Source organism: Streptomyces sp. NBC_00358 (assembly GCF_036099295.1).
GTDB lineage: Bacteria > Actinomycetota > Actinomycetes > Streptomycetales > Streptomycetaceae > Streptomyces.
Genome location: NZ_CP107976.1, coordinates 3,738,051 through 3,851,338 on the forward strand (window position 1 = coordinate 3,738,051; position 113,288 = coordinate 3,851,338).

Below are 113,288 nucleotides of genomic sequence, written 5' to 3' on the forward strand. Positions count from 1 at the left end.
ACCGTACCGGTCCCGCGGAAGCCTGGCCCGACGGGCGGACGGGGCTTGGCCGGGCTGCGTGCACGGGTGCGGATGCTCGATGGTGAACTGGAGGCCGGACCCCGGCCCGAGGGCGGGTTCGAGGTCCGCGCGACGATTCCGTCCCAGCCGGTTCAGGAGTGACCCCGTGAGCGATGCGCCGCCCCCCATCCGTGTACTCGTCTGCGACGACCAGGCACTGGTACGGACCGGCTACGTCACCATCTTCTCCGCGCAGCCCGGCATCGAGGTCGTCGGGGAGGCCGAGAACGGGCACGCGGCGGTGGAAGCCGCACGGCGGCTGCGGCCCGACGTGGTGGTGATGGACATCCGGATGCCTCTGCTCGACGGTATCCAGGCGACCCGCCAACTGGCCGGTCCCGATGCCCAGTTCCCGCCGAAGGTGCTGGTCGTCACCACGTTCAACGTCGACGCCTACGTCTACGACGCGCTGCGGGCCGGAGCCAGCGGCTTCCTCCTCAAGGACGCTCCTCCCGCGGAGTTGGTGAACGGGATCCGTACGGTCGCCCGGGGCGAGGCCCTGCTGGCGCCCGCCGTCACCCGCGACCTCATAGGTCACTTCGCCGGACACCTGCGGCCGGCCGACACCTCCCGGAAGGCCAGAGAGGACCTCGTCGGCGCGCTGACCCCTCGCGAGCTCGACGTGCTCCGGCAGATCGCCGAGGGACTGTCGAACGCGGAGATCGCCACGGCGCTGTTCATCACCCCCGAGACGGTCAAGACCTACGTTTCGCGGATCCTGGCCAAACTCGGCCTGCGCGACCGGGTCCAGGCGGTCGTCCTCGCCTACCGGGTCGGGCTGATCCCAGCGGCCGACTGACTGGGGGCCGGCTGAGCGGGGCCGACCCGGCTGCGCCCGGCCCGGGACATGCCTCGGACGCCCGCCGCCAGCGCCCGGCCGGACAGATTCGGACATCGCGGGTCAGCAGCGGAGGCGGGCTCTGTCCCCGTATATGCGCAGGATGCAGTCTCCGAAGCACGTCAGCGGGGCACCCCCGTCCGAAGGATGCAGGGTCAGTCCCAGAGCCATCAGCGGGCGTATGGCCTCCGCGTTCAGACGTCCGTCGGGGTCGGGTCCTTGTACCGCCGCCCACGCCTCGAACAACGGCCTGACGGTCTCCCAGCCGGGTCCCGGCTCGAAATGGCACAAGAACGTCGGCTGGTCGACCCCATACTCGCGAAGCTCACCGACCCGAACGTCTCCACGCACGAGCCACCATGTCCTCACTCTGCCCCCGTCCTTCGCCCGCGGAAGCACGCTACTGCTGTTCGTTCACGTTCGGGCCGACGTACGCGACATGACCACGTCCTGGCCGTCCCGGCCCGCCGTGCTCCGACCCGGTCACACCGTACGCGGGTAACGGGTGGATCGGCCGTCGGGGGATCAGAAGGCGTCGGCGATCCCCGCCACTCCGCCGATGAACGCGCTGAGCAGCGTCGCGGCGCCCAGTGCGCCGAGCAGTATCGACAGCGCGCGGGGTCTGCCGCGGGCGCCCGCGCTGTCGCGTACGAGCAGGGTTCCCAGAACCAGCACCATCAGGCCGAACAGGGAGAGCGCCAGCCATCCGAACGAGGCGGCGGCGCCTGTCTGTTCGTAGCCGTCGGAAGCCGTCCGTGTCAACGCGACCGTGCTGCCGACGGGCAGACGGGTGTCGATCGTGGCGTCGGGATCCACCACGGTCCCGTCGGCGGAACGGAAGATGCCGTGGCAGTGCGGATACCGGTGGCCGCCGGACTGGCTCCACGTACATGCCTCGACCCGGAGGTACCCGGACGTGCCCGCCACACCGGTGGCGTAGGCGAGATGGGTCACCGCGAGCCAGGTCAGGACGGTCCCCGCGATGAACACACCCACGATCAGAAGCAGCGGAGGCCTTTCCCGCGCTCCCGCCCGGAACCGCTTCCGCCCGTTCATTCGTCCCCCAGGGATTGCGAGCCGCTTCCGCTCAAGGCAGCGCATCGGGCCAGGGGTGCCTCCTGGGAGCGTCGGACGGCCGTTCCGCGGCGGCGCCCCCTGATGGCCGCCACGCCGGCGCCCGGCGGCCACTTCTCGGGCACGGTGCCCGGCCCCGTCGAGGGTGCCTCCCCGCGGTCGTCGGGGTCGTCGCGGTCGTCCATGGCTCTCCTGACGTCATGCGCTGTACAGCAGACCCACGCGTGCGCCGGAAGGTTGCGCGGCCCGTCCGGTACGCCCCTCGCCGCGGATCGCCTGCCGGCCGGACCCGCGCACGACAGGCGGGCCGGCGGGGGCTGAGCCGTGTCGCCGACGCGGGAGGCTCCGAACGAGTGGACTTGCCGTAACGCGGATCGGACCGGGGCTCGGGGCGAGGGCGCGGATGGTGATGTTGCCGTCCGTTCCCCCGACCCGGAAGAGGCGCCCCTACATGCGACGTACCCCATACCGCCGTCCGTTCGCCGCGGCACTGCTCGCGGCGTCCGTGCTGGTCCCGATGACAGCGGCTTCCGCCGCGGCCGAACACGCGGCGGGAATCCGTACAACCGGCGTCCGCGCGACGGGCGTCGGCGGGTACCGCGAGGACGACGGACCGCGGCACAGTCTCAGCCCCGAGCTGACCGCCCGGCTGGACAAGGCCATCGCGGACGTCCGCCGGCAGGCGAACATCCCCGGAGTCGTCGTGGGACTCTGGATGCCGGGCAAGGGGGACTACGTCCGCGCGACCGGCGTCGCCGACACCGCCACCCGCAGGCCGATGGCCCTCGACTCCTACCTCCGGATCGGCAGCGAGACCAAGACGTTCACCGTCACCGCGCTGCTCAAGCTCGTCGACGATCACCGGATCAGGCTGGACGACCCGATCTCCCGCTACATCAGGGGCGTACCGGACGGCCGCCACATCACGCTGCGTCAGCTCGCCGAGATGCGCAGCGGCCTGTTCCCGTACACCTCCGACGCGGACTTCGTCCATGACCTGCTGAGCGACCCGCAGCGCAGCTTCACCCCGCCGGAACTGCTCGCGTACGGCTTCAAGCACCCGAACACCTTCGCGCCCGGCGCGCAGTTCCAGTACAGCAACACCAACCTCATCCTGCTCGGCCTGGTCGTCGAGAAGGTCAGCGGTCACAAGCTCCGTGATTTCATCGACCGGCAGGTCCTACGTCCGGCTCACCTGCGTCACACCCTGTTCCCCAAGGGGAACGAGTTCCCGAAGCCGCACCCGCAGGGGTACACCGACCAGACGCTCAGCGGTGACGTCGAGAACTCCACGGACTGGAACCCGAGCTGGGCCTGGGCGGCCGGGGCGATGATCTCGAACCTGCGCGACCTGCACCACTGGGCCAAGGTCGTCGCCACCGGCACCCTGCTCAGCCCCGGGACCCAGGCGCAGCGCCTGAAGACGCTGCCGACCGGTTTCCCGGGAACGAGCTACGGCCTCGGCATCTTCGACGCCAACGGGTGGATCGGGCACAACGGCTCGCTGCCGGGATACGAGACGGTGACCGTCTACCTGCCCTCGAAGAAGGCCACCCTGGTCATCATGATCAACACCGACATCTCCGCCCAGGGCCAGGAGCCGTCCACTCTGCTCGCCAAGGCGATCACGCAGATCGTCACCCCGAAGAACGTCTACGACGGCGCGGTCGTCTCGCGCTAGAGCCCACCCGGGACCACGCACCAGGGCCGGCGGGGTCGGCAAGGTTCAGCACGACCCTCCCGAACTGTTCCGCAGGTCTCGGCGCCCGGCCTCGCGCACGAAGGCGCCGTTCCGGTCGTACGACCGGAACGGCGCCCAGGTGTCATCCTGTCAGGACTGCGGCAACGACTGGAGCGTGGCCGTGTCGATCACGAAGCGGTAGCGGACGTCGCTGGCCAGCACTCGCTCGTACGCCTCGTTGATCTCGGTCGCGTCGATCAGCTCGATCTCGGCGCCGAAGCCGTGCTCGGCGCAGAAGTCCAGCATCTCCTGGGTCTCCTGGATACCGCCGATGCCGGAGCCCGCGAGGGTCTTGCGGCCGCCGATCACCGAGAAGAGGTTGAGCCGGACCGGCTCCTCGGGCGCGCCCACGTTCACGAAGGCGCCGTCCGTCCGGAGCAGGGCGAGATACGCGTCGAGGTCCAGCGGGGCGGAGACGGTGGAGAGGATCAGGTCGAACGTGCCGCGCAGGTCCTTGAAGGTCTGCGGGTCGCTGGTGGCGTAGTAGTGGTCGGCGCCCAGCTTCAGGCCGTCGTCCTTCTTGCGCAGCGACTGGGAGAGGACCGTGACCTCGGCGCCGAGCGCGTGGGCGATCTTGACGCCCATGTGGCCGAGACCGCCCATGCCGAGGACGGCGACCTTCTTGCCGGGGCCCGCGTTCCAGTGCTTGAGCGGGGAGTACGTGGTGATGCCGGCGCAGAGCAGCGGCGCGGCCACGTCGAGGGAGATGCCGTCGGGGATGTGCAGGGTGTAGTTCTCGTCGACGACGATCTTCTCGGAGTAGCCGCCGTAGGTGGGCTCGCCGTCCTTGCCGACGGAGTTGTACGTGCCCACGCCGCCGCCGGTGCAGTACTGCTCAAGACCGGCCTTGCAGTTGTCGCAGACACGGCAGGAGTCGACCAGGCAGCCGACGCCCACACGGTCGCCGACCTTGAACTTGGTGACGCCGGAGCCGACCTCGGAGACGATGCCGGCGATCTCGTGGCCGGGCACCATCGGGAAGGTCGCCTCTCCCCAGCCCTCACGGGCCTGGTGGATGTCGGAGTGGCAGATGCCGGCGAACTTGATGTCGATCAGGACGTCGTGCTCTCCGACCTCGCGGCGCTCGATGGTGGTGCGCTCCAGCGGAGCCTTTGCGGCGGGTGCGGCGTACGCAACGACAGTGGTCATGCCGGGGTTCTCCTCGGGAGGGGGGTGGACCGTGCCCGACTGTCTTCCGTCGGGCACGGCGACCAGCCTGCCCGATCCCTCAGGATTCACCCAGGTCACGGTTCTGCGTATGTCCACTGGTCCTACTACTGGCGGGGTCAGGCTCCGCAGCGTACGACCGTGAATACTGGACGGATGGATGAACAGCTCTCCGCGGGGCCCGCCGGGGAGGCGGCCCACCCGCTCGACCGGCGCGCCGAGCTCAGCGAGTTCCTGCGCAGCCGCCGGGCCCGGCTGAAGCCGGAGGACGTCGGGATGCCCGACTTCGGGCGGCACCGGCGGGTGCCCGGACTGCGCCGCGAGGAGCTGGCGCAGCTGGCCGGGGTGTCGGTCGCCTACTACACGCGTCTTGAGCAGGGCCATGGGCGCAATGTGTCGGCGGAGGTGCTGGACGCCATCGCGCGGGCGCTGCGGCTGACGGACGCCGAGCACAACCACCTCACGCACCTCGCGAAGCCCAAGCAGCACAAGAAGAAGCAGGCGACCCGGCCTCAGCAGGTCCGGGGCGCGCTGCGTCAGCTGCTCGACACGCTCGACGGCGTCCCCGCGTACATCACCGGGCGGCGCTCGGACGTGCTCGTCTGGAACCGGATGGCCGCGGCCGTCTTCGGGGACTGGTCGGAGCTGCCGCCGCAGGAGCGGAACTGGGCGCGGATGGTCTTCCTCAGGCCCGAGTACCGGGACCTGTTCGTGGAGTGGGAGCAGAAGGCGATCGACATCGTGTGTCTGCTGCGCATGGACGCGGGCTGCCATCCGGACGATCCCCGGCTGGCCGCGCTGGTCGGGGAGCTGTCCGTGAAGAGCGAGGACTTCCGGCGGCTGTGGGCGACGCACGACGTCAAGGAGAAGAGCCACGGGGTGAAACTGCTCCGGCATCCGCTGGTGGGCGACCTCGCGTTGCAGTTCGAGTCGTTCCGGCTGGTCGGCGACACCGAGCTGGCCCTGATCACGTACCACGCGGAGCCGGGGTCGAGCTCGGCGGAGGCGCTGCGGCTGCTGGCCTCCTGGGGGACGGACGCGACCCGCGCGGGCGCGTCCTCGTCCCAGTGACCGGCACCCCGATCCCAGTGACCGGCACCCCGCCGGCCACTCCGACATCCACCGATCGCTGATCACCGATCACCGGTCGCCGATCACCGGTCCCTGATCGCCGATCGCCGATCGCCGATCGCCGATCACGGTTCACACCGCGCGGTTCACGCCTCACGGCTCGCAGCTCACGGCTCGCAGCTCACGGCTGATACGGCGGCGCCGCTCCCCAGGTCCACTTCGGTACCGGCTGCTCCGCCGGCGGCGTCGCGTCCGGGCCGGAGTAGTGGACGGCCAGCCGCGTGCCCCACTCGGTGTACGCGAGGAAGGCGGAGCGGAACTCGGCGTCGGTGGGGAGTCCCGCGTCGTCGGCGGCGTCCTGGATGAGGTTGACCCAGCGGCGGCGCTGGACCTCCGTGATCCCCTTGCCCAGGTGCTTGGCGACCATGTGTCCGTGACCGCCCTGGGTCTCGGAGTACGCGGGCGGTCCGCCGAAGACCTCGCCGAGCCAGAGGGCGACGTGGACGGCGTGTTCGGGTGCGAGATCCGCGAACAGGGGCGCCAGGAGCTCGTCCTTGAGCACCTTGTCGTAGAACGCCTCGGTGAGGCGGGAGAAGGCCTCGGCGCCGCCCGCCCAGGCGTACAGCGTGGGCACCGAGGCGCCCCGGCCCCGCACCGACGTCGGCTTGTAGTGACGCATCTCCTCGATGCTGCCGATGTAGGGGCGGATCTCGGCGAGGAAGTCGGTGAAGAGCTCGGAGGTGCGGAAGCCCTCGACGTGGTCCTCCGTCGAGGTCCAGGTGATCCTCAGGACGAAGTGCTCGAAGTCCTCCTCGCAGCGCGCGAGTTCGTAGTCGACGCACTGCGGAGCCGCGGCGAGCCGGCGGGCGGCCCGGGTGTAGGCGGCCAGGAACTCCGCCGACTGCTCCTCGGGAATCCGGTACCTGATGTATTCGACTGTCGAGACGGTCATACCCCCACACAAGCACGAACGGCCGCCGGAAGCGCTTCTTCCGGCGGCCGTTCACCGCGGGCTCACTGAACCGTCTCCCCCGCCGCCCTCAGGGACCGCGGTGACGGATCCGTCCCGGCTACGCTCCGGCGTTCTCCTTGACGGTGATCTTTCCCTTGCGGATGGTCGCGACGCGCGGGGCCTTCTTCGCGATCGAGGAGTCGTGCGTGACCATGATGAAGGTCAGCCCGTGCTCCTTCCACATGGCTTCGAGTACGTCCATGATCTCGTCGCGCATGGACTCGTCGAGGTTTCCGGTGGGCTCGTCGGCCAGCAGTACCTTGGGCTGCTTGACCAGGGCGCGGGCGATCGCCACACGCTGCTGCTGGCCGCCGGACAGTTCGGCGGGCAGGTGCCCGAGCCGCTCGGCGAGCCCCACGGACTCCAGCGCCGCGGCGGCCCGTTCGCGCCGCTCCTTCGCCTTCACCCGCAGCGGTACGAGCGCGGTCTCCACGTTCTCCTGGGCGGTGAGCGTGGGGATCAGGTTGAAGCTCTGGAAGACGAAGCCGATGTTCTCACTGCGTACCTTGGTGAGTCTGGCCTCGGACAGCTTCGCCATGTCCGTGCCGTCGAGTTCGACACTGCCCAGGGTGGGACGGTCGAGCCCGCCGAGCATCTGGAGAAGCGTGGACTTGCCTCCGCCGGTGGGGCCCTGGATGACGAGCCGGTCGCCGTCCCCGATGGTCAGGTCGACCCCGTCGAGCGCGTCGATCGTTTCCTTGCCCCGCTTGTAGCGCTTGGTGACGCCTCTGAGTTCGTACATGGTGCAACTCCTGGGATACGTAAGTACGTAAGGGGCGGGGCTTATTCGACGCGGCGCAGGGCGTCCGCGGGACGCAGCCTGGACGCACGCCAGCCGCCGAAGGCACCGGCGATCAGACCACCGGCGACGGCCAGACCGACCGCGACGGCGATGGTGTTGACGCTCACGGGTGCGGTGAGCACGACGTCGAGGGCCTTGGAGGCGGTCTGCCGCCCCGGACCGCCGAAGCCGCCGCCACCGCCGGGGCCGCCGCCCTGGCCACCGCCCGTGCTCCCGAGCTGTGCCTGGAGGTTGGGGCTGATCTCGGTGACGACGTAGGCGCCCGCGAGCCCGAGGGCGATGCCGAGGACGCCGCCGACCAGGCCGTTGACGATGGCCTCGCCGACCACCTGGCGGGTCACCCGGCTCGACTTCCAGCCGAGCGCCTTGAGGGTGCCGAACTCGCGCACCCTGCGGGAGACGGCGGAGGAGGTGAGCAGACCGGCGACCAGGAACGCGGCCACGAGCACCGCGATCGACAGCCACTTGCCCACGTTCGAGGCGAGGTTGGAGGCGGTGGACAGGGAACCGGAGACGGTCTTCGCGAGGTCCGCGGAGGTGGTGACCGTCGTACCAGAGATGTTCTTCTGGATGGTGCTCTTGACGCCGGAGATCTGCTGCGAGTCCGACGCCTTGACGTAGATCGTGGTGACCTTGTTCTTGGAGTCGCTGAGCGTCTGCGCCTGCTGGAGCGGGATGTAGAGGTTGGCCGCCGCGTCACCGCTGTCGGGTGTCGCGATGCCGACGATCTTGTACTTGACGCTCTTGATGGTGACGGTGCCACCGAGCTTGAGCTTCTTCTCCTTGGCGTACGACTTGTCGGCGACGACGACCTTGGCGTTCGTCTCGGAGGTCTTGAACGTACGACCGCTGGTGATCTTCGACGAGGTCAGCGGGCCCAGGGCGGGCTTGGTGACGTCGGTGCCGAAGACCGAGTAGTTGTTGACGTCGAAGTTGGCGCCGCCGCCCTTGACGGTGCCCTGCGGCGACGGCTGCGCGCCGCCCCGGCCGCGCTGCCCGGTGCCGCTGTTGGGGTTCTGCTGGAACTGACCGCGGGTGAACTGGCCGTTGATCCGGATGACCCGGAGGCTCAGTCCGCCGACGGCGTCCGCGACGCCGTTCTGGGAGTGGACCCTGGCGACGGTCGAGGAGGCCAGGGTCTGGAATCCCTGGACCATGACGCGGTCGCTGCTCTGGTCCTTGTCGGAACCACTGTCCCGCGCGTCGAAGTTGAAGCGCGGTCCCTGGCTGGTGCTGGTCGCCGGCGCGGCGGCCTTGGTGACCGTCATGTCGGTCCCCAGCCCGTACAGCGACTGGAGGACCTTGCCCTGGGCCTTCTCCATGCCCGAGGACACGGAGCTGACCACGATGACCAGGGCGATGCCCAGGGCGAGCCCGGAGGCGACGACGAGGGCCGCCTTTCTGCGGCGGCGCAGTTCGCGCCTCAGGTAGGTGAAGAACATGGCCGCAAGGTAGGTACAGCATGTGATGAAGCCATAAGGCCGAAATAAGAGAACGATGAGAAGGCTGTGGCCGGGCCAGGAAATCTTTGAGAAACGCCGATGCGGCGGCGGCCCGTGGGGGCCGCCGCCGCATCGGCGTCAGGTGGTGGATCGGCCTCAGACGGCCGAACCGGCCTTCCAGGCCGCCCAGTTCAGGTTCCAGCCGTTGAGGCCGTTGTCCGGGGCGACGGTCTTGTCGCCGGTGTTCTTGACGACGACGACGTCACCGACCAGCGAGTGGTCGAAGAACCACGCGGCGGGCGTGCCGGCGTCGTTGGCACCCTTGGTGTCGGACAGACCGACACAGCCGTGGCTGGTGTTCACGGAGCCGAAGATGGACTTCGCGCCCCAGTAGTTGCCGTGGATGAAGGTGCCCGAGTTCGACAGACGCATCGCGTGCGGCACGTCCTTGATGTCGTACTCGCCCTTGCCGTCGTCGTTCGTGAAGCCGACGGTCGAGCCGTCCATCCGGGTCTCCTTGAACTTCTCGGAGATCACCATCTGGCCCTGGTACGTGGTGTGGTCGGGAGCACCCGCGGAGATCGGGATGGTCTTGACGACCTTGCCGTCCTGGGTGACCTTCATCGTCTTGGTCTGGGCGTCGACGACGGAGACCTGGTTGCGGCCGATCTTGAAGGTGACCGTCTTCTGCTGCACGCCGTAGACGCCGTTCGCGCCCTGGACACCGTCGAGGTTCAGCTTGAGCGTGACGGTGGAGCCGCCGGTCCAGTAGTTCTCGGGGCGGAAGTCCAGGCGGTTGGCGTTGAACCAGTGCCCCACGACCTCCTGGCCGCTGCTGGAGGAGACGGTGATCCCCTTCTGCACCGCGGCCTTGTCGGTGATCGCCTTGTCGAAGTTGATCGAGACCGGCATGCCGACACCGACGGTGGAACCGTCCTCCGGCGTGAAGTTGCCGATGAAGCTGTTGGCCGGGGAGACCGTGGTGAACGACGCGTTCTCGTGGGCGGTGCGGCCCGCGGAGTCGGCGGCCTCGGCCGCGATCTTGTACGTGGTGGCGCGGTCCAGCCGGGTGAGGGGCTTCCAGCTCTTCTTGTCCGCCGATATCTGACCGGCGACGGCGGTGCCGGTCGCGGTCTTCATCGTGACGGACGTGAGCGAGCCCTTGCTCACCGTGACCGCGGTGCCGTTGTTGATCGAGGCGTTGTCGGAGCCGTCCTTGGGCGTGATCCTGATCTGGGCCTCGGAGGTCTTCTTGGCCGCCGCCTCGTCGACCTTGGCCTGCGACGTGGGGTCGCCGGCGTCCGACGCGCCGGCCTTGCCTCCGCCTCCGCTGCACGCAGAGAGCACCAGCACCCCGCCGAGCAGTGCGGACGCGGTCATCAGACGCTTGCGCCGCTTACTGTCCGTCATCACACGCTTCTCCATCGTTGCCGAATCCCAAAAGGACCATCAGGACGCCCGTAACTACACTCAACGCCGCAACCGGTTCGCCCCGTTCCACTTCACGCGGAAGTGTGGCCCACACCACGCCGGGACACGCGGACGGACGGGTCGTGAAGGTGACCGGTGCGTCATCGGAGACGAGAAACCCCGGACGGCGGTTGCCGACCGGGGCCGCACTCGCCCCGAATCGCGTCAGCCGCGCACGTCTTCCTCGTCGTCCTCGCCAGCATCATCCTCGTCGAGGTCCCATTCCGGCGAATCGGGATCGTAGTCAACGGGCTCGCTGCTCCAGGACGCCTGGGCGAGTTCGATCCCCGGCACCTCGCTGACCAGGTCGAACGGGTCGACGAGATAGGCGAGAGCCTCGGCCGTGTCTTCCGTCACCGCGCCCTCTGCGTGCGCCCGTTCCTCGGCCGGCATGTCCGCGTCGTCGCCGATCCGGCGCAGTGCCGCCTTGGTCACGGCGTCGGCGTCGTCGATCTCCAGCACGAGTTCGACGCGAAGCCGGACAAACTGTGATGTCTCAGGGGTAGTCATGGGAGGGAGCGTACGGCCCCTGGGATGCGCGACTTTCCCACGACCCGCGCCTTTCATTAGCATCGCCCCACACGGCCAATTCGCCAGCGTCACAAGGGGATCGATATTTCGTGTCCGCCGCACGTCGATCGTTGCTGACCGCCACCGCAGCGGGGACCCTCCTGGGTGCCCTGTGGTTCGTCCCGTCCGCCAACGCGACCCAGGACGTACCCACTCCGAGCGGGACGGCGCCGACGTCCGCACCGACCGTCACCGCCCCGACACCTGTCTCCACGCAGTCGCCGGACACCGGTCCGCGCACGTTGTCCGGCGACGCGGGGACCCGGCTCGCCGACACCGGCGCCGTGGACACGACGCCGTATCTCGTCGGCGGCACGCTCTTCCTCGGCCTCGGTGCCGGATTCGTGACCTATTCCGTGCGCCGTGAGCGCATGATTGGCTACTGAGCGCATCGACCGCGCTCCGGACAACCCCCAGGGAAGCCATGCGAGAGCTGAGTGAGCTGACCGACGTCGAGGAACCGGCCTGGCCCCTGCTGTCCAAGGCGCTCGCCGCCAGCGGGGTGTCCATGGAGGTCCTTCCGGCGGACTCCGGACTGGGCCTCGCGAGCCTGCTCCAACTGCAGGTCACCGCACGGTCCTGGCTGGGCGGGATGGTGCTCGAATGCGGTGGCGTGGTGCTGGACAGCGGATGGCTGCGGATCTACGGCAGTCCGGCCGAGGACCTGCCGACGGCTCTCCCGGGCGGTTCGACGGACCTTCCCTCGCTGGCCGAGGTCAACGGGTTCCCCGAGCGGTTCGATCCGGACTGGCGCCCCCGGGACGGCGGACTCGTCGTCGGCCACGACGTGCTGGGCGGGGTGTTCGTGCTCAACGGCGCCGACCCCGAGTCGGTGGGGCGCCCCGGACATCCCGGCGAGGTCGTGTACTTCGCGCCGGACTCACTGAAGTGGGAGGCGCTCGAAGTGGGGCACGGGGCATGGCTCCAGTGGCTCCTCAGCGAGGGCACGGACCACTTCTACGACACGCTGCGGTGGCCCGGCTGGCGGGCGGAGTCCGGCGCGCTGACGGGTACGCAGGGGCTGTCGGTGGTGCCGTTCCTGTGGTCGGCCGAGGCCCGGCGCGACCTCATGTCGACGAGCCGCCGTGCGGTGCCGCTCGACCAAATCCTCACACTGCACCGGGATTTCGCCCTCAAACTGGACGGCGTGGACCCGGGATTCCTGGGCGACGTCTGAACTCCCGCCCGCGGACGCCTGAACTCCCGTCCCGCGAGGCCCGGTTCGTGAGTACCCCGGTCGCCCGCCGGGAACCGGGCATGCCGCTGAGCAGTGAGTGACCGCTCGCGGCCCGGGGCCAGGCGGGCCGCAGAGCAGTGAGTGCCCGGTCGCGGCCGGGCTGGACATGCCGCGGCCCCGTGCCCCTGAGGGGACACGGGGCCGCGGCGAAGCCGAACGGATCCGGTCAGGTCAGGCGGCCCTGCGGCCGCCACCGCTCTGGCCGCCGTTCTGTCCGCCGTTCTGTCCGCCGCGCTGCGGAGCACGCCCGCGTCCACCGGAGCGACCCGCGCCCGCGCCGCCACCGGCTTCACCGCGACGACCGGCGCCGCCACCGGCGTCCGTACGACGGCTCGTGCCACCGCCGGACTCCGTACGACGGCCGGCGCTGCCGCCCGCTTCCGTACGACGGCCCTCGGAGGCTCCGCCGGCGCCCGTGCCGCGGCGCCCGGTGGCACCGCCGCCGGTCGCGCCGCCCGTGCCCGGACGTCCGCCGCGCTGCCGGCCGCCCTGGCCGTCCGACCCGGCGCCCGAGCGCGTGCCCGTGCCGCCGCCCGCGACCGAAGGCCGCCTGGCGCCGCCCCCGGTGGGAGCACGGCGCGCCTTGGGCCGCTGCTTCGGCTGCTCGGCCTGCTGCGGGACCTCGATGACGACCGGGACCCCGGAGGGCTCGCGGGCGCCGGTGAGACGGGCGAGTTCCTCGTCGCTGGACTTGACCCGGGCGGTGCGCGGCGTGATGCCGGCGTCCGCCATCAGGCGCGTCATCTCACGCTTCTGCTCGGGGAGCACGAGGGTGACGACGCTGCCGGACTCTCCGGCGCGGGCGGTGCGGCCGCCGCGGTGGAGGTAGTCCTTGTGGTCGGTCGGCGGGTCGACGTTGACCACGAGGTCGAGGTCGTCGATGTGGATGCCGCGGGCCGCCACGTTGGTGGCGACGAGCGCGGTGACCTGACCGTTCTTGAACTGGTCGAGGGTGCGGTTGCGCTGCGGCTGGCTGCGCCCGCCGTGCAGGGCGGAGGCCCGGACACCGCTGGCGAGCAGCCGCTTGGTGAAGCGGTCGGCGCCGCGCTTGGTGTCGACGAAGAGGATCACCCGGCCGTCACGGGCGGCGATCCGCGTGGCGACGGCCTTCTTGTCGGTCTCGTCGGCGACGTGCAGCACGTGGTGCTCCATGGTCGTCACCGCGCCCGCGGACGGGTCGACGGAGTGCACCACGGGGTCGGTGAGGAACATCTTGACGAGTTTGTCGATGTTCTTGTCGAGCGTGGCCGAGAAGAGCAGCCGCTGGCCGCCCGGCTCGACCTGCTTGAGCAGCGCGGTGACCTGCGGCATGAAGCCCATGTCGGCCATCTGGTCGGCCTCGTCCAGCACGGTGATCGCGACCTGGCCGAGGGCGCAGTCGCCCCGCTCGATGAGGTCCTTGAGCCGTCCGGGAGTCGCCACGAGCACCTCGACGCCGCGGCGCAGCGAACCGGACTGCCGGCCGATCGACATCCCGCCGACGGCCGTGGCCACGCGCAGGTTGACGGCGGTGGCGTACGGCGTGATCGCGTCGTCGACCTGCTGGGCGAGTTCACGCGTGGGGACGAGGACCAGGGCGAGCGGGTGCCGCGGCTCGGCACGGCGGCCGGCGGTGCGGGCGAGGAGCGCGAGCCCGAAGGCGAGCGTCTTGCCGGAGCCGGTGCGTCCGCGGCCGAGCACATCGCGCCCGGCGAGGGAGTTGGGCAGCGTGGCGCCCTGGATCGGGAAGGGATCGGTGACACCCTGGGCCGCGAGGGTCTTCGTCAGCGCGGCCGGCATGTCCAGCGCGTCGAAGGACTCGACGGCGGGCAGCGCGGGCGTGACGGTCTCGGGCAGGGAGAACTCCTGCGGCGGCGTGACCTTGCGGGTGGCGCCACCTCGGCCGGCACCCCGGCCTGCGCTCTTCGCGGAGCCGCCGGTCTGTGCGGCGCGTGCGTTTGCCGGCCGCTTACGGACGGGACGTTCGGATCGAGTCATGCTGGATCTGGATTTCCTTCCTGGGCCCCACGGACTGCACACACAGCGCTCACCGACTGCATGAGCTGTCACAGCGCTGAGCCGGGACCCGCACCCGAAGGGGCGGGACCCGGCTCTGGAAAAGCGCGCCTCGAACTAGGCGGGGAGGATGTTCTCCGCCTGCAGGCCCTTCTGGCCCTGCGTGACCTCGAAGGAGACCTTCTGGCCCTCGACGAGCTCACGGAAGCCGGAGCTGGCGATGTTCGAGTAGTGGGCGAAGACGTCGGGGCCGCCGCCGTCCTGCTCGATGAAGCCGAAGCCCTTTTCCGAGTTGAACCACTTCACGGTGCCAGTAGCCATGTTGTTCTCCTGAACAGGTAGTGGGCCCCCATCCGGAGATGCACCGGGTAATGCCGGAGATGCCGGTAAAACAAAACGCGCCTGCGGAGGATTCCGATCAGGCGCACAAAGTAAATGGGTACCAAAAACGTATCAATGAGACAGTAGCACACGCTGAGGCGACGGTGCGAGGCGAGCCACGTGGGCCGGGACACACCCGGCCCACGTACGACGGAACGCCATCGGCGCAGGTGCTAGGCGAGCGGACCGGTCACCGGCTCCACCGCTGCCACCACGCCGCCCGCGCGCACGAACGCGTCCGCCGCGGCCAGGTCGGGGGCGAGGAAGCGGTCGGGGCCGGGGCCCTGAACGCCGGCCGCGCGGACGGCCCCGATGACCGCCTGCGACGCGGGGGCGGGGGTCAGACCCTCGCGCAGCTCGATCGCGCGCGTGGCCGCGTACAGCTCGATCGCCACGATGCGGGTCAGGTTGTCCACGGCGGTGCGCAGCTTGCGCGCGGCCGACCAGCCCATGGAGACGTGGTCCTCCTGCATGGCGGAGGAGGGGATGGAGTCCGCGGACGCCGGTACGGCCAGCCGCTTCATCTCGCTGACCAGTGCGGCCTGCGTGTACTGGGCGATCATCAGACCCGAGTCGACGCCGGCGTCGTCCGCGAGGAACGGCGGCAGGCCGTGCGAGCGGTTCTTGTCGAGCAGCCGGTCGGTACGGCGCTCGGCGATCGAGCCGAGGTCGGCGGCGGCGATGGCGAGGAAGTCGAGGACGTAGGCGACCGGGGCGCCGTGGAAGTTGCCGTTCGACTCGACGCGGCCGTCGGGCAGCACGACCGGGTTGTCGACGGCGGAGGCCAGCTCGCGCTCGGCGACCGTACGGGCGTGCGCGAGGGTGTCCCGGCCCGCGCCGGCGACCTGCGGGGCGCAGCGCACGGAGTAGGCGTCCTGGACGCGCGGGGCACCGTCCTGGTGGTGTCCGGTGAGCTCCGAACCCTTCAGTACGGCCAGCATGTTGGCGGCGCTGGCACCCTGGCCGGGGTGCGGGCGGATGGCGTGCAGCTCGGGGGCGAGGACCTTGTCCGTGCCGAGCAGCGCTTCGAGGGAGAGCGCGGCGGTGACGTCGGCCGACTTGTAGAGCGTCTCCAGGTCGGCGAGGGCCATGACCAGCATGCCGAGCATGCCGTCGGTGCCGTTGAGGAGGGCGAGGCCCTCCTTCTCGCGCAGCTCGACGGGGGCGATGCCGTGGGCGGCGAGGAGTTCACCGGCCGGCCGGACGACACCGTCGGGGCCCTCGGCGTCGCCCTCGCCCATCAGGGTCAGGGCGCAGTGGGACAGCGGCGCCAGGTCGCCGGAGCAGCCGAGCGAGCCGTACTCGTGGACGACCGGGGTGATGCCCGCGTTCAGGATGTCCGCCATGGTCTGCGCGACCTCGGGCCGTACGCCGGTGTGGCCGGAGCAGACGGTCTTGAGCCGCAGGAACATCAGCGCGCGGACGACCTCGCGCTCGACGTGCGGGCCCATCCCGGCGGCGTGCGAGCGGACGATGTTGCGCTGCAGTTGGGCGCGCAGTTCCGGACTGATGTGCCGGCTCGCCAGGGCGCCGAAGCCGGTGGAGACGCCGTAGACGGGCTCCGGCTTCGCGGCCAGCGCGTCCACGATCTCGCGGGCGGCGGCGAGGGCCGCCACCGCCTCGGCGGAGAGCTCGATCCGGGCGCCTTCGCGCGCCACGGCGAGAACGTCGGACGCGGTCACTCCGGACGTCCCCACCACCACAGTGTGCATATCCATATTCAGGAGCGTACGCAGTGAATTCGATGATGTCACTAGCGGGTGGCCGGTTGACCCCTTACCCCGGCGTACGTCACAGCGGACGCGGGTTTCGCCGCACGCGCGGGGCCGGTCGTGCCGTCATCACGTACCGGGCCGGGCCGGTGACTCCTTCGCCTTCGTCACGTAGGGGGCCGGTCGTGCCGCCCGCGGAACCTGCGGCGCTCGCCCGCCGTGGGTGCGGGCGCGTCCGCGAGGCGGACGACGGGATCGTCGGGGCCCTCGCGCCCGGCGACCACGGGCTTCGCGGCCCGGACGGCCTTCGCGCGGTACTGGGCCGCGTCCGCCAGCCGGAACAGCCGGCGCGCCGACCGTACGGGTCCGATCGGGTCCTCGGTCGAGGCGACCCCGCACGCCACCCCCTCTCCGAACTCCAACTCGGCGGCGCGGCAGCAGAGTTCGTCGGCGATACGGACCACCTCGTCCGCCGTCGGGCCCACCGCCAGCAGACAGAACTCGTCGCCGCCGAGCCGCGCGGCGAGGGTGCCCGGGAGCATCGCCCCGCACAGCGAGAGCACCGATCCGAACCGTTCGAGGAGCCGGTCGCCGACGGCGTGCCCCCGGGTGTCGTTGACGCGCTTGAGCCCGTTGAGGTCGCAGACGACGAGGCTGACCACCGCCCCGTTCTCCTTGTGCCGCTCGATCGCCTCGTCGAGACGTACGTCCACGGCGCGGCGGTTGGCGAGTCCGGTCAGGGCGTCGGTGTAGGCGAGGCGCCGGGCCTCCTCCAAGCGCTCGGTCTGGGCGATCCCGGCGGCGACGACGGAGGCGAGGACGGTCGCGAAGTCGGCGTCGGCCCGGTCGAAGACGGGGACACCGGCCGGACGGGCCACATAGAGCTCGCCCCAGGCCCGGCCGTGCAGCACGATCGGCGCGACGACGCAGCAGCCCCGCCCGCGTCTGCGCAGTGCGGCGACGCGCTGGTGGCAGTACCCGGCGGGTCCGGCCGCCGGGCCGTCGGCGGTCTCGACCCAGGCGTTGGGCTCGCCGCCACCCGCCCACCGTTCGTGCAGGAACTCGGTGATCTCCGGGAACTGGTGGACCGGATAGGCCTCACCGTCCGGGAACTCGTCCTCGTCCGGAGCACGGTCGCCCACGTTGGCGAGCACCCGCAGCCGGCCGAGCTCGCGCTCCCACACGGAGAGCGCGGCGAAACTCCCGGCCAGCGCGTGACACGCGCCGAGCGCCGCGGCCCGCCACGACTCCCGCGGGGTGTGCGCCGCCGCCATCCCCTGCGCCAGCGTCACCACGGCCCTCAGCCGACTGTCCTCGCCCATCACCCCAGGCTAGGGATATTTGCGCACATTTGAGACATTGGCAGGGCGAACAGGGGTCCGGGCCGCGAGGGCCGGACCGGGGTACCGGAGCGGACCGGGATGCCGGAACGGCCGGGGGTACCGGACCCACCTGGGGGTATCGGAACGGGCCTCGGCGGCGAAGCGCGCCTCCGGGGCGGCGTCGGCCTCGGGAGCGGGCCGAGGGCGATGCGTCGTGGGGGCTACTCCCCCGGCCACTCCGGCTTGCGCTTCTCGTTGAACGCGGCGACTCCCTCGGCGCGGTCCCCGGAGAAGGCGACGGACCGCCAGGCCGCGTCCTCGACATCCAGGCCGGCACGCAGGTCGAGTCCATGGCCGAGGCGCAGGGCGCGCTTGGCGGCACGCAGTCCGACCGGGGAGTTCGCGGCGATGCGGGCGGCGAGCGCGAGCGCCTCCGTCCGGTCCCGCCCCGCCTCCACCAGCTCGTCCACCAGCCCCAACTCCCGCGCCTCGGGCGCCTCCAGACGGCGCGCCGAGAAGATGAGCTCGGCCGCGCGCGCGGCACCGACCCGGCGGGGCAGCAACTGGGTTCCGCCGCCTCCGGGAATGACACCGACGGACACCTCGGGCAGTCCGACGACCGCCGTACGGTCGGCCACGATCAGGTCGCAGGACAGCGCCAGTTCGAACCCACCGCCCAGCGCGAAGCCGTGAACGGCGGCGACGGTCGGCATCGGCAGTTCCAGGACACCGGTGTACGCGGCCCGGGCGACCGGCCGCTGGCGCATCAGCTCGGCGTCGGTGAAGGAGTTGCGCTCCTTCAGGTCGGCGCCGACGCAGAAGGCCCGCTCGTGCGTGGAGGTGAGCACGACCACGCGTACGTCCCGGTCGGCGGCGAGGGCGTCGCAGGCACCGGCGATCGAACGCGCCATGTCCGTGGACACGGCGTTCATGGCCTTGGGCCGGTCGAGGACGAGCTCGGCCACGTAACCGTGCCGCCGTACGGCGACGAACTCGCCGAACCTCCGCTCGCCGGGCGCCGTCCCCTGTTCCGCCCCCTGCCCGGACCCCTGCTCCGCGGCTCGCTCCGCCCCTTGCTGCGCCATGACACCCTCCCGGTTAACGCGGGTTAACAATCGACGCCCCGATCATCGCAGCCGAGGCCGTCCGGCGAAACCCGCCCCTCGCGCCGCACCGTCGCGTACTTCCTCGTTCGAGTGACATCCCGCCCAACTCTGTTTGCCTGCCCCCATACCGCGCATAACCTGCGCACCGCCGCAGCGCATTCGGGACACCGGCACACCGGGGAGGGACGACCATGACGAACCGCGAAACACCGCAGGCCACCAGTACCCGGCCGGGTCCGCGACCTGTACTCACGCGACCGCCGGCCCAGAGGCTGCCCGAGGCTCCCTCGCCCGCCGGCCCGTCGCGGTCCGGCTCGGCCGCACCGTCGGGCCCGGACGCAACCCGTCCGACGGTGGGCCCTCCGCGGTCCGGCGCCACGCCGGCCGGGACCCCCGCCGCGGCGCCGACGGCAGGCACCGCACCCGTGGACGACCGGTGGATCCGTGTCACCCCGCTCAGCAGGGCGATGTCCGCCCCCGCGCCGTTCGACGCCACGACGAGGAACGCCGTGCCGACACCGGCACCCGCGGCGGCCGACCCCGGCACCGGGAAGGCCGGGACCAGGACGGGGGCCCCGGAGCGGCGGGCCGCGGCGACCGACGGCACCGAGCCCGTCTCCATGGCCGCCGACTCCTTCACCGCCGGGACCATGCCGATGAGGGCCGCGAAGGTCTGGGCCACCACACCCGGGGTGCCGGCATCAGGAACCGCGGGTGGCAGGCGGGCACGCGATGCCGGGTCCGAGGCGGACACCCGGGCACCGGAGACGGGCGCAGCCGCCAGGCGGGCGCACGCGACCCTGACCACGGCGGACACTCGTACCCGCGCAGCCGAGCCCACGACCGGAACCCCGGCACCCGCGACGGACACCGGTGCGGCCACGCAGCCGCGCGGAACCGTGAGCCCGGCAGCCGCGCAGGCACCCGCGACCGGCGCCACCGCGGCCACGCGGACACTCCCGACCGTGACCCCGGCGGCGGGGGTCCAGACGCCCCCCGCCGAAGGCCCGACCCCCGCGCCGACGCGCCGGACCGCAACCACCGCGGCCGCTCACGGACCGGGCACCGGCACCGCGCCAGCCACCCGGGCACCCGCGCCGGGTGCTGCGACGGGCACGCGGGCGCGCCGAACCGTGACCCCGGCAGCCGCTCACGCACCCGCGGCCGGGACCGCCGCGGGCGTTCGTGCGGGCCGGACCGGGACCCCGGCGGGTACGCGGGTGTCCGGCGGTGGGGTCGGGGTGTGGGCGCGGGGAGACGGGGGCGCGGCGGGCGCTCAGGGGGCCGGGAGTGAGGCGAATGTCGCTGGTCGGAGGCGAGGGATCGTTCCGTCCCCGGCGCTGGAGACGGGGACGGGAGCTGGAGCGGCGCCGAAGCCGGGGGCGGTGCAGGGGACGGGGTCGGCCGGTCGGCGCCGGTCCGCCGCCGCGCCCGGTGACAACGAGTCCGCACCCGTCCGGCTCCGTTCCGTCCGGGGGCGGCACCGCAGACCCCGGCCGCGCCGGGTGCTCTTCGCCGTGGGAGGACTCGCGCTCGCCGCGGGCGTGCTGAGCCTGGCCCGGATGACACCGGAGTCGGTGACCGGGGCCGGGGGGAACGCCGAGGCGGAGCCGGTCGCGACGGCCACGGACACCGACGCCGCGGGCGACGCCGCCCCCACCGTCGAGGCCATGCCCTCGCCCACACGGCCCGGGGCCGCACCGGCGAGCGCCGCGATGGGCGGGACCAGCCCGGCGCCCACCTCGGACACGAGCCGGGTCCCGGCATCGTTCCCGACGCCCACCGCCACGATCCCGGCGGCCCGCGGCGAAGCCCCCGTCACCACCGCACCGCGTACGACGGGCATTCCCACGGCTCCCATGACGACCCCACCGCCGCCGCGATCGACACCGACGGCCGTCCCCACCACCACGGCCCCGCGGCACACCGCGTCCGCGACCCCGACGGCCCCGCCACCGGCCCCGCCCCACCAGCCGCCGAACGTGTGCGTCCCGATCGTGGGGATCTGCGTGAACGGACTGCTGTCGCCGGGCCATGAAGGATGACTCCCGCGAGGCGCCCGGCGGCCGTACCGAAGCCGCTGACCGGGCCCACCGGACCGGGCATCACCGGACCGGGCATCACCGGACCGGGCACCGCCGAGCCGGGCGTCGCCGGGCTGAGCGCCGGGCCGGGGGCCTCGCGGCGGGACGCGCCGTGGCCCGGTTCGGTCCTCTCGGCCCGGCCGGTGTGACGTGCTACGTGTCGTCGGCCCGGCGGGCCAGCAGCCACGGTTCGATGACACCGAGTCCACGGACGGGCCGCTGCCACATCGGCTGGAGCGCGAAACGGTACGAGGGGGGTTCCTCGCCCTCCTTCTCCGCCGCCGCCGCGGCCTCGGCGGCTTCCGCCTCGGAGGCGGGGGCGTCGCCGGTGCGGGTCAGCTCCTCCGCGAAGGCGCCGTCGACGAGCACGGCGTCGCGCGGCGCTATCGACGTGAGACGGCTCGCCAGGTTCACGGTCGTACCGAACACATCGCCCATCCGGGTGGTGACCGTGCCGAAGGCGATGCCTACGCGCAGCTCGGGCATCGTCTCGTCGTTCGCCATCGTCTCGATGAGCCGCAGCGCGATCTCGGCGGCGACACCGGCGTCGTCCGCGGAGTAGAGCACCTCGTCGCCCAGGGTCTTGATGAGCCGACCCCCGTGGGCCGCCACCAGGTCCGCCGCGGTGGTCTCGAAGGCCTCGACGAGTTCGCCGAGCTCCTCTTCCTCCATGCGGCGGGTCAGCCGGGTGAAGCCGACCAGGTCGGCGAAGCCCACGGCGAGCCGGCGGTCGACCATCTCGTCGTCGTCAGCGGCCTGCACGACCCGGCCGGTGGCGGCGGCGAGCTGGCGGCGCCAGACGTAGACGAGGAACTCCTCCAGTTCGGGCAGGAGCAGTTCCATCAGGGGGTACGTCACCTCGGTGCGGGTCATCCCCGGTTCCGGGGGCTCGGTCAGGCCCTCCAGGAAGGAATCGATCTGCCACTCGGCCAGACGGGCGGTGGTCTGCCCGGTGGACCGGGCGACCTGGACGGCCATGGCCTCGCTCAGCAGGCCCGCCTCGACGAGACCGGCGAGGCGGCGCAGCGCCAGTACGTCCGCCTCGGTCAGCGCCTTCGCCTGGCCGATGTCCGCGAAGCCCATCGCCCGCCAGAAGCGGGAGGCCAGCTCCATGGAGACGCCCGCGCTGCGGGCGGCCTGGAACGGGGTGTAGCGCCGCTCGGCGCCGAGGATGAGCCCCTCCAGGCGCAGCGCGAGCGGGTCGTCGTCGGAGTCCGGTTCGGCCTGCGGGTCCACCCGGCCGTTCGCCTCGTGCCGCGCGTCGGGCCGGACGTCCGGCCGTGCGCCGGCGGGGCCGCCCGTGCGGTCGTCCCGGTGGTCTTCCCTGCGGATGTCGCTCCCCACGTCCAAGTGGTCGTCCCTGTGGATGCCGGTTCCCGCGTCCGAGCGGTCTTCCGGGCGGTGGTCCAAACGGTCCTCCGGGCGGGTGCCGGTCCCGGCACCGGGACGGGCGTTCTGCCGGGCGTCGCCGTCCGCGGCGGCCCGTGCGGGTGTCGCGTCCGTGACCGGCCCGGCGGTACGGCCCGGCTCGCCGTCGGGGGCGGGGTGCGCGCCCGTACCGGAGCCGGTGTCGTCGACGGTCACTCCTGCTGCCCTTCCGATCTGCCGTGGTCAGGTATCGACCGCGCTCAACTCTACGGCAGGTGTGCGCTGGCTCACTCCCGATGGCGGGACGCCGGCCGGGGACGGCGCCGGGGGCTGCCACCGGCCCCGCCGCGTGCCGTCGCACCGCCTCCGCTCCGTCCCCTCGTACGGCTCACGGACCCGTTCCGTCAGACCGCTCGCAGATGCACCACGTCCCCGGCCCCCACCGGCTCCTGCACGCCGTCCTGCGTCGCGATGACGAGCCGCCCGTCGCCGTCCACGGCCACCGCCTCCCCGACGATCGACCGGCCTCCGGGCAGTTCCGCCCGCACCGTGCGCCCGAGCGTCGCGCACCCGGCCGCGTACGTCTCCTGGAGACCGGACGCGACGGGATCGCCGGCCGCGTCGCGCCAGCGCCCGTACCACTGTTCGAGTGAGCGCAACACGGCCCGCAGCACGGTGTCACGGTCCGTGGACACCGCGCCCGCCAGGGCCAGTGATCCGGCGCCGGGTACGGGCAGCTCGTCGGCACGTAGCGAGACGTTGATGCCGATACCGACCACGACCGCGTCGGTGCCCGCCCGCTCGGCGAGGATGCCGCCGGTCTTGCGTTCCTCGCCGTCCACGGTGACCAGCAGGTCGTTGGGCCATTTGAGTGCCGTGTCGACCCCGGCGGAGCGCGAGAGCGCCGTCGCGACGGCGACCCCGGTGAGCAGCGGCAGCCAGCCCCAGCGTTGGACGGGAACGCCGGTGGGCTTCAGGACGACGGAGAAGAAGAGGCCGGAGCGGGCCGGTGCCGTCCACTGGCGGTCCAGCCGGCCGCGCCCGGCGTTCTGTTCCTCGGCGACGAGGACGGCACCCTCGTCGGCCCCCCGTTCGCTGTTGACGATGCCGACCAGATCGGTGTTGGTCGACCCGGTGCGCTGCACCACCTCGACGTCGCACCAGAGGCTGTCGTCCGGTGCGACCAGTGCCCGTCGCAGGGCGGCCCCGTTCAGGGGCGGACGGTCCAGGTCGGACCACCGATTGTCGTTCGCGTCTGCTGCATCTCGCGGCGTCATGCAACCCAGCCTAGGTGTGGTAAACGCCGCACTGCCGATCGGTAGGCACGCCACTACGCTACGGATGAGTAGCAAGCCCCCCTTCTGAGCACCTCACCCTCATGTCCCCTTAGCAGGCAGGGAGCCGCACCCCGATGTCCGAGCCGGAAGAGCTGCAACACCCCGACATCCACACGACCGCGGGCAAGCTCGCGGATCTGCAGCGCCGTATCCAGGAGGCGACGCACGCCGGCTCGGAGCGCGCCGTCGAAAAGCAGCACGCCAAGGGCAAGCTGACGGCTCGTGAGCGCATCGAGCTGCTGATGGACGAGGGCTCCTTCGTCGAGTTCGACGAGTTCGCGCGGCACCGCTCGACCGACTTCGGCCTGGAGAACAACCGCCCCTACGGCGACGGCGTGGTCACCGGCTACGGCACCGTCGACGGCCGCCCCATCGCCGTGTTCTCCCAGGACTTCACCGTGTTCGGCGGCGCCCTCGGCGAGGTCTTCGGCCAGAAGATCATGAAGGCGATGGACTTCGCGCTCAAGACCGGCTGCCCGGTCATCGGCATCAACGACTCCGGCGGCGCCCGCATCCAGGAAGGCGTCAGCGCGCTCGGCATGTACGGCGAGATCTTCCGCCGCAACACCCACGCCTCCGGCGTCATCCCGCAGATCAGCCTGGTCGTCGGCCCCTGCGCGGGCGGCGCCGTCTACTCCCCGGCCATCACCGACTTCACGGTCATGGTCGACCAGACCTCACACATGTTCATCACCGGCCCCGACGTCATCAAGACCGTCACCGGCGAGGACGTCGGCTTCGAGGAACTGGGCGGCGCCCGCACCCACAACGCCGTCTCCGGCGTCGCCCACCACATGGCCGGCGACGAAAAAGACGCCATCGAGTACGTCAAACAGCTCCTCTCCTACCTGCCGTCCAACAACCTCAGCGAACCCCCGGTGTTCACGGAGGAGGCGGACCTCGCCCTCACCGACGAGGACCGCGAACTGGACACCATCGTGCCGGACAGCGCGAACCAGCCCTACGACATGCACACCGTCATCGAACACGTCCTGGACGACGCCGAGTTCTTCGAGACCCAGGCCCTGTTCGCACCCAACATCCTCACCGGCTTCGGCCGCGTCGAGGGCCACCCGGTCGGCATCGTCGCCAACCAGCCGATGCAGTTCGCCGGCTGCCTCGACATCGACGCCAGCGAGAAGGCCGCCCGCTTCGTCCGCACCTGCGACGCCTTCAACGTGCCCGTCCTGACCTTCGTCGACGTCCCCGGCTTCCTCCCCGGCGTCGACCAGGAACACACCGGCATCATCCGCCGCGGCGCCAAACTCATCTACGCCTACGCCGAGGCCACCGTCCCCCTGATCACCATCATCACCCGCAAGGCCTTCGGCGGCGCCTACGACGTCATGGGCTCCAAACACCTGGGCGCCGACCTCAACCTCGCCTGGCCCACCGCCCAGATCGCCGTCATGGGCGCCCAGGGCGCCGTCAACATCCTGCACCGCCGCACCATCGCCGCCGCCGAGGACCAGGACGCCACCCGCGCCCGCCTCATCCAGGAATACGAGGACACCCTCCTCAACCCCTACACCGCGGCCGAACGCGGCTACATCGACGGCGTCATCATGCCCTCCCAGACCCGCGCCCACGTCGTCCGCGGCCTGCGCCAACTCCGCACCAAACGAGCATCACTGCCCCCGAAGAAGCACGGAAACATCCCGCTCTAGAACCCCGCAGACCCGGATCCTGGGAGCAGACATGACGATCAAGGTCGTACGGGGCAACCCGACCCCGGAGGAACTGGCCGCCGCACTGGCGGTGGTCCGAGCGCGCGCCGCGACGGCGGCATCCGCCCCGTCCGGCGCGTCCGGGCCGCGCGACTCCTGGTCCGACCCCGCCCGTATCGCCGCGCACCGGCTCCCCCGGCCGGGCCCGACGACCTGGGGCCGGAGTTACTGGCCCGGTTAGAAGTTGCTGGGCCCCGCTCTCCCCGCCTGCCGTCGCTCCACCGTTCACCGGGACAACTCCGCTGGTCACAAGGTCGGTTGACACGCGGCGATCTCCTGGAGGACGGCGGACGGCGCTGCCCGGGACGGCCGCGGGCGAGGGGGCGCCATGCCGACGTTCGGGCCGCTCGGTCCGCTGGTGGTCCACGACGGGACACAGGACCGGCCGGTGGGGGGCGCAAGTTGAGTACGCGTACTCAGGCGCCCCGCCGCTCCACCGACGCACGATCGGGAGCATGCTGTGGTCCGACCCGGAGAACGAACCCCCCAAGGATCTCCGCGACATGCAGGACATGTTGCGACGCCTGGGCGTTCTCCTGGCACTGGCCATGGTGGTCGCGATGATCCTGCTGGGTATCCGCTGACCGGCGGCCGGCACCGGCCGAACCCGCCACGCCCGCGGTACGCGTACGGGAGCCGAGGCGCGGGCCGACCGGCGCCGATACCCTGATCTCATGACCGATCAGCCGCGCCGCCGTCTCGTGCTCGCCTCGCAGTCCCCCGCCCGGCTCAACCTGCTGAGGCAGGCAGGACTCACCCCCGAGGTGATCGTCAGCGGGGTGGACGAGGACGCCGTCACCGCACCCACGCCCGCGGAGCTCGCCCTCGCGCTGGCCGAGGCCAAGGCGTCCGTCGTGGCCGCCCGGCCCGAGGTCCAGGGCGCGCTGGTGATCGGCTGCGACTCGGTACTCGACCTGGACGGCGAGGCACTCGGCAAGCCCGCGGACGCCGAGGAGGCCACCGCGCGCTGGAAGGCCATGCGCGGCCGTGCGGGCACCCTGCAGACGGGCCACTGCGTCTGGGACACGACGCAGAAGCGGTGGGAGTCCGCCACCGCCTCGACCGTGGTCCGCTTCGGCGAGCCGACCGACGCGGAGATCGCCGCGTACGTCGCCTCGGGCGAACCCCTCCATGTGGCGGGCGCGTTCACCCTCGACGGCCGTTCGGCTCCCTTCATCGAGGGCATCGACGGCGACCACGGCAACGTCATCGGCATCTCGCTGCCGCTGGTACGCAGACTCCTCGCCGAACTGGGCGTCGGCATCACGGAGTTGTGGACGCCCCGAGAGCCGTGAGCAGCCCTGCGCCAGGCGAACGGGCAGGGGCAGGGCGCCCCGGGGCCACGGGCAGCGGGCAGCGGGCAGCGGGCAGCGGGCAGCGGGCAGCGGGCAGGCAACGCGAAACCCCGGCCGCGCCCGGAGGGCGGCCGGGTGACCGAGGGAACGACCGAGGGACCGGGCGACCAGGTGACCGAGGGAACGGTCAGGAGGCCGCGGGGGCGGGCGGCGTCGTGACCGCGGCCTCCCCTTCGCCGACGCCCTTCGCGTCGGCACCCTTCCCCAGGTCGACACGCCCCGAGGCGACACTGTCCTCCGGGTCGGCGCTCCCCGCGTCGGCACTCCCGGTGTCGGCGATCCCGGCGTCGGCACTCCCCGTACCGTCTCCGTTCCCGCCGTTCGCCGGTGCGGCGTCGACCGGGCCGGTCTCCCGGCGCTCGTACGCCAGGAGGGTGAACACGATCAGCGCGAGGACGACCATCATGAACGTGAAGGCGCCCCAGCCCACCAGACCCACCGTGAACGCGCCGAGCAGCGCGTGCACCACGGCGGCGCTGATCAGCAGGACACGCCCGAGAATGCCCGGGGGACGCTGCCGGAGCGCGACCAGCAGGGCCGCCACGGCGCACGCCGCGAAGTAGAGCCCGAAGACCAGCCCGCCGATCTTCGACGACGTCGACATCAGGTCGGAGTCGAGCCCCGCCACGGACACGTTCTGGCGATCGACGACCACGCCGAGGAACCAGTTGAGGAACGCGACCCCTATCGCCTCCCCACAGAGCACGATCGCCGCCACCCATGTCACCGGTCTGCGCACCACCGGCCCCACCCACTTCCGCGTGCTGTTACCCCAAGTACGTTCGAGACATCCCGAACGCTACTAACGGGTAAACCCCGGGACAAGGGTTCTGCCCAGGGCAAAGAATCATTGGGCCATTCGTAGGGACTCCACAAAGAATCGTTGTGGGCCGCAGCACGGAGTCACAGAGACCTTGGCCACACCAGCGGGCTAGGGTTCAGGGAAGGATTCCGGCGTGCCTTGGCACGACAAGGGATTTCGCGGGTAGGGCGAGCCTCGTATCACGCTCCGTGTGGGCAAGCTCACCACTGGGGACAGGTCGAAACGTCGTGTTGGCTGTCCCTAAACTCGGCTTGTTTTCAAGGAGGGAGCCATCGTGCGCAAGGTGCTCATCGCCAACCGTGGCGAAATCGCTGTCCGCGTGGCCCGGGCGTGCCGGGATGCCGGGATCGCGAGCGTTGCCGTCTATGCGGAACCGGACCGGGACGCATCGCATGTCCGTGCGGCGGACGAGGCGTTCGCGCTGGGCGGTGACACCCCGGCCACCAGTTACCTGGACTTCGCCAAGGTGCTGCAGGCCGCCAAGGACTCGGGCGCGGATGCCGTCCACCCCGGTTACGGCTTTCTTTCGGAGAACGCGGACTTCGCCCAGGCGGTGCTGGACGCGGGACTGATCTGGATCGGCCCGCCGCCGCAGGCGATCCGTGACCTGGGCGACAAGGTCGCCGCCCGGCACATCGCACAGCGCGCCGGCGCCCCGCTCGTCGCGGGCACCCCGGACCCGGTCTCGGGGGCGGAGGAGGTCGTGGCGTTCGCGCGGGAGCACGGGCTGCCGATCGCGATCAAGGCCGCGTTCGGTGGCGGCGGCCGCGGCCTGAAGGTCGCCCGGACCCTCGAAGAGGTCCCCGAGCTGTACGAGTCGGCGGTGCGTGAGGCCGTCGCGGCGTTCGGGCGCGGGGAGTGCTTCGTGGAGCGCTACCTCGACAAGCCCCGCCATGTGGAGACGCAGTGCCTGGCCGACAGCCACGGCAACGTGGTCGTCGTCTCCACCCGGGACTGCTCGCTGCAGCGCCGCCACCAGAAACTGGTCGAGGAGGCCCCCGCCCCCTTCCTGTCCCGGGCGCAGGTGGACGAGCTGTACGCGTCGTCCAAGGCGATCCTGAAGGAGGCCGGCTACGTCGGCGCGGGAACGGTGGAGTTCCTCGTCGGCACGGACGGCACGATCTCCTTCCTGGAGGTCAACACCCGCCTGCAGGTCGAACACCCGGTCACCGAGGAGGTCGCCGGCCTGGACCTGGTGCGCGAGATGTTCCGCATCGCCGACGGTGAGGAACTGGGCTACGGCGATCCCGAACTGCGCGGACACTCCATCGAGTTCCGGATCAACGGCGAGGACCCGGGCCGCGGCTTTCTGCCCGCCCCCGGCACCGTCACCCTGTTCGCACCCCCCACGGGCCCCGGCGTCCGGCTGGACGCGGGCGTCGAGACCGGGTCCGTGATCGGCCCGGCCTGGGACTCCCTGCTCGCCAAACTGATCGTCACCGGCGCCACCCGCGAGCAGGCCCTGCAACGGGCCGCCCGCGCACTGGCGGAGTTCAAGGTGGAGGGCATGGCCACCGCGATCCCCTTCCACCACGCGGTGGTCACCGACCCGGCGTTCGCCCCCGAACTCACCGGCTCCAGCGACCCGTTCACCGTCCACACCCGGTGGATCGAGACCGAGTTCGTCAACGAGATCAAGCCCTTCACCGCCCCGGCCGACACCGACACCGACGACGAGCCCGGCCGCGAGACCGTCGTCGTCGAGGTCGGCGGCAAACGCCTGGAGGTCTCCCTGCCCGTCTCGCTGGGCATGTCGCTGGCCCGCACCGGCCTGGCCGCCGGCGCCAAACCCAAACGCCGCGCCGCGAAGAAGTCCGGCCCGGCCGCCACCGGCGACACCCTCGCCTCCCCGATGCAGGGCACCATCGTCAAGGTCGCCGTCGAGGAGGGCCAGGAGGTCAAGGAGGGCGACCTGATCGTCGTCCTGGAAGCCATGAAGATGGAACAGCCCCTCAACGCCCACCGCTCCGGCACCGTCAAGGGCCTCAGCGCCGAGGTCGGCGCCTCCGTCACCTCCGGCGCCCCCATCTGCGAAATCAAGGACTGAACAGCCCGGATCAAGGACTGTGCAGCACTGAGCGACGCGGCCGGGTGACTCACCCGTCCCGTAGCGTCCGAAGCGCCCTGCGGGCCGCAATCGCGGCCCGCCGGGCGCTTCGCTGTGCCGACGACGGCGCCCGTCCCCGCGTCCGCGCAACCGGCAATGATGCTTCGAGCCTCCCACCGTGCGATCCGCGGGAGTCCGCCCGGGAGCCGCCGGTGGCATCCTGGAGCGCAGCCGGGCGGCGGGAGAGGGCGGGTGGAGGCCATGGTGGGCGCGACCGCGAGGGAGCGGGCCGGGACGTCCGGGCCCGCTCCGGGTCCAGGAGTTCCAGGTGCGCCGCGTGTCATGCGGGCGGACGCCCGGCGCAACTACGGGCGGCTGCTCGCCGAGGCGCGCTCCGCGTTCGCCGAGCACGGCACCGACACGTCGCTGGAGGACGTGGCCCGGCGCGCGGGCGTCGGAATCGGCACGCTGTACCGGCACTTCCCGAATCGGCACGCGCTGATGAGTGCGGTCTTCGAGGAGGCCGTGAAAGATCTGCTGGCCCGCTCGCGCGAGTTGCTCGACGCCCCGCAGCCGTGCACCGCCCTGGTGGAGTGGCTGCGCGAGATCATCACTCACGCGGGTGAGTACCGAGGACTCGCGCGCGCCCTCATGTCGGCGTCACGGGACGACGGTTCCCATCTGGCCCGGTGCAGCGGCCCGATGCGTGAGGCGGGCAGCGCCCTGCTGCTCCGCGCCCAGGAGTCGGGGGCCGTGCGCCCCGACGTCTCCATCGGTGACCTCCTCCAGTTGACCAACGCGATCGCGCTGGCGGCGGAGGAGACCGCGGACGACCCCGCGCTGGCCGACCGTCTGCTGAACCTGACGCTGCGCGGCCTTAAGCCATGAGCCGACCGGGCCGGACAAGGAGCCCGGCCGCCGGCCCTTCGGCACCGCTCAGCGGCGTCGAAGGTCGGCCACCCGCGCCCTTTCGGCCGGGGGCTGGTCCCCCATCACCGTCGCGCTCCGTAGTTGCGGCCCCGAGCCCGGGACCACCTGGCCCCGGCGCGGGCCCGGGAGCGGTACGTCCCGGCGCGGCTGGCGTCCCGCCGGGTGCGGATCTCCTCCCGCACCGCCCGATGCCGATGACCCGGCCACCGCGATCTGGACGCCCTGATCGGCCAGGGCCTGCAGTTCGGTGGCGGCGCGGTCGTCATGGGCGGGCGGCTCGTCCGTGACCAGACGGGTGATCAGGTCGGTCGGCACGGTCTGGAACATGGTGTCCGTCCCGAGCTTGGTGTGGTCGGCGAGGACCACGACCTCGGCGGCCGCCTGGACGAGAGCGCGGTCCACGGACGCCGAGAGCATGTTGGACGTCGAGAGTCCGCGCTCGGCGGTCAGCCCGCTCCCGGAGAGGAACGCCCGGGAGACGCGCAGGCCCTGGAGGGACTGCTCCGCACCCGAGCCGACCAGCGCGTAGTTGGAACCGCGCAGGGTGCCGCCGGTCATCACGACCTCCACACGGTTGGCATGGGCCAACGCCTGGGCCACCAGCAGGGAGTTGGTGACGACGGTCAGGCCGGGCACCCGCGCGAGCCGGCGAGCCAGCTCCTGCGTGGTGGTACCCGCCCCCACCACGATGGCCTCGCCTTCTTCGACGAGACCCGCGGCGAGATCGGCGATGGCCGTCTTCTCGGCGGTCGCGAGATGCGATTTCTGCGGAAAGCCGGACTCCCGCGTAAACCCGCCCGGCAGTACCGCACCGCCGTGCCGGCGGTCGAGGAGTCCTTCTGCCTCCAGTGCGCGCACGTCCCGCCGTACGGTCACTTCGGAGGTCTGGACGACGCGGGCGAGCTCACGGAGCGACACGGCCCCATTCGCTCGCACCATTTCGAGGATCAATTGGCGACGTTCTGCAGCGAACACGAAACTGACAGTAACCCCAACGACCGTCTGCTTTCAGCAGTTTGCGCCGAATAACAGAAGTTGTTCGCATGCCGGGGCGCTAAGTGGTATACGTGCCTACTCGCCCCGCCTGTGCCGTCCGCACGGGCGCCGACTCCCTGTGACCAGCGGAGAGGCGCCCGGCGCCGTCAGCCCTCGCCCGCGGTCTTGCGGGTGTGCAGTTGTCGTGCCACCTCGGCGATCGAGCCGGACAGGGACGGGTACACGGTGAACGCGTTCGCGATCTGCTCGACCGTCAGGTTGTTGTCGACCGCGATCGAGATGGGGTGGATCAGCTCCGAGGCGTGCGGGGATACGACCACGCCGCCGACCACGATGCCGGTGCCGGGGCGGCAGAAGATCTTGACGAAGCCGTCGCGGATGCCCTGCATCTTGGCGCGCGGGTTGCGCAGCAGCGGCAGCTTCACGACCCGGGCTTCGATCTTGCCCGCGTCGACGTCCGCCTGGGAGTAGCCGACGGTGGCGATCTCGGGGTCGGTGAAGACGTTCGAGGAGACCGTCTTCAGGTTCAGCGGGGCCACCGCGTCGCCGAGGAAGTGGTACATGGCGATACGGCCCTGCATGGCCGCGACGGACGCGAGGGCGAAGACGCCGGTCACGTCACCCGCCGCGTACACGCCCGGAGCGGTCGTGCGGGAGACCCTGTCCGTCCAGATGTGCCCGGAGTCGCGGACCCTGACGCCGGCCTCCTCCAGACCCATCCCGCTGCTGTTGGGGATGGCGCCGACGGCCATCAGGCAGTGCGTACCGCTGATGATCCGGCCGTCGGAGAGCGTGACCTCGACGCGGTCGCCGACCCGTTTGGCGGACTCGGCGCGGGAGCGGGCCATGACGTTCATGCCGCGGCGGCGGAAGACGTCCTCCAGGACGGCGGCGGCGTCCGGGTCCTCGCCCGGCAGCACACGGTCGCGGCTGGAGACGAGGGTGACGCGGGAGCCGAGCGCCTGGTAGGCGCCGGCGAACTCGGCGCCGGTGACACCGGAGCCGACCACGATGAGCTCCTCGGGCAGCTCGTCGAGGTCGTAGACCTGGGTCCAGTTCAGGATGCGCTCGCCGTCGGGCTGCGCGTCGGGCAGCTCACGCGGGTGCCCGCCGGTGGCGAGGAGTACGGCGTCGGCGGTGAGGGTCTCCTCGGCGCCGTCCGCGGCGCTGACGACGACCTTGCGGGAGCCGTCCAGGGCCTGCATGCCCTCCAGCCGTCCGCGGCCGCGCAGGACGCGGGCGCCGGCGCGGGTCACCGAGGCCGTGATGTCGTGCGACTGGGCGAGCGCGAGGCGCTTCACCCTGCGGTTGACCTTGCCGAGGTCGACCCCGACCACCCGGGCGGCCTGCTCCAGGGGTGGGGTGTCGTCGGCGACGATGATCCCCAGCTCCTCGTAGGAGGAGTCGAACGTCGTCATCACCTCGGCCGTGGCGATGAGAGTCTTCGACGGCACGCAGTCGGTGAGCACCGACGCCCCGCCCAGACCGTCGCAGTCGACGACGGTCACCTCCGCGCCGAGCTGCGCGGCTACCAGCGCCGCTTCATATCCGCCGGGTCCGCCACCGATGATCACGATCCGAGTCACGTACTCCATTGTCCCGCACGCTTCAAGGTGCTTCCGCCCAGGGGCCCCGAGTTCGCGGCATCCGAGCCACTTTGTTACGCGGGAGGCCCGCGTGTCGCTGCCGTACCCTCGATCCCATGTCGCTCTACGCCGCGTACGCCGGCAATCTCGACCCGCGGCTCATGACGCGCCGCGCCCCGCATTCGCCGCTGCGCGCCACGGGCTGGCTGAACGGCTGGCGGCTGACCTTCGGGGGCGAGCACATGGGCTGGGAAGGCGCGCTCGCCACGATCGTCGAGGCGCCGCGGTCCCAGGTCTTCGTGGCGCTGTACGACATCGCACCGCTGGACGAGGACTCCATGGACCGCTGGGAGGGCGTCGGCCTCGACGTCTACCGTCGGATGCGTGTACGGGTGCACACACTGGAGGGTGAGGAAGCCGCGTGGCTTTATGTACTGAACGGGTACGAGGGGGGACTGCCCTCGGCGCGTTACCTGGGCGAGCTCGCGGACGCGGCCGAGTCGGCGGGCGCTCCGCACGACTACGTCATGGAGCTCCGCAAGCGCCCCTGCTGAGGCCGGTGGCGCTGGACGCGCCCACCCACCCCGCGGCGGCATCTTCGCCGCTCCGCGGCGTCCTGCCCGTCGGCCCGCCCCACTCGCCCCCCTGTCAGGGCACCCCCGCGCCCGCCGTTCCGCCGCGCGTTTCCCGCCCGCCCGTCCGTCTCGGCCGGATTCTCCGCCCGAGCACCCGAGCACCCTGGCGACCGCTCAGGCAGCGCCCCCTCCCCCCTCTCTCGTCGGAAACGACAAGACAACGATCGCAAGACCGTGAGCTCTGTCATCTACGCGCGTAGGCCCAGACCGGCTACCCTCTTGCGCGTGAACGCATCTCTTCTTCCGGACGACATCCAGGGCGACCCCCACGCCGCCGCTGACGCCGCCGCCACGCGCCTGCGCGAGCTCACGGGTGCCGAGACCCATGACGTCGCCCTCGTGATGGGCTCCGGCTGGGCTCCCGCCGTGGACGCCCTCGGCACCCCCGAGGCCGAGTTCCCGGTCACCGAGCTGCCCGGCTTCCCGCCGCCGGCGGTCGAGGGCCACGGCGGCACGATCCGCTCGTACCGCATCGGCGACAAGCGCGCCCTGGTCTTCCTCGGCCGCACCCACTTCTACGAGGGCCGCGGAGTCGCCGCCGTCGCGCACGGCGTACGTACCGCCGTCGCCGCCGGCTGCAAGACCATCGTCCTCACCAACGGCTGCGGCGGCCTGCGCGAGGGCATGCGCCCCGGCCAGCCCGTGCTGATCAGCGACCACATCAACCTGACGGCCACCTCGCCGATCATCGGCGCGAACTTCGTCGACCTCACCGACCTGTACTCGCCGCGGCTGCGCGCGCTGTGCAAGGAGGTCGACCCCTCCCTGGAGGAGGGCGTCTACGCGCAGTTCCCCGGCCCGCACTACGAGACTCCGGCCGAGATCCGCATGGCCCGGGTCATCGGGGCCGACCTGGTGGGCATGTCGACGACGCTCGAAGCCATCGCCGCGCGCGAGGCGGGCGCCGAGGTCCTCGGCATCTCCCTCGTCACCAACCTCGCCGCCGGCATGACGGGCGAGCCCCTCAACCACGAGGAGGTCCTCCAGGCCGGCCGCGACTCGGCCGCGCGCATGGGGGAACTCCTGACCCAGGTACTGGATCGCCTGTAAGCGGCGGAACCCGCCCCGGCGCCCGGGGACGGAACGACCCGGGACACACCCGGGGTACACGGAACCGTACGACCGAAGAGAGGTGCACCCGAGGTGCAGGACGAACTCATCGCGCGGGCCAAGGCGTGGCTGGCCGAGGACCCCGACGCGGAGACCCGTGACGAACTCGCCAAGCTCGTCGACGCCGAGGACGTCACCGAACTGGCCGCCCGCTTCAGCGGCACGCTCCAGTTCGGCACCGCGGGCCTGCGCGGTGAACTCGGCGCGGGACCGATGCGGATGAACCGCTCCGTGGTCATCCGGGCCGCGGCCGGACTCGCCGCGTATCTCAAGGCCCAGGGACGGACCGGCGGCCTCGTGGTGATCGGCTACGACGCCCGCCACAAGTCCGCGGACTTCGCCCGGGACACGGCGGCCGTGATGACGGGCGCGGGCCTGCGCGCCGCCGTCCTGCCCCGGCCGCTGCCCACGCCCGTCCTCGCCTACGCCATACGGCACCTCGGCGCGGTCGCGGGCGTGGAGGTCACCGCCAGCCACAACCCGCCCCGCGACAACGGCTACAAGGTGTACCTGGGCGACGGTTCGCAGATCGTCCCGCCGGCCGACGCTGAGATCGCCGCCGAGATCGACGCGGTCCGCGCGCTCGCCGACGTGCCCCGCCCCGACTCGGGCTGGGAGATCCTCGACGAGGGAGTCCTGGACGCCTATCTGGCCCGTACGGACGCCGTCCTCGCCGAGGGCTCGGCGCGCACCGCCCGCACCGTCTACACGGCCATGCACGGCGTCGGCAAGGACGTGCTGCTCGCCGCCTTCGCGCGGGCCGGGTTCCCCGAGCCGGTGCTCGTCGCCGAGCAGGCCGAGCCCGACCCGGACTTCCCGACCGTGGCCTTCCCCAACCCGGAGGAGCCCGGCGCGATGGACCTCGCCTTCGCGGCGGCCCGCGCGGCGGAACCCGACCTGGTCATCGCCAACGACCCGGACGCCGACCGGTGCGCCGTGGCCGTGAGGTCCGGCGCCGACTGGCGGATGCTGCGCGGCGACGAGGTCGGCGCGCTGCTCGCCGAGCACCTGGTGCGCCGGGGCGCGCGCGGCGTCTTCGCCGAGTCGATCGTCTCCTCCTCGCTGCTCGGCCGGATCGCCGAGGGCGCGGGACTGCCGTACGAGGAGACGCTCACCGGCTTCAAGTGGATCGCCCGCGTGGAGGGTCTGCGGTACGGGTACGAGGAGGCGCTCGGCTACTGCGTCGACCCCGACGGCGTGCGCGACAAGGACGGCATCACCGCCGCCCTGCTCATCACCGAACTGGCCTCCGAGCTCAAGGAGCGGGGCCGGACCCTGCTCGACCTCCTCGACGACATCGCTGTCACGTACGGGCTGCACGCCACCGACCAGCTCTCGGTCCGGGTGGAGGACCTGTCGGTCATCGCGAACGCCATGCGCCGGCTGCGCGAGCGGCCGCCCACGGAGCTCGCGGGGCTGGCCGTCACCAGGGCCGAGGACCTGACCCTGGGGACGGACCGGCTGCCGCCGACGGACGGTCTGCGCTACACCCTGGACGGCGCCCGGGTCATCGTCCGCCCGAGCGGCACCGAGCCCAAGCTGAAGTGCTACCTGGAGGTCGTGGTGCCCGTCGGCGGCCACGGAGACCTCCCGGCGGCCCACGCGAAGGCCGCCGGGCTGCTGACGGCGATCAAGCGGGATCTGTCGGCCGCGGCCGGCATCTGAATCCCCGCCCGGTGGGAGGCGGCCCGTCCGCCGCCTCCCACCGGGCCAGGACCCGCCCGTACACCCTCTTACGGGTGACTTCCGCATGGCAGTTGACGCAGCGCTCCCGTGCGCCACCGGACGACCGAGGAACGGTTACCGGTAGCGCACCGTCGAGTCCCAGGAGCTGCCGCGTGCCCTCGACCGATTCCCGGCCGACGTCCGCCCCGCCCCGCGGTGCCCCGGGCGGACGTGTCCCCGGTGTCCCGACCGCCCGGCGCGCGCCGGGCGCCCCCGGCCTCCTCGCCGCCGTCCGCGTCTCCCTCCGGCACGCGGCCCCCGCACTCCTCGGCTACGCGGCCGTCCGCGTCACCGGCCTGCTCGCGCTCGCGTTCTGGGCGCACCGCAGACACCACGGCCTCTGGCCGATCCTGGCTGCGCAGTGGGACGCGGACTGGTACCTAGGCATCGCCGACCACGGCTACACCCACCATCTGGGCACCGCGTTCGACGCGAACAACCTGGCCTTCTTCCCGCTCTACCCGCTGCTGGTCAAGGCCGTCGCGGTCCTGACCCCCGGCTCGCGCGCCACGACCGGGCTGGCCGTCACGGTCGGATGCTCGTTCCTGGCCGCGTGGGGCGTCCACGCGGTGGGCAGCCGGCTGCACGACCGCCGCGTCGGGGTGCTGCTGACCGTGCTGTGGGCGGCCCTGCCGGTGGGTCTCGTCCAGTGGATGGGCTACACGGAGTCGCTGTTCACGGCGTTCGCCGCGTGGGCGCTGTACGCGGTGCTCACCGGCCGCCTGATGTGGGCGGCCTCGCTGGCGGCGCTGGCCGGACTGACCCGGCCGACCGGTATCGCGGTCGCCGTCGCCGTCGCCGTGGCCGCGCTGCTGTCACTGCGCCGGGGCTTCTCGGTACGGCCGCTCGCGGCGGCCGCCCTGGCACCGGCGGGCTGGCTCGCCTACGTCGGCTGGGTGGGCCTGCGCCTGGGCCGCTGGGACGGCTACATCGCCGTGCAGCGGCTGTGGCACAACGAGTGGGACGGCGGGGCGGAGACCGTGCGCCGGCTGCGCGAGGTACTGGCGCAGAACTCGTCGCCCGAGCTGTTCCTGATCATGGTGACGGTGACCCTGCTGGCGGCGGTGGTGCTGTACGGGCTCTCCGTCTGGGACCGCCAGCCGCTGCCCCTGCTGGTCTTCACCGGGGTCCTGCTGCTGATCGTCCTCGGCAGCGGCGGCGTCTACTTCCCGCGCGCCCGCTTCCTGCTGCCCGGCTTCCCGCTGCTGCTCCCCGCGGCCCTGCACCTGGCCCGTGCCTCACGCCGCTTCCGGTCCCTGTTCCTCACGGCCGCGGTGCTCGGTTCGGCGTACTGCGGCGCGTACATGGTCCTGGTGTGGCCGAGCGCACCCTGAAGCCGGAAGCCACCGGTCGGCCACCACCCTCCCTCCACAGCCCGTGCCCGCCGTCGCGTCGCGGGAGCTCGGGCCGTCGCGCCCCGGCTCACCCGTCCAGGAACCCCGTCAGGCCGACCAGCACGGCCGTCAGCCACGCCAGGACGAACGGCACCGCCAGCGGCCACAGGGGGCGCCCCCGCTCGCGCTCCTCGCTGTCGCCGGTGGGGCGCAGGGCGGGGTCGGTGTGCATGGCGGTGACCTCGGCGGCCAGGACGTCGTACGGGTGGGTCACACCCCGACGACGCTGGAGCCGGGCCCAGCGGGGCGCGGAGACCGTCCAGGACCCGTCGCCGTGCCAGCGCAGCTTGAGTTCGAGGGACTCCCGGCGGACCGAGCGGACGTCGTCCCACGGGATGTGGGTGGTCCCGCGCAGGCCGTTCAGCCAGAGCCCGGTGCGGTCGGCGGTGACGCGCCAGCACAGCTTCACGGGGATGCGGAACGCGCCGTACAGGCCGGTGAGGACAACCAGGATGTCCTTCCAGAGACCGACGTCCCCGTCGGTCGAGATCCAGTACAGCAGGACGCCCCACACCACCATCAGGAAGCCGGACAGCCGGTCCACCGCGCCCGCGCGCCAGCGGCGGACCGGCACCGGGCTCGTCAGACGCGCGGCCTCCACCAGGCCGAGGTGCTCCTCGTCGTCCGCCGCGGTCCGTGCCGCCGCCCGCTTCGCCCGCTCCAGGCGCCGCCGCACGCCGCCCTCCGACAGCGGACGTACGGGCCCGGACGACCGTTCCGTCACCGGCGGGTCACCGGGCTTCGGCGCGGCGCTGACGAGGACGACCTCGGCACCGTCGTACGGCGTCCCGTACAGGACCGCCTCCCGCAGCGGCTCCGCCCGGTCGTCGTCGAGCCGGTCGGCGGACCGCGCCCGGTCCGCGACGTCCCCCAGGTCCGCCAGGTCGGCCAGGTCCGCCACGGTGTCCGTCACGGCTTCCTCCACGACGGCCGTGTCGTTGTCCCTGTCGTGGTCCAGCGGGACCACGCCGACGGTGAACAGCGGTCGCAGGCCCGCCACGTCGTCCGCGGCGAAGACCTTCACGCCGCCTCGTCCCGTCCCGCGCACCAGGACGCGCAGGACCGGTGCGGGCGCTGCGCGCAGCGCGGCGGCCCGCCGCCTGCCCAGCACTCCGGAGAGCAGCGCGGTGACACCCAGCCCGGCCACGAAACAGCCCGCGACGGCCGCCGCGGCGCGGCCCTCCGAGGAGTCCCACAGACCGGCGGTCGCCATCACCGGAACGCCCGCCAGGATCAGGGTGATCCCGAGCCCGGAGAGGAACCGGCCCCGCCCGATGGGCCGGTCCGCGTCCGGCAGGGGTGCCGTCACACCTCCGGAGGCGGTCAGCGCCGCCTCCCGCTGCCGCTCCCGCGCTCGCAGTCGCGTCGCGGAGATCGCCAGGGCGGCCGCGGTCAGCAGGAGTGCGCCCGCGAGGACGGGGAGGACCGGCGCGGGACGCAGGACGACCGCCGCCAGGGCCAGGGGCGGCGCCCACACCCGTACGGCCTCGGGCCGTAGCTGCAGCAGGACCAGGAGGAGCCCGGCCGGCGTCGCGAGGTACGGCGGCAGGCCGGCCGCGGTCAGGCCCAGCGCGGCCAGCGCGCCGGTCAGCAGCACCAGCTTGAGAACCCGCAGCCCGACCCGTGGCACCGGTATCCAGCCCGGCGGCAGTACCCGCGTCCAGCGCCTGGTGTGTTCCGTGGTCCAGGGGAGGCAGCCGTCGGGTATCGCGGTGGCGGGCAGTGTCCGCCGGACGTCGGTGTTCATCGTTTCCCTGGGACTCGGACCACGGGGGCGGTTGTACGGCGGGCCCTCGGCTTCGTCTCCGGGTGGGGAACGGCGTTCGCGGCCGTGCGGGGCGCGGCCCCGCGATGGGCTACGTCAGCCCGTGACCAGCAGGATCGCGAGGAGGACGGCGCCTGCGAGGGCGGGGCCGATCACCTCGTACGCCCAGCGCACCGTGACCTCGCCCTGGGCAGTGTCCGCGGTGGCCCTGGACTCGGCCGTCTCACGCAGCTCCTGCATGATCCGGTCGGTCTCGGGGCGGGCCGGCGCGTCGGCGGCGGCGCCCCGGCCGAAGGAGGACGGACGGCCCAGCGACGACAGACGGCCTTCGCCTCCGGTGCCCCGCAGGGGCTGCCTGGTCGCCTTCTTGCGGGCACGCAGCGACACGGGCACCGCCCACAACTGGTACTTCGTGCCCGAGGTGTCGACGACCTCGTTCGAGTAGTGCGAGCGCAGCGAGGCGACCTGGCCCCAGGGGAGCTTGATCACGCGGAGCGGGTTGCGGACGCGCAGCCGGTCGTCGTTCGCGTAGACCGCGGGGCGCAGGGTGAAGGCGCTCACCACGGGGACGGCGAGGATCAGCCCGGCGAGCGCCAGCCACGGGGTGCGGCCGTGTCCGGAGACCAGCGCGTCGACGCCGAGCCAGCCCACGATGAACAGCAGAAGGGCGCCGCCCGCGATACCGGAGGGTGACCGGTAGATCCGGTCCCTGGCCTCGGGTCGCGAGGCGTCCGGAAGGGGTGACTGGTGGTCGGTGGTCATGGTCCCGATTGTGCACGACGTGTGCCGCGCGCTTGAGCTCGGTGGGGTCTCACTACGGTCGCGAAAGCCCTCGCCCGGCCCGTCGCCCCGGTACCTCGGCGGGGCCGGTCACGACGGCCCCCGGCGTCCGGCGGAAATTCGGGCATTCCAGGTGGCGCGGCGCGGGACAGGCGGCGGCGTGCCGCCTGATCCGGCATCCTCTTGGCCTCGGGTCGGCTTGAACTGGGACGGTGTCATCTCCGCGTCATCTCCGCGTCATCACGGCAAGCACGGGAGGCCTCATGGAACCCATCCGCAGGGACGACAAGGCGGGCGGTGGCGAGCAGGCGGCGCGCTGGAACGGCCCCGCCGGGAACGCCTGGGTCGAGGCCCAGGACCTGGTGGACGCGTTGTTCGCGCCGCTGGAGGAACTGCTCGTCGAAGCGGTTCCGGCCGGGCGGGGAGGCCGGGTGCTCGATGTCGGCTGCGGGACGGGCGGTACGACGGTGGCCCTCGCGCGGCGGCTCGGCACCGAGGGCCGGTGCGTCGGCGTCGACATCTCCGGGACGATGGTCGAGGCCGCCCGGGCGCGTGCGGCGCGGGAGGACGCGCGGGCCTCCTTCGTCCGCGCCGACGCCCAGGACCACGTCTTCGAGCCCGGCGTCTTCGACGCGGTCGTCTCGCGGTTCGGCGTCATGTTCTTCGAGGATCCGGTACGGGCCTTCACCAACCTGCGGCGGGCCGCGAAGGAAGGTGCCCGACTGCGGTTCGTCGTCTGGCGCGACATCGCGGAGAACCCGTTCATGACGACGGCCGAACGCGCCGCGGCACCGTTTCTGCCGGACCTCCCGAAGCGTCGGCCCGACGCGCCGGGGCAGTTCGCCCTGTCCGACGCGGACAGGGTGCGCCGACTGCTGGAGGAGAGCGGCTGGGGCGGGATCGGCATCCGGCCCGTCGACGCGGCCTGCGTGCTGCCCGAGGCGAGGCTGGTCCCGTACTTCAGCCGGTTCGGTCCGGTCGGTCTCGCCCTGCCCGGGACGGACGAACGGACCCGGGCGCGGATCGTCGACACGGTCCGTGCCGCGTTCGAGCCGTTCGTCCACGGCACGGAGGTCCGCTTCACGGCGGCCTGCTGGCAGATCGACGCGAGCGCCTCCGGCGGGTGAGCGAGCGGGCTCCTGTCGGGGGGCGGGTCCGTCCGGTGGGGGCGGGTGCCGTCCAGTGGGGGGGGCGGGGCCGTGCCGGTACATCCGCCCGCATCCGAACGGATCCCACCGGGGTTTCGAAGTGTGCGTAATTCCGATCCGTCCGGCCTGCGGGCATTTGATGTACCGGCGCGGCCCCTTCCGTACGTACCCGGGTGCGGGTGCGTGGTGGCTTGGGTGCAGCCCCCCATCGGCGTGGAGATCCAGCCTCTCCGGCGTTCGAGGAGCGGGGGCCGGGGCGGAGCCCCAGGTATGGGGCGGAGGGGGCGAGAGAAGGTTGTGGGGAGGGGGAGGAGAACCCCGGGTTCCGGGGATCTGGTGGGTTCCGCGGGGGCGGGCGGCCCGGCCCCGGTGTGAAAAAACCCTCGGCCGACCCCGGGGCTGTACAGCCGCTACGCGCGTAGATATGCTCGTCTGGTGACCATGCCCACCTCTGCACCTGCTGCAAACGCACTCGGCGACGTAACCGCGTCCGACAGCACGCTGCGCCGCTTCCTCCACGGGCTGCCCGGCGTCGACGCGGTCGGCCTGGAGGCGCGCGCCGCCTCGCTCGGCACCCGTTCCATCAAGACCACCGCGAAGGCGTACGCCATCGACCTCGCCATCTCGATGGTCGACCTGACGACGCTGGAAGGCGCGGACACCCCGGGCAAGGTCCGGGCGCTCGGCGCCAAGGCGGTGCTCCCGGACCCGACCGACCGCACGGCGCCCACCACGGCGGCGGTCTGCGTCTATCCCGACATGGTGGCCGTCGCGAAGGAGGCCGTCGCCGGTTCCGGGGTGAAGGTCGCCTCCGTCGCGACCGCGTTCCCGGCCGGCCGTGCCGCGCTCCCCGTGAAGCTGGCCGACGTGCGCGACGCGGTCGCCGCGGGCGCCGACGAGATCGACATGGTCATCGACCGCGGGGCGTTCCTCGCGGGCAGATACTTGAAGGTGTACGACGAGATCGTCGCCGTGAAGGAGGCCTCGGGCGCCGCCCGGCTGAAGGTCATCTTCGAGACCGGCGAGCTGTCGACGTACGACAACATCCGGCGGGCGAGCTGGCTCGGCATGCTGGCCGGGGCCGACTTCATCAAGACCTCCACCGGCAAGGTGGCCGTGAACGCGACACCCGCGAACACGCTGCTGATGCTGGAGGCCGTCCGCGACTTCCGTGCCCAGACCGGGGTCCAGGTCGGCGTGAAGCCGGCCGGCGGCATCCGCACCACCAAGGACGCCGTCAAGTTCCTGGTCGTGGTGAACGAGACCGCGGGCGAGGACTGGCTGGACAACCACTGGTTCCGCTTCGGCGCGTCCTCGCTCCTGAACGACCTGCTGATGCAGCGTCAGAAGCTGGCCACCGGCCGCTACTCCGGCCCCGACTACGTGACGGTGGACTGATCCATCATGGCTTCCGCATTCGAATACGCACCGGCGCCCGAGTCCCGCTCCGTCGTCGACATCGCCCCCTCCTACGGCCTGTTCATCGACGGTGAGTTCACCGAGGCCGCCGAGGGCAAGGTCTTCAAGACCGTCTCCCCCTCCACCGAGGAGGTCCTCTCCGAGATCGCCCAGGCGGGCGAGGCGGATGTGGACCGCGCGGTGAAGGCCGCCCGCAAGGCCTTCGTGAAGTGGTCGGCACTGCCGGGCTCCGAGCGCGCCAAGTACCTGTTCCGCATCGCGCGGATCATCCAGGAGCGCAGCCGCGAGCTGGCCGTCCTGGAGACGCTGGACAACGGCAAGCCGATCAAGGAGACCCGGGACGCCGATCTCCCCCTGGTCGCCGCGCACTTCTTCTACTACGCGGGCTGGGCCGACAAGCTCGACCACGCCGGTTTCGGCGCGAACCCGCGCCCGCTGGGTGTCGCCGGCCAGGTCATCCCGTGGAACTTCCCGCTGCTGATGCTGGCGTGGAAGATCGCCCCGGCGCTGGCGACCGGCAACACGGTCGTCCTGAAGCCCGCCGAGACCACGCCCCTGACGGCGCTGTTCTTCGCGGACATCTGCCGCCAGGCGGGCCTGCCCAAGGGTGTCGTCAACATCCTTCCCGGGTACGGCGACGCGGGCGCGGCCCTCGTCGAGCACCCGGACGTGGACAAGGTGGCCTTCACCGGCTCCACCGCCGTCGGCAAGGCGATCGCCCGCCAGATCGCGGGCACGCACAAGAAGGTCACGCTCGAACTGGGCGGCAAGGGCGCGAACATCGTCTTCGACGACGCCCCCATCGACCAGGCCGTCGAGGGCATCGTCAGCGGCATCTTCTTCAACCAGGGCCAGGTCTGCTGCGCGGGCTCGCGTCTGCTGGTCCAGGAGTCGATCCACGACGAGCTGCTCGACTCGCTCAAGCGCCGTCTGTCGACGCTGCGTCTGGGCGACCCGCTCGACAAGAACACGGACATCGGCGCGATCAACTCCGCCGAGCAGCTCTCGCGCATCACCTCGCTCGTCGAGCAGGGCGAGGCCGAGGGCGCCGAGCGCTGGTCCCCGGCCTGCGAACTCCCGTCCTCCGGCTACTGGTTCGCCCCGACGCTCTTCACGAACGTCACGCAGGCGCACACCATCGCCCGCGACGAGATCTTCGGCCCGGTGCTGTCCGTCCTCACGTTCCGCACCCCGGACGAGGCGGTCGCCAAGGCCAACAACTCCCCGTACGGCCTCTCCGCGGGCATCTGGTCCGAGAAGGGCTCCCGCATCCTCGCCGTCGCGAGCAAGCTCCGCGCGGGTGTCGTCTGGTCCAACACGTTCAACAAGTTCGACCCGACCTCGCCGTTCGGCGGGTACAAGGAGTCGGGCTTCGGCCGCGAGGGCGGTCGTCACGGCCTGGAGGCGTACCTCGCCCCGTCGAGCCCGGAGGGCGAGCGATAAATGAGCGCAGCGGAGAAGGCAGTGGACAAGTCCGAGCAGCGCCGTCTGAGCGTGTTCAAGACCTACAAGCTGTACGTGGGGGGCAAATTCCCGCGTTCCGAGAGCGGCCGGGTGTACGAGGTGACCGACTCGAAGGGCACGTGGCTGGCGAACGCTCCGCAGTCCTCGCGCAAGGACGCCCGTGACGCGGTCGTCGCCGCGCGCAAGGCGTTCGGCGGCTGGTCCGGCGCCACGGCGTACAACCGCGGGCAGGTCCTGTACCGCGTCGCCGAGATGCTGGAGGGCCGCAAGGAGCAGTTCGTCCGCGAGGTGGCCGACGCGGAGGGCCTGTCGAAGGCGAAGGCGGCGGCCGTCGTCGACGCGGCGATCGACCGCTGGGTCTGGTACGCGGGCTGGACCGACAAGATCGCCCAGGTCGTGGGCGGCGGGAACCCGGTCGCGGGTCCCTACTTCAACCTGTCCTCCCCGGAGCCGACCGGTGTCGTCACGGTGCTCGCCCCGCAGGAGTCGTCGTTCCTGGGCCTGGTCTCGGTGATCGCCCCGGTGATCGCCACCGGCAACACGGTGATCGTGATCGCCAGCGAGAAGTCCCCGCTCCCGGCCCTGTCGCTGGGCGAGGTGCTGGCCACCTCCGACGTGCCCGGCGGTGTCGTGAACATCCTGTCCGGCCGGACCGCGGAGATCGCGGCCCCGCTGGCCGCGCACCAGGACGTCAACGCGATCGACCTCGCCGGCGCGGACGACGTACTGGCCAAGGAGCTGGAGATCGCGGCCGCGGACAACCTGAAGCGCGTTCTTCGTCCACAGGCTGTGGATTACGCGCGGACTCCCGGGACCGAGCGCCTGACGGCCTTCCTGGAGACCAAGACGGTCTGGCACCCGACGGGCTCCCTGGGAGCGGGCGGCTCGTCCTACTGATCCGTCTCCGCCCGGCGCACGGCGCGCCTACGCGCCAAGATGTCGCGGAGCCCCGATCCGTGTCCCCGGGGCTCCGCGCACGAGAGAGCCGCGCTTCCCCTCCGTCCAGGGGGAGCGCGGCTCTCTCATGCCCAGGTGCCGTCGACGGCCCATGCGGGAGCTTCTAGTGAAGGAGCCCGGCCGCCTGCCCCGCCACCGGGATGGCGCCGATCGACTGCGCCTCCGCCACCGGCCCCGTCAGGGCCTTCGAGGACAGCGGTTTGAAGTCGGCGAGCTGGGTGCCCACGGCGTTGTCGAGCGGGTCCACGCCGGTACCGGCCAGCGGGTTGGGCTTGAGTCCCTCGACGGTGCCCGTGACATGCCCCACGGTGCCGGTCAGTGCCTGGAGACCCGCCTGCGGGTCGACGTCGCCGAGCGAGGCGGGCCGGGTATCCAGGGCGTTCACGACGGGGGCCGTGCTCGCGAAGGCCGCCGGGGAGGCCACGGCCGCACCGGCAGCGGCCATACCGACCATTGCGGCGATCCGCGCGGTCTTACGGGCCAGGGTGTTCTGCTGGGCTGCGTGTCGCGCCATCAGGTTTTCCTCTTTGACTAGCGGAGAGCGGAAAGCGGAGAGCAATTGAAGCGACACGCAGAGTAGTTGACCCGGGCCGCGTCCGGGGCGGTCATGGCATCCGGTTCGCCCCTGCGGGTCAACAGGCATATCAGCGCCAGTCCCCCCGGGCCCCGGAGCCGGGGATAATGGCCGGGAGCCGCGCCGACGCGCGGCGCCGCCGGACCCGTCACAGAAGGTACAGACCATTGGGTTCCCCTCCCCCGATACCCGCCCGCGTGGTGCTGCTCTGCGGCCCCTCCGGCTCCGGGAAGTCCCTTCTCGCCGCCGACTCCAAGCTCCCCGTGCTCCGTCTCGACGACTTCTACAAGGAGGGCACGGACCCCACGCTGCCCCAGGTCGAGGGCAGCGAGGACATCGACTGGGACCACCCGTCGTCCTGGGACGCGGACACCGCCGTCGCCGCGATCGAGGAGCTGTGCCGTACGGGACGTACGACCATCCCCGTCTACGACATCTCGCTGAGCGCCCGCACCGGAACCGAGGCCCTGGGCATCGGGCGGACACCGCTGTTCATCGCGGAAGGGATCTTCGCCGCCGAGATCGTCGGGCGCTGCCGCGAACTCGGCCTGCTCGCCGACGCGCTGTGCCTGTCACGGGGCGCGGTCACCACGTTCCGGCGGCGCTTCGTGCGGGATCTGAGGGAGGGCCGCAAGTCGGTGCCCTTCCTGCTGCGGCGCGGCTGGCGGCTGATGCGTGCCGAGCGCTCCATCGTGGCCCGCCAGGCGGCACTGGGCGCTCACCCGTGCGACCGGGACGAGGCGCTCGGCCGGCTGACGGCCGCGGCGGCCGGCCCCCGGCCGTCCAGCCGGGCGGCAGCGGCGTAGCACGGCGCCCGTTGCCCGGTGGGCATCGGCGCGAACCCACGGGCCCAACTCCCTTGGGGGACCGGCCCGTCGGTTCCCGGGCAACGAAAAGAGGTCCAGGCGAACCCCCGTCCGCCTGGACCTTCTTCCGTTTTCCCCCGTGCTTTCCCCCGTGGTCCCCCGTGACACGGTTGGCTCCCCGTGACCCGTTTCCCCGTGACCCCGTTGTGCGTCGGTTCCCCCCGGAACCGACTCCCCCGTCACCGGCTCCCCCCGGAACCGGCCCCCCGTACCTTCAGGCGACGAGCTCCCCGAAGGACTCCTCCTCGTCACGGCCGAAGCTGAGGACCTCGTCCTCGCGCATCCGGCGGAGCGACCGCCAGATGCTGGACTTCACCGTGCCGACACTGATGTCGAGGATCTCCGCGATCTCCGGGTCGGTGCGGCCCTCGTAGTAACGGAGGACCAGCATCGTGCGCTGGAGTTCGGGCAGCCGGGCCAGCGCCTGCCACAGGACCGCGCGCAGTTCGGTGCCGCGCATGGCGTCCGTGTCGCCGGGCGTCTCCGGCAGTTCCTCGGTCGGGTACTCGTTCAGCTTGCGGCGGCGCCACGCGCTGATGTGCAGATTGGTCATGGTGCGGCGGAGGTAGCCCCCGACCGCGGCCTTGTCGCTGATCCGGTCCCACGCCCGGTACGTCGAGAACAGCGCGCTCTGCAGCAGGTCCTCGGCCTCGAAGCGGTCACCGGTCAGGTGATAGGCGGTTGCGTACAGGGAGGCGCGGCGCTCCTGGACGTAGGCGGTGAACGCCGCTTCGGCGTCCGCCGTCCCCGCCCCGGAGTGACGCTCCCCCGTGACCTCCCTGTACGCGGCTCCCCCGTGAGCCTTCCCCCCGGCCGTACCCACCGCGGCCGGCGCCGCCGTGTTCTCCCCCTTGAACGCGTCAACAACCGCCATGTACGTGGTGTGCTGACGTCCGGCGCCGCGATCGCACCCCCGCCCGATCACCGCGCCGGACTTCTCCCCGGCCCGGGTGACGTCGTGGAGCCGCGTGACAACTGCGCCAGTACTTGTGCTGTGCAGCGTGTTCATCTCGCGCCCCCCGTCGTGGAGTCCCGGTTGTTCGGTTCGTTCCGTCGTGCGTCCTGCCTTGTGTCCAAAAGCTTGCCGGGCTCACTTCATGGCCGTGTCCGCCGACTGTCACAGACCTGTCACAGGGGCCGTTCGCGGGCGCGGCACAGTGCGATCACAGAGAAGAGCGGTACGACTACGCAGATGACCACTTGAGCCGTCATCACGGCCCGCGGAGGCCTTCGTTGCGTGCGGGAGACGAGTGGGAGCGCTCCAACGGTCGATACCCGAGCATGACATGGGCCAGAATGACGTCCGTGCCTTCCCTGTTGCTGATCGAGGACGACGACGCCATCCGTACGGCCCTGGAGCTCTCTTTGACGCGCCAGGGACACCGTGTGGCCACCGCTGCCACCGGCGAGGACGGTCTGAAGCTGCTGCGCGAGCAGCGGCCGGACCTGATCGTGCTGGATGTGATGCTGCCCGGCATCGACGGATTCGAGGTGTGCCGGCGCATCCGGCGCACCGACCAGCTGCCGATCATCCTGCTGACCGCGCGCAGCGACGACATCGACGTCGTGGTCGGACTGGAGTCCGGCGCCGACGACTATGTCGTCAAGCCCGTGCAGGGCCGGGTGCTCGACGCCCGGATCCGTGCCGTGCTGCGCCGCGGCGAGCGGGAGGCCAACGACTCGGCGTCGTTCGGCTCTCTGGTCATCGACCGTGCCGCGATGACGGTCACGAAGAACGGCGAGGATCTGCAACTGACGCCCACCGAGCTGCGGTTGCTCCTGGAGCTGAGCCGTCGGCCCGGACAGGCGCTGTCCCGCCAGCAGTTGCTGCGGCTGGTGTGGGAGCACGACTACCTGGGCGACTCCCGCCTGGTCGACGCCTGTGTGCAGCGGCTGCGCGCCAAGGTGGAGGACGTGCCGTCCTCGCCCACCCTGATCCGTACCGTGCGCGGCGTCGGCTATCGGCTGGACAACCCTCAGTGACCAAACCGCAGGACAAGCTCCGCGGCTGGGCCGCGGCGCGCAAGGCACTGCTGTCCGGTCTCCGCTTCACCAGTCTGCGGCTGCGCCTGGTCGTGGTGTTCGGGCTCGTCGCGCTCACCGCCGCCGTGTCCGCCTCGGGCATCGCGTACTGGCTCAACCGCGAGGCCGTGCTGACGCGCACCCAGGACGCGGTGCTGCGCGACTTCCAGCAGGAGATGCGCAACCACGCGAGCATGCTGCCGGTGCATCCCGCGCAGGACGAACTCCAGCGCACGGCCGGGCAGATGGCGAACAGCAGTCAGCGGTTCAGCGTGCTGCTGACCGCCGAGGACGCGAACGGCCGGACGATCACCGGCAATTCGGAGCTGGACACCTTCACCCTGGAGGACGTACCCGAGTCCCTCCGGAAGGCGGTGAACAAGCAGCAGCCGCTGTCCTCGAACAACAAGTCCGCGTACCACCTGTACTGGCAGCGGATCACCGACCACGACAAGCCGTATCTGGTGGGCGGCGCGCGGGTCATCGACGGCAGCACGACCGGGTACATGCTCAAGTCCCTGGAGCCGGAGGCCAAGGACCTCAACTCCCTTGCCTGGTCGCTGGGGATCGCGACGGGGCTCGCGCTGATCGGTTCGGCGCTGCTCGCCCAGGCCGCCGCGACCACGGTCCTCAAGCCGGTCCACCGGCTGGGCATCGCGGCCCGCCGGCTCGGCGAGGGCAAGCTGGACACCCGGCTGCGGGTCTCCGGGACGGACGAACTCGCCGATCTGTCACGGACGTTCAACCGGACGGCGGAGGCCCTGGAGAAACGGGTCGCGGACATGAGCGCGCGCGACGAGGCGTCGCGGCGCTTCGTCGCCGACATGTCCCACGAACTCCGGACGCCGCTGACCGCGATCACCGCCGTCACCGAGATCCTCGAAGAGGAGCTGGACGCGGAGACCGGAAGCGTCGACCCGATGATCGAGCCGGCCGTACGGCTGGTCGTCAGTGAGACCCGGCGCCTGGGCGATCTCGTCGAGAACCTGATGGAGGTGACCCGCTTCGACGCGGGTACCGCCCGGCTCATCCTCGACGACGTGGACATCGCCGACCAGATCACCGCGTGCATCGACGCGCGCGCCTGGCTGGACGCGGTCGACCTCGACGCCGAGCGCGGCAGGACGGCCCGGCTCGACCCGCGCCGGCTCGACGTGATCCTCGCGAACCTGATCGGCAACGCGCTCAAGCACGGCGGCTCGCCGGTGCGGGTGTCGGTGCGGCTGGAGGGCGAGGAACTGGTCATCGAGGTGCAGGACCACGGTCCGGGCATCCCCGAGGACGTCCTGCCGCACGTCTTCGACCGCTTCTACAAGGCCAGCGCCTCCCGCCCGCGTTCGGAGGGCAGCGGCCTCGGCCTGTCCATCGCCCTGGAGAACGCGCACATCCACGGTGGCGAGATCATCGCGGCGAACGCGCCCGGGGGCGGGGCGGTCTTCACCCTGCGCCTGCCCCAGGGCGCGTCGGAACTGCTCGCCGACGACCCGCGGGGCCCCGACGGCTCCGGCCACGGGAAAGGCACGGAAGGCACCGCCGGATGACCAGCCCACGCACCACCGGCCCCCGGGCCACGCCCTCCTCCCAGGCCGCCGGCTCCCCACGTACCGCCCGCCCGTTCCGCCGTCGGCGGGCGGGGAGGGTTCGGCGCTGGCTGGCCGTCCCGCTGCTCGCCGCGCTGCTCACGGGGTGCGGTATCCGGTCCACGCAGGTGCCGACCGACTTCGGTCCGGCGCCCTCCCGGGTGCCCTGCGCGCTGTCCGGCCCGGACATCTCCACGCAGTCCGCGCACGGGGTGCCGGTCCAGGTCTTCCTGCTCTGCTCGGAGCAGTTGGTGACCGTGGACCGGTCGGTGCGCATCCCGGACGGTACGGCGGAGGCGGCGCGCCGGGTCCTGGTGGCCCAGGCCCTGCTGGACGAACTGGCGGTGGCACCCTCGACGCCGGAGGAGCAGGCCGGGTACACGACGGACGTACGCGGCGGCATGACCGTCAGCGGGCCCCACGACGCGGACCCCGAGGACACCCTCCGGCTGAGCACCTCACCGGAGGACCTCACCTCGACGGCCCTCGCCCAGATCGTCTGCACCTTCTCGGACTCGGCCGCGGCACGGGACGACGGCAGTGTCGTCCTGGGCGGTCCCGCTCCCGCCCCGCTGCGCAGCTACGAGTGCACGCCCGAGGTGCGCGCCGCCCCGGGCGACGAGTCCCCGACCTCCATGGCGGTCGAGGGCTCGTGACACGGCGGGGGCGCGAAAACCCCCGCCACGGAACCGATCGTGCCGGACCCCGCGTCTTGGGGGGCGTGCAGCGTCTTGGTTCAGACGGCGGCAGCGCCGTCACCCGCGTCCGTGTGGCAGGAGGTGTCCTCCTCGTCGCACACCTGGCGCTCGTCGCCTGGATCACGCTGCGCCCGCTGGACGTCCCCTGGGTGAGCGCCGCCAATCTGCGGCCCTTCGCGGGTATCAGAGCCGACCTCGCCCTGGGTCCCGAGGTGGCGGTCCGCCGTCTCGCCGCGGGTCTCGGCCTGCTCGCCCCGCTGGGCGTCCTGCTCCCGATGGCGGGAGGCAGGCTCGCCCCCTCCTCCCTCGGCTCCCTCCTGCGCACGACCACCGCCGGCACGCTGCTGTCGCTGGGCATAGAGCTGCTCCAGACCGGTGTCCCGGGCCAGGTCGTGGACATCGACTCGATCATGCTGAACACCATCGGGGTGGCCCTCGCGCACCTCGCGGTCGTGCCCGCCGCCAGGGCCCGGTTCCGTCGCCGGGCGGATTCGAGGCGCAGCGCGGCCGTACTCCGGGAGGAGCCCGCTCAGGGTCGGACCCCGACGATTCCCAGGGTCGGGATCGCTCCGTAGAGCGAGGCTTCGCCCGCTTCGTCCCCGTAGCGTTGAAGATATCGGTGAAGGCACCGATGAGGACGACGAAACCGGCTTCGCCGGCACTCGACGACGGTTCGCGAAGGAGCCACCATGACCGCCCTTGCCCGCCCCACGAACGGCCGCATGCTCGGCGGAGTCTGTGCTGCGCTGGCACGGCGCTTCGGCACCTCCGCCACCACGATGCGCGTGATCTTCGTGCTGTCCTGCCTGCTTCCGGGCCCGCAGTTCCTGCTCTACATAGCGCTGTGGATCCTCTTCCCCTCCGAGGACAAGGCCTCCCGCGCCGCCTGGTGATCCGGGCACAGGACCGGCGGACACACGGCGAACGCCGGTGGGGCGCACCCTTCTCGGGCGCGCCCCACCGGCGTTCGTACAGCCGGCATTCGTACAGCCGGTCTCGTACGACCGGTCTCCGTACGGCGGGTCCTCGTACGGCGGTTCCTCGCGCTACCGGTCCTCGTGCGGCCGGTCCTCGTGCGGCCGGGAAGGCCCCGGGCTCGGACAGGCCGGGGGACCTCCGTCCGGCGAAGAGCGGAGACGGGGCGAAACGGGGGCGGAAACGGGGAGCGGAGGGGCGGGCGTCAGCCCAGCGGGATCCCGTTCACGGGCAGACCGTGGGTGGGCAGCCCCTGCAGCGGCATCCCCCCGAGCAGTCCGGCCATGGGCACGGCCTGCCTGTCGGCGAGGAGGCGCCCGGCGGCGGGCTTCGCGGCGGACACGCCCGTGCCGAGGGCGCTCTGGCCCTGGGCGAGCGCATGACCGGCACCGGGCAGCGCCGCGGCGACGTTCTCCGCGGGCAGCGTCCTGGTGACGGTGTCCAGCGCCGAGGAGGCGTCCGGCACGGCCGGGGCGGCGTTCGCGGCGCCCGCGCCGACAGCGGCGAAAGCGGCGCCTAGAGCGGCGACACCGAGGGTCTTGGCAGCAGACTGCTTCATCGTGTGTGCGTCCTTGGGATGGGTGAAGCGGGGATGTGAGCGGTCCAAAACCGTAAACACGTGAACCCGCCCTCCGCAAACAACGAAAAGCGGCCGAGTCATGGAGAAGAAGTGAAGACCCGGCCGATTTCCACCCGCTTCAATCAGGCTTGATCCGCTACAGAACCGCTGGTCGAAGCGGTCTGCTGGAACAGCCATTCGGACTTCAGTTCTGCATATCCGGGCTTGATGACGTCATTGATCATGGCCAGTCGTTCATCGAAAGGAATGAATGCTGACTTCATAGCATTGACCGAGAACCACTGCATGTCGTCGAGTGAATAACCGAACGCCTCGACAAGGTGCTCGAATTCCTGACTCATACTCGTGCCCGACATGAGGCGGTTGTCGGTATTCACCGTGGCACGGAAATGCAGCCGCCGGAGCAGCCCGATGGGGTGCGCCGCGTACGAGTCGGCGGCGCCGGTCTGGAGATTGGAGCTCGGGCACAGCTCCAGCGGGATGCGCTTGTCGCGGACGTACGACGCGAGCCGCCCGAGCCGCACCGAGCCGTCCTCCAGCACCTCGATGTCGTCGATGATGCGGACGCCGTGCCCGAGCCGGTCGGCGCCGCACCACTGGAGCGCCTGCCAGATGGACGGCAGACCGAACGCCTCGCCGGCGTGGATCGTGAAGTGGTTGTTCTCGCGCTTGAGGTACTCGAAGGCGTCGAGGTGCCGGGTGGGCGGGAAACCGGCCTCGGCGCCCGCGATGTCGAAGCCGACGACACCCGAGTCGCGGTAGCGGTTGGCGAGTTCCGCGATCTCCAGGGCGCGGGCCGCGTGCCGCATCGCGGTCAGCAGGGCGCCGACCCGGATGCGGTGGCCGTTCTCCCGGGCCCGCCGTTCCCCTTCCCGGAAGCCCTCGTTGACCGCCTCGACAACCTCTTCGAGGCTGAGCCCGCCCTCCAGGTGCTGCTCGGGCGCGTACCGCACCTCGGCGTAGACGATCCCGTCCTCGGCGAGGTCCTCGGCGCACTCGGCGGCGACCCGCACCAGGGCCTCGCGGGTCTGCATGACGGCGCAGGTGTGGGCGAAGGTCTCCAGGTACCGCTCCAGCGAACCGGAGTCGGCGGCCTCACGGAACCAGATCCCGAGCTTGCCGGGATCGGTCTCGGGGAGGTCGGCGTATCCCGTCTCCCGGGCGAGTTCGACGATCGTGCCGGGGCGCAGTCCCCCGTCGAGGTGATCGTGCAGCAGGACCTTGGGCGCCCGGCGGATCTGCTCCGAGCTCGGGGTGTTCCGAATCTGGCTCGTCATTTTCGCACTCTAGCCCCTACGCGCGTAGATCTCCTGGTGTACGCATCCGCCGATATGTAACGGTGACCGTGCGGACGGGTGGCGTACACCTTTGCTTCTGACACTGTTCTGTCATGGCACAGCAAGCGACGCCGGTTCGCACGGCCCGGCTGGGGAGGGCGCTCGGCCCTGAGCCGACGACGGTCAGCGGAGTTGTTCTGCTGCTGCCGGGCGGTGAGGAGACCTCGGCCCGAAGACCCTCCCCCATGATGGCGACCGCTTCCGTACGTGCGCTGGGGCGCCGGCTGGCCCGCGCGGGACGCGCGGAAGGCCTGGTCACCCACGTGGTGCACTACCGCGTCCGCGGCTGGAACGGCAGCGAGGCCCATCTCGCGGCCGACGCGTCCTGGGCCGCGGACGAGGTCGTCCGCCGCTACGGCGACGTCCCCGTGTGCCTGGTCGGCGTCGACATGGGCGGCCGGGCGGCGCTGCGCGCCGGCGGGCACCCGGCCGTCAACTCCGTGCTGGCGCTGGCACCCTGGCTGCCCGAGGACGACGTGGCCGCGCCACCCGAACCGGTGAAGCACCTGGCCGGCCGGCGCGTGCTGATCGTGCATGGCACCAACGACCAGCGCACCGACCCCGAGTTGTCGTTCCGGTTCGCGGCGCGCGCGAAGAAGGCCAACCGCGGCATCTGCCGCTTCGAGGTCCACTCGGACGGGCACGCGCTGCACCAGCACCGACACGAAGTCCTCGCCCTCGCGGAGGACTTCGTGCTCGGCGTCCTGTTCGGGCACGCCTTCTCCCGCCCGGTCGAGGACGCGTTCGCGGCCCCGCCGCCGCTCGGCCTGCGCATGCCGCTGGCCGCGGGGTTCGGACAGTCGCTGCACCGGTAGGAGGCGGCCGTCCGCGCGTCGGGGCTCGGTGCCGGACAGTCGGGCGACCGCCCGACCGCGGCCCGGTCGCGCGACGCGGTGGATCGGGCGGCCGACGCCGGGCGACTGACCCCCGGGGTCGGGGACCCACAGCCGGGACCCCGGGGCGGGGCCAGGGCCAGGGGCGGGACCGGGGCGAAGCCTGGGGCCGAGGCCCGAGACCGAGGCGAAGCCTGGCCCAAGGCCCGAGACCGAGGCGAAGCCTGGCCCAAGGCCCGAGGCCCGAGACCAAGGCCGGGGCGGAGGCCCGAGACCGGGACCGAGACCGGAGCCAGAGAGCAACGGCCGGGGCCAGGGAACCAGGGCCGGGGCCAGGAAGCCGGGAGCCAGGGCCGGAACCACGGAGCCAGGGCCAGAGAGCCAGGGCCAAATGTCTCGGGGGGTGCCCCGGTTGTTCAGTCGGGGAGTAGGTGGCCTCGGCGGGACAGGAGGAACTTCTTGAAGGCGGCCACCGGCAGGGTGTCCGGGTGGCCGTCGAGCCAGGCGACGCCGATCTCGCGCACGGCGCGCGGGGCGGTGACCGTGAGTTCGACAACTCCCGGGCGGGCGACGGCCGGTGGCGGGAGCAGCGCCACCCCGAGTCCCGCGGCGACCAGGCCCCGGAGCGTCTCCGCCTCCTCCCCCTCGAAGGCGATGCGCGGCCGGAACCCGGCCTCCTGGCACAGGTCGTCAGTGATGCGGCGCATCCCGTAGCCGGGTTCCAGGGTCACGAAGGTCTCGTCGGCCGCCTCGGCCAGGCGGACGCGCTTGCGGCCGGCGAGCGGATGGTCGGCGGGCACGACCAGCCGGAGCTTCTGCTCGTCGAGCCTGCGCCCCACCAGATCGGGCGCGTCCGGCACCGGCGAGGTGAGGCACAGGTCCAGTTCGCCCGAACGCAGCCGCTCCAGCATCGCCTCCCCGTAGTTCTGCACGAGGCTGAAGCGGACCCGCGGATGGTCGGCGCGGAAGGCGCGGATCAGCCCTGGCACCGTCTCCGAGCCCATCGTGTGCAGGAAGCCGAAGGCGACCTTGCCGGTGGCCGGGTCGGCGTCCGCGCGCACCTCGTCGGCGGCGCGCTCGATCTCGGCGAGGGCCCGCTCGACGGAGGACAGGAAGGTGCGGCCCGCGGGAGTCAGCGACACCGTCCGGCCGTGCCGCGCGAACAGGTCGACGCCCAGATCCTGTTCGAGCCGGACCATGGCCCTGGACAGCGTCGACTGGGGTACCTGCATCTCCTGGGCGGCCCGGGTGACGTGCTCGGTGCGGGCGACGCCGGCGAAGTACGCGAGGCGTGGGGCGAGCAGTCTCGCAAGATGGGCGCTGTCTTCTGTGTCACTGAACGGTGACAGGTGAGCTTCTGACCTCTGCTGATGCACCATGGGAACGATTATGGCGATTCCATGCATTGGACGGATGAACAACGGGTCCTTAGGTTCGGGACATGCCTTCCGCCAGTACCGGGGCGTCCACCACCGTGGGCGCCGCCGCTTCCGCTCCTGCCGCCGACTCCGTCACCGCCGCTGTCCCCACCGCCCTCGACGACTCCCGTCTGGCGCCCGGCGGGCCGGGCTACCGCCGGATGAGCTTCGCGCTCTTCCTCGCGGGCGTCGCCACCTTCGCGCTCCTCTACTCCACCCAGGCCCTGCTCCCGCTGGTCTCCGCGGACTACGGGGTGAGCGCGGGCGAGGCGAGCTGGACGGTGTCGGCCGCGACCGGCGGGCTGGCGCTGTTCGTCCTGCCGATGAGCGCGCTGTCGGAGCGTTTCGGACGGCGTACGTTGATGACGGCGTCCCTGGCGGTGGCGGTCACCGTCGGTCTCCTGGTCCCCTTCGCACCGTCGATCGGCGCGCTGGTGGCGCTGCGGGCCGTGCAGGGCGCGGCGCTCGCCGGGCTTCCGGCCTCGGCGACGGCGTATCTGGCGGAGGAGGTCCGCCCCAAGGCGCTGATCACCGCGATCGGCCTGTTCGTCGCGGGCAACAGCGTCGGCGGGATGAGCGGCCGGGTCATCACCGGGTGGGTCGCGCAGGAGTGGGGCTGGCGGGTGGCCGTCGGCACCATCGGGCTGATCGCCGTGGTCTGCGCGGTGGCCTTCCGGCTGCTGCTCCCGGCGCCGCGGCACTTCGCGCGGGGTTCGCTGCGGCCACGGGTGCTGGCCCGCACCGTGCGCGACCATCTGGCGAACCCACTGCTGTGCCGGCTGTACGCGATCGGCGCGCTGTTCATGATGGTGTTCGGCGGGGTCTACACGGTCATCGGCTACCGCCTCGGCGAGGCGCCGTTCTCGCTCCCGCAGGGGATCGTCGGCTCGGTCTTCCTGGTCTATCTCGTCGGTACGGTGTCGGCGTCGACGGCGGGGCGTCTGGCCGGGCGCCTGGGCCGCCGCGGCTCCCTCTACCTGGCGGGCGGCACCACGACCGCCGGTCTGCTCCTGACCCTCGGGGACTCGATCGCACTGGTCCTGACCGGTCTGGTCCTGATCACCGCGGGCTTCTTCGCGGGCCACGCGGTGGCGTCGTCGTCGGTGAGCCACACCGCCAGGAAGGGGCGGGCGCAGGCCTCGGCCCTCTACCAGTCCGCGTACTACATCGGCTCCAGCGCCGGCAGCACGCTCGGCGCGGTCGCCTTCCACGCCGGGGGCTGGGCGGGCACGGTGGCCATGGGGCTGTTCGCGGTGCTGGGAGTCGTCTCCATCACCCTGTTCGGCTCCCACGCGGCCCGCACGGCCTCCCGCCGCGGGCCCGCGCTGGCCCACTGAGGCCCGCGGTCTCTCCGGCACCCCCCTGTGACCTGCGGCTTTCCCAGCTCCGCACGCCATTGTCAGTGGGCTGCGGTAGCTTCCGAAGTGCCGGCGCAATGACGCGCCGAACGGAAACAGCCACAGGGGTGGGTTGGCCATGAGCGAGGGTACGGCGACTACCGCGGACCTGGACGTCCGGCTGGAGAAGCACCGGGTCGAGCTGACCGGGTACTGCTACCGGATGCTCGGCTCGTCCTTCGAGGCCGAGGACGCGGTGCAGGACACGATGGTCCGGGCCTGGCGCAGTTACGACAAGTTCGAGGGCCGGTCCTCGATGCGGTCCTGGCTGTACCGGATCGCGACGAACGTCTGCCTGGACATGCTCAACGCGGGCAACCGAAGGGCTCGTCCCATGGATCTCTCGGCTCCCTCGCCGCTCGCACAGGCGGCGCTCACCCCGCGCCCGGACAACACCTGGCTGGAGCCGGTGCCGGACGCCCGCGTGCTGCCCTCGGCCGGTGATCCGGCGGAGGCGGCGGTCGCCAAGGAGTCGGTGCGCCTCGCCTTCATGGCGGCCCTCCAGCAACTGCCGCCCAAGCAGCGCGCGGTCCTCATCCTGCGCGAGGTCCTCGCGTGGAAGGCGAGCGAGGTGGCCGAACTGCTCGGCACCACGGTCGCGTCGGTCAACAGCGCGCTCCAGCGGGCCCGCGCCACCCTCGCCGAGAACGAGGGGGCGGGCGCGGACGCCGCCACCTCCGACCCGCTCGACGAGGAGCAGCAGAAGCTCCTGGAGCGCTATGTGGCGGCCTTCGAGGGGTACGACATGACGGCTCTGACGGCGCTCCTGCACGAGGACGCGATCATGACGATGCCGCCGTTCGACCTGTGGCTGCGTGGCACGGAGGACATCACCGGCTTCATGACGACACTGGGCGCGGCCTGCGCCGGTTCGCTCCTGATCCCGGTCGAGGTCAACGGCCTGCCGGGCTTCGCCCAGTACAAGCCGGACGAGGACGGCGGCGGCTACTCGCCCTGGGCGGTGCAGGCGCTGGAGATCTCAAAGGGCCGCATCGCCGGGTTCCACTGCTTCCTGGACACGGCCCGCTGGTTCCCGCTCTTCGGACTGCCCCTGCGCATCGACGGCGCCGAAGAGGCCGAGGCACTCAGAACCCGGGGGGCCGTCGGCGCCGGAGCCGTCGCAGGTCTCGAAGCGGAGGCCGACGAGATCGAGTAGGGCGGTCAGCGCGGGGTCGGGGCCGCGCAGGCGTATCCGGCCGCCCGCGCGGCGGGCCGCCAGTTCCATGCGCGCCAGCGCGTCGACGGCGGTGAGTCCGGGCGGCCCGAGGTTCTCGACGTCGCAGACCACGACCCCGGCGCCGGTCGTGCCGAGAAGCGTCCGGACGGCCTCGCAGAGCCCGGGCACCTCGCCCGGGGCAACGAGTCCTGGCAGCACGAGTACGGCCGGTTTCGCGGAGTCCACGGTCAGTAGACCGGCCAGGGACACCGAACTCATCGCGGTCGACGCAGTGGATCACCCACGGCGACGCGAAGCGTCATCGCGGACGGCTCGGAGGATCGACCCCGGCGACGCGGCGGATCGTCGTCGGCGGCACAGCGGATCATGTGGACCCGTGCCCGCTCCTCCCCCTCGGGTTGGACGCACGCCCTACGAATCCGCGATGGGTGACGGCGCCCTTCAGGTTGACCGCCTCGCCGACCTTGGCGGTGCCGAGGGGGCGGTGGACATCGCCCTTGGAGTGGCCGAACGGGACCGGTGGAGGTCCACCGGTCCCGTTCACCCGAAGGAGGAGACCGCAGGTCAGGCGATACGGTCCAGCACGATCGGGGACGGCTTGAAGTCCGTTCCGGCCGGCGCGATGTCGTACGAGCCCTCGACCCCCTGGAGCGCGTACTCGAAGCGGTCCGGGGTGTCCGTGTGGAGGGTCATGAGGGGCTGGCCCGCGGTCACCGTGTCGCCCGGCTTGGCGTGCAGCTCGACACCCGCGCCGGCCTGCACCGGGTCCTCCTTGCGGGCGCGTCCGGCACCGAGGCGCCAGGCGGCGATCCCGATGTCGTACGCGTCGAGGCGGGTCAGCACCCCGGAGGCCGAGGCGGTCACGACGTGCTGCTCGCGGGCGACGGGCAGCGTGGCGTCCGGGTCGCCGCCCTGCGCGGCGATCATGCGGCGCCACACGTCCATGGCGGAGCCGTCGGCGAGGGCCTTCGCCGGGTCGGCGTCCTTGATCCCGGCCGCGTCGAGCATCTCGCGCGCGAGGGCGATGGTGAGCTCGACGACGTCGGCGGGGCCGCCGCCGGCGAGGACCTCGACGGACTCACGGACCTCCAGGGCGTTGCCCGCGGTCAGGCCGAGCGGGGTCGACATGTCCGTGAGGAGCGCGACGGTCTTCACCCCGTGGTCGGTGCCCAGGCCCACCATCGTGGAGGCCAGCTCGCGGGCGTCCTCGATGGTCTTCATGAAGGCGCCGGTGCCGACCTTCACGTCCAGGACGAGCGAGCCGGTGCCCTCGGCGATCTTCTTGGACATGATCGAGGAGGCGATGAGCGGGATCGCCTCGACCGTGCCGGTGACGTCGCGCAGCGCGTAGAGCTTCTTGTCGGCGGGGGCGAGGCCGTCGCCGGCCGCGCAGATGACCGCGCCCGTGGTGTCGAGGACGTGCAGCATCTCCTCGTTGGACAGCAGCGCGCGCCAGCCCGGGATCGACTCCAGCTTGTCCAGGGTGCCGCCGGTGTGGCCGAGGCCGCGCCCGGAGAGCTGGGGCACCGCCGCGCCGCAGGCGGCGACGAGCGGGGCCAGCGGGAGGGTGATCTTGTCGCCGACCCCGCCCGTGGAGTGCTTGTCGGCGGTCGGGCGGGACAGGGAGGAGAACTCCATGCGCTCGCCCGAGGCGATCATCGCGGCCGTCCAGCGGGCGATCTCACGGCGGTTCATGCCGTTGAGCAGGATCGCCATGTTGAGGGCGGCCATCTGGTAGTCGGCGACCTCGCCGCGGGTGTACGCGTCGATGACCCAGTCGATCTGCTGATCGGTGAGTTCGGCGCGGTCCCGCTTGGTGCGGATGACAGAGACGGCGTCCATGGCCATGGCGTTCCTTCCGAAAAGATGAGCGGCCCCTCCCTGGGATCGGTCGATCAGGAGGGGCCGCGGGGCATTACTTGGTGAGATGTCCGGGGCCGAAGGCCTGCGGCAGCATCTCGGAGAGGGTCACGAGCCCGTCCGGCGTCTCCAGGATCAGATCGCCCCCGCCGAACTCGAACAGGAGCTGCCGGCAGCGTCCGCACGGGACGAGGATCTCGCCCCGCCCGTCGACGCACGTGAAGTGCGTCAGCCGGCCGCCGCCGGTGGTGTGCAGCTCGGAGACCAGACCGCACTCGGCGCACAGGCCGAGGCCGTAGGAGGCGTTCTCGACGTTGCAGCCGGAGATGATCCGGCCGTCGTCGACGCGGGCGGCGGCGCCGACCGGGTACTCCGAGTAGGGGGCGTACGCGCGGGACATCGCCGTACGGGCCACCTCCCGCAGCTCCTCCCAGTCGACGTCCGCGGACGCCGCGCCGGCGGACGTCACTTGCCCTGTCCCTTCCGGTACGGCAGGCCGTCCGCCTTCGGCATGCGCAGGCGCTGCGCCGACAGCGAGAGGACGAGCAGGGTGATGACGTACGGCGTGGCCGAGACGATCTGGCTGGGCACCTCGTTGGTCGTGGCGTACCAGAGGAAGACGAGGACGCCGACGACCAGGGTGATGGCGGCGGACACGTACTTCTTCTTGACCGCGAGCCAGATCGCGCCGATGACGAGCAGGATGGCGCCGAGCAGCAGCAGGGCGTGGACGTTCTCCGAGCCGCCGCGCAGGTTGAGGCTGTCGGTGTAGCCGAACAGGACCGCTCCCAGGGCCAGTCCGCCGGGCATCCAGTTGCCGAAGATCATCGCGGCGAGACCGATGTAGCCGCGGCCGGCGGTCTGGCCCTCCAGGTAGAAGGGGTTGGCGACGATGGAGAGGAAGACACCGCCGAGGCCGGCCAGACCGCCGGAGATGATCACCGCGATGTACTTGTACTTGTAGACGTTCACGCCGAGCGACTCGGCCGCGATCGGGTTCTCACCGCAGGACCGCAGGCGCAGACCGAACGGGGTGCGCCACAGGATCCACCAGGTGGCGGGGATCAGCGCGACGGCGATCAGCGTCAGCCAGGAGACGTCGGTGACCAGGCCGCCGAGCAGACCCGCGACGTCCGAGACGAAGAACCAGCCCTTGGAGTTCAGGGTGGTGAGCCAGTCGGAGAGCCCTGGCACGGTGAACTGGCCGAGCGAGTCGACCGGCGGGGACTGCTTGGCCGAGCCGCCCGGGACGCCCTCGAAGGCGAGCGGGGAGAGATAGCGGGTGACACCGAGCGCCAGGATGTTGATGGCCACACCGGACACGATGTGGTTGACGTTGAAGGTGACCGTCATGATCGCGTGCAGCAGACCGCCGACGGCGCCGCCGATGACGCCGACCAGGAGGCCGGTCCACGGGCCCCACTGGTAGCCGGCCCAGGCACCGAACCATGTGCCGAGGATCATCATGCCTTCGAGGCCGATGTTGACGACGCCGGAGCGCTCGGCCCACAGACCGCCGAGACCGGCCAGGCCGATCGGGACGGCCAGTTCGAGCGCGGTCGACATCTGGCTGACGTTGGTGATGCCGTCGGCGCCCGTGATGATGCGGACGATCGAGGTCAGCGCCAGGGCGCCCGCGATCACCAGCAGGAGGACGGGAAGCGACATCCGGCGGCTGCCGGGAGCCGCGGGCTGAAGCGTGGGCTGGTTGACGTCGGTTGCGGTGGTCACTGGCCAGCCACCTCCTTCTCGGTGTTGTCGGTGGCGCCGAGGACGTTGCCCGCGGCGATTTCCGCGCCGACGCGGCGCTGCTGGCGGCGCAGACCCCACTCGCGGACGGCCTCGTACGAGACCACGACCGCGATCACGATCAGGCCCTGCATGATGACCGCGATTTCCTTGTCGTACCCGTGGAAGTCGAGCTCGGGCGAGGCCTTGTCGAGCCAGGCCCACAGCAGGGCCGCGAACGCGATGCCGACGGGGCTGTTGCGGCCGAGCAGCGCGATACCGATGCCGAGGAAGCCGATGCCGACAGGGAAGTTGAGGCTGTACGTGTGGGTGTCGCCGAGCAGGATCGGCAGACCCGCGAGTCCGGCGATGCCGCCGGAGAGCAGCATCGCGGTGAGCACCATGCGCTTGGGGTCGACACCGCTGGCCGCGGCGGCGGACTCGGAGGCGCCGGAGGCGCGCAGGTCGAAGCCGAAGCGGGTGCGGTTGAGAACGATCCAGTAGCCGATGCCGAGGAGCACGGCGAGGATGACCAGGCCGTAGATCTCGCCCGCGTCACCCATGTTGAACCCGGGGATCCAGCCGGACTTGTGCATCTCGCCGGTGGTGTTGTTGTTGCCGAGCTTGACGCCGAAGACGTCGGGCAGCCACAGGTAGGCGATGACGGAGGTCGCGATCGCGTTCAGCATGATCGTCGCGACGACCTCGCTGACCCCGCGGGTGACCTTGAGGACACCGGCGATTCCGGCCCAGAACGCGCCGGTGCAGATCGCGGTCAGCATCAGCAGCGGGACCTGGAGCACGGCCGGCAGCGCGACGTGCGCGCCGACGATCGCGGCCATCATGGCGGCGAGCTGGTACTGGCCGTCCACACCGATGTTGAAGAGGTTCATCCGGAAGCCGATGGCCACCGCCAGTGCCGCGATGTAGTACAGCGAGGCCTGGTTGATGATCAGGACCTGGATGTCGGAGAACGTCGCCTGCTGGAACATGATCGTGTACGGCTCGATCGGGCTCTTGCCCGAGGCGAGCAGCACGATCGAGGTCAGCGCCACGGCGACGACGAGCGCGATGACCGGTCCGGCCACCCCGAGGAGCAGGCGCTCCTTGTCGAACTTCTTCATCAGCGGGCCTCGTCTTCCGGGGCGTCCGCCGGGTTCTCGGCGGGCTCTTCGAGCTCGGCCGCTTCGGCGAGCTCCTCGTTCTCCAGGTGTCCGGAGGCGGCACCGGTCATGGCCGAGCCGAGTTCCTCCGGGGTGATGGTGGCCGGGTCCGCGTCCGCGACCAGCTTGCCGTTGTAGATCACCCGGAGGGTGTCGGACAGGCCGATCAGCTCGTCCAGGTCGGCGGAGATCAGCAGGACGGCGAGCCCTTCGCGGCGCGCCGCGCGGATCTGGTCCCAGATCTGCGCCTGCGCGCCGACGTCCACACCGCGGGTGGGGTGGGCGGCGATCAGGAACTTCGGCTTGTGGCTCATCTCGCGGCCGACGATCAGCTTCTGCTGGTTGCCGCCGGACAGCGAGGCCGCGGTGACGTCGATGCCGGGGGTACGGACGTCGTACTCCTCGACGATGCGGCGGGTGTCCTGCTGGGCGCCCTTGATGTCGATCCAGACGCCCTTGGCGTTGGGCTTCTCGGTGACGTGGCCGAGGATGCGGTTCTCCCAGAGGGGGGCTTCCAGGAGGAGGCCGTGGCGGTGGCGGTCCTCGGGGATGTAGCCGATGCCGTTCTCGCGGCGCTTGCGCGTCGAGAGGCCGGTGATGTCGTCGCCCGCGAAGCGGATGACACCGGAGTCGGCGCCCTTGAGGCCGATCAGCGCGTCGATGAGTTCGGTCTGGCCGTTGCCCTCGACACCGGCGATACCCATCACCTCACCGGCGTGGATGGTGAAGGAGACATGGTCGAGGACGAGCCGTACGGCGCCGCGCTCCACCTCGTCCATGAGCAGGGCCGCGGAGCCCTTGCCCATCGACACCGAGCCCTTGGCGAAGACCGTCAGGTCCTCGACCTCGATGACGGCCCGGTCGGTGACCGTCGACTCGGAGGTCTCCGGCGTCGGCAGTTCGCTGCCGACCATCAGCTCGGCGAGCTGACGCGGGGTCGTCTCGGACGGCACGGCGGTGCCGACCGTCGTACCGCGCCGGATGACCGTGATGTCGTCGGCGACCGAGAGGACCTCGCCCAGCTTGTGCGAGATGAAGATGACCGACAGTCCCTCGGCCTTGAGTTCGCGCAGGTTCTCGAAGAGGGCGTCGACCTCCTGCGGCACGAGGACGGCGGTGGGCTCGTCCAGGATCAGGATGCGGGCGCCGCGGTAGAGGACCTTGAGGATCTCCACGCGCTGCCGGTCGGCGACACCGAGCTCCTCGACCAGGAGGTCGGGGCGGACCCCGAGGCCGTAGCGCTCGGAGAGCTCGACGATCTTGCGGCGGGCCTTGCCGCCGATGCCGTACAGCTTCTCGCTGCCCAGGACGACGTTCTCCAGGACGGTGAGGTTGTCGGCCAGCATGAAGTGCTGGTGGACCATGCCGATGCCGCGGCCGATGGCGTCCGCGGGCGACGAGAAGGTGACCTGCTCGCCGTCGACGGCGATGGTGCCCTCGTCCGGCTTCTGCATGCCGTAGAGAATCTTCATCAGCGTCGACTTGCCGGCGCCGTTCTCGCCGACGAGGGCGTGCACGGTGCCCTTGCGGACGCTGAGGTGGATGTCGTGGTTGGCCACGACGCCAGGGAATCGCTTGGTGATCCCGGCGAGTTCGACAGCGGTCGGCTGACCGTCGACCGCGCCGGCCGGAGGGCTGCTGGACGCGTTGATGGCGCACTCTCCTGAGGGAAAGGGGGTCGTCTACGCGCGTAGCGCCCCTACGGCAACGAAAGGGGCCACGCGCCGCGAGAACGGGATACGGGGAGCAAGACTCCTCGTATCCCGTTGAGCGGACGTAACCCCGCGGTTACCAAGCGACTCCGGGGCAGAGCGGGCGCCTCCCCGTGCCGGACGGCACAGAGACTTGCCCGAACTTCCCCGGGACCGCATTGGCTGCTCCTGAGGTACTTCTCGTCAGCTGGTCTTGACCTTGATCGCACCGCTGATGATCTTCTCCTGGGCGGCCTTGACGGCGTCCTGGATCGCGGTGTTGTTCTTGAACGCCGGGTTGGAATCGGCCAGGCCGACCTCACCGGACTTCAGATCGCCCCGAACGATACCGCTCTCGGGCTTACCGTCCTCGACCGACTTCGCCAGGGTGTAGACCGCCTTGGCGACGTCCTTCGTGGCGGAGGTCAGGATCGAGTCCTTGTACTGGGCCAGCGCCTGCTGCAGGTACTGGTCCGAGTCGACACCGATGGCCAGGACCTTCTTGGCGGAGGCGGCCTCGATGACACCCTGACCGGACAGACCGGCCGCGGCGTAGACGACGTCGGCCTTCTTCTCGATCTGACCCTCGGCGGCCGTCTTGCCCTTGTCGGGGCTGGAGAAGCCACCCTCCTGGGCCGTCTGGGTGAGGTACTGCGAGAGGACCTTGACGCCCGGCTTGGTGTCCTTGACACCCTGCTCGAAGCCCGCCTCGAACTTGTGGATCAGCGGAACGTCCACGCCGCCGATGAAGCCGACGGTGTCGGTCTTGGTGGCCTTGGCGGCGGTGACGCCGGCCAGGTAGGAGGCCTCCTGCTCGGAGAAGACCAGGTCCGCGACGTTCTTCGCCGTGACGGTGGAGTCGTCGACGATGCCGAAGGTGGTGTTCGGGAGCTTCGCGGCGGCGGCCTTGACGGCCGGGCCGTAGGAGTAGCCGATGCCGATGACCGGGTTGTAACCCTGCTTGGCCAGCGAGACCAGGCGCTGCGTCTTGTCCGCGTCCGTCTCGCCGTCGGTGGGCTCGAGGTCGGCGGTGTCGTACTTGAACTCGGCCTTCGCCTGCTTCAGACCCTCGTACGCGGCGTCGTTGAAGGACTGGTCGCCCTTGCCGCCGACGTCGTACGCGAGGGCGAGGCCCTTGTGACCGCTCTTGGCGTCCGCGGAGGACGAGGAGGTCGAGGTGCCGCCACAGGCGGAGAGAGCGAGGGCGAGAGAGGCGGTCGCAGTACCTGCGAGCGCGATGCGGGTAACCCGGCGCATTACGTGTGCTCCTGTCGTTCAGCGCCTGACGGTTCAGCTTCGGCGCTGGCTTCGCCGCAGATTAACGCGCGTAGACCAACTAGAAAACCCCTTCTGTCCACCTTGTTATCCGGCTGTGCCCGACGCCACGTACCCACGGGCCGGGTACTTGCCGATCGCAAAGGGAAAGTGGCGGTGAGTGATCCCGGAAGCGGACAGCGGAACGGGCGGGCACCTGGGTGCCCGCCCGTTCCGCTGCACTTCCACCATGTTTCGCCCGGCCGGCGGAGAGGTGGCGGGACCGGCCCGCCGCGATCACCCGCCGCTCGCGGCGACTAGCTGGTCTTGACCTTGATGCTGCCGTCGACGATGGCCGCCTTGGCCTTGGCCACGGCGTCGGTGAGACCGGCGATCTCACCCATCTTCGGGTTGCTGTCGGCGAGGCCGACACCGTTGACCTTGAGGTCGAAGGTCTGCGTGCCGGTCAGCGGCTTGCCGTCGTGGACGGACTTGGACAGCGTGTAGACCGCGCCGCCGACGTCCTTGAGGGCGGAGGTCAGGATCTTGTCCTTGTACGCCGACAGCGCCGCCTGCTTGTACTGGTCGGAGTCGACGCCGATCGCCCACACGCCCGCCTTGGAGGCGGCCTCGATGACACCCTGGCCGGACAGACCGGCCGCGGCGTAGAGGACGTCGGCCTTCTTCTCGATCTGGCCCTCGGCGGCGGCCTTGCCCTTGTCGGGGCTGGAGAAGCCACCCTCGGCGGCGGTCTGCGTCAGGTACTGCGAGAGGACCTTCACACCGGGCTTGGTGTCCTTGACGCCCTGCGTGTAGCCGGCCTCGAACTTGTGGATCAGCGGAACGTCCACGCCGCCGATGAAGCCGACGACGTTGCTCTTGGTGGCCTTGGCGGCCGCGACACCGGCGAGGTACGAGGACTCCTGCTCGGCGAAGACCAGGGAGGCCACGTTCTTGCCCGGGACGACCGAGTCCACGATGCCGAAGCTGGTCTTCGGGAACTTAGCGGCGGCCTTCTCCAGCGCGGGGCCGTAGGCGAAGCCGATGCCGATGACCGGGTTGTAGCCCTGCCTGGCCAGCGACTCCAGACGCTGCTGCTTGTCGGCGTCCGTCTCGTTGTCGTTGGGCTCGACGTCGGCCGTCTTGTAGCCGAACTCCTTCTTCGCCTTCTCCAGACCGGCGAACGCGGCGTCGTTGAAGGACTGGTCGCCCTTGCCGCCGACGTCGTACGCGATGGCGAGGCCCTTGGCGCCGCCGCTCGAACTGCTGTTGCTGCTGCTGTTGCTGTCACTACTGGTGCCGCCGCAGGCCGTGGCGGCGAGTGCGAGCGACGCGACCCCCACCGCGACGCGGGTCAGGCTGGCTATCCGACGCATCTGAAGCTCCCCATTCTCCAAAGCCCCGCAGTGGGTGCTGAGTTCGGCGCACATTAACGCGCGTAGACCGTCCAGGGAACGGGGTTCCGCCGGGCCGTTATCCATTCGTGCCGATGGCCGGTTACGTCCTTGTGAACCACCGGGCCGAAAGGCACGTTCGGGGACGCAGCACCCACCACAGCCGTCACACGGCGTGTCCGGGAAACGGATCCCAGGTGACGGAGAGCGTGGCTCCTGCTCCATGGAGTGACTGATGAATGACTGGGGACCACGCTACTGCGGGGGGTCCGGGGGCGCGACCTGAGTCACCGGCCGCGCCCGACGCCCTCAGGGCCGCTCGTCCAGGAGGGCCGCGGCGGTGAACATCTCGACGCCGACCGTGATCGCGTGCTCGTCCGCGTCGAAGTCGCCCCGGTGCAGATCGCGGGTCGTGCGGTCGCCCGGCGAGCGCACCCCGAGGCGGGCCATCGAGCCGGGCACGTGCTCCAGGTACCAGGAGAAGTCCTCGCCGCCGAGGCTCTGCTCGGTGTCCTCGATGGACTGCGCACCGCGCCGGGCGGTCATCGCGTCGCGGAGCAGGTCGGTGACGGCCGGGTCGTTGACGACCGGCGGGACGCCCCGGATGTAGTTGATCTCGGACTTGGCGCGGTAGAGGTTCGCGATCTCGTCGATGGCCGCGTGGACCAGGTCCGGAGCGGCCCGCCAGGCGTCGAGGTCCAGGCAGCGGATCGTCCCGGACAGCTCGGCGTGCTGCGGGATCACGTTGCAGGCGTGACCCGACTCGATACGTCCCCAGGTGACCGCGAGCCCGCTGCGGGCGTCCACGCGCCGGGCGACGAGCGCCGGCACGTCGGTCACCACGCGGGCGGCGGCGGTGACGAGGTCGGTGGTGAGATGGGGGCGCGCCGTGTGGCCGCCCGCGCCGTCCAGGGACACTTCGAGCCGGTCGCACGCCGAGGTGATGGCGCCGTGCCGCAGTCCGATACGCCCCGCGTCGACCCTCGGGTCGCAGTGCACGCCGACGATCCGCCCGACCCCTTCGAGTACGCCCGACTCGATCGCGTCCGGGGCGCCGCCGGGCAGTACCTCCTCGGCGGGCTGGAAGATCAGCCGGACCCGCCGGGGCAGCAGGCCCTTCGCGTGCAGGTCGGCGAGGACGAGACCGGCGCCGAGCACGACCGTCGTATGGATGTCGTGGCCGCAGGCGTGAGCACGGTCGGGCACCGTCGAGCGGTAGGCGCAGTCACTCTTCGTGTCCGGGATGGGCAGCGCGTCGATGTCGGCGCGCAACGCCAGCATGGGGCGTACGTCGTCCGGGTCCCCGATGTCACAGATGAGGCCGGTCCCGATGGCGAGGACACGCGGCTCCAGGCCCGCCTGCTCCAGGCGCGCCTTGATGGCCGCGGTGGTGCGGAACTCCTGGTTGCCGAGCTCCGGGTGCATGTGAAGGTCGCGACGGAACGCCACGAGTTCGGCGCGCAGTGCCTCGGGCAGCGCGCCCGGGAGCAGCGGCTCCCCGGGGAGATCGGCCTCGGACTCTCGGGACATCAGTTGGTTCACCCTTTGAAGGGTAGGACGATCGGGCGGCCAACTGACCCACGATCAACAAAAGTTCAGCCCGTTAGGGGAAGAAAATCTGGCCGCGCGGCGCATGGCTGGCTATGAGGATGGGTAGACTCGCCCGGCTCTTCGGGCGTTTGGATCTTGAACGGGTCGAGGTGACCGGCTGTGATCCGACTCGGCCGGGGATCGCCCGCCGATGTGCAGGAGGGAACACCCCGTACACCCGGGCGCATTCCCGTATCCGGCCTCCACAGTCTCACAACACCGTAACCGGATTCCGAAACCGTCACCGGCACGCTACGCGCCGGTCACATTCCGTGAGTGCCGGAGGGCGGGGCGCGGTGGCCGGTGGGTCGTGAAGGGCCCGGCGCGGCGCGGCGGCCCTTCACGACGCCGGGCTGTGACCGGTCCTAGGCGGTGGCCACCGCCGACAGCCGGTGCACGTCACGGGCCGTCCCGGTCACCCCGGACAGGAAGCCCTGGGCCCGGGGCGAGGCGTTCTCCGTCAGCCAGCTCGGGTCGATGTCGCAGACGGCGACGCGCACCTCGGTGCCGACCAGGGCGAGCGGCAGGGTGTGCACGACCGTCGACGGGAAGCTCAGGATCGTACGGCCGATGGGACCGCGCCGGGCGATCAGTTCGAGCGGCAGGTCGGGGCGGACGATCTCCAGTCCCGTCTCGGCGGCCAGCCGGTGCAGCTTGTCGGCGCTCTCGCGGCGGTGCGCGAAATAGCGGGTCGCGCCGTGCGCCTTGGCGAGCGAGCGGACCGCGCCCAGATAGCGGTCGGGGTCGACCACGCCCGTCTCGACGAGGGAGGTGCCGACCATGTCCGCGGTCCTGGTGATGCGCGGCGGGCCGAACCGGGCCCTGGTCCAGGCGAAGTCGTTGGCGGTGATCCGGACGCCGTCCGGTGCCGATTCGATCGGCATCGAGGAGAAGACCTCGACCGTACGGCGGCCGGAGGGCGTCAGCCGGCGGCGGGCCGAGGCGGACACGGGGGCGAAGAGAACGTCCCGCGGGCCGGGGCGGCCACCGCGCCGGTGCCAGCGCACCAGGCGTTCACCGCGGGCGAGTTGGGCGACGAACTCCATCGTCGCCGTGCCGTCGTCGACCACGACCAGGTCCTGCGCCCGGGTGATGGTCAGCAACAGCTGCACATAGCGGGAGAACGGGTCCCCCATGACGATCCGCCGGGCCCGGCGGAGCAGCGGTGCCAGGCCCCCGATGGTGTGGAAGGGGGCCGTGGTGCCACCGCGCGCCTCCTCCCAGCGGACCGCGTGGCCCTCGTCGCGGGCCAGTTCCGCCATCCGGCGGAGCTGGCCGCGGGTCATCGGGTCGTTGGGGGACAGGACGACGAGGGTGAGCCCCGCGCCGGGTGCCGCACCGTTGCGGGCGTGTGCGTGCGCCCATTCCAGCACGTTCAGGAGCTGTACCGGACTCTCGACGAAGGCGAGAGTGGGGGAGCCGGTGGAACCGGCGCGGGGGCTCATCGACGTACGACCGTCCCGTCGTAAGGAATTCAGGGCGTTCAGACCGAGACGGGCTCGCCCGCGGCCGCGGCGATCTCGGCCTCGGCGACGACGCCGGTGACGCGGCGCAGCTTCTTCATCGGGCCGAGCTCGGAGTCGTAGACCTTCTTGACGCCGTCGCCGAGGGAGGCCTCGATGGTGCGGATGTCGCGGACGAGGCGGGTCAGGCCCTGCGGCTCGACGGAGGCGGCCTGGTCGGAGCCCCACATCGCGCGGTCCAGGGTGATGTGGCGCTCGACGAAGGCCGCGCCCAGGGCGACCGCGGCGAGCGTGGTCTGCAGGCCCGTCTCGTGGCCGGAGTAGCCGATCGGCACGTTCGGGTACTCGGCCTGGAGGGTGTTGATGACGCGGAGGTTGAGCTCCTCGGCCTGCGCCGGGTAGGTCGAAGTGGCGTGGCACATCAGGATGTTGTCGCTACCGAGGACCTCGACCGCGTGGCGGATCTGCTTCGGCGTCGACATGCCGGTGGACAGGATCACCGTGCGGCCGGTGCCGCGCAGCGCGCGCAGCAGCTCGTCGTCGGTCAGCGAGGCGGAGGCGACCTTGTGGGCCGGGACGTCGAACTTCTCCAGGAAGGCGACGGCCTCGGTGTCCCACGGGGAGGCGAACCAGTCGATGTTCCTGCTCTTGGCGTACTCGTCGATCTGGCGGTACTCGTCCTCACCGAACTCCACCCGGTGGCGGTAGTCGATGTAGGTCATGCGGCCCCAGGGGGTGTCGCGCTCGATGTCCCACTGGTCGCGCGGGGTGCAGATCTCCGGGGTGCGCTTCTGGAACTTGACGGCGTCGCAGCCGGCCTCGGCGGCGGCGTCGATGAGCTTGAAGGCGTTCTCCAGCTCACCGTTGTGGTTGATGCCGATCTCGCCGACGACGTAGACGGGGTGACCCGGGCCGGCGGTCTTGGAACCGAAGCTGCGCAGACGGGAGTTGGTGCTCATGGCGGGGAAGTTCCTTACTTGTCGAGGGAGTCGAGAGAGGGGCCGAGGATCCAGCTGGCGATCTCTCGGATCGCGCCGTCGCCACCGGGGACGGTGGTGACCGCGCGTGCGGCGCCGCGCACGACGTCGTGGGCGCTCGCGACCGCGACCGGCCAGCCCACGAGGGCGAAGCAGGGGAGGTCGTTGACGTCGTTGCCGACGTAGAGCACGCGCTCGGGCGCGATGCCCTGCTCCTCGCACCACTGCTTCAGTGCGAGGTCTTTCCGGTCGATGCCGTGCAGGACCGGGATCTTGAGTTTCCGGGCCCGGGCGGCGACGACCGGGTTCTGTTCCGTGGACAGGATCAGCATCGCCAGTCCGCTCCTGCGGAGGGCGGCGATGCCGAGGCCGTCCCCGCGGTGCACGGAGACGAACTCCCGTCCGTCGGAGTCGATCAGCACCCGGTCGTCGGTCTGGGTGCCGTCGAAGTCGAGGACGACCGCGTCGATGTCGTCGGCGGCCGGGAGGGAGCCGATGGGGGTCCCCCCTGTTCGAGCGGAGCCGAGAACTCGGGGGATGGTCGCGTCGAAGAGCGGCGCGAGGGCACGGGCACGGGCGAGGTCGTGCGGGTCGTCGATCTCCAGCACCCGGGCCGGGTCGGTGCGCACGAGTTCGGTGCGGCCGAAGAAGCGGTGCCTCGCCCGGCGGAAGCCGGTGGCCTCCATGGCGTAGACGGCTCCGGTCTCCAGGAGGTCCTGGGGGCGGTCCTGGCGGCGCGGGCGGAAGGACTTGTCGTGGTTGACGCCGTAGCCGCCGGTGGTGGCGGTGTCGGCGACCAGGACGCCGGTGCGGCCGTCGACGGTCGCGCTGCCGGTCCCGGCGGCCACCGCGGCCGCGGGCTCGTCGTCGCCGTCGCGCCACACGAAGCCGTGGAAGGGGGCCACGGTCAGCGCCGTGTCCGCGCCGTTCACGACGATCGCGTCCACGACGCCGTCCACGTCCTCGCGGACGATGAACGGGCTGGTGCACTGCACGAGCAGCACGACGTCGACCGGGGAGCCGTGCAACGCCTCGTGGGTGTCCATGGCGTGCAGGACGGCGGCCTCGGAGGTGGCGGTGTCGCCGGCGATGGCCGCGGGGCGCAGCACGACCTCGGCGCCGGCCTGGCGGGCGGCCGCCGCGATGGCCTGGTCGTCGGTGGAGACGACCACGTCCGTCACGAGGCGGGCGGCGCGGCACTCGCGCACCGCTCGGGCCACGAGCGGCACACCGCCGACGGGCAGGAGGTTCTTCGCGGGCACGCCCTTGGAGCCGCCGCGCGCGGGGATCACCGCGAGCACGCGGCGCACCGGCGCGGCCTGGCCCGTTTCTGAGTTGGTCATGCGCTGTGCTCCTTGACGAGGGAGGCGAGGAGGACGTGGGGGGCGAGGGACCGCGGGCTGCCCGCTGTCGGGGGCGCTCACAGTTCGCCCATCCGCCGGATCACCGGTGCCACGCGCTGGACGCCGTGGCGGTAGGCGCCGCGGGCGGCCCGGCGCACGAACTGCCGTACGGGGCTGGGTTCCCGGTCCGCCGCGGGAGCGCCGGGCAGCGGGCTGCCGTCCGGGCCGAGGTGGTGGCGGGCGAGGATGCCGGGCAGATAGCCGGGCGCGGTGACGGGCGTGTAGTAGGGGGCCAGGGGCGGCAGTTCGTCCGCCGTCAGCAGCTCGGTGATGCGCCGCCGGGCGGTGTCGAAGGCCGTCTCGTACGATCCGTCGGCGGCGACGCCCTGCCGGGCCACCCACGCGGCGTCGGGCACCGGCCGGTGCCCGGTGTCGAGCTGGTCCCAGGAGGCGAGGCAGCCGGAGCCCACGAAGTGGTGGTTGCCGAGCGCCTCGCGCACCCCGAGGTCGCTGAGGACGACGGTGGGGATGCGCCGGTGCAGGGACTCCAGGGCGGCGGTGGAACTGACGGTGACGAGCAGGTCGGTGCGGTCGAGGACCTCACCCATGTGCCCGTACACCAGCCGGAAGTTGGCCGGCGGGTCCGCCTTCTGCACCAGCTTCTGGTACGGCAGCTCCTCGATGTGGGTGGTGTGCTCGCCCGGCCTGGAGCGCAGCTTGAGCAGGACCTCCCGGTCCGGGTGCAGCCGCGCGTGCCGGATCAGCCGGTCCAGCAGGTACGTACGGTCCTTGCGGCTCTCCGGTACGGAGGGCTGCGCGGCGAAGACGACCGTGCGAGGCCTGCGCCCTTGCTCCACGGACGGGTCGTTCTCCGGGTACACCGCCCCGCCGAGGAAGGGCAGCGCGACCTCGGTCACCGACCCGGCGTCCGCGCCGACCCCCTCGTACACGGCCCGGAAACGGTCCGCGTCCTGGCGGGAGTTGGCGAGGACGAGATCCGCGCCGTGCCGCAGGAGCAGCCCGTCGGCGAGCTTCTCGTAGACGACGCCGACGTAGCCGGTGACGACCAGGGGCCGCTTCGTCCGCCCGTCCCAGGCGCGGGCCAGGCCGTGCAGCACCGCCTGGACGGCGCCGCCGACCAGGGAGAGGACGACCATGTCGTACGGGCAGTCCTCCTTGCCCAGCTCGCGCAGGAACTCGACGGCGGTGACCTCGCGGAGGGAGTCCGCGCGGACGCCCACCTCTTCGAGCTGGCGGGCGGTCGGGGTGGCACGGCCGCGCAGGAGGAACCCGTCGAGGCGGATGTCCGAGTCGGCCGGGCAGACGCGGCTCGCGGTGAGCGAGCCCCATTTCCACCTGGTGTCGGAATCCGCGAGGACGGCCACTCGCAGGGACTTCGTGGTACTTGCTGGCACGTCCTAGACGCTAGGAACCCATTTCGAGGAGCGGCCCAACCCGAATACAACAAACGGTTAACAGCACATCGACGAATGGGGAATCGGCCAGGGATCGGCTGAGAAAACGACGCGGTTCACAGTTCCGCCATGCGTCGTTCACCTCGTATCCCACCAACGGTCAAGACGAATGCCGGGCCGCCCCTTAACGTCACTCGGGTGGTCAAGCTCTCCGTCATCGTGCCGTTCTACAACGTGCAGCAATATGCGCCCGACACCCTGAAGAGCCTGCGTGCGAACGCACGGCAGGACTTCGAATTCATTCTCGTCGACGACTGCTCGCGCGACGAGACACCGGACATCCTCGCGCGCGCGGAGCGCGAGCTCCCGGGTGCGGTGTATGTCAGACACGAGAAGAACGGAGGACTGGCCACCGCGCGCAACACCGGGATCGACAGAGCGCGTGGCGAGTACCTCACGTTCCTCGACGGGGACGACTGGCTCGCCCCCGGATACTACGAGCGACTCGTCTCCTCCATCGAGGACCTGGGCTGCGACTTCGTCCGTACGGACCATGTCCAGTGCACCGCGCGGGCCCGCACCGTCCACCGTGTTCCGCACGGCCGCCGCGGAGTCGTCCTCGACCCTCGTGACGCCATCCTGCCCTCCGACCGGTCCACCTCCGTCGACTACGCCTACGCCTGGGCGGGCATCTACCACCGCCGGCTGGTCGACCGCGGGCTGCTCCACTTCACCGACGGGCTGCGCACCGCCGAGGACCGGCCGTGGATCTGGAAGCTGCACCGGGAGGCGGAATCCTTCGCCGCGGTGGGGCTGCTCGGTGTGTTCTACCGGCGTGGCGTCGCCTCCTCACTCACCCAGATCGGGGATGTGCGCCAACTCGATTTCATTCGCGCGTTCGACCAGGTCGTCGCGGAAACCGCCGAGGACCGGGACGCGGGAAAACTCCTCCCCAAAGCCGTGCGCACATATTGCGCGATCATTTCCCATCACCTGGGATCCATCGAAAGGTTCGAGCCCGCGGTGGCACGGAAATTGAAGTCCATGAGTGCCGTCGCGCTGCGGCGCATGCCGCAGGACGTGCTCGACGAGGCCCTCGACTCCATGGACGTCCAGCGCGCCACCCGGCTGCGCCGGCTGCGCCGACGGCCCGCGCCCGCCGCGGGGGTGGCCGCGTGACCACCCAGATCTTCATGGCGTCCACGCTGTACGGGACGGCCACGCTCGCCGCGGCCCTCGACACCGACGCCTTCGGACCCGCCGACCGGCGCATCCTGCTCGTCTCCAACAACGCGGCGACGCCGGAGACGACGTCCGCCGTGGACGGGATGCCCGGCTTCGAGCGGCTGCGCGGCCGCTTCGACGAGGTCATCTCGTGGAACGAGACCATCTCCCCCTTCCACCCGGGCGGCTGGACCCCGCGGCCGGACGACGTACCCCTGTGGGAGCGTCATCTGCGGCTCGCCTGGAACCTCGGTGACGACGACGTCGAGCTGGCCGTCGAGTCGATCCAGGTCAACCCGGCGCTGGGCGTCTCCCAGATCTTCATGGGCGCGCCCGTCACGGTGTACGCCGACGGCCTGATGAGCTACGGCCCCACCCGCAACAAGATCGACCCGCTGGTCGGCACCCGGGTGACCCGGCTGCTCCACCTGGACCTGGTCCACGGCCTCAAGCCGCTGCTGCTCACCGAGTTCGACGTCGAGCCGGAGATCGTGCCCACGGATGCGTTCGTGAAGGTGCTGGCCGAACTCGTCGACACCGGGGACGAGTTGCCGTCCGTCGACGAGCCGGCGCTGCTGCTCGGCCAGTACCTCTCCGCGTTGGAGATCCTCACCGCCGAGGAGGAGGAGCAGCTCCACGTACGGATGCTGAGGGGCGCCCTCGCGCTCGGCCACACCCGTGTGGTGTTCAAACCGCACCCCTCGGCCCCGGCGCGCTGGTCGCGGATGCTGGAGAAGGAGGCGGAGAAACTGGGCGCGGACCTCACCGTCCTCGACACCCCGGTCCTCGCCGAGGTGCTCTACCAGCGGATGCGTCCCGCGCTGGTCGTCGGGTGCTTCTCCACGGCGCTGCTCACCGCGTCCGCGCTGTACGGCCTGCCGGTCGCCCGCGTCGGAACCGGATCGCTGCTGGACCGCCTCGCCCCGTACGAGAACAGCAACCGCGTCCCGGTGACCATCGTCGACGCGCTGCTGCCCGATCTGTCGGACAGCGCGGCGGTCACCGGGCAGCGCCCCGGCATGGACGTGGCGGACCTGACGAAGCTGCTGAGAGCCGTCGGTTTCGCGATGCAGCCGAAGATCTACCCGGACCTGCGGCCCGCGGCCGAGAGCTATCTGACGCACCAGTTGACCCAGCACACCTGGCGCTACTTCAAGCGCAAGCGCCTCACCTCGCTGGCCCTGCCCGGAGCGGTCCCGGCACAGCTCGCCTTCATCCCGCGCAACGCGACCGTACGGCGGGTCGCCCGCAGGGCGCGCTCCCTGAAGCGGGCGGTGGGCCGCTGAGGCGGCGACGGGGGTTTCCCGGCGAAGCACCTGGGGGCGGAGCCCGGTCGGACACGACCGGGCCCGCTCCTTTTTCGGGCCGCCACACCCGAGGGCGATTTGTCACGATTCGGAAGAGTTCTCAACGCGGGGGCGTCCCCTGGATGAACTCCCGTGGGCGGGACGACAAACCGGCCTCGCCAGGGCGTAAACATCCCCGACTATCGGACTAACGTGCTGTGGGCCAGCCGAGTCCCATCGAGGGGAACCTTGTGATCGACACGCCCGAGGAGGCCCGCGGGACGTCAACCGGCACCGTGGTCCGTACCGTCCTGCCACCCGCCGAGACGCCCCGCGCGCCCAAGCCCGCGGCGCGCCGGGAGAACCGGCTGCGCGCCCTCGACGGACTGCGGCTGATCGCCGCCCTGATGGTGGCCGGATACCACTACGGCGGCCGGGACGGCGAGGTCGTCCAGGCCTGGGGCAGCTCGCCGAAGCATCAGTTCCCCACCCTGCACCACCTGTTCGCCTACGGCTGCCTGGGCGTGCAGGTCTTCTTCGTGATCAGCGGCTTCGTCATCTGCATGAGCGGCTGGGGCCGGCCCCTGCGCTCCTTCTTCGCCTCCCGGGCCTCCCGGCTGCTGCCCGCGTACTGGGCCGCGATCATCATCGTGACGGCGGTGTTCGCCCTGCCCGTCGTCGCGTACAAGGCGGTCTCCCCGAGCGACGCGCTGGTCAACCTCACGATGCTCCAGCAGCCGCTGGGCGTCGACCGGGTGCTGGGCGTGTGCTGGACCCTGTGGGCCGAGATCCGCTTCTACGCCCTCTTCGCGCTGTGCATCGTGCTGCCCGGGGCGAACCGGCAGCGCGTGATCCTCTTCTGCGCGGGCTGGACCCTGGCGGCGGCGATCGCGCAGGGCGTGGACGAGCCGCTCCTGAACATGGTCCTGATGCCGGAGTACGCCCCGTACTTCATCGGCGGTGTCGGCCTCTACCTCGTGCACCGCAACCGGCGTGACGCGCACGCCTGGGGCATCGTCGGCGTGAGCTGGCTGATCGGCCAGCACTACGCGGTCCAGCGCCTGTGGCACGCCCCGAACCCGCGGTTCTTCTCCGACCGCTCGTCCCTCGGCATCCTGCTCGTCGTCACCTTCGGCTACGTCGCCGTGGCCGCGATCGCGCTGGGCTGGCTGCGCTGGGCGAACTGGCGCTGGCTGACGGTCGCGGGCGCGCTGACGTACCCGTTCTACCTGGTCCACGAGCACCTGGGCTGGGTCGCCATCAAGGCCTACCACCAGACCCTGCACCTCCCGTCGTACGGGACGTTCCTGGCCACGGTCGCCACCATGCTGCTGCTCGCCTGGCTGCTCAACCGGTACGTGGAGAAGTGGCTCACCCCGAAGCTCCGTACGGCCCTGTCGAAGCCGCGCCCGTAACCGGTCGGCCCGGACCGCCGCCCGGCCCGGGCGTCCGATCCGCTCAGCCGATCCCGTAGCGCGCCCCGATGCCCGCGACGACCAGGGCGAGACCGTCCTCGAAGTGCCGCTCGTAGTCCTCGAAGATCTCCGTGCCCGCCGCGGCCGACAACGGGAAGTCGGCCATGCGGCGGGCACGTTCGTCCATGTCGTAGCCCTCGCGGCGCTCGTCCGGCATGGGCTGGACGCCCTGCTCCTCGGCGACGAAGCCGAGCGTGTAGAAGTGCGCCGTGGACGTCGCGCGGATCGCCTGGGTGAGGGTGAATCCCGCCTGCGTGAAGAGCGTCAGCGTCCGCTCCATCTCGACGGCGTGCAGGGTGCCCGTGAACCGTGAACCGCTGAAGACCCTCGCCCCGTCGCGATAGCTCAGCAGGCCGGCGCGCAGTCCGCGGTTGGCCGCCAGCAGCCGCTCCCGCCAGTCGGCACCCCCTGTCGCCCCAGGGACGTCGACCATCCGGCGGTACATCTCCGTGGCCATCTCGTCGAGCAGTTCCTGCTTGTTCTTGAAATGCCAGTAGAGCGCCGGCGCCTGGACGTTCAGCTCCTTGGCGATGGCGCGCAGGGTGAGGCCGTCGAGGCCGGTCTCATTGAGGAGCCGCAGCGCGGTCTCGACCACGTGCTTCTTGTCCAGCTTGGGGGATCTCCGGGTAGCCACGCTTGACAGTTTAACGCCGTTAAGGGCACGCTCACCCCATCGAACTTAACGACGTTAAGGAGAGGGCTGTGAGCATGACAGCAGCAGCGAACGTGAAGCTGGACGTGGACGTATTGGTCGTCGGCGCGGGCCCCACCGGGCTCGCCCTCGGCGTCGATCTCGCGCGGCGGGGCGTGGACGCGCTCGTCGTCGAACGGGGCGAGGGGCTCGCGCCCGGCTCGCGCGGCAAGGGAATCCAGCCGCGCACCATGGAGGTCCTGGACGACCTCGGCGTCCTCGACGAGATCCGCGCGGCGGGGGGCGACTACCCGGTCGGAATGATCTGGCAGGACGGGAGGCCGGCGGGCGAGCGCCCGATGTTCGACCCGGCCGAGGACGACGAGGAGGGCTCCCCGTTCACCGAGCCGTGGATGGTGCCGCAGTGGCGCACCCAGGAGATCCTGCGCACGCGGCTGACCGGACTCGGCGGCAGGGTCCTCTTCGGCCGCGAGGTGACCGGGTTCGGCCAGGACGAGGACGGCGTGACCGTGCACATCGCCTCGGGCGAGGGCTCGAAGACCCTCCGCGCACGGTACGTCGTCGCCGCCGACGGAGGCCGCTCGGCCGTGCGCCGGGCCGCGGGCATCGGCATGACCGGTGCCGGGGCCGACGGTTCGGGCGTCGTCGACCCGGACCCGATCCTCGTGGCGGACGCCCGGATCAGCGGCCTGGACCGCGACCACTGGCACGTCTTCCCGCCGGGCGGGGACAGCGAGGGCTTCATGGCGGTCTGCCCGCTGGCGGGCACGGAGCACTTCCAGATCGTCGCCGGGTTCCCGGCCGGAACCGCGGTGGACAGCTCCCCCGACGGCGTACGCGCGGTGTTCGCCGCCCGTACGCACCTGACCGCCGACTCGGTGACGGACCTGCGCTGGATCTCGGACTTCCGGCCCCGCGCGGCACTGGCGGACCGCTTCCGCGTGGGGCGGGTCTTCCTCGCCGGGGACGCGGCGCACATCCACTCCCCGGCCGGCGGCCAGGGGCTCAACACCAGCGTCCAGGACGCCTACAACCTGGGCTGGAAGCTCGGCGCGGTCCTGCGCGGCGAGGCTCCCGCGGCCCTCCTGCACACCTACGAGGAGGAACGCCGTTCCATCGCCGCCGACATGCTCGGCCTGTCCACCCGGATCCACCGGGGCGAGGCCCGCCGCGGCAGGGAGACCCGTCAGCTCGGGCTCGGCTACCGCGGTTCCTCCCTCGCGGTGGAGACCCGCGGGGACCTGTCCGACGCGGCCCTGCGCGCGGGCGACCGCGCCCCCGGCGGAACCGTGGAGGGCGTACGCCTCTTCGACGTGTTCCGGGGCCCGCACTGGACGCTGCTGACGGTCGGCGCGGACGCGGCGACGCCGGTGCTCCCGGGTGTCCGCACGGCACGGATCGGGGCGTACGAGCGGTACGGGACCGGGGTCTTCCTCGTCCGGCCCGACGGGTATGTGGGGTGGGCGGGCACCGACGCGCGGGGTCTGCAGGAGTACGCGGCCCGGGTGGGGCTGAGCGTCGGCTGACCGATCCCCGGACCTGTCCTAGGCGCTGGCGAGCGTGAGCTTCACCGCGAAGCCGAGGAAGAGAGCGCCCGCGGCGGTGGTGGCGCCCGCGGAGAGGCGCTTGCGGCGGCGGAACGCCTCCGCGAGGCGCGTGCCGCTGAAGATCAGGGCGGTCAGGTACAGGAAGCTCGCGAGCTGGGCGAAGGCGCCGAGCACGACGAACGACAGGGCCGGGTAGGCGTACCCGGGGTCGACGAACTGCACGAAGAAGGCGACGAAGAACAGGATGGCCTTCGGGTTGAACAGGCTGATCACCAGCGCCCGCCGGAACGGCCGCTCCCCGGCCACGGTCTCGGGTTCCACGCTCTCGGCGGCCGGCTCCCGCCGGGCCCGCCACATCGCCCACGCGGCCCGCAGCATCCCGACCGCCAGCCAGGTCAGATATCCCGCGCCGGCGTACTTCACGATCCCGAACAGCACGGCGTTCGCCTGTAGCAGCGACGCGACACCGGCCGCCGACAGCGTCATCAGCACGGTGTCACCGCACCACACACCCGCGGCGGCGGTATAGCCCGTGCGGACACCCCTGCGGGCGGCGACGGACAGCACGTACAGCGAGTTCGGTCCCGGGAGCAGGACGATCAGGACGAGACCTGCGAGATAGGTGGGGAGATCGATGACACCAAGCATGAGAGCGAGTGTCGCACGGGCCCCCGGCAGCCCGTAGAGGCGTCCCGCGGGTCACTCACCGTCGAGGAGGACGTCCACGGAGAGGTCGAGGGCGACGCCGACGGACTCGGGGACCGGGACGCTCCGGCCCCGCTTGCAACGCTCGGGGGCCGCGTACTTGCCGTCGGCCGGGTCCCGGTGGAGCAGGACCTCGTCGTGCTTGCGGTCGGCCACGACGCAGACCGGGACCCCGGCGTGGCACTCGGCCGTACGAAGGAATCGCCCGGGTCAGAAGGCGTCCGTCGGCACGTACGTGCCCCAGATCTCGCGCAGCGCGTTGCAGACCTCGCCGACCGTCGCGCGGGCGCGCAGGGCCTCCTTCATCGGATGGAGGACGTTGTCCGTGCCCTCGGCGGCCTTCTTCAGTGCGGCGAGAGCGGTGTCGACGGCCTCCTGGTCGCGCTCGGCGCGGAGGCGGGCGAGGCGTTCGGCCTGCTGGGCCTCGATGGCCGGGTCGACGCGGAGTGGCTCGTACGGTTCCTCGGCGTCGAGCTGGAAGCGGTTGACGCCGACCACGACCCGCTCGCCGGAGTCGGTCTCCTGGGCGACGCGGTAGGCGGAGCGCTCGATCTCGCCCTTCTGGAAGCCGTGCTCGATCGCTTCGACGGCGCCGCCGAGGTCCTCGACCCTCGTCATGAGGGCGACGGCGGCCGCCTCGACGTCGTCGGTCATCCTCTCGACGACGTACGAGCCCGCGAAGGGGTCGACCGTCGCCGTCACGTCCGTCTCGTAGGCGAGGACCTGCTGGGTGCGCAGGGCCAGTCGCGCGGACTTGTCGGTGGGCAGCGCGATGGCCTCGTCGAAGGAGTTGGTGTGCAGCGACTGGGTGCCGCCGAGGACCGCGCCCAGGCCCTGGACGGCGACGCGGACCAGGTTCACCTCGGGCTGCTGCGCGGTGAGCTGGACACCCGCCGTCTGGGTGTGGAAGCGCAGCATCAGCGACTTGGGGTTCCTCGCGCCGAACTCGTCCCGCATGACCCGGGCCCAGATACGCCTGGCGGCGCGGAACTTGGCGACCTCCTCCAGGATCGTCGTACGGGCGACGAAGAAGAAGGAGAGGCGGGGCGCGAAGTCGTCGACGTCCATTCCCGCGGCCACGGCGGTCCGGACGTACTCGATGCCGTCGGCGAGCGTGAACGCGATCTCCTGCGCGGGAGTCGCTCCCGCCTCGGCCATGTGGTAGCCCGAGATCGAGATGGTGTTCCACTTCGGGATCTCGGCCCGGCAGTACTTGAAGATGTCCGCGATCAGCCGCAGGGACGGCTTGGGCGGGAAGATGTACGTCCCGCGGGCGATGTACTCCTTGAGGACGTCGTTCTGGACGGTGCCCGTCAACCGGTCGGCGGACACGCCCTGTTCCTCGCCGACGAGCTGGTACATCAGCAGCAGCAGCGCGGCGGGCGCGTTGATCGTCATCGAGGTGGAGACCTTGTCCAGCGGGATCCCGCCGAACAGGACACGCATGTCGTCGACCGAGTCGATCGCGACTCCGACCTTGCCGACCTCGCCGTGCGCGAGGGGCGCGTCCGAGTCGTGGCCCATCTGGGTCGGCAGGTCGAAGGCGACGGACAGACCCGTCGTGCCGTGGGCGATGAGCTGCCGGTAGCGGGCGTTGGACTCCACGGCCGTACCGAACCCGGCGTACTGCCGCATGGTCCATGGACGGCCCGTGTACATCGACGGGTACACGCCCCGGGTGAAGGGGTAGGCGCCCGGCGCGCCGAGCTTCTCGGCCGGGTCCCAGCCGTCCAGGGCCTCGGGACCGTACACCGGTTCGATGGGCAGTCCGGATTCGGATTCGCGCGCCATTGCTGTGCCTCCCGTGAAGCGGCCCGATGACAGGGATGCGACCCGCGACGGACTGTAGCGGCCGAGGTGCACCAAGCGGAGGGACCCGCGCCGGGACCTTGCCCAGGGACCGGTTCGCGGGCCCGTTCCGTGGTTCCCTTCCACCATGCCGCGCGGTTCGCAACCGGTCACCCGCGGGGAGCATCTCAGGTGACATGACGGCTGGACGGGGCCTGATGTGCACGACAGGACAGGTGGAACAGGGGTCCGGATGCGTACGACTGGCATGAAGAGATCGCTGGCCGCGCTCGCGGCGTTCGCCGCGGTGAGCGGCTGCACGGCGCACGCCGTGGACGCGCGGGGGACGTCACGGCCGGTGCGGATCGACGGTTCGCTCGCCCCGGCCCCCGGCTCGGCGGGAACGGACGACAAACCGTCCGCCTCCTCGGACGGGAAGGACGGCGGGCCCGGTTCAGCGGGAACGGGCAAGGACGGCGATACCGGCTCCGCGGGGACGGGCAAGGGCGGCGAGCAGGCCGCTGTTCCCGCCGAGGTCCTCTGGTCCCGCGGCGACCGGGGCGACGACGTCCGCCGGGCGCAGGCCCGGCTGCACCAGGTCGCCTGGCTGATCACCCCGCCGACGGGGACGTACGACACCCGGACGGTCGAGGCCGTGAAGGGGTTCCAGGGCAAGCGGGGGCTGCCGCGCACCGGCCGACTGGACGCCGTCACCTGGCAGCGGCTGCGGCAGATGACGCACGAACCGGCGGACTGGGAGCTGTATCCCTACGGCGGACAGCCGGCCGCGAAACCCGACCCGCGCTGTATGACGGGCCGTGTGCTGTGCGTCAGCAAGACGAGCCGGACGCTGCGTTGGATGATCGACGGGAAGACGGTCTCGGAGATGGACGTGCGGTTCGGCTCGCAGTACACCCCGACCCGCGAAGGTGTGTTCACGGTCTACTTCAAGTCCCGCCACCATGTCTCGACGATCTACAACACATCGATGCCGTACGCGATGTTCTTCAGCGGCGGCCAAGCGGTGCACTATTCCTCGGACTTCGCGGCCCGCGGCTACTACGGCGCCTCGCACGGCTGCGTCAACGTACGGGACGAGGGGAAGGTCGCGGCGCTGTTCGCTCAGGTCAGGACGGGCGACAAGGTGGTCGTCTACTGGTGACGGACCGGCACCCGCGCGACGGCGGGGCGAGGAGAGTGGGGCGCGGGCGGGACCGGGGGAACGTGTCCCACCCGCGCCGGTTGCACAGAGCCATGGGTACGGGGGGAACCCCGGCTCCGTGCGACGGCCGATGACCAGTCGGCTCACCACTTACTGCGCCACGGCAGCCGAAAACGTCACACCCGGCCCAAAAAAAAGTTCAACGAAAAACGAAAGTGCAGGTCAGCGGGGTTCCGGAGGCCCGCCGGACAGGGTTCCGCGGGGAAGGACCGCCCGTGAGGCGCCACCGTGCCGAGCCGCGAGCACGCTGCCCGCGAGGGCGGGCCGCTACAAGAGTGCGCTGGTGGGAGAGCTGACGGTACGACAGCGGGCCCGTCGGCGAGCGGACGGCACAGCCTCCGCGGACGCGGTCGCACGACCACCCGACCATCCGGCCACGCGCCGGAAGGAAAGCCGGCGGGCCGATCAGCGCCTGGCGGAAAGGCGGTTCACGACAGGACGCTGTCCGCCGGGGCCGGCGTCGGAGTCGGGCTCGGCACCGGGGACGTCAGCGGAAGGGCCGGCGGAAGGCGTGTCAGCGCCGGGCGCAGGACGGACGGGGTGGCGATACCGCCGTTGCCCCGGACATCGTTGCCGCGCGACGTCGTGTGGTGGCCGTCGCCGTCACCACCGCCCTGATCGCCCTGATCGCCCTGATCGCCCTGGCCGCCCTGGTCGGAGCCCTGCCCCGTCCCCTGCTCGCCGCCGTCCCCCTGCCCGTTGCCCGTGCCGTCACCGGAGCCGCCGCCCAGCGTGCGGGCGAGGATGCCGGAGCAGTACAGCCTCACCCGGCCGCCGCCACCCGCCACATGCTCCAGGACGCGCCTGCGGTCCGCGTCGAGGTCCTTGCCGTCGAGGAGGTCGCGGCAGTACGAACGCGTACGGGCCCACCATTCGCGGGTGCGCCCGGCGCTCCCGGTGGAGTCCGGACGGGGCGACGCGCTCGCGGTGCCGGTGCCGGGACCGGTGGACGCGGAGGGCCCGCCGGACGGAACGCCCGACGAACCGTCAGGGACCGGCATCATGGAGCCGAAACCACCGGAGACTCCCGGCGAGGGCGAGGCGGACACGAGCGGACGCTCCGGGGGCCGTGCGGCCGTTGCCGTGGCGGCCGGGCCCGGGTGTTCGCGGGTGAACGGGGTCGGCAGCACTCCGGTTCCGGCCGCGACGGCGACACCGCCGACCATGCCGACGGCCAGCACCGCGGCGAGCCCGAAGCGGGTGGGACGTCCCCAGCGCGTCCGGCGTCCGTGCGCGGCGGGGCGCCCGAGCCGCACGAGACCGGCGTCCGCGGCATGCGCACGGGGTCGTACGCGACCACGGTGGCCGAGCGGCGCCGGGGCGCCGTCACCGCCCTCGCGCGCCTTGCGGAACGCGGCCAACGCGGCTGCCTCGCCCGGGAGTTCGTCGCTGCTCAGCTCGGGTGCGGCGGCCAGTGAATCGAGCGCCTCGGCGAGGCGGTCCAACTGGTCGCGGGTGCCGGCGTCGACGGCTTCCAGCGGCTCACCGCGCAGCAGACGCTCCGCGGCGTCGCGGTCCAGCCACCTGTACTGCTCGTCGGCCATCACATGTCCTTCTGCGCCCGCGAACGCGTATGCGTCACACCGGCGGACGTCACCGCGCGGACGCGCGAACCTCGTTGCGGGGGTACGGCGTCGAGCGCGCCGACGGATTCCGGATCGGTGCCGAGCAGCTCCGCGAGCCGTTTCAGGCCGCGGTGCGCCGCCGTGCGCACGGCTCCGGGGCGCTTGCCGAGGGTCTCGGCGGCCGTCTTGGCGTCGAGGCCGACCACGACGCGCAGGACGACGGCTTCCGCCTGGTCCTGCGGGAGCTGGGCGATGAGCGAGAGGGTGCTGCCGGTGGACAGCGACTCCATCGCCTCGGTCGCGGTGTCGGACTCGGCGGCCTTGCCCGTCAGCTCGGTCTCGTCGCCGCCTATCGCGGGGCGGCGGCCGCGCATCCGTATGTGGTCCAGGGCGCGGTTGCGGGCGATCCGCGCCGCCCAGCCGCGGAACCGGTCCGCGTCGCCGCTGAACCGCTCCAGGTCACGGGCGATCTGGAGCCAGGCCTCGGACGTGACGTCCTCCGCGTCCGGCTCGCCCACCAGCGTCCGTACGTATCCGAGCAGTCGTGGGTGCACCGCTCGGTACACAGTCCGGAAAGCGGTCTCGTCCCCGTTCTGTGCAGCAAGTACCGCGGCGGTCAGCTCCGCGTCGTCCCCCAGCACCCCCGCGCCCCTCTTTGCGCCTCAACCGGCGCCGCTCTCGCGGGCCGGGTTCTCGCCGTCGTGATTCCTCGGTGGACGGTTGTGGTCCCAGGTCCGCGTGATCCGGTCTCGGGTCCCACACGGTTCTGGTCTCAGGCCCCACGTGGTCGTGGTCCCGGATTCCACGCGGTCGTGGTCTCAGGTTCCTCGTGGTTGCGGTCGTCCCTTGTCCGCACCGGCGCGAAAGGCACGTTACGGCCTGAAACCGCTCCCCGTCCATGTTCGTACAACGTGCAACTACATGGTGACGGTGAGAGGTGTGACACAAACCGCAGTCGTGGCGCTGTAGAGAGTACGGGTCGCCGCGCGGCCCGTACCGCGCGACGGTCGGGGCCTCTCCTGTGGGGGGTGGCGGCCCCGGCCGTCTCCGTGGTCTCTTGTTCCGACCTGGGATGACGCCCGGCATCGGTGACCAACGCGGCCAGCGCGTGACCAACGGTCAGGTGCCTCATGTGACCCTACCCAGCCCGATGCGCCGAGCCCTCCCGGACACCGACTTGCGGACCCGGTCGACTCGGCGCTTGCCGTGCCGGGCCATCGTGCAGCCCGGCGAGTGGTCCCGAACGTTGGCGGCGGCCTCGACGGGTCCCCCCGCCTCCAGATCGCCGGCACCTTGCCATGCCGCCAGTTGTGGATGCGGAACTTCTCGGGGTGAACCGGTCCCCGAAGCGACATCGCCGTCGACCAGGTGAGCCCACCGGACCCGACAGGACCCCGGAAGGGGAACAGTCCTCGCTGTTGTGTACACATGGCACACCCGGTACCTTTGAGTACATGACGCAGATGCCCATAGAGTCCATCCGTGACGTCCGCGCACACCTTGCCGAAGTCGTCGAACGGGCCGATCGCGATGACCAGCCCACCGTGATCACGCGACGAGGAAAAGAAGTGGCCGCCATCGTCTCGATCGATGTCCTGCGCAAGTACCAGCAGTGGGAAGAGCGCGAGATCAATCGCATCATCGACGAGCGGATGGCGAACCGCTCGGCCGGCGTCCCCATCGAGGACATCATGAAGGAGACCCTGGCGCGCAGTGAGTGAGTACCGGACCGTCTTCCGGCCCGAGGCGCAAGCCGAGCTTCGAAAAGTCCCCCGCGACGTGGCGCTGCGCATCCTGGCCAAGCTGACGGAACTGGAGAGTGACCCGCTCGGATTCAGCACCACGGCGCTGGTGTCCCAGCCCGATCGGCGTCGCCTCCGGGTCGGCGACTACCGCGTCATCTACACCATCGACAACGGCGAACTGGTCGTGTGGGTCGTTCATGTCGGACACCGCTCCACGGTCTACGAGACGTGAGGTCCCGTCCACAGCCAGCCACAGCCGACAGGCGACCACCGGCCGGACGCGTCACATGGTCCTCCTCGGCCCGGCCCGTCCGCCGCCCGCCGCCTACCGCTCGTTCCTGGACCTCGTCGGCTTCGGCGCGGCGGTCGGCCTGCCCGGCACCGGCGTCCCGGCCGCGTTCCCGTCGGCCCCGGAATCCGCCGCCTTCCCGGTCCCCTTCGCGCCCTCGGCCCGGGTGCGCCCGGCCAGCCGCTCGGCGCAGTACGCCTCGACCTTGCCCTCGCCGCCCGCGGCCGTGACGAGCCGTTGCCAGGCCCTCGCGTTCAGGGCGTCGCCCCGGCCCTTGGCCGAGGCGTACGCACGGCAGTGGGCCTCGGCGTCCCGGGCGGCCGGGGGACGGCCCGCGGGGTGGGGCTCCACGGAACCGCCCGGGGTGACGGCGCCGGGGACACCGGGGCCGACGGACGGGGCGGCCTCGGCGGAGAACCGGTCCGGGGCGCCGCCGGACGGGCGGACCCCGGCTCGGAACCGTCCGCCACCGTCGCCCTCGTGGTGCGAGGCCGATCCGATGGCCGCGGCGGCGACACCGCCCAGCGTCAGACCGGCCAGCAGCACGGCGAACGCGGTCCCCGTGGAACGGCTCGGCAGCCGCCGCGCCGCGGTGCGCCAGTCGTCCCGGCGCCGGGTGCGCGCGGTGTGGGCGCCGTCGTCCCGGGCGGCCCTGAACGCGGCCAGGGCCCGCGTCTCCGCCTCCGTGTCGTCCGCCCGGCCGCGCATCACAGCGGCGAGGAGCGTCTCCAGGGCGGCCTGTCCGCTTCCGGGGGCCGCCGGCCGCCCGACGCGACGGGCGGGAGCCCCGCCGCCGCCCTGCCGTTCACCCGTGTCAGGTTCCACATCCGGCCCCATGTCCGGTTCCACACCAGGCCCTTCGCCCGGCCCCACGCCCGGCCCCATGTCCGGTTCCACACCAGGCCCTTCGCCCGGTTGCACGCCCGGTCCCTTGTCCGGTTCCACGTCCGGTTCCATCTCCGCCTGCCGTTCCGCCCGACAACTCCTCGCCGTACCAGAACTCCGCTCCGCGCACCTCGCCGTACAACTGCCCGTCGAACAGGAGCGGTTCGACTCTCATCCCGAATCCCCCAGCGTCCGGGGCCCCTCATCCGTCACACCCGTGACGCCGAGTTGGCGCGCGAGCCGCTTCAGGCCCCGGTGCGCGGAGGTGCGCACCGCCCCCGGCCGCTTGCCGAGAACGCGTGCCGCGGCCGGTCCGTCGAGGCCGACGACCACCCGCAGGAGCACGGCCTCGGCCTGGTCGCGCGGCAGTCCCGCGACCAGTTCCAGGGCGTACGCGGTGGACAGCGTCTCCAGCGCCTCGTCGTGCGTGCTGTGCCCGCCGGGCAGGTCCAGCGCGTCCTGCTCGATGGTGGTGCCCCGGGGCCTCACCCTCAGCCGCCGCAGATGGTCCAGCGCCCGGTGCCGGGCGATGGTCGCGGTCCAGCCGCGGAACCCCTCGCCGTCGCCCCGGAACCGCCCCAGGTCCCGGGCGATCTCCAGCCAGGCGTCGGACGCCACGTCCTCGGCGTCGTCGCCGACGATGCCGCGCAGATAGCCGAGCAGTCCGGGCTGCACGATCCGGTACGCGACCGCGAAAGCGGCCTCGTCCCCCTCCTGCGCCCGCGCCACGGCCACGCCGAGTTCCGCGTCGTACGGCCGCGCGCGGCGGGGTTCCCCTCCCTGGCCCAACACTGTCCTCGTTCGCACCGAGTTCGCCCGAATGTGCCCTGCCGGCGCGGCCGGCCGCGTCGACACCCCCATGGTCATCAGCGTCGGACCCCAGGGAAATGTCACAGCGCGTCAGGTACACCGCCCAGCCCGGCCCGGCCCGGGGCCGCAGACACCCGCGGACCACAACACCCCCTACGCAGGGCCCCGGTTCACTTCACCCACCGTCGGACCAGAGCGCACCGGCAGTCCGGCAGGGGCGCGGTGGACGCCATGGGCACCACGGGCACCACGGGGGGACAGCGAGCGGGAGGGGCGCGGTGGATGCCGCGAACGCGGCGGGCGAGGGTCCCGCCGCCCCCGCCACCGGCTAGCGCGCCGCCTCCCGGCACAGCAGGCGCAGGGAGCCGTCGCCCGCGTAGCAGCGGCGAGCCTCTTCGATGGGGTCCCAGAGGCGTCCGTCGGGGGTGCGCAGCCAGTGTTCGCCGCCGGTCACCCACCATTCGGCGCCGGTCTGGCGGGCGACCACCTCACCGGTGTACGCCCCGAATCCGCGCAGCACGCTCTCGACGGCCGCGTAGGGCGCGCCGTCCCGGCGTATCTCGTCGATCACGCGGTCGACACGCCACAGGCTCTGGGCCGAGTAGTCGAGGCGCAGCCGGGCGCCCTCCCGCATGGCCACGACCGTGTCGGCCGCCCAGCGAACGGGCTTCGTCGCAGCTGAGGGCCTGGTTGCTTGAGTTGCGTTCACACTCGATAGAGCGCGACGACGGCCGGATTCGTCACGCGTCCGAGCGAGGGTTCGCGACACCGGCCCAGGACCTCCATCTCCACCCCGGGAGCGTCACAAGGACCCCTCAAGAACAAGGTTTGGGGTGCGCCGGAGCCGTACCGCCTCCGGCGCACCCGCGTCCCGGGCTACGCCCGCCCGCGTGCCCTGCGTGACACCACCGCCCGCAGCACGCGCCGCCCCTCCGTCGACGCGTCCAGTGCGAGCCGCAGCCCTCCCTTGCCGTGTTCGGCGAGCAGTTCCAGGATGGCGACCTGGCGGCGCAGTTCGGCGGCGACGAGGGGGGACATCCCCTCCGTACGCCCCTCGCGGCGTGCCGTCACGCACGCCTCCGCGTCGTCGGCGTGGTCGAGGAACCGGTGCACCTGAAGGGCCGCCACCGAGCAGGCGTCCGACCAGGCACGCAGCTCATCGTCGGAGGGCTTCGCGGGAACGGCGCCGAGCATGCCCCGGGCCAGGACGGCGGCGTGGTCCTCGTCGGTCACGGCGGGCTCGGGGTCCTCCGCGTCCAGCTTGGCGCGCGCCTCGTCCAGACGCGTTCCCCACTCGGCCCAGGGGTCCGCCTCCGCGAGGCTCGCCCACAGAGGCCGCAGGACATCGTCGTCCCCGCCCAGCAGCGGTACACACCGATCCAAACAAGCCAGACCGCTCGCCGCCAGACCTCGCTCGTCGGCCTGAGCGATCAGTTCCACCAGACTCATCACGACTCCCTCGAAATGCCTCGACAGGGCGCCCTTGCCTTACGGAGCCCGCACTTCCCCTTACTGCGTGCAACGGACCAGGAGTGTCACAGTGCGACCCCACCCTGCCGGTCGAGGAGCCGGATGAACAGGTTTTCGGCCAATTGCTCTGACTCGTCGTCCGGCACGCCGAGGAGCGGCCCGACGACTCCCCGGACGTGCGGGGCCGGACCGCGAAACGGATGATTCGGTGCGTGTCAGGCGCCGGACGCGACCGGACCCTCGTGGGCCTTGCGGTCCTGCATGCGCGTCAGCTTCAGCACGACGAGGACGGCGAACACGGCGGACACGATGTCGACGGCATCGCTGAACAGGTCCTGGACGGCGGCATCCTGGATCGCCTGGGCGGTCCCGGCCCTGCCGGTCGTGGTGGCGGCGAGCCGGCCGACCACCGCCCTGATGATCCAGAACGCCCACCAGGTGTTGACGAGCCCGTGTCCGCCACGGGTGCCCGCGGGGCGGCTGGCGTCCCATATCTCCGCCATGATCCGGCGCGGGCGCCACAGGTTCACGAACGGAGCGAACCAGCCCCATCGCGCCCAGGCCCGGGAGAACGTGTGCCCGAACGGGCTGAAGACCTCCGCGTTGACACGAACCCGCAGGAACCAGGTGAGGAAGGCGACCGCGGCCACCACGAGCGTGATCAGCTGTACGTGCCCGGCGGCGGCGTAGAGGGAGTCCGCCCGGTCGACCCGCAGCCAGACGGCGTCATCGGACGCGCCGTCCGCGACGGCCCCCGAAGCGGTGTACATCCCGTAGTCCGCCCAGATCGAGAAGAGGTCCGCGGCGATCACCAGGCCGAGCGACGCGGCGGCGGCCTTCCCGAGGACGAAGGGCGGGCGCAGCCAGGCATGACCGTGCGGCGGCACGAACGGCGGCAGCGGCGCCGCGGGAGGCCGCGAGGCGGTCCCCCGCACCCTGGACTCCGGAGAATCGGGCCCGTCCGGTACGGACTTCGGGGACGCGGGGCTGTCCGGTGCGGGCTGCTGCGGCTGCGGCTGCGGCTGTGGCTGTGGCTGTGGCTGTGGTGGCACGGTCGTCATGAGACCCCCCAGGTGGGCTGCGCCGCGCGGTGACGGCACAAAGAGCCGGGCGAGCCCCTCCCCAGGGTCCCGCCCGGCATCCGAACAAGTATCCGGAAGATACGGTTCGGCGCTTCGTCGCGTCCAGCGCGTTCCGACCGCGTCCGTACCGGCTCACGGCCCGTCCGTACCGCTCACGGAACGCCCGTACCGGCGCCCGCCACCACCGCCTCAGCCCAACTGGTTCGCCAGTGCCTTGAACTGGGTCCAGGACAGGGGCGGCGTGCGCGGATCCCACAGTTTCTGGGTCAGGGCGCGCAGCGGCATACGGATGCCCGCCGCGACCTGGTCCTGGGTCTGCGAGCCCGAGAGGTCGCACCAGACCGCGAAGGACGCGCCGAGGATCTGGGGGTCGTACTTCGCGGGGACCGGCGTCGTACCGCGCAGGACGAGGGGGGTCCACTGCTCGTAGATGCGCTGCCCGGTCGGGTAGACGAAGGTCTGGGGCTCGCCGAGGACGTAGTAGAGGAACTCGTCGTTGTAGTTGATGACCTTGCGTCCGGCGCTCAGATACTCGATCGGCGGCCGGGCCCCGATCTCCTTGCCGGTCCAGTACGCCACCTGGAGACCGCCGTCCGCCTGGACGGTGCCCCCTCGGAAGAAGCCGTCGTTCCAGGCCCGTGCCGTCCGGCCGTGCCCGTGGACCAGCTTGGCGCGGTCGTTGAGCCAGCCGGTCGTGAGGTCGGCGACGGTCGCGCCCGCTCCGTACTTGTTCCTGGCGGCGGTGGCGAGCTGCGGGAAGGACGCCGCCGGGTTCGCCACCGTCAGGGCCTGGTACTCGTCGCCGCCGAGGTGCCAGTAGGCGCCGGGGAAGAGACCGGCGTACTCGTTGAGCAGGTCGTCGACGAGGGCGGCCGCGGCGGGCTTGGAGATGTCGACGGCGCCTCGGACGGGCGTGCCCGACGCGTTGCGCAGTTGGAGGTCGGGGTGCGCCGCGATGACCGCGCCGAGGTGTCCCGGCGAGTCGATCTCGGGCACGACGGTGATGTGCCGGCTCGCCGCCAGGGCGAGGATCCGGCGCACCTCCGCCTTCGTCAGGTGCTGCTGCGACACGATCTCGGGGTGCGTGTCGGACTGGATGCGGAAGCCCTGGTCGTCGGAGAAGTGCAGGCCGAGCTCGTTGTACTTCAGGTCCCCGAGCTCGCGGACCCGGTCCTCGATCCAGGCGGCCGTGAAGTGCTTGCGCGCGATGTCGAGCATGAATCCGCGGAACGGCTTCGCGGGCCGGTCGCGTACGACTCCCTCCGGCGCCGTACCGCCGCCGTGCACCTCCTGCTTGAGGGTGCGCGTGCCGTAGAAGACACCGGCCTCGGCGGGTCCGGTGATCTTGACCCGGCTGTTCTTGACGGTGAGGGTGTACGACTCCGGGCCCGCGGTCCCCTTGTCGAGGCCCAGTTCGACGTCGCCGGCCTTGGCACCCGTCCGCCCCGCGTACGTCAGCTTGAGCTCACCGGCGAGCAGCTTGCCCTCGTCGGCGAGGCCGCCGTTGTCCACGACCACGCGGGCTCCGGAGGCCGGGCGCCAGCCGGGGCCGTGGGCCGCGATGTGCTCCCGCACGGCCGGAATGGTTCGAGGGGCCTTGGAGAGGGGGTAGCTCCGGGTCGGCGAGGGAGTGGCCGCGGGCGCGCGGCCGGCGGACACGGCCTGCGACCGGTCGGCGGACGGCACCCGTGCCCCGGTCGACTGCCCGTCACCGCCGGGCCAGACCGCCACGGCCACCGCGACGACACCGGCGACCGCCAGACCGCCCGCGACGAGCCCGGCCCGCCCGTTCCGCCCTGTCCGCCGTCGCGGCGCCCGCCGCCTGCCACCACTCACCTGGTCACCCTCGTCTCGCCGCGCTCGTCCCGCCGCGCCCACTTCGCCCTGCTCACTTCGCCCCGCTCACTCGACCTGCTCGATGCCCCCTCGGTCCGCCCCGCCGTTCGCCCTGTCGGTCCTCGACGCTCATGTCGCCGCCGGAGTCCGCTCCCGGGTCGCCCCGCCGGATTCGCCACGCTCACGTCACCGTCGACCCGTCCTCCCCGCCCGCCTCCCTGCCATCCATCCAGGTGTACTCCCCCATCGAGGTGTCCACCTCCCCACGCCTCTTCTCCGCGCCACCGCGAACTCTGCCCCGAACGTCACCGCAGTCGTCCACCGGACGCTCCGAAACTCTCCCGTGCGGGTGAAATCCGGGCATCCGACGGACAGCTCCCGACACAGCTCGATAGCGTGAGCACAACACCTTTCACTTCTCCCCCTGCCGAAACACACGTAGCGCACGGGCGTCATGCTCACCGGACGTCGCGCCTCTCCATCCCACCGCCGAGGACCTACGCTGACGTCGCACCGTCTCCCACGCCTCCCCGGCCAGGTCGCCCTCCCCGAGCAGAAGAGCGCGGCGCCGTCCCCGGCCCGCCTCGACGGGTTCAACTCCGCACCCGCAGATGCGGTCACCCGCGCGCTGCTCACTTGTTGCCGCAGCCTGCGCTGGGTCCACCGTCTGGCCGACCACCGCCCCTATCCGGATCTCGGCGCCCTGCTGGCCGCGGCCGACGAGGCGGCGTACGACCTGACCCCCGACGACCTGGCCGAAGCCCTGGCCGGTGAGTCACTCACCCTGCTCCCGGACGGCGCGTACTCCGCCGCCCACACCGCGCTGAGCGCCGCGCACGCCGCGTACGAGAGTCGATTCGGACATGTATTCGTCATCTGTCTGGACGGATTCGCCCCCGGGGAGGCCCTCGACCAGGTGCTCATCGGAATCCGGTCGCGCCTGACGAACGACCCCGAGGAGGAGCGGGTCGTCGCCGCCGACGAACTGCGCGGACTCGCCCGCGGACGACTGACCCGCCTCGTCCGTCAGTTCGCCCACGAGCAGCGAACCGCCGAGATCGGGCGTCCGTAATAGCCCGAACGTGGCTGATTGATTGCCAGTTTGATCACATTGATAGGGCCGCTGTAAGCGTTCCGACAACACGTCGCTACGATGGCCGGGGCCGGTGGACCGTACCCGGCCGGGCCCGACCGACAGAGAAGCCGGCGCGGCCCCAATCCCCGCTCCCGGAGGGTTCTTCCGTGCCGGCTGGAACGCTGTACCGCGGCCGGGAAGGAATGTGGTCCTGGGTGGCTCATCGAGTCACCGGCGTCCTCATCTTCTTCTTCCTGTTCGTACACGTGCTGGACACCGCTCTCGTCCGTGTCTCCCCCGAGGACTACGACAAGGTCGTGTCCACGTACAAGACGCCGATCGTCGCGCTGTTGGAGTACGGCCTCGTGGCCGCCATTCTCTTCCACGCGCTCAACGGCCTGCGTGTCATCGCCGTCGATTTCTGGTCCAAGGGCCCGCGCTACCAGAAGCAGATGCTCTGGTCCGTCGTCGGTATCTGGGTCGTGCTGATGTTCGGGGCCCTGTACCCCGTCCTCGGTCACGCATTCCGCGAAGTATTCGGGAGCTGACGCAGATGTCCACTACTGACACCGCCGCTTCCGGTATCGGCCCTGTAGAGGGTGCCGGAGAATTCCCGGCCTACAGCGTCGACAACCCGGCCCCGTTCATCGAGGCCCCGCGCAAGCGCACCAAGAAGACCCCGAAGTCGACCCGCGGCAACTTCGAGATGTACGGCTGGCTCTTCATGCGCCTGTCCGGCATCGTCCTGGTCGTCCTGGTCCTCGGCCACCTGCTGATCCAGCTCGTCCTCGACGGCGGCGTCTCCAAGATCGGCTTCGCCTTCGTGGCCGGCCGCTGGGCGAGCCCGTGGTGGCAGGCCTGGGACCTCGCGATGCTGTGGCTCGCCATGCTGCACGGCTCCAACGGCCTGCGTACCGTCATCAACGACTACGCGGAACGCGCGGGCACGCGCCTGTGGCTGAAGGGCCTGCTGTACACCGCCACGGTGTTCACGATTCTGCTGGGCACGCTGGTGATCTTCACCTTCGACCCGAACATCCGCTAGGCACGGGGCTGAGGCAACCACTCATGAAGATCCACAAGTACGACACCGTCATCGTCGGCGCCGGCGGCGCCGGCATGCGCGCCGCCATCGAGGCGACGAAGCGCAGCCGCACCGCCGTGCTGACGAAGCTCTACCCCACCCGCTCCCACACGGGCGCCGCGCAGGGCGGTATGGCCGCCGCGCTCGCCAACGTGGAAGAGGACAACTGGGAGTGGCACACCTTCGACACGATCAAGGGCGGTGACTACCTGGTCGACCAGGACGCCGCCGAGATCCTGGCGAAGGAGGCCATCGACTCGGTCCTCGACCTGGAGAAGATGGGCCTGCCGTTCAACCGGACGCCCGACGGGACGATCGACCAGCGCCGCTTCGGCGGTCACTCCCGCAACCACGGCGAGGCCCCGGTCCGCCGGTCCTGCTACGCCGCGGACCGCACCGGTCACATGATCCTCCAGACGCTTTACCAGAACTGCGTCAAGGAGGGCGTGGAGTTCTTCAACGAGTTCTACGTCCTGGACCAGCTCATCGTCGAGGTCGACGGGGTCAAGCACTCGGCGGGCGTCGTCGCCTACGAGCTCGCGACCGGCGAGATCCACGTCTTCCAGGCGAAGTCCGTGATCTACGCGTCCGGCGGCACCGGCAAGTTCTTCAAGGTGACGTCCAACGCGCACACCCTGACGGGTGACGGCCAGGCGGCCGTCTACCGTCGCGGGCTGCCGCTGGAGGACATGGAGTTCTTCCAGTTCCACCCGACCGGCATCTGGCGCATGGGCATCCTGCTGACGGAGGGCGCCCGCGGTGAGGGCGGCATCCTCCGCAACAAGGACGGCGAGCGCTTCATGGAGAAGTACGCGCCGGTCATGAAGGACCTCGCGTCCCGTGACGTCGTGTCCCGCTCCATCTACACGGAGATCCGTGAGGGCCGCGGCTGCGGTCCCGAGGGCGACCACGTCTACCTCGACCTCACGCACCTCCCGCCGGAGCAGCTCGACGCCAAGCTGCCCGACATCACGGAGTTCGCGCGCACCTACCTCGGCATCGAGCCCTACACGGACCCGATCCCGATCCAGCCCACCGCGCACTACGCCATGGGCGGCATCCCGACGAACGTCCAGGGTGAGGTCCTCTCGGACAACACCACGGTCGTCCCGGGCCTGTACGCCGCCGGTGAGGTCGCGTGTGTGTCGGTGCACGGCGCCAACCGCCTCGGCACCAACTCGCTGCTCGACATCAACGTCTTCGGACGCCGGGCCGGTATCGCGGCCGCGGAGTACTCGGCGAAGGCCGACTACACCGAGCTGCCCGAGGACCCGGCCTCCCAGGTCGTCGCCCAGGTCGAGCGCCTGCGCAACTCCACGGGCACCGAGCGGGTCGCCGCGATCCGCCTGGAGCTGCAGGAGTGCATGGACGCCAACGTGATGGTGTTCCGCACCGAGCAGACGATCAAGACGGCGGTCGAGAAGATCGCGGAGCTGCGTGAGCGCTACCTGAACGTCTCGATCCAGGACAAGGGCCGCCGGTTCAACACGGACCTCCTCGAAGCCGTCGAGCTGGGCAACCTGCTCGACCTGGCCGAGGTCATGGCCGTCTCCGCGCTCGCCCGCAAGGAGTCCCGCGGCGGTCACTACCGCGAGGACTACCCGACCCGCGACGACGTCAACTTCATGCGCCACACCATGGCGTACCGCGAGGTCGGCGACGACGGCACCGAGTCCATCCGTCTCGACTACAAGCCGGTCGTCCAGACCCGCTACCAGCCGATGGAGCGTAAGTACTGATGGCTACTCCCACCCTGGACAAGGCGGACGCGGCCGGCGCACCCGAGCCCGGTTTCGCCGACTCCCCGTACATCACCGCCACGTTCCGCATCCGCCGGTTCAACCCGGAGGTCTCGGCCGAGTCGGTCTGGGAAGACTTCCAGCTGGAGATCGACCCCAAGGAGCGTGTCCTCGACGCGCTGCACAAGATCAAGTGGGACCAGGACGGCACCCTCACCTTCCGCCGGTCCTGCGCGCACGGCATCTGCGGCTCGGACGCCATGCGGATCAACGGCAAGAACCGCCTCGCCTGCAAGACGCTGATCAAGGACCTGAACCCCGAGAAGCCGATCACGGTCGAGGCCATCAAGGGCCTGACGGTGCTGAAGGACCTCGTGGTCGACATGGACCCGTTCTTCCAGGCGTACCGCGACGTGATGCCCTTCCTCATCACGAAGGACACCAACGAGCCGACGCGCGAGCGTCTGCAGTCGGCCGAGGACCGCGAGCGGTTCGACGACACCACGAAGTGCATCCTGTGCGCGGCGTGCACGTCGTCCTGCCCGGTGTTCTGGAACGACGGCCAGTACTTCGGTCCGGCCGCCATCGTGAACGCCCACCGCTTCATCTTCGACTCGCGTGACGAGGCCGGGGAGCAGCGCCTGGAGATCCTCAACGACAAGGACGGTGTGTGGCGCTGCCGCACGACGTTCAACTGCACGGACGCCTGCCCGCGCGGTATCGAGGTCACCAAGGCGATCCAGGAAGTCAAGCGCGCGCTGATCACGCGCCGCTTCTGACCCTCGCTCCCCGACCCGCCGAAGGGGCCCGCTTCTCCTGGGGCCCCTCCGGTCGATCCGGCACCTTGTGACGTCGGCCTTCACGACCTGATTCCGGTCCTGAAGGCCGACGTTGTCGTATGCGGTGGGTGCGGGCGCCGTCGCGGCCGGGCGAGCCGGCGAGGGCCGGGCCGGAGACGGTCCGCGCCGTCATCCGAGGACGTCTGTGGCGACCTTGTCCTGGCGTTGTGTCAGGGAGCGCCAGGACGCGACAGCCGCGGGATGTGCGTCGAGCCAGGCGCGCTGGACGACGGCCAGTCTGGTGTAGGCCGTCCGCAGGTAGTCGGTGTCGGACTTGCAGCGGATGTCGACCCGGGCGACGGGGTTGGTGGCGAAGTCGGTGTCGCGGGGGAGGCTGTCGAGCAGGTTGACCGGGTCGTCCGTGGCGACTCCGGCGATTCTCATACAGCGCGCCCAGCGGGCGTCGGCCGCACGGAAGGCCGGGTCCTTGTCCAGGTTCCTGCGGGCCTGCTCCTCGCCCTCGCCGAGCTGGATGCTGACCTGGAGCCACCGGAGTCGCTCGGAGCCCAGCAGCCGCTTCTCGGCCTCGGCCTGGCAGCCCTGGGCCGGCCAGGACACCTTGATGGACCTGCCCCGGGCGGCGATGCGCCGGTCGTCGGGGCCGTAGAGCGCGGCGAGGAACGCCTTGCTCTCCCGTTGTTCCGACGCGGCCGGCGCGGGGCTCGCGGTGGCGGTGGTGAGCGACTCCAGGCCGAACGGCAGCAGATGGTCGACGGTGGCCGTACTCGGCCGGGGAATCCCGGCCGGCGTGTACCGGTAGCCGTGGGCGGTCATGCAGCTGATGGCCAGTTGCCGTTCCGCCTCCGCGATCCGCCACTGCCGCTCGCTGGGCGCGTGCAGCAGCGGGTAGAACGGCAGCCGGGCGCTCAGGCGTCCGGCGTCCGCCGTCGGCCGCGGGGTGGCGGCGGGCGGACCGGACCGGCCGGCGTACACCCAGGCGGCACAGGCGGCGACCACCACGGCGGTCGCGGCCGTGACGAGTGCGGTGATCCTACGGGTCTCCAAGGTCTTCCTCCTCCCGGCGCGGTGGATCCGGCGGCGGACCACCGGATCCGTGACACGGCGCAGGTCAGTAGCAGCCGCCCGGGTTGGAGGTGGTCAGCGAGAGGGAGCTGGCCGACAGCGCGGCGCTCAGTTCCTCGACCTCGCTGCCGGGCTTGACGCAGAAGAGCATCCCGCCGCCGGAGTTGATGTTCAGGTAGTACCGGGAGTAGTAGCCGCCGCTGCTGGAGTTGCTGGCGGACCAAGCGTTGTCGTTGACGGTCGTGCCGGAACCCGCGGTGCCGTAGGTCGTGTTGTTGAAGGTGTCGTTCGTGAAGTCGCTGTCGCCGTTGAAGTACGAATGCCTCGCGCTGTTGAAGCTGGACCAGAACACACAGTGGTAGCCGCCGGCACAGTTCGTCCCGGCCGATGCGGGGGACGCCGTGACGACTCCGCCGACGGCGAGTGCCGCGGCCAGGGCGGCGGTCGCCGCGAGGGCCTTGCGCGACCGGGCCCATCCGGCCTTTATCGGTACTAACATGACAATCCTTTCATGTCGACCTCGGGGTGGCCTCACCACACTGGCAGCACCCCGACCGCTTTCCCACGCATTGCGGCCAGGGCCGAAAGACCCAGGTCAGCACCCAATACGGCACACCTGGCGCCTCACAGATGATGCACAGGTATGTCGGTACATGGCCGAATAGCGCCTGTTGCAGGTGTTGTCAGCCGTGTCCGGCGGCGGACATGATGACTCGCCGGGCCAGAACAGGCCGGACGCACGGCCGTTGTCACAGCGCGGCCGTAGGGGGCGGCCGTCGTCGGGATCGCGGCCGTACGGGGGCGGCCGTCGTCGCGGCGCGGCTGCACGGGGGCGGTCGCGGTCACACCGCGGCCGGACGGGAGGCCGTCATGCTGCACATCCATTTCACCGAGGCCGGACGACCCGCGCGCGGCTGGCCGACCACGGACTTGAGGGAGTCCTGCGGCACCTTCTGCTGCCGGTCTTCCCGAGATCGGCGTACTTCCCCGACTTCCTGACTCCGACCCGGGGCGCTCAGGGGCTCGCGGCCGGGCTCGCGGCACTGGTGGACACCCCCACCGACCGGGTGCGCCAGGAGGTGAAGCGCTTCATGGCGTTCAGGGCGCCGTCGTGGGCACCGCGGCTCGTGGAACGCGAGACGCGTCAGGAACTGGCGGACGCCCTGCGGCGGTACCACGAGGTCGTCCTGGCGCCCTACCGGGAGCGGACGCCGGCCCGGGTGGAAGCGGACCGTTCGGTCCGGGGACGGGCCCTGTTGGCCGACGGAGCGGACGGACTGCTCGACGGGCTGGGGCCGCAGATGCGCTGGGATCCACCGGTGCTCCATGTGCACTACCCGCCGGAGGAACGCGACCTCGTGCTCGACGGGCGGGGGCTGCCCCTTGTGCCGTCGTACTTCTGCTGGCGCCCTCCGGTCTCGCTGGCCGACTCGACGCTGCCACCCGTGCTGGTCCATCCCGTGCTCCGGGAGGCGCGTCCGGTCGCCGTCGACCGCCCGCTCGGCGTGCTGCTCGGCCGGACCCGGGCACAGGTGCTGCGGGGAACCGCGCTGGGCGCGAACACGGGCGAACTGGCCCGGCTGGCAGGAGTGTCGGCACCCACGGTGAGCCAGCACATCTCGGCCCTGCGGGACGCGGGCCTCATCAGCGGCCTCCGGTACGGCGCGAGCGTCCTGCACACGCTCACCCCGCTCGGGGCGTCCCTGCTACGGGGTCCGGACAAGCCGGTCTCCGCGGTGTCCTGATCCCCGGCAGGCGGCGGACAGCCCGCCCCCGCACGCCGGCGGACCGGGCCGGGGGCGGGACCGGTCACAACTGGCTCAGGATCGTCGGGTCCGTGATGCGCAGGTCGTCGGCCAGCAGCATCGCCTTGCTGAGGACGACCGCGAGCATCCGGTCGCCCTCGAAGGGGAGATAGCCGGCCTGGAGCCCTCCCGCGGCGGACTTCGGGACGATGCACAGGTACTGGTCGTTCGGGCTCATCAGGATGTTGCCCGAGCCCAGATGGATCTTGTACGTGTGGCGGTCGCCCTTCACGTGCAGGAAGCGGCCCTCCAGCGTGCAGCGGTCGGCTATCGCCAGCCGGGGGACCAGGCGGTCCAGGAGGGCGCGGCGGGTCTGCGCGGTCTCGGTCAGATCGCCGAAGCCGTAGGACGTCCAGTACTCCTGGAAGCGGCCGCCGGGGCCGCCGTCCTGCCAGGTCGGGTCGTTGCCGACGCTGGAGACACCGACGAACAGGTCTACGTCGCGCAGGACTTCGGACAGGACCAGCGGCGGGATCTCGGTGAGGGGCAGCGGCTCCACCCGGTCCTGGCCGTCGCGCAGCCACATGCGGTACTCGCCGCCGGAGCAGTGCGCCGAGTTCTCGGGGGCGTCGAGCGGGTAGAAGCGCACCTGGTCGGTGCGCAGCCGCAGATAGCTGCCGGACTCGGTGGTGTCGTCGCCGTACTCGCCGTCGCCGGTGATCCAGTACTCGGCGCGCAGGCCCCACTGCGGCAGTTCCCGGCTGGCCGGGGGCGCCTCGTCGTCGACGCAGAGGCGGAGCTTGTTGCGCCAGCCTCTGACGGCGGCGAGGGAGTTGAACTGGTGCTGGCGCACGACGTGGGCGGCGAAGCGGTTCGAGTACGTGCCCGTCGCGCGCTCGGCGTCGGTGAGGAGGTACACCTCGCGGTGGGCCTGTTTGAAGGGCTGGGTGATCTCGTGCCGCTCCAGCCACTCCCGCCAGGCGACGACCTCGGCGGGCTCACGGCCGGCCGGGTGCCAAAGGGCGACCTCCCGGCCTTCCTTCACCGGGTCGTCGGTGAGGGTGGACAGCTCGCCGTTCGCGAACCCGACGGGGGTGCCGTCGACCGTCCACAGCAGTCGGCGGGCGAGGGTGCCGACGAGCGGGTGGTCGAGGTAGCGCTCGCGCCAGGTGCCGTACGCCCAGGTGCGCCGGGCGAGGAACTGCCGGTCCAGCCGCTCGATCTGCGCCGACAGCATCTTGTCGATGTCCTTGACGGCCGCCTTCAGCTCCTTGAGCTCTTCGGCGTGGTCGCGCCGCACGGCGGCGGGCACGCTCTTGACGGCCTTGCCGGCCGCGTTGTGCCAGGTCAGCACGGCGCGTGAGCCCTGGATGCCGAGAAGCGCGGTGGTCTCACCGAGTTCGTGACGCGCCTGCCCGACTTCGGCGAGCCCGTAGGCCGGGACGGCCAGTTCCTCGATCTCCTCCCGGGTCAGACCGAGGGCGGTGGCCTTCTCCCCGAGGAATCCGTCGACGAGCTTGGCGGTGGCCTTGTACGTCACCCGGGTGGCCAGCCGGGCCAGTTCGGCCAGGGCGGCCTCCCCGTCGATGCGGGAGAGCGCGATCACACCGGCGTTGGCGACCTTCGGATTGCGCGGGCCCAGCCCGCTGACCTTCTTGAGGGACGTCTCGACGAGTGCGCCGAGGGCCCGGGCGGTGTCGGGGTGGGGCGGCAGCACGGAGACCAGCCAGGCGAGGCCGCGCAGGGCGTTGGCGTTGTACGGGTCGAAGGTGCTGTTGATGTCCGCCTCGTACGGACTGGGCTCCAGCGGGTGGGTGCGCGGGCGGCCGACGAGGGCGAGCCAGGACAGGGCGGCGGTGCGGACCCGGTCGGCGCCCAGGGCTTCGACGAGGGCGTGGGCCTGCCGGTCCCACTTGGCGGAGGGCTTGGAGGCGGTGGCCGTCGTCAGATGGACGAGCAGGGCCTGCCAGTCGGGGGCGGAGGCGTCCCTCATGGCCTGGTCGGCCCATTCCTCACCGACGTTGAGCACGGGCTCCGTGAGCTTCTTCATCAGGGCGGCGACGGACTCGCGGCGGTAGGTGTCCATGCCCGTACGGCGGAAGACCGCGACCACGGCCGGGTCCGGTGTGCGGCCGGCCGCCAGTTCGGCCTCGACCAGGACGTCCATCCGCGTGGCGTACCAGACGGTGTTCTGCCTGCCGAGTTCCTCCAGTTGCGTCGCCCGCTCGTCGGCGAGCGGGTACTCCGTCAGGCCGTGGGAGATGGCGGCGAGCAGGGTGAGCACGTGGTTGCGGGGCTCCGATCTGCCGCCGACCGTGTGATAGCCCTCCGCCAGGGCGCCTGCCAGCCTTTCCCGCTGGTCGGCGGGGAGCGCGCTCAGCAGGTCGAGGATCTCGTCCCAGCCGCCGCCCCATTGGCCCGTGTTGACCAGTGCGGCTCTGAGGAGGTCGGTGGTGAGCCCGCCCATGTTGCCGTCGGCCGCCTGCGAGCGGATCCACCCCAGATGCGTCTTGGTGTCGACCATCGTCATCCCCCTACCAGTGCGACGAGCTTGAGGAAGGTGACCTCGGTGCCCAGGACCAGCTCGATCTCCTCGTCGGGGTCGGTCACCTGGCGCTCCCCCACGAGCACCAGGAAGCCGTTCGCCGCGAAGGCCCTGAGCGCCAGCTCGCTCTGGGTCTCGGGGTCTATCCGGCGGGGTGTGCGCAGCGCGTAGCCGTTCAGCACCCGCTCTGTGCCCTCGGGCTGCACGAGCCCCTGGAAGACCTCCGGCATGCGGGCGTTGTGCTCGGCGACCTCCTGGAAGACCCGCCGCCGGATCAACTCGCGTACCGCGAGCCGCTCCTCGGCGATCTCTAGCCCCCAGGCCGCACCCCGGCCCCCACTGGTCGTCTCGTCGACGAACGTCACCATTCCCATGCCGACGACACTACGAGCCACCACTGACAATCGGTCACCGGGCCCGGAACGCCGAGGCGGAGCCGCTTCGCCTCAACGGGTGATCACATGTTCGGCCCGCGGTCCGGCCCGCATCGACCGTCCGGGCCGGTGCCTAATCTGATGGCATGTCAGACGACGTGTCATACGAGCTGCTCGGACTCGACAACGTACTGCTGCCCGTGGGGAATCTCGGCGAGGCCGTGAGCTTCTACGAGCGCGCCGGGTTCCCGCCGGCCTTCCGGCTCGACGAGGCCGGGATCGCGCTGCTGAAGGTGGGCAAGGAGACGCCGGGCGTACTGCTGCGACTGGACGAGGAGTTGAGTCACCGGCCGCCGCCGTGGGCGTCGCCGCGGCTGTGGCTGGAGGTGCCGGACGCCCGCGCCGCGGCCCGCTCGCTGACCGCCGCGGGGATCGCGCCCCTCGACGAGCCCTTCTCCGGCGCCACCGGCTGGACCGTCGAGATCGCGGACCCCTGGGGCAACGTCATCGGCCTGACCGACTACACCAAGCGGCCCGAACTGGCCCGCGGGGCCAGGCGGTAGACCCGGCCGTCCGCCCCGCCCGGCCCGGAGGCGATCGCGGACCGAGCGTGTGAGGCGCACGACAGGCACCCTCGCGGGATCCGACTTGAACATGTTCAAAAGCAGGTCTACATTCACCCTGTACAGCGTTTTGAACGCGTTCAAGAAGGGGTGGGGACATGGACCTCACGGTCGTCGCGTACGTCATCTACCTGCTGGTCAGCATCGCGCTGACCGTCTGGGTGGCACGCACGCTGAGCCACAACGGGCGGATCTTCCTGTCGGACGTACTGCGCGGCAACGAGCAGCTCGCCGACGCCGTCAACCATCTGCTGGTGGTGGGCTTCTACCTGGTCAACCTGGGCTTCGTCGCGCTCTATCTGCACCAGAGCGACGAGATCTCCAACGCCCGCGAGATCTTCGAAGCCCTCTCGACCAAGCTGGGTGTCGTCCTCCTGGTGCTCGGCGTCATGCACCTGGGGAACGTCTACGTGCTCAACAGGATCCGGCGGCGGGGTGCCATGGAGCGGGAGCAGGTACCGCCGGTGCGGCCGACGGACTGGGCCGCTCCCGCGGCCGGGGTGTGAGAGCGGTGGCAGGCGCCCCAGCCACCCTTGACCGGGGCGCCGCGGGCGTCCCGGTCCTCGGGCTCACCGTCCTCTACGACGCGCGCTGCTCGCTGTGCGCCTTCCTGAAGCAGTGGCTCGTCCGGCAGGCGCAACTCGTCCCGCTCCGCTTCGTGCCGGCGGGCTCCGAGGAGGCCGCCCGGCGTTTCCCGCGGCTCGATCACCGCGCCACCCTGGGCGAGATCACCGTGGTGGGCGACGCCGGGCAGGTGTACCAGGGAGCAGCCGCCTGGGTCGTCACCCTGTGGGCACTGCGCGAGTACCGGGCGCTCGCCCACCGCCTCAGCACGCCCGCGGGGGCCAAGCTGGCCAGGGGCGCGACCCTCGCCGCCGCCAAGTGGCGCGAGACGCGGGCCCCCCAGCGGTGGGGCGGCGGCGTCTACCACCGGGGCGACGGCTGGAGCTACGACCCGACAGCGGGATGGACCTACGCGCCCCCCGGCTGCGGCAGCGGCGAGTGTCCGACCGTTCCCACTCGTTAGGCTCGTCCCGTGCCAGCACCGACAGACAGCCCCGGCCCCATCGGGTCCGCCGGGCCCTCCAAGTCCTCCGAGCCGTCCGAGTCCCCCGAGTCGTCCGAGTCGTCCGAGTCCTCCGAGTCCTCCGAGTCCGCGACGGCCTCCCGGCCCTCGGCGTCCGTCGGCAAGGGGGCGGCGAAGAGCCCGGCCAAGAGCGAGCAGACCCGGGCCCTGATCCTGGAGACCGCGATGCGGCTCTTCCAGGAGCGGGGTTACGACAAGACGACGATGCGGGCCATCGCCCAGGAGGCCGGGGTCTCCGTCGGGAACGCGTACTACTACTTCGCCGGCAAGGAGCACCTGATCCAGGGCTTCTACGACCGGATCGCCGCCGAACACCGGGAGGCGGTCCGGGACGTGCTGGACCGCGAGACGGACCTGGAGGCCCGGCTGGGCGGCGTGCTGCGGGTGTGGCTGGACATCGCCACGCCGTACCACGAGTTCGCCGTGCAGTTCTTCAAGAACGCCGCCGACCCGGACAGTCCGCTCAGCCCCTTCTCCCCCGAGTCGGAGCACGCGCGCCTGGAGGCCATCAGTGTCCACAAGGAGGTGCTGGCCGGGGCGAAGACCAAAGTGCCGGAGGAACTGCGCGAGGTGCTGCCCGAGCTGATGTGGCTCTCCCAGATGGGCCTCGTCCTGTACTGGGTCTTCGACCGGACCGAGAACCGCGAGCGCAGCTACCGGCTCGCCGAGCGCGGCGCACGCCTCACCACTCGCGGCGTCCAGCTCTCCCGTTTCCGGCTTCTGCGGCCCCTCGTCCACGAGGTGCACGAGCTGTTCACGGACTTCCTGCCGGGCATGACGAAGGCGCTCCCCGACCCGGCCGGGAAGAAGGACGAGTGAGTGAGGGGTGAGGGGCGCCCCGTAGGGCCGGGCGCCCCTCACATCATCCGAAGGCCGTTTCCGGCGGCCTCAGTTGACCGCGTCGGCGTCCACCTCGCCCTCCGCCAGCTCCACGTCGTGGACCAGCGGTTCGTCCGTGACGACCACGTGCCGTGCCCTGGCCCCGTACGAACGGGCCGTCGCCGACAGCAGATACGTCCCCGGCGCGGGCACCGAGACGATGTACGAGCCGTCGGCCAGCGAGGTCACCCGGTCCAGCTCACGCCCGCCCTTGGTCAGCAGGGTGAGGACGGCTCCGTCGACAGGCCCGCCCTCCGCGTCGCGGACGAAGCCGTGGACGACCGACGCGCCGCCCGCGACGGGAGCCGCGCTCTCGGAGGGTGCCTCGGCCGGCTCCACCGCCAGGTGCGGCAGCCGCTTGTCCAGGCCGGCGGGCAGCCACCAGTTGGAGTCGCCGAGCAGGTGCATCGCGGCGGGGACCAGGGCCGTACGGAGGATGAAGGCGTCCAGGGCGACCGCGGCCGCGAGGCCGACACCCGCCATCGCCGCGCCCGAGTCACCGCTCAGGACGAAGGCGAGGAAGACGCACACCATGATCAGTGCGGCGGAGTTGATGACCCGGCCGGTCTCGGCCAGACCGACCCGCACCGCGCGCGCGTTGTCCTTCGTGTGCACCCATTCCTCGTGCATCCGGCTCACCAGGAACACCTGGTAGTCCATGGAGAGGCCGAAGAGGAGCGAGAGCATGATGACGGGCAGGAAGGCGTTGATCGGACCCTCCTTGCCGAGGCCCAGCAGACTCAGCCCCCAGCCCCACTGGAAGATCGCGACGAGGACGCCGAAGGACGCGGCGGCGGCGATCAGGTTCATCAGGGCGGCCGTCAGCGGGACCACCAGGGAGCGGAAGGCGATCAGCAGGAGCAGGAAACCGAGGCCGATGATCGTGGCGACGAAGTAGGGCAGCCGGTCGCCGGTGATGGTGGCGAAGTCCTTCGACACGGCGGTGACACCACCGACATGGGCCGTCACCCCGGCGTCCGGGATCACCCGGTCCCGCAGGGTGTCGATGAGCTGGTCGGTCTTCGTCGACTGCGGTGACGTCGTCGGCACCACCTGGATCACCGTCACCCCGTTCGCGGGCGGCAGCGCGGCGACCGCGGCGACTCCGGACGTACCGCCGATGTTCTTCACCAGGGTGCCCGTGTCACCTCCGGTCACGACCACCTGCAGGGGGCCGTTGAAGCCGGGGCCGAAGCCCTCGGCGAGCAGGTCGTAGGCCTTCCTGGTCGTCGTCGTGGCGTCGTCGTTGCCCTGGTCGGTGGCGCCGAGGTGCAGCGACAGGACCGGGATCGCGAGGATCGCCATCACGACCAGCGCGAGCGCGGCGATCGTCCGGGGGCGGCGCTGCACGTTCATCGACCAGCGTGCCGCGGCCCCGCTCGCGCGCTCGGGTTCGGGCCCCTGTTGGGCCAGTTTGCGCCGCTGGCGGCGGCTGAGCACCCGGGTGCCGAGAACTCCGAGGAGCGCCGGCAGCAGGGTGGTGGCCGCGAGCACGCTGAACACCACGGTGAGGGAGGTGCCGATGACCACGCCGTCCAGGAAGCGCAGGTTCGTCACCAGCATGCCCGCGAGCGCGATGCACACCGTGCCGCCCGCGAACAGCACCGCCCGGCCCGAGGTGTTGAGGGCGACGACCGCCGACTCCTCCGGTGCCAGGCCGCGCAGGATGCCGCGCCGGTGCCGGGTGACGATGAACAGCGCGTAGTCGATGCCGACACCGAGGCCGATCAGGGTGGCCAGCAGCGGGGCCAGGTCCGGGATGGCCGTGCTGTGGCTGAGCAACTGCGTGGAGAACAGCCCCGTACCGACCCCGAAGATCGCGATGCCGATCGGCAGCAGCATGGCGAACAGCGAACCGAAGGCGAGGAAGAGGACGACGGCCGCGGCCAGGATGCCGACCATCTCGGCGAGCCCGGTGGGCGGTTCCTGCACCCGCTGGATCGCCTGGCCGCCCAACTCGACCTGAAGTCCGGAGCGTTCGGCACCCTGCGCGGTGTCGACGACCTTCTGCACCAGGTCCTTGGGTACGGCGTTCGCCTGCTCGGCGAAGGTGATCTGGGCGTACGCGATCCTGCCGTTCCGGCTGATCTGAGCGGCGCCCCGCTCTCCCTGGTACGGCCCCGCGACCTGGCCCACGCCCTTCATTGCGGCGATCTCGTCCAGCACGGGCTGGATCCGGGAGCGCACGGAGGCGTCCCTGACCGTGCCCGCGTCGACCTTCCACACCACCGTGTCGGTGTCCCCCGCGCTGTTCGGGAAGGCCTTCTCCATCTGGTCGTACGCACGCTTGGAGTCCGTGTTCGGAAGGGAGAACACGTTCGCGTAGTCCGTGCCCGCGGTGGTCGCCGCGAAGCCGAGACCGAACAGCGCGCCCACCCACAGCAACAGGACCACCAGCCGGTGCCGATAGCACCACCGTGCCAATACCGCCACGTTCAACGCTCCTTAGTCGGTCGGTCCCCCAGGTCCTGGGCACCAGGATTGGCGGCGACGCGCGCGGGTGGACATGACCCGCCCATGACTCTCAAGGAACTCCAAGGGGCGAACGGCTCCCGCTGTCGGTGGCCCCGCCGATACTGGGGGCATGACCGCTCACGAGGGAGCCACCGTCCTCGTCGTCGAGGACGAGCCGAGCATCGCGGACGTCCTCACCATCGCGCTGCGCTACCACCAGTTCGAGGTGATGGCCGCCGGCACCGTCCGCGAGGCGCTCGCCCTCGCCGAGCGCACCCGCCCCGACGCGGCACTGCTCGACGTGATGCTCCCGGACGGCGACGGCCGCGCACTCGGGCGTGAACTGCGGCTCCGGCAGCCCGACCTGGCCGTCGTCTTCCTCACCGCGCGGGACTCGCCCGCCGAGATCGTCGGCGCGCTCGGCTTCGGCGACGACTACATCACCAAGCCGTTCAACATCGACGAGGTCGTCGCCCGGATCACCGCGGTCCTTCGCCGTACGCGGCCCGACGACGTCCTGCCGCAGCGCCCGCCCCTGCGTTACGGCGATCTGGAGCTGGACGAGACGACGTACCGCGTCCACCGCGCGGGCACCACGGTCGAGCTCACCCCCACGGAGTACGCCCTGCTGCGGTTCCTCGTCCGCAACGGCGGGCGGATCGTGCCCAAGGAGCAACTCCTGCGCCACGTATGGCAGTACGAGCACTCCGCCGAGTCGACCGTCGTCGAGACGTACATCAGCTATCTGCGGCGCAAGCTCGAACCGCTGGGACCGCCGGTGATCCAGACCCGCCGGGGCGTCGGATACGGACTCGCGTGAACCTGCCCGTCCGGCCCGGCTGCCGACCCCCGCGCTACCGGCACGGCATCCACTCGCTGCGCGGCAAACTGACCCTCGCGAACGTCGGACTGCTGGCCCTCGGCATCGTGGTGGCGACCGCCGTGAGTCTGATGGGCATGCGCCACTACCTGCTCGACCAGGTGGACGCGCAGCTCGCCAAGACCCGGGAGTCACTGGGCGTTTCGCAGCTCACCATGAGCCAGATCGACTCGCTGAGCGCCCTCGCGTTCGTACGCGACCGGATCGGGCCCGCGGTGGACGAGTCGCCGAAGCCGGACTCGATCTTCGCGGCCGTCGACCGGCGGGGCGAGGCCGTCGAGGTGGCCGGCTTCCAACCCACGGACACCCAGCGCGCGTTCGCCGCCGCCGTGGACGATCCGGGAGCGCTCGCCCGCGCCGACGACCCGCGCGACATCACCGTGCGCGGCGCCGCGTACCGGGCGACCGGGGCACGGCTCGCCGACGGGACGTACGTCCTGTTCGCGACCTCGACCGACGGACTGAACAAGGGCGTCGCGAAGGCGCTCAAGCTCGATCTGGCCGTGGGAACGCTGCTGTTGGCGCTGCTCGCGTGCCTGACGATGTTCAGTGTGCGGCGCCGGATGCTGCCGCTGGAGGCCATGGTGGAGACCTCGTCCGCCATCGCGGAGGGGGATCTGACCCGGCGTGTGCCCTCCAGCCATCATCCGACGCAGGAGGTCGAGCAACTGCGGCTCGCGCTCAACTCCATGCTGCACCAGGTCGAATCGGCCTACCGGACACGGGAGGACAGCGCCGCCCAGTTGCGCCGGTTCGTCGGCGACGCCTCGCACGAGCTGCGCACACCGCTGGCGGCGATACGCGGCTACCTCCAGTTGTACGAGAAGGGGATGCTGACCGACCCCGTCGAGCGCAAGCGGGCCTGGGACCGGATGAACGCGGAGGCCGACCGCATGGGCCGGCTCGTCGACGAGCTGCTGACCCTGGCGCGTCTCGACCAGCGTCCCGAACTCCGCTTCAGGAACGTCGACCTGAGCCGGCTGGTGCGGGACGCGGCCGAGGACCTGCGCGCCCAGCAGCCCGGCCGCCCGGTGACCGTGGACGCCGAAGGCACCCTGCTCGTTCAGGCCGACGAGTCCGGGCTGCGGCAGGTACTGGGCAATCTCGTGGGCAACGTACGCACCCACACACGCGACGACGTGCCGGTGCGGCTCGGTCTGGAGCGCGCCGACGGTGCCGTACGGCTGTGTGTCGCGGACAAGGGACCCGGGCTCCCGGAAGAGGACGCGGCGCGTATCTTCGACCGCTTCTTCCGCGCGGGCGGCGGCGCGGGCAGCGGGCTCGGGCTGGCGATCGTGCAGGGCGTGGTGCGGGCGCACGGAGGGACCGTCGCGGTGCGGACGGCACCCGGCGAGGGCCTGACGGCGACGGTGACGCTGCCGACGCGATGAGGCCGCGCACGGCTGTGGGCGGCCGTCCCGACCTGGACGGCCACTCTCGGCGGTGAGGAGGTCTGGTACGCGGGTGGGGCCACGGACACGCTGGTGGCGAGTCCGCCGACCCCCGGTGCGGTGAGACCGCCGACGCCGGTGCGGCGAGGGTCTGGCCCTCGTGGGGTGACGGCGACGACGTGGGGCCGGTGACGCTCGCAGGTCGTTCGCGTGGTCTGGAACCTGCCCCTTCACGTCGCCGTGACCTGCGGGAACGGACTTGGGCAGAAGCTGACCGAGGCGGTTGAACACCGGCCGCCGCGGCCCCGTACACCACGATGAGAGCGAATCGGTCTCAGCCGATCGGTCCGCCACGCCACCACCGCGCATCGCACGGAAGGACCGCCGGGTTGTCGTTCAAAACGAGCTCTCGACAGCTGCCGAACACGGACGAGACGCCTCCGCGCGACGAGCCGGCACCGGAGCCGCCCACGGACGCGGCCCCGGGTCCCGACGCGCCGGACGCGGATGAGGACGCCGCCGCCTCGGGCGAGGGGGAGGCAGCGGCCGGGGCGGCCCCCGAGATACCCCCGGCCGGCACGACGGCCCAGGCCGCGCCGGCCGAGGGGGCCACCTCGATCACCCCCGAGACCCCGGCCGGATCTCCGCCCGAAGCCACCTCCGCCGAGGAGACACCCCCTCCCGAGACCGGCACGGACACCGGCACGGACACGGACAGCGACGCCGAGACCGACGCCGACGCCGACGCCACCCTCGCCGAGACGGCGGGTCCGGTCGAGGCCGATGCCCCCGCCGACGGCCCCGCCGCAGCGGTCGTGAGCGAGACGGAGACCGGGACCGGGACGGCGGAGGCCGTCGAGGTCGGCGGTGACGACGTCTCCGCGCCGTCGGAGGAGTCGGCGGAGGACGGCGCCGACGGCCCCGACCCGGCCGTCGGGGACGGGAGCGGGGCCGGTGACGGCGGCGGTGGCGGCGACGGGGAGG

Annotated in this window: 104 protein-coding genes and 1 pseudogene (2 of these 105 cut by a window edge); 51 read left to right on the plus strand and 54 right to left on the minus strand. The window is 71.4% G+C overall.

The features are described from left to right. On the plus strand, nt 1–162 hold the end of the coding sequence (locus OHT01_RS15540) for a sensor histidine kinase (RefSeq protein ID WP_443043400.1). Its footprint begins 1,071 nt before the window's first position; only the last 162 of its 1,233 coding nucleotides appear in the window; its start codon lies off the left edge, out of view; it ends in the stop codon at nt 160–162. A gap of 4 nt (nt 163–166) precedes the next feature. Then, nucleotides 167–859, plus strand: a complete 693-nt coding sequence (locus OHT01_RS15545) for a response regulator transcription factor (protein WP_328553757.1) — start codon at nt 167–169, stop codon at nt 857–859. A 564-nt stretch (nt 860–1,423) separates the two neighbouring features. Here OHT01_RS15545 and OHT01_RS15550 read toward each other — a convergent pair. After that, nucleotides 1,424–1,894, minus strand: coding sequence for a hypothetical protein (locus OHT01_RS15550; RefSeq protein WP_328553758.1), 471 nt, complete (start codon nt 1,892–1,894; stop codon nt 1,424–1,426). Nucleotides 1,895–2,423: 529 nt separating this feature from the next. On the opposite strand from OHT01_RS15550, the gene OHT01_RS15555 reads away from it, so the two are divergent. After that, nucleotides 2,424–3,653 carry a serine hydrolase domain-containing protein gene (locus OHT01_RS15555; RefSeq protein WP_328553759.1) on the plus strand — a complete coding sequence of 410 codons (1,230 nt, stop codon included), beginning with the start codon at nt 2,424–2,426 and terminating at the stop codon, nt 3,651–3,653. Between the two features lie 150 nt (nt 3,654–3,803). On the opposite strand, the gene OHT01_RS15560 is transcribed toward OHT01_RS15555, so the two are convergent. Further along, nucleotides 3,804–4,862: an NAD(P)-dependent alcohol dehydrogenase gene (locus OHT01_RS15560; protein WP_328553760.1), complete on the minus strand. Its 1,059-nt coding sequence runs from the start codon at nt 4,860–4,862 to the stop codon at nt 3,804–3,806. Between the two features lie 174 nt (nt 4,863–5,036). Here OHT01_RS15560 and OHT01_RS15565 point away from each other — a divergent pair, with 174 nt between their 5' ends. Further along, nucleotides 5,037–5,951: a helix-turn-helix domain-containing protein gene (locus OHT01_RS15565; protein ID WP_328553761.1), complete on the plus strand. Its 915-nt coding sequence runs from the start codon at nt 5,037–5,039 to the stop codon at nt 5,949–5,951. A gap of 181 nt (nt 5,952–6,132) precedes the next feature. Here OHT01_RS15565 and OHT01_RS15570 read toward each other — a convergent pair whose 3' ends face one another. The 5 genes from OHT01_RS15570 to OHT01_RS15590 form a co-directional block, all read right to left on the minus strand. Beyond that, nucleotides 6,133–6,903 carry a group II truncated hemoglobin gene (locus tag OHT01_RS15570; RefSeq protein ID WP_328553762.1) on the minus strand — a complete coding sequence of 257 codons (771 nt, stop codon included), beginning with the start codon at nt 6,901–6,903 and terminating at the stop codon, nt 6,133–6,135. A 118-nt stretch (nt 6,904–7,021) separates the two neighbouring features. Continuing rightward, complete coding sequence (locus OHT01_RS15575) at nt 7,022–7,705, minus strand: ABC transporter ATP-binding protein (protein ID WP_328553763.1); 684 nt, start codon at nt 7,703–7,705, stop codon at nt 7,022–7,024. 41 nt (nt 7,706–7,746) lie between these two features. Beyond that, nucleotides 7,747–9,207, minus strand: coding sequence for an ABC transporter permease (locus tag OHT01_RS15580; RefSeq protein WP_328553764.1), 1,461 nt, complete (start codon nt 9,205–9,207; stop codon nt 7,747–7,749). 156 nt (nt 9,208–9,363) lie between these two features. Beyond that, nucleotides 9,364–10,632, minus strand: a complete 1,269-nt coding sequence (locus tag OHT01_RS15585; RefSeq protein WP_328553765.1) for a L,D-transpeptidase — start codon at nt 10,630–10,632, stop codon at nt 9,364–9,366. 210 nt (nt 10,633–10,842) lie between these two features. Next, the gene (locus OHT01_RS15590) at nt 10,843–11,187 is read right to left on the minus strand and encodes a hypothetical protein (protein WP_328553766.1); all 345 of its coding nucleotides are present in this window, start codon (nt 11,185–11,187) and stop codon (nt 10,843–10,845) included. 110 nt (nt 11,188–11,297) lie between these two features. Here OHT01_RS15590 and OHT01_RS15595 point away from each other — a divergent pair, with 110 nt between their 5' ends. Further along, nucleotides 11,298–11,633, plus strand: coding sequence for a hypothetical protein (locus OHT01_RS15595; protein ID WP_328553767.1), 336 nt, complete (start codon nt 11,298–11,300; stop codon nt 11,631–11,633). A gap of 38 nt (nt 11,634–11,671) precedes the next feature. Beyond that, the gene (locus tag OHT01_RS15600) at nt 11,672–12,424 is read left to right on the plus strand and encodes a DUF2625 family protein (RefSeq protein WP_328553768.1); all 753 of its coding nucleotides are present in this window, start codon (nt 11,672–11,674) and stop codon (nt 12,422–12,424) included. A gap of 231 nt (nt 12,425–12,655) precedes the next feature. On the opposite strand, the gene OHT01_RS15605 is transcribed toward OHT01_RS15600, so the two are convergent. The 5 genes from OHT01_RS15605 to OHT01_RS15625 form a co-directional block, all read right to left on the minus strand. After that, nucleotides 12,656–14,461 carry a DEAD/DEAH box helicase gene (locus OHT01_RS15605; RefSeq protein ID WP_328553769.1) on the minus strand — a complete coding sequence of 602 codons (1,806 nt, stop codon included), beginning with the start codon at nt 14,459–14,461 and terminating at the stop codon, nt 12,656–12,658. A gap of 135 nt (nt 14,462–14,596) precedes the next feature. Further along, nucleotides 14,597–14,800, minus strand: coding sequence for a cold-shock protein (locus tag OHT01_RS15610; protein WP_261702157.1), 204 nt, complete (start codon nt 14,798–14,800; stop codon nt 14,597–14,599). A 233-nt stretch (nt 14,801–15,033) separates the two neighbouring features. Then, nucleotides 15,034–16,572, minus strand: coding sequence for a histidine ammonia-lyase (gene hutH / locus OHT01_RS15615; protein WP_328558131.1), 1,539 nt, complete (start codon nt 16,570–16,572; stop codon nt 15,034–15,036). 167 nt (nt 16,573–16,739) lie between these two features. After that, a complete protein-coding gene (locus tag OHT01_RS15620; protein WP_328553770.1) occupies nt 16,740–17,894 on the minus strand; it encodes a GGDEF domain-containing protein in 1,155 nt (384 codons plus the stop codon). Nucleotides 17,895–18,115: 221 nt separating this feature from the next. Further along, nucleotides 18,116–18,979: an enoyl-CoA hydratase/isomerase family protein gene (locus OHT01_RS15625; protein WP_328553771.1), complete on the minus strand. Its 864-nt coding sequence runs from the start codon at nt 18,977–18,979 to the stop codon at nt 18,116–18,118. A gap of 1,538 nt (nt 18,980–20,517) precedes the next feature. Between OHT01_RS15625 and OHT01_RS15630 the strand changes: the two genes are divergently transcribed. Next, nucleotides 20,518–21,045, plus strand: coding sequence for a hypothetical protein (locus OHT01_RS15630; protein WP_328553772.1), 528 nt, complete (start codon nt 20,518–20,520; stop codon nt 21,043–21,045). Further along, nucleotides 21,042–21,233, plus strand: coding sequence for a hypothetical protein (locus OHT01_RS15635; protein ID WP_328553773.1), 192 nt, complete (start codon nt 21,042–21,044; stop codon nt 21,231–21,233). Before OHT01_RS15630 ends, OHT01_RS15635 begins: the two co-directional genes overlap by 4 nt. Before the next feature lie 4 nt (nt 21,234–21,237). On the opposite strand, the gene OHT01_RS15640 is transcribed toward OHT01_RS15635, so the two are convergent. Continuing rightward, nucleotides 21,238–22,320: an adenylate/guanylate cyclase domain-containing protein gene (locus tag OHT01_RS15640; RefSeq protein ID WP_328558132.1), complete on the minus strand. Its 1,083-nt coding sequence runs from the start codon at nt 22,318–22,320 to the stop codon at nt 21,238–21,240. A 536-nt stretch (nt 22,321–22,856) separates the two neighbouring features. Beyond that, complete coding sequence (locus tag OHT01_RS15645; RefSeq protein WP_328553774.1) at nt 22,857–23,729, minus strand: biotin--[acetyl-CoA-carboxylase] ligase; 873 nt, start codon at nt 23,727–23,729, stop codon at nt 22,857–22,859. Nucleotides 23,730–23,863: 134 nt separating this feature from the next. Between OHT01_RS15645 and OHT01_RS15650 the strand changes: the two genes are divergently transcribed. From OHT01_RS15650 to OHT01_RS15665, 4 genes are all read left to right on the plus strand, one after another. Beyond that, nucleotides 23,864–25,456 (plus strand): acyl-CoA carboxylase subunit beta, encoded by a 1,593-nt coding sequence (locus OHT01_RS15650; RefSeq protein ID WP_328553775.1) that lies wholly within the window; start codon nt 23,864–23,866, stop codon nt 25,454–25,456. Nucleotides 25,457–25,487: 31 nt separating this feature from the next. Then, nucleotides 25,488–25,697 (plus strand): acyl-CoA carboxylase epsilon subunit, encoded by a 210-nt coding sequence (locus OHT01_RS15655; RefSeq protein ID WP_328553776.1) that lies wholly within the window; start codon nt 25,488–25,490, stop codon nt 25,695–25,697. 274 nt (nt 25,698–25,971) lie between these two features. Next, nucleotides 25,972–26,100, plus strand: coding sequence for a morphogenic membrane protein MmpB (gene mmpB, locus OHT01_RS15660; RefSeq protein WP_328553777.1), 129 nt, complete (start codon nt 25,972–25,974; stop codon nt 26,098–26,100). 90 nt (nt 26,101–26,190) lie between these two features. Next, nucleotides 26,191–26,811, plus strand: coding sequence for a Maf family protein (locus OHT01_RS15665; RefSeq protein WP_328553778.1), 621 nt, complete (start codon nt 26,191–26,193; stop codon nt 26,809–26,811). A gap of 187 nt (nt 26,812–26,998) precedes the next feature. On the opposite strand, the gene OHT01_RS15670 is transcribed toward OHT01_RS15665, so the two are convergent. After that, nucleotides 26,999–27,613, minus strand: coding sequence for a hypothetical protein (locus OHT01_RS15670; RefSeq protein WP_328553779.1), 615 nt, complete (start codon nt 27,611–27,613; stop codon nt 26,999–27,001). 355 nt (nt 27,614–27,968) lie between these two features. Between OHT01_RS15670 and OHT01_RS15675 the strand changes: the two genes are divergently transcribed. Both OHT01_RS15675 and OHT01_RS15680 read left to right on the plus strand, forming a co-directional pair. Then, nucleotides 27,969–29,741 (plus strand): acetyl/propionyl/methylcrotonyl-CoA carboxylase subunit alpha, encoded by a 1,773-nt coding sequence (locus OHT01_RS15675; RefSeq protein ID WP_328553780.1) that lies wholly within the window; start codon nt 27,969–27,971, stop codon nt 29,739–29,741. 342 nt (nt 29,742–30,083) lie between these two features. Then, complete coding sequence (locus tag OHT01_RS15680) at nt 30,084–30,629, plus strand: TetR/AcrR family transcriptional regulator (RefSeq protein WP_328553781.1); 546 nt, start codon at nt 30,084–30,086, stop codon at nt 30,627–30,629. A 48-nt stretch (nt 30,630–30,677) separates the two neighbouring features. Here the strand turns inward: OHT01_RS15680 and OHT01_RS15685 are convergent, their stop codons facing one another. After that, nucleotides 30,678–31,610 carry a DeoR/GlpR family DNA-binding transcription regulator gene (locus OHT01_RS15685; protein WP_443043401.1) on the minus strand — a complete coding sequence of 311 codons (933 nt, stop codon included), beginning with the start codon at nt 31,608–31,610 and terminating at the stop codon, nt 30,678–30,680. Nucleotides 31,611–31,813: 203 nt separating this feature from the next. Next, the gene (locus OHT01_RS15690) at nt 31,814–33,262 is read right to left on the minus strand and encodes an NAD(P)H-quinone dehydrogenase (RefSeq protein WP_328553783.1); all 1,449 of its coding nucleotides are present in this window, start codon (nt 33,260–33,262) and stop codon (nt 31,814–31,816) included. A gap of 107 nt (nt 33,263–33,369) precedes the next feature. On the opposite strand from OHT01_RS15690, the gene OHT01_RS15695 reads away from it, so the two are divergent. The 4 genes from OHT01_RS15695 (at nt 33,370) to OHT01_RS15710 (ending at nt 38,057) form a co-directional block, all read left to right on the plus strand. Beyond that, nucleotides 33,370–33,807: a gamma-glutamylcyclotransferase gene (locus OHT01_RS15695; RefSeq protein ID WP_328553784.1), complete on the plus strand. Its 438-nt coding sequence runs from the start codon at nt 33,370–33,372 to the stop codon at nt 33,805–33,807. Between the two features lie 306 nt (nt 33,808–34,113). Further along, entirely contained in the window at nt 34,114–34,938 is an 825-nt protein-coding gene (locus OHT01_RS15700) for a purine-nucleoside phosphorylase (RefSeq protein ID WP_328553785.1), read from the plus strand. Between the two features lie 93 nt (nt 34,939–35,031). Then, the gene (locus tag OHT01_RS15705; RefSeq protein WP_328553786.1) at nt 35,032–36,663 is read left to right on the plus strand and encodes a phospho-sugar mutase; all 1,632 of its coding nucleotides are present in this window, start codon (nt 35,032–35,034) and stop codon (nt 36,661–36,663) included. A gap of 173 nt (nt 36,664–36,836) precedes the next feature. Next, nucleotides 36,837–38,057, plus strand: coding sequence for a hypothetical protein (locus OHT01_RS15710; RefSeq protein ID WP_328553787.1), 1,221 nt, complete (start codon nt 36,837–36,839; stop codon nt 38,055–38,057). 88 nt (nt 38,058–38,145) lie between these two features. Here OHT01_RS15710 and OHT01_RS15715 read toward each other — a convergent pair whose 3' ends face one another. Both OHT01_RS15715 and OHT01_RS15720 read right to left on the minus strand, forming a co-directional pair. After that, nucleotides 38,146–39,864: a hypothetical protein gene (locus tag OHT01_RS15715; RefSeq protein ID WP_328553788.1), complete on the minus strand. Its 1,719-nt coding sequence runs from the start codon at nt 39,862–39,864 to the stop codon at nt 38,146–38,148. A gap of 114 nt (nt 39,865–39,978) precedes the next feature. Beyond that, a complete protein-coding gene (locus tag OHT01_RS15720; protein WP_328553789.1) occupies nt 39,979–40,644 on the minus strand; it encodes a PH domain-containing protein in 666 nt (221 codons plus the stop codon). A 281-nt stretch (nt 40,645–40,925) separates the two neighbouring features. Between OHT01_RS15720 and OHT01_RS15725 the strand changes: the two genes are divergently transcribed. The 4 genes from OHT01_RS15725 (at nt 40,926) to OHT01_RS15740 (ending at nt 45,590) form a co-directional block, all read left to right on the plus strand. Further along, nucleotides 40,926–41,789 (plus strand): class I SAM-dependent methyltransferase, encoded by an 864-nt coding sequence (locus tag OHT01_RS15725; RefSeq protein ID WP_328553790.1) that lies wholly within the window; start codon nt 40,926–40,928, stop codon nt 41,787–41,789. 462 nt (nt 41,790–42,251) lie between these two features. Then, nucleotides 42,252–43,208 carry a deoxyribose-phosphate aldolase gene (deoC, locus tag OHT01_RS15730; RefSeq protein WP_328558133.1) on the plus strand — a complete coding sequence of 319 codons (957 nt, stop codon included), beginning with the start codon at nt 42,252–42,254 and terminating at the stop codon, nt 43,206–43,208. 6 nt (nt 43,209–43,214) lie between these two features. Continuing rightward, nucleotides 43,215–44,672 carry an aldehyde dehydrogenase family protein gene (locus OHT01_RS15735; protein WP_328553791.1) on the plus strand — a complete coding sequence of 486 codons (1,458 nt, stop codon included), beginning with the start codon at nt 43,215–43,217 and terminating at the stop codon, nt 44,670–44,672. After that, nucleotides 44,673–45,590, plus strand: a complete 918-nt coding sequence (locus tag OHT01_RS15740; protein ID WP_328553792.1) for an aldehyde dehydrogenase family protein — start codon at nt 44,673–44,675, stop codon at nt 45,588–45,590. It begins immediately after the preceding gene. Nucleotides 45,591–45,753: 163 nt separating this feature from the next. Here the strand turns inward: OHT01_RS15740 and OHT01_RS15745 are convergent, their stop codons facing one another. Beyond that, entirely contained in the window at nt 45,754–46,164 is a 411-nt protein-coding gene (locus OHT01_RS15745; RefSeq protein WP_328553793.1) for a hypothetical protein, read from the minus strand. Between the two features lie 227 nt (nt 46,165–46,391). On the opposite strand from OHT01_RS15745, the gene OHT01_RS15750 reads away from it, so the two are divergent. Next, nucleotides 46,392–47,030 carry a uridine kinase family protein gene (locus OHT01_RS15750; RefSeq protein ID WP_328553794.1) on the plus strand — a complete coding sequence of 213 codons (639 nt, stop codon included), beginning with the start codon at nt 46,392–46,394 and terminating at the stop codon, nt 47,028–47,030. 274 nt (nt 47,031–47,304) lie between these two features. On the opposite strand, the gene OHT01_RS15755 is transcribed toward OHT01_RS15750, so the two are convergent. Then, nucleotides 47,305–48,099, minus strand: coding sequence for a SigE family RNA polymerase sigma factor (locus OHT01_RS15755; protein WP_328553795.1), 795 nt, complete (start codon nt 48,097–48,099; stop codon nt 47,305–47,307). A gap of 296 nt (nt 48,100–48,395) precedes the next feature. Here OHT01_RS15755 and afsQ1 point away from each other — a divergent pair, with 296 nt between their 5' ends. The 5 genes from afsQ1 (at nt 48,396) to OHT01_RS15780 (ending at nt 52,283) form a co-directional block, all read left to right on the plus strand. Beyond that, complete coding sequence (afsQ1, locus tag OHT01_RS15760) at nt 48,396–49,073, plus strand: two-component system response regulator AfsQ1 (protein ID WP_037625670.1); 678 nt, start codon at nt 48,396–48,398, stop codon at nt 49,071–49,073. Next, the gene (locus tag OHT01_RS15765; protein WP_328553796.1) at nt 49,070–50,653 is read left to right on the plus strand and encodes a HAMP domain-containing sensor histidine kinase; all 1,584 of its coding nucleotides are present in this window, start codon (nt 49,070–49,072) and stop codon (nt 50,651–50,653) included. The genes afsQ1 and OHT01_RS15765 overlap by 4 nt, the downstream gene beginning before the upstream one ends. Continuing rightward, nucleotides 50,650–51,348 (plus strand): hypothetical protein, encoded by a 699-nt coding sequence (locus tag OHT01_RS15770; protein WP_328553797.1) that lies wholly within the window; start codon nt 50,650–50,652, stop codon nt 51,346–51,348. Before OHT01_RS15765 ends, OHT01_RS15770 begins: the two co-directional genes overlap by 4 nt. Before the next feature lie 65 nt (nt 51,349–51,413). Then, complete coding sequence (locus OHT01_RS15775; protein ID WP_328553798.1) at nt 51,414–51,965, plus strand: VanZ family protein; 552 nt, start codon at nt 51,414–51,416, stop codon at nt 51,963–51,965. Nucleotides 51,966–52,079: 114 nt separating this feature from the next. Then, nucleotides 52,080–52,283: a PspC domain-containing protein gene (locus OHT01_RS15780; RefSeq protein WP_328553799.1), complete on the plus strand. Its 204-nt coding sequence runs from the start codon at nt 52,080–52,082 to the stop codon at nt 52,281–52,283. Nucleotides 52,284–52,570: 287 nt separating this feature from the next. Here the strand turns inward: OHT01_RS15780 and OHT01_RS15785 are convergent, their stop codons facing one another. Both OHT01_RS15785 and OHT01_RS15790 read right to left on the minus strand, forming a co-directional pair. Further along, nucleotides 52,571–52,924 (minus strand): ATP-binding protein, encoded by a 354-nt coding sequence (locus tag OHT01_RS15785; protein ID WP_328553800.1) that lies wholly within the window; start codon nt 52,922–52,924, stop codon nt 52,571–52,573. A gap of 143 nt (nt 52,925–53,067) precedes the next feature. Continuing rightward, on the minus strand, nt 53,068–54,222 hold the full coding sequence (locus tag OHT01_RS15790; protein ID WP_328553801.1) for an adenosine deaminase: 1,155 nt from the start codon (nt 54,220–54,222) through the stop codon (nt 53,068–53,070). Between the two features lie 113 nt (nt 54,223–54,335). Here OHT01_RS15790 and OHT01_RS15795 point away from each other — a divergent pair, with 113 nt between their 5' ends. After that, the gene (locus OHT01_RS15795) at nt 54,336–55,097 is read left to right on the plus strand and encodes an alpha/beta hydrolase (RefSeq protein WP_328553802.1); all 762 of its coding nucleotides are present in this window, start codon (nt 54,336–54,338) and stop codon (nt 55,095–55,097) included. Between the two features lie 434 nt (nt 55,098–55,531). Here the strand turns inward: OHT01_RS15795 and OHT01_RS15800 are convergent, their stop codons facing one another. Then, complete coding sequence (locus OHT01_RS15800) at nt 55,532–56,494, minus strand: LysR family transcriptional regulator (RefSeq protein WP_328553803.1); 963 nt, start codon at nt 56,492–56,494, stop codon at nt 55,532–55,534. A 62-nt stretch (nt 56,495–56,556) separates the two neighbouring features. On the opposite strand from OHT01_RS15800, the gene OHT01_RS15805 reads away from it, so the two are divergent. Together OHT01_RS15805 and OHT01_RS15810 are read left to right on the plus strand one after the other, a co-directional pair. Further along, nucleotides 56,557–57,870, plus strand: coding sequence for an MFS transporter (locus OHT01_RS15805; RefSeq protein WP_328553804.1), 1,314 nt, complete (start codon nt 56,557–56,559; stop codon nt 57,868–57,870). A 139-nt stretch (nt 57,871–58,009) separates the two neighbouring features. Next, nucleotides 58,010–59,086: a sigma-70 family RNA polymerase sigma factor gene (locus OHT01_RS15810; protein WP_328553805.1), complete on the plus strand. Its 1,077-nt coding sequence runs from the start codon at nt 58,010–58,012 to the stop codon at nt 59,084–59,086. A 39-nt stretch (nt 59,087–59,125) separates the two neighbouring features. On the opposite strand, the pseudogene OHT01_RS15815 reads toward OHT01_RS15810, so the two are convergent. The 13 genes and pseudogenes from OHT01_RS15815 to OHT01_RS15875 form a co-directional block, all read right to left on the minus strand. Then, nucleotides 59,126–59,365, minus strand: a pseudogene (locus tag OHT01_RS15815) (STAS domain-containing protein); the annotation flags it as partial. A gap of 306 nt (nt 59,366–59,671) precedes the next feature. After that, complete coding sequence (locus tag OHT01_RS15820) at nt 59,672–60,955, minus strand: thymidine phosphorylase (protein ID WP_328553806.1); 1,284 nt, start codon at nt 60,953–60,955, stop codon at nt 59,672–59,674. Between the two features lie 67 nt (nt 60,956–61,022). After that, nucleotides 61,023–61,436: a cytidine deaminase gene (locus tag OHT01_RS15825; protein WP_328553807.1), complete on the minus strand. Its 414-nt coding sequence runs from the start codon at nt 61,434–61,436 to the stop codon at nt 61,023–61,025. Further along, complete coding sequence (locus tag OHT01_RS15830) at nt 61,433–62,635, minus strand: ABC transporter permease (RefSeq protein WP_405918448.1); 1,203 nt, start codon at nt 62,633–62,635, stop codon at nt 61,433–61,435. Before OHT01_RS15830 ends, OHT01_RS15825 begins: the two co-directional genes overlap by 4 nt. Nucleotides 62,636–62,694: 59 nt before the next feature. Continuing rightward, a complete protein-coding gene (locus OHT01_RS15835; protein WP_328553809.1) occupies nt 62,695–63,819 on the minus strand; it encodes an ABC transporter permease in 1,125 nt (374 codons plus the stop codon). Further along, complete coding sequence (locus tag OHT01_RS15840) at nt 63,819–65,510, minus strand: ABC transporter ATP-binding protein (RefSeq protein WP_328558134.1); 1,692 nt, start codon at nt 65,508–65,510, stop codon at nt 63,819–63,821. Before OHT01_RS15840 ends, OHT01_RS15835 begins: the two co-directional genes overlap by 1 nt. Nucleotides 65,511–65,753: 243 nt before the next feature. Continuing rightward, nucleotides 65,754–66,806 (minus strand): BMP family lipoprotein, encoded by a 1,053-nt coding sequence (locus OHT01_RS15845; protein WP_328553810.1) that lies wholly within the window; start codon nt 66,804–66,806, stop codon nt 65,754–65,756. Between the two features lie 314 nt (nt 66,807–67,120). Further along, nucleotides 67,121–68,179 (minus strand): BMP family lipoprotein, encoded by a 1,059-nt coding sequence (locus tag OHT01_RS15850; RefSeq protein WP_328553811.1) that lies wholly within the window; start codon nt 68,177–68,179, stop codon nt 67,121–67,123. Nucleotides 68,180–68,506: 327 nt separating this feature from the next. Continuing rightward, nucleotides 68,507–69,727, minus strand: a complete 1,221-nt coding sequence (locus tag OHT01_RS15855; RefSeq protein WP_328558135.1) for a M20 family metallopeptidase — start codon at nt 69,725–69,727, stop codon at nt 68,507–68,509. A gap of 425 nt (nt 69,728–70,152) precedes the next feature. Further along, nucleotides 70,153–71,232, minus strand: coding sequence for a hypothetical protein (locus tag OHT01_RS15860; RefSeq protein ID WP_328553812.1), 1,080 nt, complete (start codon nt 71,230–71,232; stop codon nt 70,153–70,155). Nucleotides 71,233–71,270: 38 nt separating this feature from the next. Then, complete coding sequence (locus OHT01_RS15865) at nt 71,271–72,209, minus strand: N-acetylneuraminate synthase family protein (protein WP_328553813.1); 939 nt, start codon at nt 72,207–72,209, stop codon at nt 71,271–71,273. 14 nt (nt 72,210–72,223) lie between these two features. Next, the gene (locus tag OHT01_RS15870) at nt 72,224–73,570 is read right to left on the minus strand and encodes an N-acylneuraminate cytidylyltransferase (protein ID WP_328553814.1); all 1,347 of its coding nucleotides are present in this window, start codon (nt 73,568–73,570) and stop codon (nt 72,224–72,226) included. Nucleotides 73,571–73,647: 77 nt separating this feature from the next. Further along, the gene (locus OHT01_RS15875) at nt 73,648–74,985 is read right to left on the minus strand and encodes a DUF6716 putative glycosyltransferase (RefSeq protein ID WP_328553815.1); all 1,338 of its coding nucleotides are present in this window, start codon (nt 74,983–74,985) and stop codon (nt 73,648–73,650) included. A gap of 198 nt (nt 74,986–75,183) precedes the next feature. On the opposite strand from OHT01_RS15875, the gene OHT01_RS15880 reads away from it, so the two are divergent. From OHT01_RS15880 to OHT01_RS15890, 3 genes are all read left to right on the plus strand, one after another. Next, nucleotides 75,184–76,164 carry a glycosyltransferase family 2 protein gene (locus OHT01_RS15880; protein WP_328553816.1) on the plus strand — a complete coding sequence of 327 codons (981 nt, stop codon included), beginning with the start codon at nt 75,184–75,186 and terminating at the stop codon, nt 76,162–76,164. Then, nucleotides 76,161–77,495 (plus strand): alpha-2,8-polysialyltransferase family protein, encoded by a 1,335-nt coding sequence (locus OHT01_RS15885; protein WP_328553817.1) that lies wholly within the window; start codon nt 76,161–76,163, stop codon nt 77,493–77,495. Before OHT01_RS15880 ends, OHT01_RS15885 begins: the two co-directional genes overlap by 4 nt. Nucleotides 77,496–77,746: 251 nt before the next feature. Next, on the plus strand, nt 77,747–78,910 hold the full coding sequence (locus tag OHT01_RS15890) for an acyltransferase family protein (protein WP_328553818.1): 1,164 nt from the start codon (nt 77,747–77,749) through the stop codon (nt 78,908–78,910). Nucleotides 78,911–78,953: 43 nt separating this feature from the next. Here the strand turns inward: OHT01_RS15890 and OHT01_RS15895 are convergent, their stop codons facing one another. Further along, entirely contained in the window at nt 78,954–79,604 is a 651-nt protein-coding gene (locus OHT01_RS15895) for a TetR/AcrR family transcriptional regulator C-terminal domain-containing protein (protein WP_328553819.1), read from the minus strand. A gap of 74 nt (nt 79,605–79,678) precedes the next feature. Here OHT01_RS15895 and OHT01_RS15900 point away from each other — a divergent pair, with 74 nt between their 5' ends. Continuing rightward, on the plus strand, nt 79,679–81,148 hold the full coding sequence (locus OHT01_RS15900) for an FAD-dependent monooxygenase (protein ID WP_328553820.1): 1,470 nt from the start codon (nt 79,679–79,681) through the stop codon (nt 81,146–81,148). A gap of 18 nt (nt 81,149–81,166) precedes the next feature. Here OHT01_RS15900 and leuE read toward each other — a convergent pair whose 3' ends face one another. From leuE to OHT01_RS15915, 3 genes are read right to left on the minus strand one after another with little or no spacing between them, the layout of a single operon-like run. After that, nucleotides 81,167–81,817 (minus strand): leucine efflux protein LeuE, encoded by a 651-nt coding sequence (leuE, locus tag OHT01_RS15905; protein ID WP_328553821.1) that lies wholly within the window; start codon nt 81,815–81,817, stop codon nt 81,167–81,169. Between the two features lie 51 nt (nt 81,818–81,868). Beyond that, complete coding sequence (locus OHT01_RS15910) at nt 81,869–82,030, minus strand: hypothetical protein (RefSeq protein WP_328553822.1); 162 nt, start codon at nt 82,028–82,030, stop codon at nt 81,869–81,871. A 54-nt stretch (nt 82,031–82,084) separates the two neighbouring features. Next, nucleotides 82,085–83,665 carry an acyl-CoA mutase large subunit family protein gene (locus OHT01_RS15915; RefSeq protein WP_328553823.1) on the minus strand — a complete coding sequence of 527 codons (1,581 nt, stop codon included), beginning with the start codon at nt 83,663–83,665 and terminating at the stop codon, nt 82,085–82,087. A gap of 250 nt (nt 83,666–83,915) precedes the next feature. Here OHT01_RS15915 and OHT01_RS15920 point away from each other — a divergent pair, with 250 nt between their 5' ends. Next, on the plus strand, nt 83,916–84,824 hold the full coding sequence (locus tag OHT01_RS15920; protein ID WP_328553824.1) for a L,D-transpeptidase family protein: 909 nt from the start codon (nt 83,916–83,918) through the stop codon (nt 84,822–84,824). A 488-nt stretch (nt 84,825–85,312) separates the two neighbouring features. Here the strand turns inward: OHT01_RS15920 and OHT01_RS15925 are convergent, their stop codons facing one another. Beyond that, entirely contained in the window at nt 85,313–86,428 is a 1,116-nt protein-coding gene (locus OHT01_RS15925) for a hypothetical protein (protein WP_328553825.1), read from the minus strand. Continuing rightward, nucleotides 86,428–87,090: an RNA polymerase sigma factor gene (locus tag OHT01_RS15930; RefSeq protein ID WP_328553826.1), complete on the minus strand. Its 663-nt coding sequence runs from the start codon at nt 87,088–87,090 to the stop codon at nt 86,428–86,430. The genes OHT01_RS15925 and OHT01_RS15930 overlap by 1 nt, the downstream gene beginning before the upstream one ends. Before the next feature lie 813 nt (nt 87,091–87,903). On the opposite strand from OHT01_RS15930, the gene OHT01_RS15935 reads away from it, so the two are divergent. Next, nucleotides 87,904–88,170, plus strand: a complete 267-nt coding sequence (locus OHT01_RS15935) for a type II toxin-antitoxin system Phd/YefM family antitoxin (protein WP_328553827.1) — start codon at nt 87,904–87,906, stop codon at nt 88,168–88,170. Continuing rightward, complete coding sequence (locus tag OHT01_RS15940) at nt 88,163–88,426, plus strand: type II toxin-antitoxin system RelE family toxin (RefSeq protein ID WP_328553828.1); 264 nt, start codon at nt 88,163–88,165, stop codon at nt 88,424–88,426. Before OHT01_RS15935 ends, OHT01_RS15940 begins: the two co-directional genes overlap by 8 nt. Nucleotides 88,427–88,519: 93 nt before the next feature. Here OHT01_RS15940 and OHT01_RS15945 read toward each other — a convergent pair whose 3' ends face one another. The 6 genes from OHT01_RS15945 to OHT01_RS15970 form a co-directional block, all read right to left on the minus strand. Further along, nucleotides 88,520–89,308 (minus strand): hypothetical protein, encoded by a 789-nt coding sequence (locus tag OHT01_RS15945; protein WP_328553829.1) that lies wholly within the window; start codon nt 89,306–89,308, stop codon nt 88,520–88,522. A gap of 231 nt (nt 89,309–89,539) precedes the next feature. Next, complete coding sequence (locus OHT01_RS15950; RefSeq protein WP_328553830.1) at nt 89,540–90,157, minus strand: RNA polymerase sigma factor; 618 nt, start codon at nt 90,155–90,157, stop codon at nt 89,540–89,542. A gap of 349 nt (nt 90,158–90,506) precedes the next feature. Beyond that, nucleotides 90,507–90,887 carry a hypothetical protein gene (locus tag OHT01_RS15955; protein ID WP_328553831.1) on the minus strand — a complete coding sequence of 127 codons (381 nt, stop codon included), beginning with the start codon at nt 90,885–90,887 and terminating at the stop codon, nt 90,507–90,509. Between the two features lie 167 nt (nt 90,888–91,054). After that, complete coding sequence (locus OHT01_RS15960) at nt 91,055–91,627, minus strand: hypothetical protein (RefSeq protein WP_328553832.1); 573 nt, start codon at nt 91,625–91,627, stop codon at nt 91,055–91,057. Between the two features lie 236 nt (nt 91,628–91,863). Beyond that, nucleotides 91,864–92,583 (minus strand): DUF4328 domain-containing protein, encoded by a 720-nt coding sequence (locus OHT01_RS15965; RefSeq protein WP_328553833.1) that lies wholly within the window; start codon nt 92,581–92,583, stop codon nt 91,864–91,866. A 336-nt stretch (nt 92,584–92,919) separates the two neighbouring features. Next, on the minus strand, nt 92,920–94,566 hold the full coding sequence (locus OHT01_RS15970; RefSeq protein ID WP_328553834.1) for a beta-N-acetylhexosaminidase: 1,647 nt from the start codon (nt 94,564–94,566) through the stop codon (nt 92,920–92,922). Between the two features lie 454 nt (nt 94,567–95,020). On the opposite strand from OHT01_RS15970, the gene OHT01_RS15975 reads away from it, so the two are divergent. The 5 genes from OHT01_RS15975 to OHT01_RS15995 all read left to right on the plus strand — a co-directional run bounded on the left by OHT01_RS15975 (nt 95,021) and on the right by OHT01_RS15995 (nt 99,243). Beyond that, nucleotides 95,021–95,638: a 2-oxo-4-hydroxy-4-carboxy-5-ureidoimidazoline decarboxylase gene (locus OHT01_RS15975; RefSeq protein ID WP_328553835.1), complete on the plus strand. Its 618-nt coding sequence runs from the start codon at nt 95,021–95,023 to the stop codon at nt 95,636–95,638. A 170-nt stretch (nt 95,639–95,808) separates the two neighbouring features. Beyond that, nucleotides 95,809–96,189 (plus strand): succinate dehydrogenase, cytochrome b556 subunit, encoded by a 381-nt coding sequence (gene sdhC / locus OHT01_RS15980; RefSeq protein WP_266761980.1) that lies wholly within the window; start codon nt 95,809–95,811, stop codon nt 96,187–96,189. Nucleotides 96,190–96,194: 5 nt separating this feature from the next. Continuing rightward, entirely contained in the window at nt 96,195–96,686 is a 492-nt protein-coding gene (locus OHT01_RS15985; RefSeq protein ID WP_328553836.1) for a succinate dehydrogenase hydrophobic membrane anchor subunit, read from the plus strand. A gap of 23 nt (nt 96,687–96,709) precedes the next feature. Next, on the plus strand, nt 96,710–98,464 hold the full coding sequence (gene sdhA / locus OHT01_RS15990; protein WP_328553837.1) for a succinate dehydrogenase flavoprotein subunit: 1,755 nt from the start codon (nt 96,710–96,712) through the stop codon (nt 98,462–98,464). Next, nucleotides 98,464–99,243: a succinate dehydrogenase iron-sulfur subunit gene (locus OHT01_RS15995; RefSeq protein ID WP_328553838.1), complete on the plus strand. Its 780-nt coding sequence runs from the start codon at nt 98,464–98,466 to the stop codon at nt 99,241–99,243. The genes sdhA and OHT01_RS15995 overlap by 1 nt, the downstream gene beginning before the upstream one ends. Before the next feature lie 189 nt (nt 99,244–99,432). Here the strand turns inward: OHT01_RS15995 and OHT01_RS16000 are convergent, their stop codons facing one another. Together OHT01_RS16000 and OHT01_RS16005 are read right to left on the minus strand one after the other, a co-directional pair. After that, on the minus strand, nt 99,433–100,308 hold the full coding sequence (locus OHT01_RS16000; RefSeq protein WP_328553839.1) for a hypothetical protein: 876 nt from the start codon (nt 100,306–100,308) through the stop codon (nt 99,433–99,435). A gap of 64 nt (nt 100,309–100,372) precedes the next feature. After that, nucleotides 100,373–100,825, minus strand: a complete 453-nt coding sequence (locus tag OHT01_RS16005; RefSeq protein ID WP_328553840.1) for a hypothetical protein — start codon at nt 100,823–100,825, stop codon at nt 100,373–100,375. A 547-nt stretch (nt 100,826–101,372) separates the two neighbouring features. Here OHT01_RS16005 and OHT01_RS16010 point away from each other — a divergent pair. After that, nucleotides 101,373–102,071, plus strand: coding sequence for an ArsR/SmtB family transcription factor (locus tag OHT01_RS16010; protein ID WP_328553841.1), 699 nt, complete (start codon nt 101,373–101,375; stop codon nt 102,069–102,071). Between the two features lie 64 nt (nt 102,072–102,135). Here OHT01_RS16010 and OHT01_RS16015 read toward each other — a convergent pair whose 3' ends face one another. Next, nucleotides 102,136–104,595: a DUF4132 domain-containing protein gene (locus OHT01_RS16015; protein ID WP_443043402.1), complete on the minus strand. Its 2,460-nt coding sequence runs from the start codon at nt 104,593–104,595 to the stop codon at nt 102,136–102,138. A gap of 2 nt (nt 104,596–104,597) precedes the next feature. Beyond that, entirely contained in the window at nt 104,598–104,990 is a 393-nt protein-coding gene (locus tag OHT01_RS16020; RefSeq protein ID WP_328553843.1) for a hypothetical protein, read from the minus strand. A gap of 146 nt (nt 104,991–105,136) precedes the next feature. On the opposite strand from OHT01_RS16020, the gene OHT01_RS16025 reads away from it, so the two are divergent. The 4 genes from OHT01_RS16025 to OHT01_RS16040 all read left to right on the plus strand — a co-directional run bounded on the left by OHT01_RS16025 (nt 105,137) and on the right by OHT01_RS16040 (nt 107,519). Then, nucleotides 105,137–105,553: a VOC family protein gene (locus OHT01_RS16025; protein ID WP_328553844.1), complete on the plus strand. Its 417-nt coding sequence runs from the start codon at nt 105,137–105,139 to the stop codon at nt 105,551–105,553. 158 nt (nt 105,554–105,711) lie between these two features. Next, a complete protein-coding gene (locus OHT01_RS16030; protein ID WP_328553845.1) occupies nt 105,712–106,119 on the plus strand; it encodes a hypothetical protein in 408 nt (135 codons plus the stop codon). A 5-nt stretch (nt 106,120–106,124) separates the two neighbouring features. Next, entirely contained in the window at nt 106,125–106,640 is a 516-nt protein-coding gene (locus OHT01_RS16035) for a thiol-disulfide oxidoreductase DCC family protein (RefSeq protein WP_328553846.1), read from the plus strand. Between the two features lie 9 nt (nt 106,641–106,649). Further along, nucleotides 106,650–107,519, plus strand: coding sequence for a TetR/AcrR family transcriptional regulator (locus OHT01_RS16040; RefSeq protein WP_328553847.1), 870 nt, complete (start codon nt 106,650–106,652; stop codon nt 107,517–107,519). Nucleotides 107,520–107,588: 69 nt separating this feature from the next. Here OHT01_RS16040 and OHT01_RS16045 read toward each other — a convergent pair whose 3' ends face one another. Further along, nucleotides 107,589–110,003 (minus strand): MMPL family transporter, encoded by a 2,415-nt coding sequence (locus OHT01_RS16045; RefSeq protein WP_328558136.1) that lies wholly within the window; start codon nt 110,001–110,003, stop codon nt 107,589–107,591. Nucleotides 110,004–110,163: 160 nt separating this feature from the next. On the opposite strand from OHT01_RS16045, the gene OHT01_RS16050 reads away from it, so the two are divergent. From OHT01_RS16050 to OHT01_RS16060, 3 genes are all read left to right on the plus strand, one after another. Then, entirely contained in the window at nt 110,164–110,853 is a 690-nt protein-coding gene (locus OHT01_RS16050) for a response regulator transcription factor (protein WP_328553848.1), read from the plus strand. Further along, nucleotides 110,850–112,304, plus strand: coding sequence for a sensor histidine kinase (locus OHT01_RS16055; protein ID WP_328553849.1), 1,455 nt, complete (start codon nt 110,850–110,852; stop codon nt 112,302–112,304). The genes OHT01_RS16050 and OHT01_RS16055 overlap by 4 nt, the downstream gene beginning before the upstream one ends. 389 nt (nt 112,305–112,693) lie before the next feature. Next, nucleotides 112,694–113,288, plus strand: the start of a protein-coding gene (locus tag OHT01_RS16060; protein WP_443043403.1) for a sulfatase-like hydrolase/transferase. The gene runs 1,676 nt beyond the window's last position; 595 of the gene's 2,271 nt are visible here — the first part of the coding sequence; it begins with the start codon at nt 112,694–112,696; the stop codon falls past the right edge of the window.

What these genes read in the sequence shown, in the direction of transcription:
- OHT01_RS15555 (WP_328553759.1), top strand. Translation starts at nt 2,424, where the DNA reads ATGCGACGTACCCCATACCGCCGTCCGTTCGCCGCGGCACTGCTCGCG.
- OHT01_RS15560 (WP_328553760.1), bottom strand. Translation starts at nt 4,862, where the DNA reads ATGACCACTGTCGTTGCGTACGCCGCACCCGCCGCAAAGGCTCCGCTG.
- OHT01_RS15565 (WP_328553761.1), top strand. Translation starts at nt 5,037, where the DNA reads ATGGATGAACAGCTCTCCGCGGGGCCCGCCGGGGAGGCGGCCCACCCG.
- OHT01_RS15570 (WP_328553762.1), bottom strand. Translation starts at nt 6,903, where the DNA reads ATGACCGTCTCGACAGTCGAATACATCAGGTACCGGATTCCCGAGGAG.
- OHT01_RS15575 (WP_328553763.1), bottom strand. Translation starts at nt 7,705, where the DNA reads ATGTACGAACTCAGAGGCGTCACCAAGCGCTACAAGCGGGGCAAGGAA.
- OHT01_RS15580 (WP_328553764.1), bottom strand. Translation starts at nt 9,207, where the DNA reads ATGTTCTTCACCTACCTGAGGCGCGAACTGCGCCGCCGCAGAAAGGCG.
- OHT01_RS15585 (WP_328553765.1), bottom strand. Translation starts at nt 10,632, where the DNA reads ATGGAGAAGCGTGTGATGACGGACAGTAAGCGGCGCAAGCGTCTGATG.
- OHT01_RS15590 (WP_328553766.1), bottom strand. Translation starts at nt 11,187, where the DNA reads ATGACTACCCCTGAGACATCACAGTTTGTCCGGCTTCGCGTCGAACTC.
- OHT01_RS15600 (WP_328553768.1), top strand. Translation starts at nt 11,672, where the DNA reads ATGCGAGAGCTGAGTGAGCTGACCGACGTCGAGGAACCGGCCTGGCCC.
- OHT01_RS15605 (WP_328553769.1), bottom strand. Translation starts at nt 14,461, where the DNA reads ATGACTCGATCCGAACGTCCCGTCCGTAAGCGGCCGGCAAACGCACGC.
- OHT01_RS15610 (WP_261702157.1), bottom strand. Translation starts at nt 14,800, where the DNA reads ATGGCTACTGGCACCGTGAAGTGGTTCAACTCGGAAAAGGGCTTCGGC.
- hutH (WP_328558131.1), bottom strand. Translation starts at nt 16,572, where the DNA reads ATGCACACTGTGGTGGTGGGGACGTCCGGAGTGACCGCGTCCGACGTT.
- OHT01_RS15620 (WP_328553770.1), bottom strand. Translation starts at nt 17,894, where the DNA reads ATGGGCGAGGACAGTCGGCTGAGGGCCGTGGTGACGCTGGCGCAGGGG.
- OHT01_RS15625 (WP_328553771.1), bottom strand. Translation starts at nt 18,979, where the DNA reads ATGGCGCAGCAAGGGGCGGAGCGAGCCGCGGAGCAGGGGTCCGGGCAG.
- OHT01_RS15635 (WP_328553773.1), top strand. Translation starts at nt 21,042, where the DNA reads ATGACTCCCGCGAGGCGCCCGGCGGCCGTACCGAAGCCGCTGACCGGG.
- OHT01_RS15645 (WP_328553774.1), bottom strand. Translation starts at nt 23,729, where the DNA reads ATGACGCCGCGAGATGCAGCAGACGCGAACGACAATCGGTGGTCCGAC.
- OHT01_RS15650 (WP_328553775.1), top strand. Translation starts at nt 23,864, where the DNA reads ATGTCCGAGCCGGAAGAGCTGCAACACCCCGACATCCACACGACCGCG.
- OHT01_RS15655 (WP_328553776.1), top strand. Translation starts at nt 25,488, where the DNA reads ATGACGATCAAGGTCGTACGGGGCAACCCGACCCCGGAGGAACTGGCC.
- mmpB (WP_328553777.1), top strand. Translation starts at nt 25,972, where the DNA reads ATGCTGTGGTCCGACCCGGAGAACGAACCCCCCAAGGATCTCCGCGAC.
- OHT01_RS15665 (WP_328553778.1), top strand. Translation starts at nt 26,191, where the DNA reads ATGACCGATCAGCCGCGCCGCCGTCTCGTGCTCGCCTCGCAGTCCCCC.
- OHT01_RS15680 (WP_328553781.1), top strand. Translation starts at nt 30,084, where the DNA reads ATGCGGGCGGACGCCCGGCGCAACTACGGGCGGCTGCTCGCCGAGGCG.
- OHT01_RS15685 (WP_443043401.1), bottom strand. Translation starts at nt 31,610, where the DNA reads ATGGTGCGAGCGAATGGGGCCGTGTCGCTCCGTGAGCTCGCCCGCGTC.
- OHT01_RS15690 (WP_328553783.1), bottom strand. Translation starts at nt 33,262, where the DNA reads ATGGAGTACGTGACTCGGATCGTGATCATCGGTGGCGGACCCGGCGGA.
- OHT01_RS15695 (WP_328553784.1), top strand. Translation starts at nt 33,370, where the DNA reads ATGTCGCTCTACGCCGCGTACGCCGGCAATCTCGACCCGCGGCTCATG.
- OHT01_RS15715 (WP_328553788.1), bottom strand. Translation starts at nt 39,864, where the DNA reads ATGAACACCGACGTCCGGCGGACACTGCCCGCCACCGCGATACCCGAC.
- OHT01_RS15720 (WP_328553789.1), bottom strand. Translation starts at nt 40,644, where the DNA reads ATGACCACCGACCACCAGTCACCCCTTCCGGACGCCTCGCGACCCGAG.
- OHT01_RS15725 (WP_328553790.1), top strand. Translation starts at nt 40,926, where the DNA reads ATGGAACCCATCCGCAGGGACGACAAGGCGGGCGGTGGCGAGCAGGCG.
- deoC (WP_328558133.1), top strand. Translation starts at nt 42,252, where the DNA reads ATGCCCACCTCTGCACCTGCTGCAAACGCACTCGGCGACGTAACCGCG.
- OHT01_RS15735 (WP_328553791.1), top strand. Translation starts at nt 43,215, where the DNA reads ATGGCTTCCGCATTCGAATACGCACCGGCGCCCGAGTCCCGCTCCGTC.
- OHT01_RS15740 (WP_328553792.1), top strand. Translation starts at nt 44,673, where the DNA reads ATGAGCGCAGCGGAGAAGGCAGTGGACAAGTCCGAGCAGCGCCGTCTG.
- OHT01_RS15745 (WP_328553793.1), bottom strand. Translation starts at nt 46,164, where the DNA reads ATGGCGCGACACGCAGCCCAGCAGAACACCCTGGCCCGTAAGACCGCG.
- OHT01_RS15755 (WP_328553795.1), bottom strand. Translation starts at nt 48,099, where the DNA reads ATGAACACGCTGCACAGCACAAGTACTGGCGCAGTTGTCACGCGGCTC.
- OHT01_RS15770 (WP_328553797.1), top strand. Translation starts at nt 50,650, where the DNA reads ATGACCAGCCCACGCACCACCGGCCCCCGGGCCACGCCCTCCTCCCAG.
- OHT01_RS15780 (WP_328553799.1), top strand. Translation starts at nt 52,080, where the DNA reads ATGACCGCCCTTGCCCGCCCCACGAACGGCCGCATGCTCGGCGGAGTC.
- OHT01_RS15785 (WP_328553800.1), bottom strand. Translation starts at nt 52,924, where the DNA reads ATGAAGCAGTCTGCTGCCAAGACCCTCGGTGTCGCCGCTCTAGGCGCC.
- OHT01_RS15790 (WP_328553801.1), bottom strand. Translation starts at nt 54,222, where the DNA reads ATGACGAGCCAGATTCGGAACACCCCGAGCTCGGAGCAGATCCGCCGG.
- OHT01_RS15795 (WP_328553802.1), top strand. Translation starts at nt 54,336, where the DNA reads ATGGCACAGCAAGCGACGCCGGTTCGCACGGCCCGGCTGGGGAGGGCG.
- OHT01_RS15800 (WP_328553803.1), bottom strand. Translation starts at nt 56,494, where the DNA reads ATGGTGCATCAGCAGAGGTCAGAAGCTCACCTGTCACCGTTCAGTGAC.
- OHT01_RS15805 (WP_328553804.1), top strand. Translation starts at nt 56,557, where the DNA reads ATGCCTTCCGCCAGTACCGGGGCGTCCACCACCGTGGGCGCCGCCGCT.
- OHT01_RS15810 (WP_328553805.1), top strand. Translation starts at nt 58,010, where the DNA reads ATGAGCGAGGGTACGGCGACTACCGCGGACCTGGACGTCCGGCTGGAG.
- OHT01_RS15820 (WP_328553806.1), bottom strand. Translation starts at nt 60,955, where the DNA reads ATGGCCATGGACGCCGTCTCTGTCATCCGCACCAAGCGGGACCGCGCC.
- OHT01_RS15830 (WP_405918448.1), bottom strand. Translation starts at nt 62,635, where the DNA reads ATGTCGCTTCCCGTCCTCCTGCTGGTGATCGCGGGCGCCCTGGCGCTG.
- OHT01_RS15835 (WP_328553809.1), bottom strand. Translation starts at nt 63,819, where the DNA reads ATGAAGAAGTTCGACAAGGAGCGCCTGCTCCTCGGGGTGGCCGGACCG.
- OHT01_RS15845 (WP_328553810.1), bottom strand. Translation starts at nt 66,806, where the DNA reads ATGCGCCGGGTTACCCGCATCGCGCTCGCAGGTACTGCGACCGCCTCT.
- OHT01_RS15850 (WP_328553811.1), bottom strand. Translation starts at nt 68,179, where the DNA reads ATGCGTCGGATAGCCAGCCTGACCCGCGTCGCGGTGGGGGTCGCGTCG.
- OHT01_RS15855 (WP_328558135.1), bottom strand. Translation starts at nt 69,727, where the DNA reads ATGTCCCGAGAGTCCGAGGCCGATCTCCCCGGGGAGCCGCTGCTCCCG.
- OHT01_RS15860 (WP_328553812.1), bottom strand. Translation starts at nt 71,232, where the DNA reads ATGAGCCCCCGCGCCGGTTCCACCGGCTCCCCCACTCTCGCCTTCGTC.
- OHT01_RS15865 (WP_328553813.1), bottom strand. Translation starts at nt 72,209, where the DNA reads ATGAGCACCAACTCCCGTCTGCGCAGCTTCGGTTCCAAGACCGCCGGC.
- OHT01_RS15870 (WP_328553814.1), bottom strand. Translation starts at nt 73,570, where the DNA reads ATGACCAACTCAGAAACGGGCCAGGCCGCGCCGGTGCGCCGCGTGCTC.
- OHT01_RS15900 (WP_328553820.1), top strand. Translation starts at nt 79,679, where the DNA reads ATGACAGCAGCAGCGAACGTGAAGCTGGACGTGGACGTATTGGTCGTC.
- leuE (WP_328553821.1), bottom strand. Translation starts at nt 81,817, where the DNA reads ATGCTTGGTGTCATCGATCTCCCCACCTATCTCGCAGGTCTCGTCCTG.
- OHT01_RS15915 (WP_328553823.1), bottom strand. Translation starts at nt 83,665, where the DNA reads ATGGCGCGCGAATCCGAATCCGGACTGCCCATCGAACCGGTGTACGGT.
- OHT01_RS15920 (WP_328553824.1), top strand. Translation starts at nt 83,916, where the DNA reads ATGCGTACGACTGGCATGAAGAGATCGCTGGCCGCGCTCGCGGCGTTC.
- OHT01_RS15925 (WP_328553825.1), bottom strand. Translation starts at nt 86,428, where the DNA reads ATGGCCGACGAGCAGTACAGGTGGCTGGACCGCGACGCCGCGGAGCGT.
- OHT01_RS15935 (WP_328553827.1), top strand. Translation starts at nt 87,904, where the DNA reads ATGACGCAGATGCCCATAGAGTCCATCCGTGACGTCCGCGCACACCTT.
- OHT01_RS15960 (WP_328553832.1), bottom strand. Translation starts at nt 91,627, where the DNA reads ATGAGTCTGGTGGAACTGATCGCTCAGGCCGACGAGCGAGGTCTGGCG.
- OHT01_RS15975 (WP_328553835.1), top strand. Translation starts at nt 95,021, where the DNA reads ATGCTCACCGGACGTCGCGCCTCTCCATCCCACCGCCGAGGACCTACG.
- OHT01_RS15985 (WP_328553836.1), top strand. Translation starts at nt 96,195, where the DNA reads ATGTCCACTACTGACACCGCCGCTTCCGGTATCGGCCCTGTAGAGGGT.
- sdhA (WP_328553837.1), top strand. Translation starts at nt 96,710, where the DNA reads ATGAAGATCCACAAGTACGACACCGTCATCGTCGGCGCCGGCGGCGCC.
- OHT01_RS15995 (WP_328553838.1), top strand. Translation starts at nt 98,464, where the DNA reads ATGGCTACTCCCACCCTGGACAAGGCGGACGCGGCCGGCGCACCCGAG.
- OHT01_RS16005 (WP_328553840.1), bottom strand. Translation starts at nt 100,825, where the DNA reads ATGTTAGTACCGATAAAGGCCGGATGGGCCCGGTCGCGCAAGGCCCTC.
- OHT01_RS16015 (WP_443043402.1), bottom strand. Translation starts at nt 104,595, where the DNA reads ATGGTCGACACCAAGACGCATCTGGGGTGGATCCGCTCGCAGGCGGCC.
- OHT01_RS16020 (WP_328553843.1), bottom strand. Translation starts at nt 104,990, where the DNA reads ATGGGAATGGTGACGTTCGTCGACGAGACGACCAGTGGGGGCCGGGGT.
- OHT01_RS16025 (WP_328553844.1), top strand. Translation starts at nt 105,137, where the DNA reads ATGTCAGACGACGTGTCATACGAGCTGCTCGGACTCGACAACGTACTG.
- OHT01_RS16030 (WP_328553845.1), top strand. Translation starts at nt 105,712, where the DNA reads ATGGACCTCACGGTCGTCGCGTACGTCATCTACCTGCTGGTCAGCATC.
- OHT01_RS16050 (WP_328553848.1), top strand. Translation starts at nt 110,164, where the DNA reads ATGACCGCTCACGAGGGAGCCACCGTCCTCGTCGTCGAGGACGAGCCG.